The 114953-nt window shown below is 66.1% G+C and carries 103 protein-coding genes, 3 tRNA genes and 1 pseudogene (2 of these 107 running past the window's edge); 43 read left to right on the top strand and 64 right to left on the bottom strand.

Features of this window, described 5'->3' with window-relative positions; translation table 11 throughout:
• From rplI to rpsF, 4 genes are all read right to left on the bottom strand, one after another.
• A protein-coding gene (rplI, locus tag ACZYZ5_RS07330) for a 50S ribosomal protein L9 (protein WP_307457021.1) crosses the window boundary here: on the bottom strand, positions 1–264 show its 5' portion. 189 nt of this gene lie to the left of the window's left edge; 264 of the gene's 453 nt are visible here — the first part of the coding sequence; it begins with the start codon at positions 262–264; its stop codon lies off the left edge, out of view.
• Positions 265–281: 17 nt separating this feature from the next.
• Entirely contained in the window at positions 282–521 is a 240-nt protein-coding gene (rpsR, locus tag ACZYZ5_RS07335) for a 30S ribosomal protein S18 (protein ID WP_003800144.1), read from the bottom strand.
• Between the two features lie 127 nt (positions 522–648).
• Positions 649–1248 (bottom strand): single-stranded DNA-binding protein, encoded by a 600-nt coding sequence (locus tag ACZYZ5_RS07340; RefSeq protein ID WP_463900501.1) that lies wholly within the window; start codon positions 1246–1248, stop codon positions 649–651.
• A gap of 55 nt (positions 1249–1303) precedes the next feature.
• Positions 1304–1609, bottom strand: coding sequence for a 30S ribosomal protein S6 (rpsF, locus tag ACZYZ5_RS07345; protein ID WP_024366241.1), 306 nt, complete (start codon positions 1607–1609; stop codon positions 1304–1306).
• 241 nt (positions 1610–1850) lie between these two features.
• Between rpsF and ACZYZ5_RS07350 the strand changes: the two genes are divergently transcribed.
• Positions 1851–2534: a DUF1345 domain-containing protein gene (locus tag ACZYZ5_RS07350; protein WP_463900502.1), complete on the top strand. Its 684-nt coding sequence runs from the start codon at positions 1851–1853 to the stop codon at positions 2532–2534.
• Positions 2535–2538: 4 nt separating this feature from the next.
• Here the strand turns inward: ACZYZ5_RS07350 and ACZYZ5_RS07355 are convergent, their stop codons facing one another.
• The 11 genes and pseudogenes from ACZYZ5_RS07355 to ACZYZ5_RS07405 form a co-directional block, all read right to left on the bottom strand.
• Positions 2539–3849 (bottom strand): M18 family aminopeptidase, encoded by a 1311-nt coding sequence (locus ACZYZ5_RS07355; RefSeq protein ID WP_463900504.1) that lies wholly within the window; start codon positions 3847–3849, stop codon positions 2539–2541.
• Between the two features lie 39 nt (positions 3850–3888).
• A complete protein-coding gene (locus tag ACZYZ5_RS07360; RefSeq protein ID WP_463900506.1) occupies positions 3889–4797 on the bottom strand; it encodes an intradiol ring-cleavage dioxygenase in 909 nt (302 codons plus the stop codon).
• A gap of 250 nt (positions 4798–5047) precedes the next feature.
• Positions 5048–6490: an amino acid permease gene (locus ACZYZ5_RS07365; protein ID WP_463900507.1), complete on the bottom strand. Its 1443-nt coding sequence runs from the start codon at positions 6488–6490 to the stop codon at positions 5048–5050.
• 256 nt (positions 6491–6746) lie between these two features.
• Positions 6747–7487, bottom strand: a complete 741-nt coding sequence (locus tag ACZYZ5_RS07370; RefSeq protein WP_463900508.1) for a response regulator — start codon at positions 7485–7487, stop codon at positions 6747–6749.
• 14 nt (positions 7488–7501) lie between these two features.
• Positions 7502–8827, bottom strand: coding sequence for a sensor histidine kinase (locus ACZYZ5_RS07375; RefSeq protein WP_463900509.1), 1326 nt, complete (start codon positions 8825–8827; stop codon positions 7502–7504).
• Between the two features lie 27 nt (positions 8828–8854).
• Positions 8855–9751, bottom strand: a complete 897-nt coding sequence (locus ACZYZ5_RS07380) for an ABC transporter permease (protein ID WP_463900511.1) — start codon at positions 9749–9751, stop codon at positions 8855–8857.
• Between the two features lie 3 nt (positions 9752–9754).
• On the bottom strand, positions 9755–10699 hold the full coding sequence (locus tag ACZYZ5_RS07385; protein WP_463900512.1) for an ABC transporter ATP-binding protein: 945 nt from the start codon (positions 10697–10699) through the stop codon (positions 9755–9757).
• 132 nt (positions 10700–10831) lie between these two features.
• A complete protein-coding gene (locus tag ACZYZ5_RS07390) occupies positions 10832–12328 on the bottom strand; it encodes a bifunctional phosphatase PAP2/diacylglycerol kinase family protein (protein WP_463900513.1) in 1497 nt (498 codons plus the stop codon).
• Positions 12329–12415: 87 nt separating this feature from the next.
• Positions 12416–13603, bottom strand: coding sequence for an MFS transporter (locus ACZYZ5_RS07395; RefSeq protein WP_463900515.1), 1188 nt, complete (start codon positions 13601–13603; stop codon positions 12416–12418).
• Positions 13600–14373: a DeoR/GlpR family DNA-binding transcription regulator gene (locus ACZYZ5_RS07400; protein ID WP_463900517.1), complete on the bottom strand. Its 774-nt coding sequence runs from the start codon at positions 14371–14373 to the stop codon at positions 13600–13602. The genes ACZYZ5_RS07395 and ACZYZ5_RS07400 overlap by 4 nt, the downstream gene beginning before the upstream one ends.
• 157 nt (positions 14374–14530) lie before the next feature.
• A pseudogene (locus ACZYZ5_RS07405) lies at positions 14531–14680 on the bottom strand (IS110 family transposase); the annotation flags it as partial.
• 73 nt (positions 14681–14753) lie between these two features.
• On the opposite strand from ACZYZ5_RS07405, the gene ACZYZ5_RS07410 reads away from it, so the two are divergent.
• Positions 14754–15095: an FCD domain-containing protein gene (locus tag ACZYZ5_RS07410; RefSeq protein ID WP_463900519.1), complete on the top strand. Its 342-nt coding sequence runs from the start codon at positions 14754–14756 to the stop codon at positions 15093–15095.
• An 86-nt stretch (positions 15096–15181) separates the two neighbouring features.
• On the opposite strand, the gene ACZYZ5_RS07415 is transcribed toward ACZYZ5_RS07410, so the two are convergent.
• The 6 genes from ACZYZ5_RS07415 to ACZYZ5_RS07440 form a co-directional block, all read right to left on the bottom strand.
• Positions 15182–16864 (bottom strand): ABC-F family ATP-binding cassette domain-containing protein, encoded by a 1683-nt coding sequence (locus tag ACZYZ5_RS07415; RefSeq protein WP_463900521.1) that lies wholly within the window; start codon positions 16862–16864, stop codon positions 15182–15184.
• 48 nt (positions 16865–16912) lie between these two features.
• A complete protein-coding gene (locus ACZYZ5_RS07420; RefSeq protein ID WP_463900523.1) occupies positions 16913–18349 on the bottom strand; it encodes an amidase in 1437 nt (478 codons plus the stop codon).
• Positions 18346–19611, bottom strand: coding sequence for a M20 family metallo-hydrolase (locus ACZYZ5_RS07425; protein ID WP_463900524.1), 1266 nt, complete (start codon positions 19609–19611; stop codon positions 18346–18348). Before ACZYZ5_RS07425 ends, ACZYZ5_RS07420 begins: the two co-directional genes overlap by 4 nt.
• 45 nt (positions 19612–19656) lie before the next feature.
• On the bottom strand, positions 19657–21021 hold the full coding sequence (locus ACZYZ5_RS07430; RefSeq protein WP_353917466.1) for an MFS transporter: 1365 nt from the start codon (positions 21019–21021) through the stop codon (positions 19657–19659).
• Positions 21022–21376: 355 nt separating this feature from the next.
• Positions 21377–22294 carry a LysR family transcriptional regulator gene (locus tag ACZYZ5_RS07435; RefSeq protein WP_463900525.1) on the bottom strand — a complete coding sequence of 306 codons (918 nt, stop codon included), beginning with the start codon at positions 22292–22294 and terminating at the stop codon, positions 21377–21379.
• A 35-nt stretch (positions 22295–22329) separates the two neighbouring features.
• Positions 22330–23997 carry a PucR family transcriptional regulator gene (locus tag ACZYZ5_RS07440; protein WP_463900528.1) on the bottom strand — a complete coding sequence of 556 codons (1668 nt, stop codon included), beginning with the start codon at positions 23995–23997 and terminating at the stop codon, positions 22330–22332.
• Positions 23998–24111: 114 nt separating this feature from the next.
• On the opposite strand from ACZYZ5_RS07440, the gene ACZYZ5_RS07445 reads away from it, so the two are divergent.
• Positions 24112–25599, top strand: a complete 1488-nt coding sequence (locus tag ACZYZ5_RS07445) for a CoA-acylating methylmalonate-semialdehyde dehydrogenase (RefSeq protein WP_463900530.1) — start codon at positions 24112–24114, stop codon at positions 25597–25599.
• 28 nt (positions 25600–25627) lie between these two features.
• Positions 25628–27001 carry an aspartate aminotransferase family protein gene (locus ACZYZ5_RS07450; protein ID WP_463900531.1) on the top strand — a complete coding sequence of 458 codons (1374 nt, stop codon included), beginning with the start codon at positions 25628–25630 and terminating at the stop codon, positions 26999–27001.
• Positions 27002–27100: 99 nt separating this feature from the next.
• On the opposite strand, the gene ACZYZ5_RS07455 is transcribed toward ACZYZ5_RS07450, so the two are convergent.
• From ACZYZ5_RS07455 to ACZYZ5_RS07465, 3 genes are all read right to left on the bottom strand, one after another.
• Positions 27101–29089: a penicillin-binding transpeptidase domain-containing protein gene (locus ACZYZ5_RS07455; RefSeq protein ID WP_463900533.1), complete on the bottom strand. Its 1989-nt coding sequence runs from the start codon at positions 29087–29089 to the stop codon at positions 27101–27103.
• 115 nt (positions 29090–29204) lie between these two features.
• Entirely contained in the window at positions 29205–29861 is a 657-nt protein-coding gene (locus ACZYZ5_RS07460) for a response regulator (RefSeq protein WP_463900534.1), read from the bottom strand.
• A complete protein-coding gene (locus tag ACZYZ5_RS07465; protein ID WP_463900536.1) occupies positions 29858–31210 on the bottom strand; it encodes a sensor histidine kinase in 1353 nt (450 codons plus the stop codon). The genes ACZYZ5_RS07460 and ACZYZ5_RS07465 overlap by 4 nt, the downstream gene beginning before the upstream one ends.
• A gap of 188 nt (positions 31211–31398) precedes the next feature.
• On the opposite strand from ACZYZ5_RS07465, the gene ACZYZ5_RS07470 reads away from it, so the two are divergent.
• Both ACZYZ5_RS07470 and ACZYZ5_RS07475 read left to right on the top strand, forming a co-directional pair.
• Positions 31399–32493, top strand: a complete 1095-nt coding sequence (locus ACZYZ5_RS07470) for an ABC transporter permease (RefSeq protein WP_463900538.1) — start codon at positions 31399–31401, stop codon at positions 32491–32493.
• A 45-nt stretch (positions 32494–32538) separates the two neighbouring features.
• Entirely contained in the window at positions 32539–33240 is a 702-nt protein-coding gene (locus ACZYZ5_RS07475; RefSeq protein WP_463900539.1) for an ABC transporter ATP-binding protein, read from the top strand.
• A gap of 27 nt (positions 33241–33267) precedes the next feature.
• Here ACZYZ5_RS07475 and ACZYZ5_RS07480 read toward each other — a convergent pair whose 3' ends face one another.
• The 5 genes from ACZYZ5_RS07480 to ACZYZ5_RS07500 all read right to left on the bottom strand — a co-directional run bounded on the left by ACZYZ5_RS07480 (position 33268) and on the right by ACZYZ5_RS07500 (position 39169).
• Entirely contained in the window at positions 33268–34707 is a 1440-nt protein-coding gene (locus ACZYZ5_RS07480) for a phytoene desaturase family protein (protein ID WP_463900540.1), read from the bottom strand.
• Complete coding sequence (locus ACZYZ5_RS07485; protein ID WP_463900542.1) at positions 34700–36169, bottom strand: glycosyltransferase family 87 protein; 1470 nt, start codon at positions 36167–36169, stop codon at positions 34700–34702. The genes ACZYZ5_RS07480 and ACZYZ5_RS07485 overlap by 8 nt, the downstream gene beginning before the upstream one ends.
• Positions 36170–36328: 159 nt before the next feature.
• On the bottom strand, positions 36329–36469 hold the full coding sequence (locus ACZYZ5_RS07490) for a hypothetical protein (RefSeq protein ID WP_463900545.1): 141 nt from the start codon (positions 36467–36469) through the stop codon (positions 36329–36331).
• 648 nt (positions 36470–37117) lie between these two features.
• The gene (locus ACZYZ5_RS07495) at positions 37118–37702 is read right to left on the bottom strand and encodes a histidine phosphatase family protein (protein WP_463900547.1); all 585 of its coding nucleotides are present in this window, start codon (positions 37700–37702) and stop codon (positions 37118–37120) included.
• Positions 37703–39169: a CCA tRNA nucleotidyltransferase gene (locus tag ACZYZ5_RS07500; protein WP_463900549.1), complete on the bottom strand. Its 1467-nt coding sequence runs from the start codon at positions 39167–39169 to the stop codon at positions 37703–37705.
• Positions 39170–39386: 217 nt separating this feature from the next.
• On the opposite strand from ACZYZ5_RS07500, the gene ACZYZ5_RS07505 reads away from it, so the two are divergent.
• The 5 genes from ACZYZ5_RS07505 to trxA all read left to right on the top strand — a co-directional run bounded on the left by ACZYZ5_RS07505 (position 39387) and on the right by trxA (position 45282).
• Positions 39387–39887 carry an NUDIX hydrolase gene (locus tag ACZYZ5_RS07505; RefSeq protein WP_463900551.1) on the top strand — a complete coding sequence of 167 codons (501 nt, stop codon included), beginning with the start codon at positions 39387–39389 and terminating at the stop codon, positions 39885–39887.
• A 60-nt stretch (positions 39888–39947) separates the two neighbouring features.
• Complete coding sequence (murJ, locus tag ACZYZ5_RS07510) at positions 39948–42002, top strand: murein biosynthesis integral membrane protein MurJ (RefSeq protein WP_463900553.1); 2055 nt, start codon at positions 39948–39950, stop codon at positions 42000–42002.
• 173 nt (positions 42003–42175) lie between these two features.
• Complete coding sequence (locus ACZYZ5_RS07515; protein ID WP_463900555.1) at positions 42176–43786, top strand: ABC transporter substrate-binding protein; 1611 nt, start codon at positions 42176–42178, stop codon at positions 43784–43786.
• 176 nt (positions 43787–43962) lie between these two features.
• A complete protein-coding gene (gene trxB / locus ACZYZ5_RS07520; protein WP_463900557.1) occupies positions 43963–44919 on the top strand; it encodes a thioredoxin-disulfide reductase in 957 nt (318 codons plus the stop codon).
• Between the two features lie 36 nt (positions 44920–44955).
• On the top strand, positions 44956–45282 hold the full coding sequence (gene trxA / locus ACZYZ5_RS07525; RefSeq protein WP_282378867.1) for a thioredoxin: 327 nt from the start codon (positions 44956–44958) through the stop codon (positions 45280–45282).
• 5142 nt (positions 45283–50424) lie between these two features.
• Here the strand turns inward: trxA and ACZYZ5_RS07530 are convergent.
• The 8 genes from ACZYZ5_RS07530 to rpmH all read right to left on the bottom strand — a co-directional run bounded on the left by ACZYZ5_RS07530 (position 50425) and on the right by rpmH (position 56135).
• Positions 50425–51654 carry a ParB/RepB/Spo0J family partition protein gene (locus ACZYZ5_RS07530; RefSeq protein ID WP_463900559.1) on the bottom strand — a complete coding sequence of 410 codons (1230 nt, stop codon included), beginning with the start codon at positions 51652–51654 and terminating at the stop codon, positions 50425–50427.
• Positions 51655–51722: 68 nt separating this feature from the next.
• Positions 51723–52790, bottom strand: a complete 1068-nt coding sequence (locus tag ACZYZ5_RS07535) for a ParA family protein (RefSeq protein ID WP_463900561.1) — start codon at positions 52788–52790, stop codon at positions 51723–51725.
• A gap of 85 nt (positions 52791–52875) precedes the next feature.
• Positions 52876–53526 (bottom strand): 16S rRNA (guanine(527)-N(7))-methyltransferase RsmG, encoded by a 651-nt coding sequence (gene rsmG / locus ACZYZ5_RS07540; RefSeq protein ID WP_463900562.1) that lies wholly within the window; start codon positions 53524–53526, stop codon positions 52876–52878.
• A gap of 17 nt (positions 53527–53543) precedes the next feature.
• Positions 53544–54161 carry a Jag family protein gene (locus tag ACZYZ5_RS07545; protein ID WP_463900564.1) on the bottom strand — a complete coding sequence of 206 codons (618 nt, stop codon included), beginning with the start codon at positions 54159–54161 and terminating at the stop codon, positions 53544–53546.
• Positions 54161–55141 carry a membrane protein insertase YidC gene (yidC, locus tag ACZYZ5_RS07550; RefSeq protein ID WP_463900567.1) on the bottom strand — a complete coding sequence of 327 codons (981 nt, stop codon included), beginning with the start codon at positions 55139–55141 and terminating at the stop codon, positions 54161–54163. Before yidC ends, ACZYZ5_RS07545 begins: the two co-directional genes overlap by 1 nt.
• 16 nt (positions 55142–55157) lie before the next feature.
• Complete coding sequence (yidD, locus tag ACZYZ5_RS07555) at positions 55158–55553, bottom strand: membrane protein insertion efficiency factor YidD (protein WP_463900569.1); 396 nt, start codon at positions 55551–55553, stop codon at positions 55158–55160.
• Positions 55546–55956 carry a ribonuclease P protein component gene (gene rnpA / locus ACZYZ5_RS07560; protein ID WP_463900572.1) on the bottom strand — a complete coding sequence of 137 codons (411 nt, stop codon included), beginning with the start codon at positions 55954–55956 and terminating at the stop codon, positions 55546–55548. Before rnpA ends, yidD begins: the two co-directional genes overlap by 8 nt.
• Positions 55957–55997: 41 nt before the next feature.
• Positions 55998–56135, bottom strand: a complete 138-nt coding sequence (rpmH, locus tag ACZYZ5_RS07565; RefSeq protein ID WP_003800212.1) for a 50S ribosomal protein L34 — start codon at positions 56133–56135, stop codon at positions 55998–56000.
• A 463-nt stretch (positions 56136–56598) separates the two neighbouring features.
• On the opposite strand from rpmH, the gene dnaA reads away from it, so the two are divergent.
• The 12 genes from dnaA to ACZYZ5_RS07625 all read left to right on the top strand — a co-directional run bounded on the left by dnaA (position 56599) and on the right by ACZYZ5_RS07625 (position 69934).
• Positions 56599–58020 (top strand): chromosomal replication initiator protein DnaA, encoded by a 1422-nt coding sequence (gene dnaA, locus ACZYZ5_RS07570; RefSeq protein ID WP_307457158.1) that lies wholly within the window; start codon positions 56599–56601, stop codon positions 58018–58020.
• Positions 58021–58552: 532 nt separating this feature from the next.
• Complete coding sequence (gene dnaN, locus ACZYZ5_RS07575; RefSeq protein WP_463900575.1) at positions 58553–59677, top strand: DNA polymerase III subunit beta; 1125 nt, start codon at positions 58553–58555, stop codon at positions 59675–59677.
• Between the two features lie 96 nt (positions 59678–59773).
• The gene (gene gnd / locus ACZYZ5_RS07580; protein ID WP_463900577.1) at positions 59774–60658 is read left to right on the top strand and encodes a phosphogluconate dehydrogenase (NAD(+)-dependent, decarboxylating); all 885 of its coding nucleotides are present in this window, start codon (positions 59774–59776) and stop codon (positions 60656–60658) included.
• 26 nt (positions 60659–60684) lie between these two features.
• Positions 60685–61872 carry a DNA replication/repair protein RecF gene (gene recF / locus ACZYZ5_RS07585; protein ID WP_463900579.1) on the top strand — a complete coding sequence of 396 codons (1188 nt, stop codon included), beginning with the start codon at positions 60685–60687 and terminating at the stop codon, positions 61870–61872.
• Positions 61869–62432, top strand: coding sequence for a DciA family protein (locus tag ACZYZ5_RS07590; protein ID WP_463900581.1), 564 nt, complete (start codon positions 61869–61871; stop codon positions 62430–62432). Before recF ends, ACZYZ5_RS07590 begins: the two co-directional genes overlap by 4 nt.
• A 432-nt stretch (positions 62433–62864) precedes the next feature.
• Positions 62865–64949 (top strand): DNA topoisomerase (ATP-hydrolyzing) subunit B, encoded by a 2085-nt coding sequence (gene gyrB / locus ACZYZ5_RS07595; protein WP_463900583.1) that lies wholly within the window; start codon positions 62865–62867, stop codon positions 64947–64949.
• 59 nt (positions 64950–65008) lie between these two features.
• Positions 65009–67732 (top strand): DNA gyrase subunit A, encoded by a 2724-nt coding sequence (gene gyrA, locus ACZYZ5_RS07600; protein ID WP_463900585.1) that lies wholly within the window; start codon positions 65009–65011, stop codon positions 67730–67732.
• Positions 67729–68379 carry a DUF3566 domain-containing protein gene (locus tag ACZYZ5_RS07605; protein ID WP_463900587.1) on the top strand — a complete coding sequence of 217 codons (651 nt, stop codon included), beginning with the start codon at positions 67729–67731 and terminating at the stop codon, positions 68377–68379. The genes gyrA and ACZYZ5_RS07605 overlap by 4 nt, the downstream gene beginning before the upstream one ends.
• 97 nt (positions 68380–68476) lie before the next feature.
• Positions 68477–68550 (top strand) — tRNA-Ile (locus tag ACZYZ5_RS07610).
• A gap of 70 nt (positions 68551–68620) precedes the next feature.
• Positions 68621–68737 carry a DLW-39 family protein gene (locus tag ACZYZ5_RS07615; protein WP_224048067.1) on the top strand — a complete coding sequence of 39 codons (117 nt, stop codon included), beginning with the start codon at positions 68621–68623 and terminating at the stop codon, positions 68735–68737.
• A 71-nt stretch (positions 68738–68808) separates the two neighbouring features.
• Positions 68809–68884 (top strand) — tRNA-Ala (locus ACZYZ5_RS07620).
• A gap of 135 nt (positions 68885–69019) precedes the next feature.
• On the top strand, positions 69020–69934 hold the full coding sequence (locus ACZYZ5_RS07625) for a DMT family transporter (protein ID WP_463900588.1): 915 nt from the start codon (positions 69020–69022) through the stop codon (positions 69932–69934).
• Positions 69935–69964: 30 nt separating this feature from the next.
• Here the strand turns inward: ACZYZ5_RS07625 and ACZYZ5_RS07630 are convergent, their stop codons facing one another.
• The gene (locus ACZYZ5_RS07630; protein WP_463900590.1) at positions 69965–70840 is read right to left on the bottom strand and encodes a glycosyltransferase family 2 protein; all 876 of its coding nucleotides are present in this window, start codon (positions 70838–70840) and stop codon (positions 69965–69967) included.
• Between the two features lie 158 nt (positions 70841–70998).
• On the bottom strand, positions 70999–72012 hold the full coding sequence (locus ACZYZ5_RS07635; protein WP_463900593.1) for a hypothetical protein: 1014 nt from the start codon (positions 72010–72012) through the stop codon (positions 70999–71001).
• 155 nt (positions 72013–72167) lie between these two features.
• On the opposite strand from ACZYZ5_RS07635, the gene ACZYZ5_RS07640 reads away from it, so the two are divergent.
• Together ACZYZ5_RS07640 and ACZYZ5_RS07645 are read left to right on the top strand one after the other, a co-directional pair.
• Positions 72168–72713: a peptidylprolyl isomerase gene (locus tag ACZYZ5_RS07640; RefSeq protein WP_463900595.1), complete on the top strand. Its 546-nt coding sequence runs from the start codon at positions 72168–72170 to the stop codon at positions 72711–72713.
• Between the two features lie 9 nt (positions 72714–72722).
• Positions 72723–73604, top strand: a complete 882-nt coding sequence (locus ACZYZ5_RS07645) for a rhomboid family intramembrane serine protease (RefSeq protein ID WP_463900596.1) — start codon at positions 72723–72725, stop codon at positions 73602–73604.
• A gap of 1037 nt (positions 73605–74641) precedes the next feature.
• On the opposite strand, the gene ACZYZ5_RS07650 is transcribed toward ACZYZ5_RS07645, so the two are convergent.
• Together ACZYZ5_RS07650 and ACZYZ5_RS07655 are read right to left on the bottom strand one after the other, a co-directional pair.
• A complete protein-coding gene (locus ACZYZ5_RS07650) occupies positions 74642–75247 on the bottom strand; it encodes a DNA-3-methyladenine glycosylase I (RefSeq protein ID WP_463900597.1) in 606 nt (201 codons plus the stop codon).
• A gap of 120 nt (positions 75248–75367) precedes the next feature.
• Entirely contained in the window at positions 75368–75622 is a 255-nt protein-coding gene (locus tag ACZYZ5_RS07655; protein WP_463900600.1) for a cell division protein CrgA, read from the bottom strand.
• Positions 75623–75836: 214 nt separating this feature from the next.
• On the opposite strand from ACZYZ5_RS07655, the gene ACZYZ5_RS07660 reads away from it, so the two are divergent.
• Positions 75837–76478 (top strand): anthranilate synthase component II, encoded by a 642-nt coding sequence (locus ACZYZ5_RS07660; protein WP_463900602.1) that lies wholly within the window; start codon positions 75837–75839, stop codon positions 76476–76478.
• Between the two features lie 16 nt (positions 76479–76494).
• Here ACZYZ5_RS07660 and pknB read toward each other — a convergent pair whose 3' ends face one another.
• The 7 genes from pknB to ACZYZ5_RS07695 are packed head-to-tail and all read right to left on the bottom strand — an operon-like array spanning position 76495 to position 86200.
• On the bottom strand, positions 76495–78459 hold the full coding sequence (gene pknB / locus ACZYZ5_RS07665) for a Stk1 family PASTA domain-containing Ser/Thr kinase (protein WP_463900604.1): 1965 nt from the start codon (positions 78457–78459) through the stop codon (positions 76495–76497).
• 6 nt (positions 78460–78465) lie between these two features.
• Positions 78466–80307, bottom strand: a complete 1842-nt coding sequence (locus tag ACZYZ5_RS07670; RefSeq protein WP_463900606.1) for a protein kinase domain-containing protein — start codon at positions 80305–80307, stop codon at positions 78466–78468.
• On the bottom strand, positions 80304–81761 hold the full coding sequence (locus ACZYZ5_RS07675; protein ID WP_463900608.1) for a peptidoglycan D,D-transpeptidase FtsI family protein: 1458 nt from the start codon (positions 81759–81761) through the stop codon (positions 80304–80306). The genes ACZYZ5_RS07670 and ACZYZ5_RS07675 overlap by 4 nt, the downstream gene beginning before the upstream one ends.
• The gene (locus ACZYZ5_RS07680) at positions 81758–83209 is read right to left on the bottom strand and encodes an FtsW/RodA/SpoVE family cell cycle protein (protein ID WP_463900610.1); all 1452 of its coding nucleotides are present in this window, start codon (positions 83207–83209) and stop codon (positions 81758–81760) included. The genes ACZYZ5_RS07675 and ACZYZ5_RS07680 overlap by 4 nt, the downstream gene beginning before the upstream one ends.
• Complete coding sequence (locus ACZYZ5_RS07685; RefSeq protein WP_463900611.1) at positions 83206–84972, bottom strand: PP2C family protein-serine/threonine phosphatase; 1767 nt, start codon at positions 84970–84972, stop codon at positions 83206–83208. Before ACZYZ5_RS07685 ends, ACZYZ5_RS07680 begins: the two co-directional genes overlap by 4 nt.
• A 2-nt stretch (positions 84973–84974) precedes the next feature.
• On the bottom strand, positions 84975–85454 hold the full coding sequence (locus ACZYZ5_RS07690; RefSeq protein WP_463900613.1) for an FHA domain-containing protein FhaB/FipA: 480 nt from the start codon (positions 85452–85454) through the stop codon (positions 84975–84977).
• A complete protein-coding gene (locus tag ACZYZ5_RS07695; protein ID WP_463900616.1) occupies positions 85451–86200 on the bottom strand; it encodes an FHA domain-containing protein in 750 nt (249 codons plus the stop codon). The genes ACZYZ5_RS07690 and ACZYZ5_RS07695 overlap by 4 nt, the downstream gene beginning before the upstream one ends.
• 409 nt (positions 86201–86609) lie before the next feature.
• On the opposite strand from ACZYZ5_RS07695, the gene ACZYZ5_RS07700 reads away from it, so the two are divergent.
• Positions 86610–86692, top strand: a tRNA-Leu gene (locus ACZYZ5_RS07700).
• Positions 86693–86848: 156 nt separating this feature from the next.
• On the opposite strand, the gene ACZYZ5_RS07705 is transcribed toward ACZYZ5_RS07700, so the two are convergent.
• Positions 86849–87538, bottom strand: a complete 690-nt coding sequence (locus tag ACZYZ5_RS07705) for a TetR/AcrR family transcriptional regulator (protein ID WP_463900618.1) — start codon at positions 87536–87538, stop codon at positions 86849–86851.
• Between the two features lie 186 nt (positions 87539–87724).
• Here ACZYZ5_RS07705 and ACZYZ5_RS07710 point away from each other — a divergent pair, with 186 nt between their 5' ends.
• The 4 genes from ACZYZ5_RS07710 to ACZYZ5_RS07725 all read left to right on the top strand — a co-directional run bounded on the left by ACZYZ5_RS07710 (position 87725) and on the right by ACZYZ5_RS07725 (position 92206).
• Positions 87725–89125, top strand: a complete 1401-nt coding sequence (locus tag ACZYZ5_RS07710; protein ID WP_463900619.1) for a flavin monoamine oxidase family protein — start codon at positions 87725–87727, stop codon at positions 89123–89125.
• Positions 89126–89170: 45 nt separating this feature from the next.
• Positions 89171–90082 carry a universal stress protein gene (locus tag ACZYZ5_RS07715; RefSeq protein ID WP_463900621.1) on the top strand — a complete coding sequence of 304 codons (912 nt, stop codon included), beginning with the start codon at positions 89171–89173 and terminating at the stop codon, positions 90080–90082.
• A complete protein-coding gene (locus ACZYZ5_RS07720) occupies positions 90079–91602 on the top strand; it encodes an APC family permease (RefSeq protein ID WP_463900623.1) in 1524 nt (507 codons plus the stop codon). Before ACZYZ5_RS07715 ends, ACZYZ5_RS07720 begins: the two co-directional genes overlap by 4 nt.
• Before the next feature lie 121 nt (positions 91603–91723).
• Positions 91724–92206, top strand: a complete 483-nt coding sequence (locus ACZYZ5_RS07725) for a pyridoxamine 5'-phosphate oxidase family protein (protein WP_463900625.1) — start codon at positions 91724–91726, stop codon at positions 92204–92206.
• 13 nt (positions 92207–92219) lie between these two features.
• Here the strand turns inward: ACZYZ5_RS07725 and ACZYZ5_RS07730 are convergent, their stop codons facing one another.
• Positions 92220–92858 (bottom strand): NADPH-dependent F420 reductase, encoded by a 639-nt coding sequence (locus ACZYZ5_RS07730; protein WP_463900627.1) that lies wholly within the window; start codon positions 92856–92858, stop codon positions 92220–92222.
• An 18-nt stretch (positions 92859–92876) separates the two neighbouring features.
• Positions 92877–93509, bottom strand: coding sequence for a hypothetical protein (locus tag ACZYZ5_RS07735; RefSeq protein WP_463900629.1), 633 nt, complete (start codon positions 93507–93509; stop codon positions 92877–92879).
• A 156-nt stretch (positions 93510–93665) separates the two neighbouring features.
• On the opposite strand from ACZYZ5_RS07735, the gene ACZYZ5_RS07740 reads away from it, so the two are divergent.
• A complete protein-coding gene (locus ACZYZ5_RS07740; protein WP_463900631.1) occupies positions 93666–94049 on the top strand; it encodes a VOC family protein in 384 nt (127 codons plus the stop codon).
• A 53-nt stretch (positions 94050–94102) separates the two neighbouring features.
• Here the strand turns inward: ACZYZ5_RS07740 and ACZYZ5_RS07745 are convergent, their stop codons facing one another.
• Positions 94103–94507 (bottom strand): DUF5997 family protein, encoded by a 405-nt coding sequence (locus ACZYZ5_RS07745; protein WP_463900633.1) that lies wholly within the window; start codon positions 94505–94507, stop codon positions 94103–94105.
• Between the two features lie 90 nt (positions 94508–94597).
• On the opposite strand from ACZYZ5_RS07745, the gene ACZYZ5_RS07750 reads away from it, so the two are divergent.
• A complete protein-coding gene (locus tag ACZYZ5_RS07750) occupies positions 94598–95350 on the top strand; it encodes a LysR family substrate-binding domain-containing protein (RefSeq protein WP_463900634.1) in 753 nt (250 codons plus the stop codon).
• Between the two features lie 22 nt (positions 95351–95372).
• Here ACZYZ5_RS07750 and ACZYZ5_RS07755 read toward each other — a convergent pair whose 3' ends face one another.
• The 7 genes from ACZYZ5_RS07755 to ACZYZ5_RS07785 form a co-directional block, all read right to left on the bottom strand.
• Positions 95373–95708: a hypothetical protein gene (locus ACZYZ5_RS07755; protein ID WP_463900636.1), complete on the bottom strand. Its 336-nt coding sequence runs from the start codon at positions 95706–95708 to the stop codon at positions 95373–95375.
• Between the two features lie 145 nt (positions 95709–95853).
• Entirely contained in the window at positions 95854–96714 is an 861-nt protein-coding gene (locus tag ACZYZ5_RS07760; protein ID WP_463900637.1) for a phosphogluconate dehydrogenase C-terminal domain-containing protein, read from the bottom strand.
• Between the two features lies 1 nt (position 96715).
• The gene (locus tag ACZYZ5_RS07765) at positions 96716–97531 is read right to left on the bottom strand and encodes a sugar phosphate isomerase/epimerase family protein (RefSeq protein WP_463900638.1); all 816 of its coding nucleotides are present in this window, start codon (positions 97529–97531) and stop codon (positions 96716–96718) included.
• On the bottom strand, positions 97528–98352 hold the full coding sequence (locus ACZYZ5_RS07770; RefSeq protein ID WP_463900639.1) for a triose-phosphate isomerase family protein: 825 nt from the start codon (positions 98350–98352) through the stop codon (positions 97528–97530). Before ACZYZ5_RS07770 ends, ACZYZ5_RS07765 begins: the two co-directional genes overlap by 4 nt.
• Positions 98339–98806: a ribose-5-phosphate isomerase gene (locus tag ACZYZ5_RS07775; RefSeq protein WP_463900640.1), complete on the bottom strand. Its 468-nt coding sequence runs from the start codon at positions 98804–98806 to the stop codon at positions 98339–98341. Before ACZYZ5_RS07775 ends, ACZYZ5_RS07770 begins: the two co-directional genes overlap by 14 nt.
• Positions 98803–100563 (bottom strand): dihydroxyacetone kinase family protein, encoded by a 1761-nt coding sequence (locus ACZYZ5_RS07780; protein WP_463900641.1) that lies wholly within the window; start codon positions 100561–100563, stop codon positions 98803–98805. Before ACZYZ5_RS07780 ends, ACZYZ5_RS07775 begins: the two co-directional genes overlap by 4 nt.
• A 90-nt stretch (positions 100564–100653) precedes the next feature.
• Complete coding sequence (locus tag ACZYZ5_RS07785; protein WP_463900644.1) at positions 100654–102018, bottom strand: MFS transporter; 1365 nt, start codon at positions 102016–102018, stop codon at positions 100654–100656.
• Positions 102019–102229: 211 nt separating this feature from the next.
• Here ACZYZ5_RS07785 and ACZYZ5_RS07790 point away from each other — a divergent pair, with 211 nt between their 5' ends.
• The 9 genes from ACZYZ5_RS07790 (at position 102230) to ACZYZ5_RS07830 (ending at position 109283) form a co-directional block, all read left to right on the top strand.
• Positions 102230–102988, top strand: a complete 759-nt coding sequence (locus tag ACZYZ5_RS07790) for a FadR/GntR family transcriptional regulator (RefSeq protein ID WP_463900645.1) — start codon at positions 102230–102232, stop codon at positions 102986–102988.
• Positions 102989–103135: 147 nt separating this feature from the next.
• On the top strand, positions 103136–103438 hold the full coding sequence (locus ACZYZ5_RS07795) for an urease subunit gamma (protein ID WP_463900647.1): 303 nt from the start codon (positions 103136–103138) through the stop codon (positions 103436–103438).
• A gap of 10 nt (positions 103439–103448) precedes the next feature.
• Positions 103449–103778, top strand: coding sequence for an urease subunit beta (locus tag ACZYZ5_RS07800; RefSeq protein WP_463900649.1), 330 nt, complete (start codon positions 103449–103451; stop codon positions 103776–103778).
• Positions 103775–105535 carry an urease subunit alpha gene (ureC, locus tag ACZYZ5_RS07805; RefSeq protein WP_463900651.1) on the top strand — a complete coding sequence of 587 codons (1761 nt, stop codon included), beginning with the start codon at positions 103775–103777 and terminating at the stop codon, positions 105533–105535. The genes ACZYZ5_RS07800 and ureC overlap by 4 nt, the downstream gene beginning before the upstream one ends.
• A 19-nt stretch (positions 105536–105554) precedes the next feature.
• Complete coding sequence (gene ureE, locus ACZYZ5_RS07810; RefSeq protein ID WP_463900653.1) at positions 105555–106037, top strand: urease accessory protein UreE; 483 nt, start codon at positions 105555–105557, stop codon at positions 106035–106037.
• A complete protein-coding gene (locus ACZYZ5_RS07815; RefSeq protein WP_463900655.1) occupies positions 106018–106707 on the top strand; it encodes an urease accessory protein UreF in 690 nt (229 codons plus the stop codon). The genes ureE and ACZYZ5_RS07815 overlap by 20 nt, the downstream gene beginning before the upstream one ends.
• Positions 106708–106741: 34 nt before the next feature.
• Positions 106742–107359, top strand: coding sequence for an urease accessory protein UreG (gene ureG / locus ACZYZ5_RS07820; RefSeq protein ID WP_463900656.1), 618 nt, complete (start codon positions 106742–106744; stop codon positions 107357–107359).
• A complete protein-coding gene (locus ACZYZ5_RS07825) occupies positions 107356–108231 on the top strand; it encodes an urease accessory protein UreD (RefSeq protein ID WP_463900658.1) in 876 nt (291 codons plus the stop codon). The genes ureG and ACZYZ5_RS07825 overlap by 4 nt, the downstream gene beginning before the upstream one ends.
• Positions 108231–109283, top strand: coding sequence for a HoxN/HupN/NixA family nickel/cobalt transporter (locus ACZYZ5_RS07830; protein ID WP_463900660.1), 1053 nt, complete (start codon positions 108231–108233; stop codon positions 109281–109283). The genes ACZYZ5_RS07825 and ACZYZ5_RS07830 overlap by 1 nt, the downstream gene beginning before the upstream one ends.
• A 77-nt stretch (positions 109284–109360) precedes the next feature.
• On the opposite strand, the gene ACZYZ5_RS07835 is transcribed toward ACZYZ5_RS07830, so the two are convergent.
• The 5 genes from ACZYZ5_RS07835 to ACZYZ5_RS07855 form a co-directional block, all read right to left on the bottom strand.
• On the bottom strand, positions 109361–110728 hold the full coding sequence (locus ACZYZ5_RS07835; RefSeq protein WP_463900662.1) for an MFS transporter: 1368 nt from the start codon (positions 110726–110728) through the stop codon (positions 109361–109363).
• 82 nt (positions 110729–110810) lie between these two features.
• On the bottom strand, positions 110811–111281 hold the full coding sequence (locus tag ACZYZ5_RS07840) for an RpiB/LacA/LacB family sugar-phosphate isomerase (protein WP_463900663.1): 471 nt from the start codon (positions 111279–111281) through the stop codon (positions 110811–110813).
• Positions 111278–112234, bottom strand: a complete 957-nt coding sequence (locus ACZYZ5_RS07845) for a ribokinase (protein WP_463900665.1) — start codon at positions 112232–112234, stop codon at positions 111278–111280. The genes ACZYZ5_RS07840 and ACZYZ5_RS07845 overlap by 4 nt, the downstream gene beginning before the upstream one ends.
• Before the next feature lie 80 nt (positions 112235–112314).
• Entirely contained in the window at positions 112315–113340 is a 1026-nt protein-coding gene (locus tag ACZYZ5_RS07850) for a LacI family DNA-binding transcriptional regulator (RefSeq protein WP_463900667.1), read from the bottom strand.
• A 187-nt stretch (positions 113341–113527) separates the two neighbouring features.
• Entirely contained in the window at positions 113528–114271 is a 744-nt protein-coding gene (locus ACZYZ5_RS07855) for a GntR family transcriptional regulator (protein ID WP_463900669.1), read from the bottom strand.
• A gap of 107 nt (positions 114272–114378) precedes the next feature.
• On the opposite strand from ACZYZ5_RS07855, the gene ACZYZ5_RS07860 reads away from it, so the two are divergent.
• Positions 114379–114953, top strand: the 5' portion of a protein-coding gene (locus ACZYZ5_RS07860) for a LamB/YcsF family protein (RefSeq protein WP_463900671.1). Its footprint extends 184 nt past the window's final position; only the first 575 of its 759 coding nucleotides appear in the window; the start codon lies at positions 114379–114381; its stop codon lies off the right edge, out of view.

The following is a 114953-nucleotide window of genomic DNA, read 5'->3' on the forward strand; positions in this document are numbered from 1 at the left end:
CCCGGTCTCGCCTGCCTTGACAACGAGCTTGACCGGCTTGGCGGAGAGTGCCGCGGCCTGCTTCTGAGCGTCTTCCAGGGAAGCGTGCTCGCGGGCGGCGCGGGCAGTCTTGATGGACTCAACCTGCTTCTCGCCACCCTTGGACCAGGTCAGAGCGAAGTTGCGGGGCAGCAGGTAGTTACGTGCGTAACCGTCCTTGACCTCGACAACATCGCCCGCAGCACCGAGACCGGTTACTTCGTGGGTCAGAATGAGCTTTGCCATGTTAGTTAATCCCTTCCTTAGCCGCGGCCAGCGCCGGAGTAAGGCAGCAGAGCAACTTCGCGGGCGTTCTTGATTGCCTGGGCGATCTTGCGCTGTTCCTGCACCGTGACGCCAGTGACGCGACGGGCGCGGATCTTTCCGCGGTCGGAGATGAACTTGCGCAGCAATGCTACGTCCTTGTAGTCGATGACAGTGATGTCAGCGGCCTTCAAGGGGTTGGACTTTGGTTTGGGCTTACGGAGTTCAGCCTTAGCCATCGTGGAGCTCCTATTCGATGGAGCCCGTGGATATTGATCCACGGGATGGTGGTGATCCGACGCCGGTCAGTGCCGGTCCGCCTTGCGGCGTTCCGGCGGGTTCCGTCGTCGAACCTTAGATGTTGTTTTAGAAGGGAGGTTCGGAATCCGGGCCGTTGCCCCAGCCGCCGCCTGCATTGCTGACACCGGGCGTGGCCCAGGGGTCATCCTGCTGTGCGGGCTGGTTGCCGCCCCAGGTTCCGCCCGAGTTGCCGCCCTGGTTTCCACCAGAGCCGCCACCGAAGCCGCCACCGCCGGTGTTGCCGCCGGCGCCGCCGCCGAAGCCGCCCTGGGCGCCGTTGCCGGCACCCCCACCGCCGGAGCGCTGGGTGCGGTTGACCTTGGCGTTGGCGTAGCGCAGGCTGGGGCCGATTTCATCGACCTCAAGCTCGATAACGGTGCGCTTCTCGCCTTCTTTGGTTTCGTAGGAACGGCTCTTCAGCCGGCCGTTAACGATCACGCGCATGCCCTTGGTCAGGGATTCGGCGACGTTTTCGGCCGCTTCGCGCCATACCGACGCGCGGAGGAACAGGGTTTCCCCGTCCTTCCACTCATTGGACTGGCGGTCGAAGGTGCGGGGAGTAGAAGCGATGGTGAAATTCGCTACTGCCGAACCTGACGGTGTGAACCTCAGCTCGGGGTCACTGGTGAGATTACCGATGACCGTAATAGTGGTTTCGCCTGCCATCTACTGCCTCCTTATTCGTTCCTGCGGGGTGAAGAGTGAAAACCGGGAGCTGAAATTACTCAGCAACGACCTTCTGTACTTCGGGGCGGGTGATCTTGGTGCGCATGATGGTCTCGTTGAGACTCAGCTGGCGATCAAGTTCCTTGGCGGTAGCCGGCTCAGCGGTGAAATTCACCACGGCGTAGATACCTTCAGACTTCTTCTGGATTTCGTAAGCCAGGCGACGACGGCCCCAGATGTCAACCTTTTCGATGGTTCCACCATCGGTCGTGATGACGTTCAGGAACTTCTGAAGCGTTGGCTCAACGGTACGCTCTTCGACCTCGGGGTCGATGATTACCATCAATTCGTAAGGACGCATATGTGAACCCACCTCCTTTGGGCTAAGCGGTTACGGCATTTCCGTAACAGGAGGTTCATTTGCGGTGCCATGTGCCGGCATCGCTCCCAGGAACGGGGGCAGGGCGCAGCACAGACTTCAATAGCTTAGTGCATCGGGGGCGGATTCCGCGATTCCATTCCCGGCCAGTGTAGGTGCGGCCGGCAGGGTCCGGGAAGCGGTGCGGGCCTCCTTGTGGACAACCCTGTGCCAAGATCGGGGAATGAATAACGGTTCCCCGATCGGCGGCCATGCCCGGCCGGTACGGCGCGGCCGGCTGCGCCTGGCGGCCATGCTCCTCGCCGGTGTGCTCGCGGCCGCGGCGGCCGGACTGGCGGGGCACTGGGTGGAGGCCCCGGCGGTGGGCTGGGGCAGCGCCGCGCTGACCTACGTCGTGTGGGTCTGGGTGGCGGTCGGCCGCTTCAACCCTGCCGAGACCCGGGCACATGCCACTGTGGAGGACCCGTCCCGCAGCATCACCGACCTTCTGATCCTGGCGGCCAACGTCGCCAGCTTGGGCGCGGTGGCCGCCGTCGTCGTCGATTCTCACACCAGCGGCGGCGGGTCCCGCCTTGGCGGCGGGCTCGTGGCGCTGGCGTCGGTGGCCCTGTCCTGGATGCTGGTGCAGACGCTGTTCACGCTGCGGTATGCCGAGCTGTACTACGGCACGGGCGGGAAGGCCGGGCCGGCGGTGGGCGGCATCGACTTCAACCAGGAACGGCCCCCGCAGTACACCGACTTCGCCTACCTCGCCACAAGCCTCGGTATGACGTACCAGGTTTCCGACACGGCCCTGCAGAACCACGCCATCCGGGCGGAAGCGCTCAAACACAGCCTGCTGTCCTACCTCTTCGGGACCGTCATCCTGGCCACGACGATCAGCCTCGTGATCAGCCTGGCCTTCTGAGCGTCTACGCCCCGGTTCGGAAGAACAGCTCCGTCACCTTCGCGAGCCGGTAGGGGTCCTCGACGCCGCAGAGTTCCCGGGCCGAGTGCATCGACAGCAGCGGCACACCGACGTCGACCGTCCGGATGCCGAGGCGGGTGGCGGTCAGCGGACCGATCGTGGAGCCGCAGGGCATCACGTTGTTCGAGACGAACTCCTGGTACGGGATGCCGGCGTCGGAGCACAGCCGCGCCCAGAGGGCGGCGCCGGTGGCGTCCGTGGCGTAGCGCTGGTTGGCGTTGATCTTCAGCAGCGGGCCGCCGTTCAGCGCCGGCCGGTTCGCCGGATCGTGCCGTTCGGCGTAGTTGGGGTGGACGGCGTGCCCGGCGTCGGCGGACACACAGAACGACGCCGCGAAGGCCTGCCGCCGCTGGCTCGCCGAGGCGCCCAGACCGTCGGAAATGCGCACCAGCACGTCCTCGAGGATGGGCCCGCTCGCGCCGGAACGCGAGGCCGAACCGATTTCCTCGTGGTCGAACGCGGCCAGCACGGCAACCGGCGCCCCGGCCGGCAACGGCGCGGCGGCGTGGTTGATCAGTGCGGTGAGACCGGCATGGGTCGCCGAGAGGTTGTCAAGCCGGCCGGAGGCGAAAAACTCGCCCTTCGCGCCGAACACAGCGGGGGCCTGGGTGTCGGCGATGACGACGTCGTAGCCGCCGATCAGGGCAGCGTCCACGTCCGAGCCGGCAACCCGGTCCGCCAGCAGGCCCAGCAGGTTTTCGCCCGCCGGGTCGCCAAGCCCGTAGACCGGGTTCATGTGCTGCTGCTTATCCAGGGCCAGCCCCTCGTTCACGGCACGGTCCAGGTGGATGGCCAGCTGCGGGAACCGCAGCAGCGGCCCGGTGGCGGTGAGGTGCTGGGTCCCGTCCCGCATCACCAGGCGCCCCGCGAGCTGCAGTTCGCGGTCCAGCCAGGAGTTGAGCAGCGGGCCGCCATAGACCTCGACGCCGGCCTGCAGCCAGCCGAACTTGCCCGTGGTGGGCCTGGGCTTGAGCTTGAACGACGGCGAATCGGTGTGGGCGCCCAGGATGTTGAAGCCGGTGGTGGGACCGGCCGTTACCGGCGTCACCCAGGCGATGATCGCCCCGTCGCGGACCATGTAGAACTTCCCAGTCCCGGCGGCCGCGTGCCAGGGCTGCAGTTCGTCGAGGGCGGTGAATCCTGCCCCGTCCAGCCGGCGGGCGGCTTCCTGGACGGCATGGAAGCTCGACGGCGACGCGGTGACGTACGCGCCGAGGTCCTGGATGTGGGCTGCGGCGTTGGACTCGGAAGGCATGGCTCCGAGTCTAGCGCCGTGGCGTCGGCCGGCGGGCTCCTACACGGTGACGTTGAGTCCGGCCGTGTACCCGCCGGACACCGACCCGGACATCGTGGCGAGCTGGTAGATGCCGCCGTCGTCACCGAAGACGTTGTCCGAGGTCAGCGTGGTCCGGGGGAAGTTCCGGGCGCTGGATTCGTAGCCGGCCGAGGCGTAGACCTCCTTGCACGCGGCGTCCGTGAGCGCGATCTGGGACACGGCGAGGACCTGCCCGGCGGCGGTCGCATTGTCCATGGACTCGAAGACTTCGAAGTGGATGTGCGGCCAGCGGCCGCTGTAGGCGCCGGGGAAGATGGTCTGGAAGGTGACCTGGCCGTTGGCGTCGGCCTGCTGGACGCCGCGGAGGTAGTTCTCGTTTTTGAGTCCGGCGTCGTACATGGAGTACTTGCCGTCCTTGTCGCAGTGCCAGGCGTAGACGGCTGCCCCCGCCAGCGGCACGCAGCCGTTGGCGTTGTCGAGCAGGGTCAGCGTCACGGTGAGCGGCACGCCGCGGGCCCTGGTGCTGGAGGTGCCGAAGCTGGCGGTGATGTCCTGCCGGACCACGCCCGAGGCCGCCAGGACGTTGGGCCCATTGGAGCCGTCGCCGGGATAGGGACCGGCGGTTTCCTCCGGGATTTCGACGCCGCATTCGGCGATCGCGCGGGTCAGGGTGGGCGAGGCGGAGGCTGAGGGCGAGCCGGTGGCCGCGGCGGTTCCGGAGGATGCCGGCGTCGACCCCGCCGAGGCCGTGGCGGACGCGGCACCCGTGGAGGAGCTGCCCGGGGTGCAGGCTGCCAGGGCGGCGGCCGTGCCGGCCCCGAGGAAGAAGCCCAGCGACCGGCGGCTCATCAGCGTGGAGAGGTCGAACTCCAGGCCGCGGTCGTGGTTGGGGTGCGGCTCATGCGGTGGCTGCGGGGAAAAGGTCATGCGTCCATGGAACCCCGGGGCACTATGCCCTGACTAGGCCCTTCCTGTGAACCCGCTGTGGCTTGCGCGGAGCGGACTGGGCGGTGACATGCCCTGTCGCGGGCGCCCGGGGCTGGGCATGCTCCACCCGCCCCGCTGGACATGCCCTCCCCTGGTCGCGCTGAGTGGACATAATGCCATTATGTCCACTGCACCGCGCCAGGACTGGGCATGTCCCGTGGTGCTGAAGGATTCGGGGCCGCGGCGGGAGTTACGGTGCCGAGCCGGCACCCACGGTGGCGTCTTCGGCGGGCGCAGTGGTCCCGGTGTCCGCCGCGCCGCTGTCGCCGATTGCCGCGGGCTTCCCGCCGTTCTTGCGGTAGCGCCAGAGGCCGATACCGACCACGACGGCGGCGAGGGCCAGGGAGAGCAGCAGTGACTCGCGGGTGGACTCCACGAGCAGCATGCCGATCAGCAGGGCGACGATGCTGATGATCGCGACCCAGGTCAGGTAGGGGAACAGCCACATCTTCAACTGGAGGTCCTTGGCTGCGGCGCCCATCCGGCGGCGCAGGATCAGCTGCGAGCCGGCGATCACGAGCCAGACGAACAGGGCGATGGCGCCTGAGGTGTTGACCAGGAACAGGAACACGGTGTCCGGGGCGATGTAGTTCAGGCCGACGGTGATGAAGCCGACGACGGTGGAGGCCAGGACCGCGGCGGCGGGAACGCCGCGGTTGGAGATCCGCATCCAGGACCGCGGCGCGTCGCCGCGGCGGGACAGCGAGAACAGCATCCGGCTGGCGGTGTACAGGCCGGAGTTGAGGCAGGACAGCACGGACGTGAGCACCACGATGTCCATGATGGTGCCGGCGCCGGGAATGCCGTACAGCTCGATCACGGCAACGTACGGGCTCTTGGCCACGGAGGCGGAGTTCCAGGGCAGGAGCGTCACCACGATCGCAATGGAGCCGATGTAGAACACAAGGATGCGCCAGACGGTGGATTTCACGGCCTTCTTGACCGCATCGACGGGGTTTTCGGACTCTCCGGCGGCGATGGTGGCGATCTCAGCGCCGAAGAAGGAGAAAACGACCACGAGGATGCCAGCCAGCACGGCGCCGGGCCCGTTGGGCATAAAGCCGCCGTTTTCCAGCAGGTTGCTCACTCCGGGGGCCGGGACGCCCGGGATCAGGCCCAGGATTGCCGCGGCGCCGAAGAGCAGGAACAGCACGATCGCCGCGACCTTGATGGAGGCGAACCAGAACTCGAACTCGCCAAAGGACTTCACCGAGCTCAGGTTGGTCAGGGTCAGGACCACCATCAACAGCAGTGCCCAGATCCACTGGTCGATCCCGGGCACCCAGCGGTGCATGATCGCCGCACCGGCCGTGGCCTCGATGCCGAGCACAATGATCCAGAACCAGGCGTACAGCCAGCCGATACTGAACCCTGCCCACCGGCCCAGGGCCTTGTCGGCATACGTCGAGAACGATCCGGTCTCCGGATTGGCCGCCGCCATTTCGCCGAGCATCCGCATGACCAGGATGACCACGAGTCCTGCTGCCGTGTACGCGACCAGGATGCCGGGACCGGCCTGCTGGATCGCCGCGCCCGAGCCGACAAACAGGCCGGCACCGATCACGCCCGCGATGGCGATCATGGACAGATGCCGGGGTTTCAGGGATTTGGAGAGCTGCTGGTCAGCCTGCATGAAGCGCCGTCCTTTGTTGATTGTTCGGTCCGCGGGTGGAGCGTGAAAAGTTGTGCGGCGGACCACATTGACGTTTCACCCTAGACCGGGCAGGGAAGCGCCCGTTCTGTGCAATCCCACATATGACGTGGGAAAGATCCGGGCACAACTCCAACAAGGAAGACAAGGAGGCAAAATAAGTTGCCTCACAGGCAATTCGACAATGTGCCTGAAACCACTGCTTCGGACTCCCCGGGCCGGCGAGCCCGGTCCGGGCTCAGTAGTCCGTGTTGCTGGGCACTACCAGGCCGGTCTCGTAGGCGTACACCACGGCCTGGACCCGGTCACGCAGATGGAGCTTGGTGAGGATCCGCCGCACGTGGGTCTTGACCGTGGCTTCGGACAGGAAGTACCGATGCGCAATCTCGGCATTGGACAGCCCCTCGGCCATCGCCCCGAGCATCTCGGTTTCGCGCGGGGTAAGGTCGCCCAGCAGCGGATCCCGGGCCGGCCGGGCCCCTGCGGGGGATCCGCCGGGCGCCTCCGGTCCGGGGGTGTCGCCGGCGGCCGGGCCATGCCCGTTGCCCCGGACATACGTTTCGAGCAGCCGCCGGGTGATCCGGGGCGCCACCACCGCGTCCCCGCTCGCCACCACCCGGACGGCACTGACCAGTTCGGTGGGCGCCACGTCCTTGAGCAGGAAAGCCGAGGCCCCGGCCTGGAGCCCGGCGAACGCGTATTCGTCCAGATCGAAGGTGGTGAGGATGATGACCTTCGCCTTGGCCCCGGAGTTGGTGATTGCCCGGGTGGCCTCGATCCCGTTCAGCACCGGCATCCGCACGTCCATCAGCACAACGTCGGGCGCGAGCTCGCGGACCTGGCGGATCGCTTCGGCGCCGTCGGAGGCCTCGCCCACGATCCCCAGATCGTCCTCGCCCTCCAGGATCAGGCGGAAGCCCATCCTCAGGAGCGGCTGGTCATCCACCAGCAGGATGCGGATCGGTCCGGTCTCGCTCATCGGTTCCCCTTGCCTCATGTGCCCTTGCTTCCGTTGTCGCCGTTCCAGTGCAGCACGGCGTGCACGCACCAGCCGCGATCGGCGCTCCGTCCCGCCTCCACGGTGCCGGCGTAGATCCGTGCCCGTTCCAGCATTCCGGCGAGACCGCGGCCCGTCCCCACGGATCCGGTGGACCTGCGCGCCGCCGCTGCCGAGCCGCCGGAGTCCACGGTGCCCTTGCCGTCGTCAGCGACGTCGATGGTGACCGTGGGGCCGTTCCGCACTATGGCCACGTCCACCCTGCCCAGCGAGCGGCCGTAGCGCAACACATTCGTCAATGACTCTTGCACGATCCGGTACACCGTCAGCTGGAACGCCGCATCGTCCGGCAGCGAGGGGCCGGTGTGCGTGTAGTGCAGCGGGAGCCCTGCGGTGCGGAAGCCTTCCAGGAGTTTGCCCAAGTTGTCCCTGCCCACCAGCGGTTCCCGCGGAGCCTGCCCTGGGGCCGAGTCGTCGCGCAACACGCCCAGGACGCGCCGCATGTCCGCCAGGGCGTTCCGGCCGGCGCGGGAGAGCTCCCCGAGGACGTCCGCCGCCCGCGCCGGGTTCTTCTTGACCACGACGGCGGCCCCGTCCGCCAGGGTGACCATTACCGTAAGCGAGTGCGCCACGACGTCGTGCATTTCGCGGGCGATGCGGTTGCGTTCGGTGACCGACCCGAGCTGCGCGGCCCTCGCCGCCCAGGCGGCGATCTCGTGCTCGTGCTCGCGCCGCTGCCGGACCGAGATGCCCATCCCGGTGGCGATCACGTTGGAGAGGGTGATGCTGACGGCTGCGGCGATGCTGGTGATGAGCTGGAAGTTCTCCGGAGTATTTACGCCCATGTCCGGCAGCCTGCCATCCAGCGGACCCACTGCCAGCAGGAAGTACAGCAACACCTGGGGCATAGTCACCGCCGCCAGGCACCACAGTGCGAACCGGCGGCTGCGCGTCGACGCCACGGAGTAGAGCCCAAACCACAGCCCGGCAGAGACGTTGGACCCCCACGGGTGAAGCAAGGACACGCCAAGCTCCAGCAGCGCCACGACTGCCACCACCGGGACCGGATGGGTCCGCCGGAACCACAGCGCCGCCGCGGCCAACACGAGCAACAGGGCGACCGGCCAGGCGCCGTCGCGCACCAATTCCGCGGCGGCGGGGGACACAAGCAGCAGGTAGCTGGCCACCACCACGGCATCCATGGCCCGCGGGTGCTGGAAAAGGTAGCGCCGGAGGCGCCCCCGGCGCCGGGCAGTGATTTCAGCGAAGGACGCGTCAGCCTGGCCGGCTGGCGCGTCCTTCACGGGAACTGCATCGATCATGCTCTGAGCCTAGACGGTGGGTCGGGCCTAGACGTCCCGCCTTTTCAGCAGCACGCCGGCCAGGACCACCGGGATGACGACCCAGGCGCCCAGCACCATCGCGGCCTGCCAGGCCTCCAGCGTCTCCGGGACGTGCTGCACGGCTGTCAACGGTTCGACCGTGTTGCCGGGCAGGTACTTGCGGGCCTCGACGAAGAAGTCGCCCGGGATCAGCTGGAAGGCGATCGGTGCCACGAAGAACAATCCGACGAGGCTCATGATGCCGCCGGCGGAATTGCGGATCAGCGAGCCCAGGGCCATGCCGATGGCGGCAACGGCGGCGACGTAGAGGCTGTTGACGAGCAGCATCTTCACCGACTGCGAACTGGCGAGGTCCAGTTTGAGGTTGTAGTTGTCCAGGATCGGCAGCGACACCAGGCCGGCCAGGTACACGGAGCCAGCGGTGAGGACGAACGCCGTCACCATGACCACGAGGAGCTTGGCGGCGTACGCCGGGATCCGCCTGGGGACGGCCGCGAAGGTGGAGCGGGCCATGCCTGTGGTGAACTCTGAGCTCATCAGGAGCACACCGAGTGAGCCCAGGATCAGCTGGGCGAACGCGATGCCGGACGTGGGGACGCCGACGGCGAGGTCCCCGCCCTGGGCGGCGAAGGCAGAGGCCGCTTCCGGATCACTGGCCGCGGCCTCGGCGAACTGTCCCGTTCCCCAGGCGGAGAGGGCGCCGAAGCCCACCACGACAAGGACGGTGCAGCCCAGCAGGATCAGGGTGGACAGGAGCGTGCGGAACTTGATGAATTCGGAGTTCAGCACCCGGAAGAAGCTGGGCCCGGGGCCGGTGCTGGTGCCGGACATCCCGCGGGCCGGGGCGCCACCGGTGCCGGCGTGTGCGCCGCGGCGGGAGGGGTCGAGAGTGGTTGAGCTCATGGCTTAGTTGCCTCCGGACTGGACGGGGGCGGCAGCGCCCGTGGTGATCAGTGAGTGGTACTCGACCTCATCCTTGGTCAGTTCCATGTAAGCCTCCTCGAGGCTGGCCTGAAGCGGAGTGAGTTCGTAGATCATGACGTGGCTGTCGAGGGCTGCGCGGGCGATCCGCCGCGGGTCGAGGCCGGTAACCTCGAGCAGTTCGTTCTCCTGCAGCTCCACGGAAACGCCGTCGCCGGCGAGCAGGCGCATCAGCTGGTCCGGCTGGTCGGTGCGGACGCGCGTGCGGATCTGGCCCTTTCCGGTGATGATGTCCGCGATCGGCGCATCAGCGATGATCCGGCCGCGGCCGATCACGATCAGGTGGTCGGCGGTGACGGCCATCTCGCTCATGAGGTGGCTGGAGAGGAACACCGTGCGTCCCTCGGAGGCCAAATATTTGACCAGGTTGCGGACCCAGACAACGCCCTCCGGGTCCAGCCCGTTGACCGGCTCATCCAGGATGACCGTCTGCGGGTCGCCGAGCAGCGCCGCGGCGATCCCGAGCCGTTGTCCCATGCCGAGGGAGAACCCGCCGACCTTCTTTTTGGCCACGTCGGCCAGCCCTGTCATCTCGATGACGTCGTGCACGCGTTTTTTCGGGATGCTGTGCGTGGCGGCCATCGCGAGCAGGTGGTTGTAGGCGGAGCGGCTGGTGTGGACAGCCTTGGCGTCGAGCAGCGCGCCGACGTCGCGCAGCGGTGCGGCGTGCCGAGCGAACGGGGAACCGTTCACGGTGACGGTGCCCGACGTCGGCCGGTCCAGCCCCATGATCATGCGCATGGTGGTGGATTTTCCGGCTCCGTTCGGACCCAGGAAGCCGGTGACCCGGCCGGCTTCGACGGTGAAGTTGACGCCGGCGACGGCGGTCTTGTCGCCGTAAACCTTGGTCAGGCCTCGTGCTTCGATCATGGAAGCGTTCCTTTACCTAGCAGTGGGGGTTGGTATACACACCACGCTACCGGGGCTGCGGGCCGGTTTCGCCGGTCTCAGGGATGATTCAGGGTCGAATCAGGGTAGTCCGGGAGGATGACAGTGCCGCCGTCATGATGCCGGCGAGTAGTACGTCAGGGCGCCGGGCGTCACCGAGAATGCGACACTGCGCACCCCGGGCATGACCTCCCCGTCCACGGCCAGGACCATGCTGGTGTCCCCCGGTTCCACCCGGATGCTGCTGGATTCGCTGAGGTGGGTGATCCGGGAGGTGGCGACGGTTCCGGTCAGCACGGACCACAGCAGCCGGAGCCGGGCAAAGGATTCGTCGGCGGTGATCATCCTGAGGTCGAAGACCCCGTCGTCGAGGACCGGGCGGACCAGCGGGGCGTGGTCGCGGGGGTAGTACCGTCCGCGACCGATGTAGAGGATCCACAGTTTGTGCCGCACCCCGTCGACGATCAGGGTGGTGGGCGTCCCGGCGGCGAAGGTCCGCAGCATCGCGGCGATGCCTGCCAGAGGTTTCCCGAGGGCCGGCTGGAGCAGTTCGCGCCGGCGGACCAGGTTCGGGTAGAGGCCGATGCTCGCGGTGTTGAGCATGGTCAGGTGCACCGGCGCGGGGCTGGCGGGATGGCCTCGCTCCACGGACACCAGCCCGACATCCGCCCGCGCCGCTTCGCCGCGGGTCGCGGCCTCCACGGCGGCCGTGAGGTTGGGGGTTCCGGCGTCCCGGGCGAAGTGGTTGAGGGTTCCGCCCGGCAGGACCAGGAGCGGAAGGGAACGCTCAACGGCGGCCGCGGCTGCTGTGCCGACCGTTCCGTCGCCGCCCCAGACGCCGAGGGCAACGATCCCGGGCCGTCCGGCGACCCGTGCGATCTCCTCCGCGAGGTCCTCGTTCTGGGCAATCTCTTTTATATACGCCTTGGGGAATACTTTTTGGAGCGCGGCTGCGGTCTCCGCCGCGTAAGAGCCGCCCAGCGTGTTCACCGCAATGCCGAGGCCCTCACCCTCCGGTAGCTCCGCGGCTGTCACGGGAGTGCGCCGGAGCTCGGGAATCGGCGGCCGGACGGGCCACCATTTCCGCGTGACCAGGGCTGCCCCCGCGCCGATCGCCGATCCGAAGAACACATCCGAGGGCCAGTGGGCGCCGGTGTGAACCCGGGAGTAGGCGACGCCTGCCGCGAGGGGGGCCAGCGCGGCGCCGAGGGCCGGCCTGACGAGTCCGGCGCCGAGGGCGAACGCCACGGCCGAGGCGGAGTGTCCCGAGGGCATGGAGGAGCTCTTGGGCTGGGGATGGACAAACCTGAAGACCGGAAGGTGCTCCGGCAGCGGCCGCGCCCGCGGCAGTAGGGTCTTGAACCCGATATTCGTGACCGCGGAGGCGACGGCCTGCGCCAGCACGCCGTGGAGCGCGGCACGCCGCGTCCTGCCGGGGAAGAGGGCCATCACGGCCGCGATGCCAAACCAGAGCTTGCCCTTGTTCGCCGACGCGGAAAGCCGCCGGAAAAAGTCGTCATGAGTGCCCGCGGGGAGATCGGACACGGCGCGCACGAGTTTCCGGTCGAGTTTCCCCAGGCGGCTCGGCGCCTTCCTCAGCATGCTGCGCATGCGACCACCTTACTGCCGGATCGGGACGGCACACGGTCCGACAGGGAGGGACTCCCAAAGTCCTGCGGGGAGACGCCCGCCGCTTGCCTAGCTGGCGCGCAGGGGCTTCGCGGCGCCGGCGAGCAGGAGCGCACCCAGGATCGGGATCATGATGGCCAGCAGCGCCAGCCGGATTCCGATCAGGTCACCGAGGTAGCCCAGCAGCGGCGGACCGGCCAGGAACGCCACGTACCCGATCGTGGAGACCACCGACACGCGGGCGGCTGCGTGCTTGGGATCGTCGGCCGCGGCCGACATCCCCATCGGGAACGCGAGGGCCGCCCCCGCCCCCCAGAGCACCGCGCCGGCCGTGGCGGTCCAGATGTCACCGGCCAGGACAAAGAGCCCCAGCCCTGCGGCGGCGGCAGCCATGCTGGCACGGAGCACAGGCACCCGGCCGTAGGCGTCGATCGCCCGGCCGCCGAAGAAGCGCACCGCGGTCATGGCCAGGACAAAGGCCGCGAACAGCAGCGCTCCGGTCGATTCCGTGGCGTCCAGGCCGTCCACGGCGGCTTTCGCGATCCAGTCGTTGCCGGCGCCTTCGGTGAGCGTCGCCCCCAGCACCACGACGCCGATCAGCAGCGTCCGTCCGTCCCGCCAGGCCGAGCGGCCCTTGGATTCTCTGGTTTCCCCGGCCACCGGCACCGGCGCCGGGAGGTGCGGCAGGAAGTAGCGCGGGGCAGCAAAGGTCACGAGGGCGACGATGGCGGCGATCACCAGCAGGTGCGCCGGGAGCCCGACGCCGAGGCCCGCCAGTCCGGCGCCGATCAGCGCGCCCAGGAACGCACCCCCGCTGAAGGCCGCGTGGAACTGCGGCATGATGGTGCGCCCGAGCTGGTGTTCGACGTCGGCGCCTTCGATGTTCTGGGACACGTCCCAGAGCCCGATGCCCATGCCGAAGAAGAACAGCGCGACGGCGGTCCCGGGGACGGACTCGGCCAGCAGCGCCAGGGCGATGCCGGCACCGGCCAGGGCGGCGACTAAGCCGGCGGCCCGCACCGCATTGGCCGTCCCGATCCTGCCCACCACATGCCCGGCGGTGGGCAGCGCGATCAGCGAGCCCGCCGCCACGCACAGCAGCAGGGTTCCCATCTGACCTGAGGAAATGTCCAGGATGTCCGTCACCGCAGGGATGCGGGCGGCCCAACTGGCGAATACGAGTCCGTTGATCCCGAAAATCAGGAAGGTTGCCGCGGCTGCGGCATTGAGCTGCGGGCGGGTTGCCGTCTTGGTCATACGATTACTACTTCCACCGAGTGTCGGGTGAGCTGGTTGAGTTCTTCGGTACTGAGCTGTTTGTCGGTGACGAGGACATCCACAGCATCCAGGGGCGCGACGAGCGCGACCGCGCTGGCGTTCCACTTGCTGCCGGAGCAGGCGACGATCACCCTGCCCGCGGATTCCAGTCCGGCGCGTTTGACGGCCGCGTCCTCGAGGTCGTGGGCCAGCAGCCCGTCCCCGAAATTCAGCGCGCAGGGCGTGAGCACTGCTGTATCAAACCGCAGCGAACGGATGTTGGATTCCGTCATGGGTCCGCGGAAGGACAACTCCCCGGGGATCAGGCTTCCGCCGGGCAGCAGCAGTTCGGGGTGCCGGCCGGCGGCCGGGCCGCCTTCGGTCAGGGCGTTGACAGCCCGCAGAGACATCGGCATCAGGGTCATGTCCCGCTGTCGCAGCTGCCGGGCCACCTCCGTGGCGGTGGTGCCGCTGTCCAGCCAGACGTGGCGGCGGTCCTGGAGCAGGGCGGCGACGCCGGCCGCAATCCGGATTTTGGCGGCGTGGTCCTCGATCTCGCGCTGCCCGTATTCCGGGTTCTCGCCGCGCAGCACCAGGCTCCGGGCCCCGCCGTGGACGCGGCGGAGAACGCCGTGGAGCGCCAGGACCTCCAGGTCACGACGGATCGTCGCGCCGGAGGCGCCGCATTCGGCCATGAGCTCATCGACCGACACCTGGTCCCGGTGGCGCAACAACTCGCCGATGCGCCGGTGGCGCTCCTCAGTGGTCATGAACAAATGCTAACGGATCGTGATCACTTAATCATTTCCTGCGCGAACGTACCCACGCTTCCTCACGTTTCGCACGGAAAACGCCAACCCTCTCTCATCATCTGAGAGAGGGTTGGCGTGAAACGTGCAGGACGTGAGGGTGTCCCTACGTTCTTCGTCAAGGGGTTAGCGGTGTTTTGGGATGATAGAGCGTGCCGTCGCGGAGCATGGCGTAGAGGGTGTCGCAGCGGCGGCGGGCGAGGGCGATGAGGGCTTGGTTGTGGCGTTTGCCTTCGGCGCGTTTGCGGTCGTAGTAGGCCCTGGAGAGCGTGCTCCGCCGGCTGGCACGCACCAGGAACGTGCCGGCAGCGGCGGTGCAGGCCAACCGCGACATCGCGGCGGTGCAGTCCGACGCTCCGCTCGACGTCGTCGAACCCGACATGCGGTTCCACACCAGCCTGATCGACGCCGTGGGCAATGAACGCATCAGCAGGATGTACCGCTCGCTCGTGGGCGAGGTGCGGCTGTGCATGGTCCGGGTCCAGTCCCTGCACCTGCTGGACACTGCGCTGATCCGGGCCGAACACCAGAAAATCCTCGAACTGATCGAGGCCGGCCAGGGTGAGGCCGCGGCCGATCTGCTCGACGAGCACCTGGGGCGCGCCCGGGAACGGCTGGTAGACGCCATGGGGGGAACCGCCGGGCCGGAGGCCGAGCAGTCGTCCGGGCTGCTGCCGGAGTAGTCCGTCCCACCCGTCAGGGAACGCGGGGTCACGTATCGCCCATTCCCGCGGGATTTATGGGTGACAGGTGACCGCGTTGCTGTTGGTCAGCGGGCGCGTTCGACGCGCTTTTCGTCCCAGACGGGCTCGGCCGACTCGTAGACCTTGCCGTCGGAGCCGAAGACCAGGAAGCGGTCGAAGGTCCGGGCGAACCAGCGGTCATGCGTGACGGCCAGGACCGTTCCCTCGAAGTGGTCGATGGCGCGCTCGAGCGCCTCGGCCGAGTGCAGGTCCAGGTTGTCCGTGGGCTCGTCGAGCAGCAGCAGCGTGGCTCCGGAGAGCTGCAGCAGCAGGATCTGGAACCGGGCCTGCTGCCCGCCGGAGAGCGACTCGTATTTCTGCTCCGACTGCGGCGCCAGACCGTAGCCGTCGAGCGCCCCGGCCGCGGCCTCGCGGCCCATCCCCGAACGGTGTTCGTCGCCGCGGTGCAGGATTTCCAGCAGGGTCTTGCCCAGAAGATCGGGCCGGATGTGGGTCTGGGCAAAGAAACCGGGGCGGATGCGCGCGCCGAGTTTCACGGTGCCGTCGTGGGGGACTTCGGCGATGTCGACGTCGGACACCGGCAGGTGCTCCCGCTCCGGGTCGGTGCCCCCGGTGGCGAGCAGGCGCAGGAAGTGGCTCTTGCCGGAGCCGTTAGAGCCGAGCACGCCGACGCGGTCACCGAACCAGACCTCGGTGGAGAAGGGCTTCATCAGCCCGGTGAGTCCCAGCTTTTCGGCCACGACGGCGCGCTTGGCGGTCCGTCCGCCCTTGAGCCGCATCTGCACGTTCTGTTCGATCGGCAGCGCCTCGGGCGGACCGGCTTCGAGGAACTTCGCCAGGCGGGTCTGCGCGGCGTGGTACCGGTTGGCCATGTCGGAGCGGAACGCGGCCTTGTTCTTGTACATGTTGACGAGTTCCTTGAGCTTCACGTGCTCCTCGTCCCAGCGCTTCCGGAGTTCCTCGAAGCGGGCGTTCCGGTCCGCGCGGGCTTCCACGTAGGAGCCGAAGCCGCCGCCGTGGATCCAGGCGCCGGCGCCGTTAATGCCCGGTTCGAGGGTCACGATGCGGCCCGCGGCATTGTTCAGCAGTTCCCGGTCGTGGCTGATGAAGAACACGGTCTTCTTCGACTCGTTGAGTTTGGCCTCGAGCCAGCGCTTGCCCGGGACGTCGAGGTAGTTGTCCGGTTCGTCGAGGAGCAGCAGCTCATCGGGGCCGGCGAAGAGCGCCTCGAGCACCAGCCGTTTCTGCTCGCCGCCGGAGAGGCTCGACGCCGGGCGGTGCTGCGCGCGGTCGAAGGGCAGGCCGAGCGCGGCCATGCAGACTTCATCCCAGACGGTCTCGACGTCGTACCCGCCGGCGTCGCCCCAGTCCACGATGGCCTGCGCGTAGGCCATCTGGGTGGGCTCGTCGTCGTGCTCCACCATGGCCAGCTCCGCCGCGTCCACGGTGCGGGCGGCGGCGGCCAGGGCGGGCGGGGCGGCGGAGACCAGCAGGTCGCGGACGGTGGATTCGTCCCGGACCTGTCCGACAAACTGGCGCATGATGCCCATGTTGCCGGAACGGCCGATCACGCCTTCATCCGCGATGAGGTCGCCGGAAATGATCCGGAACAGCGTCGTCTTGCCGGTTCCGTTGGGTCCGATCAGCGCCGTTTTGGTCCCGTCCGGGACCTTGAAGGTCACGCCGTTGAGCAGCTGGGTGCCGTCGGAGAGGAAGTAATCGATGTTGGAAACGTCAATATGAGCCACACTTCCATCCTCCCACGGCCGCCGTTCGGGCTCGGGAGCTGGCGGCGGCTAGCCCATCACCAGAAGATCCGGCCGGCGTGCTGCCCACGGCCGAACCGCTTCGACGGCGGCACCAACCGTGAAGACCATGGCGTCATCGAACGGATGGCCCACGATCTGGACGCCTGTGGGGATGCCGCAGTCGGCCATTCCGCTGGGTACCGCGAGCACGGGGCAGCGGTTGGCGATGTTGAACGGTGCCGTCATGTGGCCCTGCCAGTAGTGGTCGAGCCGTACGCCTCCCGCGGCGTCGATCCCGTCGAGGTACATGCCGTCGGCGTCGAGGGCCGCAACGGCGGAGGCGGGGCAGATCAGGGCATCGAAGCCAGCCATCGCGGCGGCAAGCTCGGCCTGAATACGGGTCTCCGCCCGGAGCCCGTCGATGAAGCGGTTCTCCCCGGCCGCTTTGCGCGCGTCGGCCATGAAGCGCCGGGTATAGGGGGCAAGCAGCTCCGGTGAATTCGCCGTCTCGTCTTCCATGGCCGGACCCAGCAGGTAGCCAAAATGGGTGAACATCGTCCGGCTGATGTCCTCCGTCGTCCAGGGCAGCTCGATCTCCTCCACCACGGCGCCCGCGGAGCGCAGGGCGGACGCCACGGCGCGGGTGTTCACTTCGACGTCCGCAGCGACCGGGTAATTCCCCAACCGGATGCACAGTGCGATGCGCAGGCCGGCCACCGACGTGGCTCCGGTCGGCAGCGGTGAAAGCGCCAGACCGCCGTCGAGCGAAGCGTGGTCCCCGGGATGCCGGCCGGCCATGACGTTGGCCAGCAGTGCCGTGTCAGCCACGGTCCGTGCCATCGGGCCGTCACCCCGGTAGTGGTCCGCGGCGAGCGGAGCGAGGCCCGGAATCCGTCCGTACGGCGCCTTGTAGCCGACAGTCCCCGTGAATGATGCCGGGAGCCGGGTTGAGCCGGCGATGTCGGAAGCCGTGGCGAGCGGAGCGAGACCGGCGGCCAACGCCGCCCCGGAGCCGCCCGAAGAGCCGCCCGGAGAGTACTGCAGGTTCCACGGGTTGCGGGTGACACCCCACAGGGGGCTGTGGGTGACTGTGGCGCAACTGTATTCCGGTGTTGTCGTGCGCGCATGAATGATCCCACCGGCACGCCGGACTCTTTCGATCACAGGATGGTCCGCTGTCGCACGCTCCTCCTTGTGGGCGAGGAGCCCCTGTGAGAGCGTGCGTCCCTTGAGCCCGTGCTTTTCCTTAGCCGCTACCGGCAATCCGAGCAGCGGCGTCAGGTTCCGGCCGCGAGCATAGCTGGCGGCCGCCTGCCGGGCGGCAGGAAGTGCTTCCTCGAACAGGGTTTCCGTCAGCGCATTGATGCCTCCGTTGACGTCTTCAGCCCTGGCCACCACCGCCTCCAGCAGTTCCACAGGGGACAGTTCCCTTGTTCGGAAGAGCCGGAGTGCCGCTGTGGCGTCGAGGTAGTGCAGTTCCGTCATGCCACGCCCGCCGACGGCACGGCGGAGGACTCGGCGAGGGCCCCGCCGATGAGCTGGCGGGCGACCCCCGTGAGCATGTCCACTCCGGTCACCATGTCGGCGTCGGTGGTGAACTCCCGCTCGCAGTGCGATACGCCGTCCACACTGGGGATGAAAAGCATCACTGACGGGGCAACGGTGTTCATGGCAACCGAATCGTGTCCGGCCATGGTCTGAATACGCCGCGAGGAGAGGCCCAGGTCGGCTGCCACCTTGTCCGCGAGTTCCAGGCCTGCTTCGGGGAAACGGCGGATGGGGCGGATGTCAAAGTCCTTGACGATGACCTTGATGTCGTGCGCACGGGCCAGCACGTCGATGTCCGCAATGAGCTTGGCGCGGGCCGCCTTGACGATGTCGGGATCCCCAGAGCGAAGGTCCGCTACGAGATGCACCCTGCGCGCCACAACGATAGGCGAGTTTGGTTCCAGCGTCAGCTGCCCCACGGATGAGACCAGCGCCTCTTCTGCGAAATCCTGAGTGACGTCGTGGACCATGAGGATGATCTTGGATGCGGCCACCAGGGCGTCGTGCCGGTCGGCCATGGCCGTCGCTCCCGTGTGCGACTGCTCGCCCAGCACTTCGATGTCCAGTTTCTGGGTGTACCAGCTGCTGTCGACCAGGCCGATCGTGATCCCCTCTCGCTCCAGGATCCGTCCCTGCTCGATGTGGATTTCCGCGTAGCTGGCGACCGCGGGCCCTTCGGACGTGCCGAGGTACCCGATGCCATCCAGCGCCTCGCGAACGGTGATGCCCTGCAGGTCTGCGACATCCAGCATCCGATCCTGTGGCAGTAATCCGGCGAAGACCGAGCTTCCCATGATGCTCGGGGCGAAGCGGCCGCCCTCCTCGTTAAACCAGTTGACGACCGCCAGGTTGAACCGGGGCACCGCGCCGCCTTCTGCGATCTCGGCGTCGAGGCGCCGGGCAGCGTGCAGCGCGGCGATGACACCGTACGCACCGTCGAAACGGCCACCGAGCGGCTGGCTGTCCAAGTGCGAGCCCATGAGCACGTACGGCGCCCCCGGTGTCCATTCCAGCAGCCCGAACATGTTGCCGATTCCGTCCACCCGGAGTTCCCATCCGGCGTCGCGCACCCAGCCGGCGAACCAGTCGCGTGTTTGCGCATCGTCCGCCGTGGCCGCCTGCCGGTCGACACCGTCGTTGGGTGTGGCGCCGATGGTCGCTACGTGGTGGAAGTCTTCGAGGAAAGTTGCTGAGTTCATGGGAAGTCCTTTGTGTGTTGCGGTGGCGTGGGAGAGGCGGCGGGCTTAGCCCATGCGCCCGCGCGTCTCGGGGACCTTGGTGAAGAGCACCAGAAGGAGCACAACGAGGGCAGCAGCCGCCATATAGAAGCCGGGTGCGTGGGGTACCCCGGTAGCGCCCACGAGGGCCGTACCGATGAATGGTGCGGTGCCGCCGAAGAGCGCGTAAGCGCCGTTGTAGCTGATCGCCGCCGACGTGAAGCGCGTTCGGGTCGTGAAGATCTCGACGAAGAAGGTGTAGCAACCGCCGCCGTAGATGCAGAGCGCGACGACGAAGAGTGCCTGACCCAGCAGTGCGAGGGGCAGACTGCCGCTCGTCACGAGCATGAAGCTTGGAACCGAGAACAAGGCCAGGGCGGCCGAACCTGCAATGAGCATCGGCTTACGCCCGAAGCGGTCGCTGAGCCGGCCGCCGATGGGAAGCAACACTGCGTAGAGGGCCAGGGCTGCGGCATTGGCCAGGAGCGATTGCTCGCGGCTCAGGTGTCCGGTGGTCTGGACGTAGGACACGAAATACGCCGAGAGGAAGTAGAAGCCCATCGCGGTGAGACCCATGACGAAAATGACCTGCACCATGCGGAGCCGGTTTTCGCGGAAGGCTTCCCGGACCGGGCTGAATTCCTTGGTCTGGGCCGCTTTGGCCTCGTTGAACGCGTCGCTTTCCACCGTGCGGCTGCGGATCCAGACGCCGAAAAGTGCCAGTGGCAACGCCAGCAGGAACGGCAGGCGCCAGCCCCACGCCATGAAGGATTCGTTCGACATGGACTGACTGAGGATGAGGATCATCGACCCCGCAAAGACCGAGGGCAGGGCGGTGGCAGCGATAGTGATGTTGAGCCAGAATCCGCGGCTCTTGACGGGGGCATGTTCGAAGACAAACGACGGAGCTCCCACGGATTCTCCGCCGGCGGAGAAGCCCTGGATGAGGCGGCAGAGGACCAGGAGGACTGGTGCCCAGGCACCTATCTGGCCGTAGGTCGGGAGCAACCCCATCAGTGCGGTTGCCCCGCCAATGGCAATGAGGGTGATGGTCAGGACCCGGCGTCGGCCGATCCGGTCACCCAGGGCTCCGAAGAACAACCCGCCGATGGGGCGGACCACGAACGCCACGCCAAAAGTGGCGAAGGTGGCCAGCATGGCCGTGACGGGATTGCTGCCCGGAAAGAAGAGCTGCGAGAAGATGACGGCGGTAAGTCCGTAAAGGGTGAAGTCGTAGAACTCGATGAACTGGCCGATACTGCCTCCGGCCAGAACCCTCTTCTGCATTTTGGTGATGGGTGCGACGGCGGGGGCGGACTTCTGGTCCAGCGTCGTGGTTGTCGTTGTGGTCCCGGAGACCGGTGGCTGGTCCTGGATGTCGTTGATCGTCATGACAGCCACGCTAGAGTCGCCGTGTTTCGGAAGTCCTGTGACGTGTTACGGCCGCGGGAAATGAAATCTGCCCGTGTTGCCGCGGTGTTGCCGGAATGCCCCGGCCCGGACATGTCTCGGACACGTGGGGCGTGAATCGGAACCATTGAATCTCCTTTGATCAACATGGCTTTCGCGCTGAGGAACTCGGCATCGGCCGAAGCGGCGGGGTTTATCTCGCTGGAGAATCTCCGCCATCACCGCACTGCAGCAACTGTGTGTGATTCCACTCACATCTGTCCAATTGATAGTTTTGGGCAGACCGATCGCTTTTATCGATGCGGGAACCCCGGACTTGCTGGCCTGTGGGCGCGGTTTAGTGCCGCGCGGCCCCGTAGAGGCGGATGCACGTCTGCTCGAACGCCAATGCCCTGCGGGTCGGCGTAACTCCCTCCGGCCGGACCAGCATCACTTCAATCGGAGGGAAATCGTCGGTCAGGGTGAGCGCCACAACCCTGCCCCCGGAGTACGTCAGGTCGCTGTGGAGTCGCTGGTTGAGCATGGCGTATCCGTGGCCCTTCGCGACAAACGACCGGACCGTTTCGTAGCCGGCGAATCGGTGCCGGACATTGGGCGTCACTCCGGCGATGGCATAGAGCTGCTCGTAATATTCCCGGCTGTGGGGCAGGTCCAGCACCACTGAGGGTTCGCCGTCGAGGTCCTTCAGCGCGATGCTCCGCTCGGGGCGGGACGCCGCGGGATGCTCGGCGTGGACCAGGACATGTGGCGGCACACGCTCCAGAACGGTGCGAATGAATCCGCGGCCCAGACCGTGGCCGTACATCAGCGCCACGTCGCACTGCCCCTCCACCAGGGCGGTCTGCAGGGTCGCCAGATCAGCTTCAAGGAATGAGACCTCGACCCCAGGGTGCTGGCCCTCGAAGGTCTGAAGAATTGCCGGAAGCCGGAACGGTGCCAACGGCGAAAAGACGCCGACTTTGAGCTCGCCGACCAGGCTCGTTGCCAGCCCACGGGCCGACTCGTACAGCGAATCGGCGTGCTCGAGCAACACCTTGATGTCCTGGACCAACTGCCGGCCGGCCGGCGTCAATCGCAGGCCGCGCGTCCGTAGGCGCACGAACAACTGCGTGGCCAGGCTGGCTTCAAGCTGCGCCATCGCGGTGGAGAGCGTGGACTGGGTCACCAGCAGCCGTTCGGCCGCGGCTGTCATGTTTTCGAGCTCTGCCACCACCGCGAAATACCGGAGCTGGGTCAGGGTAAAGGGCTTGGACAATTGTCAGTGCTCGCATTCAGCGTAGATCCGCACGGTCACAGGGTTCGCAGCCGGTGCAGGAGGAGGGCGACGTGCAACGAAGTTCGTGATTCGGCGTCGTCCAGGTCGACGCCGAGGAGCTCCTCAAGACGGCCCAGCCGAGCGTAAAGCGTCGGCCGGCTAAGGTAGCCGTTGCGGGCAAGGGCGGCCTTGTTGCCACCGGACTCAAGGTACCGTCCAAGCAGGTCGAGGTACCCCTCCGCCCCGCGGGCCTCTGCATGCAGGACGGACGCCAGCTCCGACTCGACGAACTGCTGAACGCGCGGGTCATGGCGCAGCAGGGCGAGGAGACCGCGAAGCCGGACATCTGTGGCGCGGTAGAACGGTTTCCCGCCGTCCCGCAGGGTTGCCGCCGTCTCGGCGACGTGCGCGGCCTCGTCGACGCCCGCGGCAGCCTCCAGCAGGGACCCGCTGGGGCGCCCGACACCCATGCTCCAGCTCAGCACCGGGCCGCCTCCGGCTCCAGCACCGCCGGACGGCCGGGCCTGCCCGGCAACGGCCCGGGCGAGCTGCTGCAGCACCGCATCCTCGAGCTGCCGGGCTGGGAGGCCCAGAAGCATGCCCACCGAACCGGAGCGGATGCTGGCCGTCAGGGCGGTGCTGGAACTGGCCTTGAGTGTCCGGGCCAGCAGCTCCAGTAGTTCCCGCTCGTCCTGCTGGCCGGCGAGCGGATCGCCCGGCGGAGGCACTGCGCCGTGCCCGGCCGACTGATGTGCCGCAGTGGTCCGGAACACCACCGGGACGTAAAACGGTGAGCGCTTCAGGCCCAGCGACGCGGCACGCGCCAGGGCTTCGGCGTCGCTCAGCCCGCGGGGCTGGCGCAGGGCGTTGAGCAGACCCGCCTGCGCCTGCTGGCTCAGTTCGAGCCGGTCCCGTTCCGCCAGGCGGTTGATGGCCAGGGTCTGTGCCGCCCGCTCCAGCACCATAGCGGCCGTCTCGTCGTCGTGGACCGGTACGGGAACTACCAGGCGGCCCCACAGTTGCGGCCGCACGCCCACTGGCGCCTGAAGCCAATCCTCAGGACCGGTCCGTGCCGTCGACGCCGGCGACGGCGTAGTCCGGGACCGCCGCTCCCAGTCATCGAGCAGTTCCGCCGTCGCCAGCTGCCGGGAAGAGTAAGCGAGCACCAGGTGGGAAAGGTCCTCCAGAACGACCGGGGCACCGATCATCATCGCCGCCTGCTCCACGACCTCCTGCGTCCCCGCGCTTTCCAGGCTCAGCACGGTAAAGGCTTCGTGGACGTCCCGCGCCCTTTCCACGCGCTCCAGCTGCTCGGCAACGATCATCCGATGCACCACCTCCGTAACCTCCACGAAGCGCACCCGCCGTTCCACCACGATCACAGGCAGTGCCGTGCCGAGTGCGGCAGTTCGCAGGGAATCCATGCTTCGCGTTCGGTTTCCGATGACTTCCACAATCAAGCCCGAGGCTCCAGCCTCCCCCAGCGACCGGATAAACGAGGCGGTGCTCCCAGGGGCCTTTTCCAGCTCAAGACCCGTGGTGAGCACGAGCTCTCCGCCGGACAGCAGCCCCGAAATGTCGAGGACTTCGCTCACATGGACCCAGCGGACAGGGTTATCCAGCGCTGCTTCGCCGCCGAGGATCCTCGGACCAGACTCGCGCAGCACGGCAAGATCAAGGATGGAGCGCACGGTGGGCAACATTTACAAAGTGTAAAGCACGCCATAGTTTCCTTTACACATCGGCACTTATGGCGTGACTCCGTGCCGGAGACACTGGACGCAAGACACCCGCCCTTTCCGCACGAGGAGAATTACTTGAACAACATCGAGCACTGGATCAACGGCAGCTACGTTCCGGCCGGCAGCCGGACAGCGCCGGTAACCAACCCGGCGACGGGAAAGGTGACCGGCCAGGTCTCCCTGGCCAGCCAGGAAGAGAGCCACGCCGCCGTCGCAGCGGCCAAAGCCGCGTTCCCCGCCTGGCGGGACACTTCCATCGCCCGCCGCACACAGATCCTCTTCGCCTTCCGCGAACTGCTCAATGCCCGAAAAGGCGAGATCGCCGCCATCATCACGTCCGAGCACGGCAAGGTCCTGGATGATGCCCTCGGCGAGGTGACCCGCGGGCAGGAAGTCGTGGAGTTCGCCTGTGGCATCCCGCACCTGCTCAAAGGCAGCTACACGGAGAACGCGTCCACCAATGTGGATGTCCACTCGATCCGGCAGGCACTGGGACCGGTCGCTATCATCAGCCCGTTCAACTTCCCTGCCATGGTGCCCATGTGGTTCTTCCCACTCGCCATCGCCGCCGGGAACACGGTCGTTATCAAGCCCAGCGAAAAGGACCCCACGGCCATCAACTGGATGGCCGAACTCTGGAAGGAAGCCGGACTTCCGGACGGCGTGTTCAATGTCCTGCATGGCGACAAGGTGGCCGTCGACGCCCTACTGAACCACGCCGACATCAAGGCGGTTTCCTTCGTCGGATCCACGCCGATCGCCAAGTACGTCTACCAGACAGCCACCGCCAATGGAAAGCGCGTGCAGGCTCTCGGCGGCGCCAAGAACCACATGATTGTCCTGCCCGACGCCGACCTCGACCTCGCTGCCGACGCCGCCGTGAATGCAGGATTCGGTTCGGCGGGCGAACGGTGCATGGCCATCTCGGCACTCCTCGCAGTTGGCGGCATAGCCGATGAGCTCGTGGCGAAAATTGCGGAGCGTACGCGGTCGCTCCGGACGGGCGACGGCCTGCGTGGCTGCGACATGGGCCCCCTTGTCACGGCGGTCCACCGCGACAAGGTTGCGGGCTACGTCGATGCCGGAGAGGCCTCCGGCGCCACCCTGGTGGTCGACGGACGCAACGTGGCCCCCGACTCGGAAGGTGATGGCTTCTTCGTCGGCCCCACGCTCTTCGACAACGTCACCCCGGACATGTCCATCTACCGAGACGAGATCTTCGGCCCCGTACTGTCCGTGGTCCGGGTTGACAGTTACGAGCAGGCGCTGGAGCTGATCAACACCAACCCCTATGGCAACGGCACCGCGATCTTCACAAACGACGGCGGCGCGGCCCGCCGTTTCGAGAACGAGGTGGAGGTCGGCATGGTGGGCATCAACGTCCCGGTTCCCGTTCCGATGGCCTACTACTCGTTCGGCGGCTGGAAGAACTCGCTCTTCGGCGACACGCATGCCCACGGCACCGAAGGCGTCGGATTCTTCACCCGCGGAAAGGCCGTGACCTCCCGCTGGCTCGACCCGAGCCACGGCGGCATCAACCTGGGCTTCCCGCAGAACGCCTGATCGGCACGTCACTAGAAAGGCAACCACCATGACCTCAACTATGGACAGCGGCATCCGGCCGGCCCGCGACACCGCCGACGCCGCGCGCCGCGCCTACGAATTGGACCGCAAGCATGTCTTCCATTCCTGGTCCGCCCAGGACCTCCTTGACCCCATGGTCATCACCGCGGCCCAGGGATCCCACGTATGGGACGGTGAGGGCAATAAGTATCTGGACTTCTCCTCGCAGCTGGTCAACACCAACATTGGCCACCAGCACCCCGCGGTCGTGTCCGCGATCGCAGCCCAGGCCGCAAAACTTTGCACCGTCGCGCCGAGTTACGTCAATGACGCCCGCTCCGAGGCTGCACGCCTGATCGCGGAGCGGACCCCGGGCGAACTGGACAAGATCTTCTTTACCAACGGCGGCGCGGACGCCAATGAGCACGCCGTCCGCATGGCCCGGCTCCACACCGGCCGTCACAAGGTCCTCTCGGCCTACCGCTCGTACCATGGCGGCACCCAGCTCGCCGTGAACCTCACCGGGGATCCGCGCCGCTGGGCCAGTGACACCGCCAGCACCGGCACCATCCACTTCTTCCCGCCCTACCTGTACCGCACCGCGTTCCATTCCACGACGCAGGAAGAGGAAAGCCAGCGCGCCCTGGAACACCTGGAGCAACTGGTTAGCTTCGAGGGTCCGTCCACGATCGCGGCGCTGATCCTCGAATCGATTCCGGGGACCGCCGGCATCTACCTGCCCCCGCCCGGCTACCTCCAGGGCGTCCGGGAACTGTGCAACCGCCATGGCATCGTCCTCATCGCCGATGAGGTCATGTCAGGCTTTGGCCGGGCCGGCAAGTGGTTCGCCATCGAACACTTCGATGTCGTGCCGGACCTGCTCACCTTCGCCAAGGGCGTGAATTCCGGCTATGTCCCCCTGGGTGGCGTGGCCATCAGTCCAGAAATCGCGGCCACTTTCGGCAAGCGGGTCTACCCCGGCGGCCTGACCTACTCCGGCCACCCGCTGGCGACGGCGGCCGCTGTGGCCACGATCAACGCCATGGAGGATGAGCAGACCGTGCAACATGCTGCCTTCCTCGGTGAGACGGTGATCGGACCGGCTCTGGCCGGTTTCGCGGACAAACACGTATCGGTCGGCGAGGTGCGCGGAACAGGGGTCTTCTGGGCCATCGAGCTGGTCAAGGACCGCAGGACCCGCGAACCGATGGCCGCCTACGGTGCCTCCAGCCCGGAAATGAACCAGCTTGTGGCTGCCTGCAAGTCCCGCGGGCTCCTGCCCTTCGCCAACTTCAACCGGATCCACGTGGTGCCCCCCTGCAACACCCTGGTGGAGGATGCCCGGGCCGGACTCTCCATCCTGGATGAAGTACTGGACCTCGCGGACGGTTTCGCCGCCTGAGACGCTCACTCACGTCTCGCAACACCTAAACGGACGCTCCCCCACGCCGAGTGAGGGAGCGTCCGCCGTTTCGTCCCCAAAGGTGAGGGACCGACGGCGTTAGCCTGCGGCGGTGAGGAACTCCTTCAGCAGCGGTCCGGAGACGGTGGCGCCCAAACCGCCTTCCTCGACGAACACGGCGACGGCGAGGTCCCCGTGCACGGCCACGATCCAGGCGTGGGTCTTGGGCGGGTCCTCGCCGCCGAACTCGGCGGTACCGGTCTTCGCCGCCACCGGAGCGCCCGGGACGGACGCGAGGAAGCCGGTGTGCCCGGACGTGACCACGGCACGCATCATCTCCGCCAGGGCGGCGGCCTCGGCTGCGGTGACCGGCGTGCCGGAGGCTGACGCCGGGGCCGGGGCCGGTGCGGAAGCTGACGGCGTGGAAGCGGCGGAGGGGGTGGCTGAGGCGCCGGTGGCTGCCGCCTCATCGGATCCGGGGTTCAGTACGAGCTGCGGTGACACGGGCGCACCTTTCGCGACCGAGCCCGCCATCATGGCGGCGGCCAGCGGGGACAGAAGCACCTTGCCCTGGCCGATCATCGAGGCGGCGTGCTCGGTCCCCGTCGCCTCGCCCGGAACCGAGCCCAGAAACGCGAAGGCCCCCAGCGCCGGGGCTTCCACAGCGACGCCGAGGGACGTGGCAGCCGCTTCCAGCTGGGCCTGGCTGACAGTGTCCCGGGCGTTGATGAACGCGGTGTTGCAGGAGTGCGCGAAGGCATCGCGCAGGGTCACGGACCCCAGCGAGGAGTCGGGGTAGCCTTCGGCGTTCTTGAAGGTCCGGCCGTCGACGGTCAGCGTGGCGGGGCACTCCACCGTAGACTCCGGGGTCATGCCGTTGCGGATCATGGCCAGGGAATCCACGATCTTGAAGATGGAACCAGGGGCGTACTGCCCCAGCAGCGCGGTGTCGTAGCCGTTGCTGCCCGGTCCGGAGGCGGCGGCCAGGACGGCGCCGCTGGAGGGCCGGAGCGCGACAATGGCCGACGCCGGGCCCACCTTTCCCAGGATGTCCTCAGCGAGTTGCTGGAGGGTGGGATCCAACGTCGTTTTCAGCGGCGTGCCCACCTTCATCTCGAGCTGGAAGACGGCCCGGCGGCCGCCGTTGGGCAAGGTCTGCCGTTCCTCGGCGGTGAGGCCGGCCTTTTCGGCATAGACCTGGATTCCGTTAGTGCCGCGCAGTTGCGCGTCGTATTGCTGCTGCAGGCCGCCGGTGCCCGTGGTGTCCCCGGCGTTAAGCGCACCGCCGGATTTCTCGATCTGTTCGGCGTTCGCCTCGGCTGCGGTGCCCAGCAGCGCGCGGGCGAAGGTGCGGGTGGGTGCCAGCGGCAGGGAGTCCAGGATGGCGCGGGCGCCGGGAATCTCACCGATCTGGTCGTCGGTGATGGTCCGGCCGTCCTCGCGCAGGGTAATCGCGGTGACGAAGGCCTCGGGGCCGGCCGCCTGGACCTGCTGGGTGTAGGCCGCAGGGTCCACTCCCACCAGCTGGGCGAGCTGGGCCGCGGACACCGCGGGATCGGCGGAGGCCAGCAGGGGCTTGTCGATGCCGACGTTCACGACCGGCCGGTAGGTGACCAGTTTGGCGTCACCGGCGCCCAGGATCTCCGCCCGCGCCGGCGACTGGGACATGGTGCCGAGGATTTCACCTGCGGCCAGCCCGGGCACCAGGGTGGCCGGGCTCCAGACGGTCAGCCACTTATCGCCGGACTTCTTCAGCTCGGCGGAGGTGGTGTATTTCCACTCCCCGGAGCCGATCTTCCAGCTGTAGTTCAGCGGGACCGTGGCTGTGCCGGATTCCAGCGTCAGCTCTCCGCTTTCCACCACGGGCTTGGCCGGGCCCAGTGCCTTGAATACCTCGTTGAGCTGCTCATTGGCCGCGCCGGAGTCCTTGCCTTCAAAAGCTACGGAGCCGACGTCGAGCGCCGAGACAGCGGACGCAAGCTGCCTGGCCGCGTCACGCGCACCCGCGCTTCCGTCGTCGCAGGACACCAACGAGGCGCCCAGAATGAGACCAACAAGGACAGCTGACAGTTTCGATATTTTCCCCACCGCGCCATTATGCCCCGTGCCGCAGACAAAGCCCTTGTCACAATGCGCTGTCACAATCTCCCCGGCGGCCGGGAAGGAGCACGGCGGCGCAGGAAGGCGCCGGCGGCGGCCGGACTCAGAAGCGCCGGATGATCCTGCGCTGCGCGGCCACGGAGATCGCCGCCGTGCGGTTGTCCACGCCGAGCTTGCCGTAGATGTGCACAAGGTGGGTCTTGACCGTTGCCTCGGAGATAAACAACTGCTTCGCGATGGCCCGGTTACCCAGGCCGGTGGCCAGCAGCTCCAACAGCTGGATTTCGCGCGCGGACAGGGCGGGTTCGGGATTGCGGATCCGCCCCATCAGCCGGGCGGCCACCTCGGGGGCCAGCGCGGTCTGGCCGGCCGCCGCGGAGAGCACCGCCTGGCGGATCTGCTCCGGCGGGGCGTCCTTGAGCATGTAGCCGCTCGCTCCGGCTTCCACGGCCGCGAGGATGTCGGCGTCGGAATCGTAGGTGGTGAGGATGAGCACGGGCGGGGCCGGCTGGCCGGCCTCGCCCGCCTTGATCCTTCCGGTCGCCGTGACGCCGTCCATGCCGGCGCCCATCTGCAGATCCATCAGGACGACGTCGACCGGCTCGCCGAGCGTATGGAGCCGGGAGAGCTCGGCGAGGGCTGCGCCGCCGTCGGCCGCCTCGGCGACAACGGTGAGGCCCTCGAAATCGCCCAGCATGGCCCTCAGCCCGGCCCGGACCACCGGGTGATCGTCCACCAGCAGGACGCGGATGTCGTTCATGCTGGGTTCCCTGCCGAGGAGTCTCCGAGCGGGAGCCGGATGGCCACCACCGTGCCTTCGCCGGGCCCGGACTCGATGTCGAGGCTGCCGGAAAGCGCGGTCACCCGTTCCTGGAGCGATCTGAGCCCGTAGCCCGAGCCGTCGGGGCGCTCCGCGGGGCCTGTGACCGCCGAAGGGTCGAAGCCTGCGCCGTCGTCGTAGATATCCATCGCCACTTCGCTACCCAGGAAGGACAGGGTCACGACGGCGGAGCCGGCCCGGGCGTGCACCCACACGTTCGCGAGGCTTGACTGCGCGGCCCGCAGCAAGGTGGTGCGGTACGGGTTGGGCAGATCCACCGGGGTTCCCTCCAGGTCGAAGCGGCAGCGCAGCCGGGTGCCGCGGGCGGCCGCCTCGGTCTCGGTCTTTTCGCAGAGCCGGCGCAGGCTGTTGACCAGGGGATCCTCTGCCGGACTTCCCGCCGGATTCTCCGCCGGGATCTCCGCTGGATTCCCCGCCAGGGCGGGGGGCTGCAGGCCGCGGACGAAGTTCCGGGCCTCGGCCAGGTTGGCCGAGGCGGTCTCCTGAACCGTCCGGAGCCGGTCACGGGCCGTGGCGGTGTCCCCGTCATCGAGGGACTTTTCCGCCGAGCGGCCCATCAGCACGATGCTGGAGAAACCCTGGGCCAGGGTGTCATGGATTTCGCGGGCCAGCCGTGCCCGCTCGGCCAGCGTGCCGGCGTCGTGCTGGCTGCGGGCAAGTTCGGCGCGGGTGCGGCGCAGCTCCTCGGCGGCGAGCCGCTGCTTTTCGGCTTCAAGGTACAGCGCCCGGTACGCCAGCCCGGTAACCACGGCAAAGGCAGCCCCGAACGCCGGTCCCAGCACCATCGGCAGCTGCAGGGCGCCGCCGTCCGCGCCGGAATTGTGGAACCACAGCGCCACGATGACCAGCACGGTGCTCAGCGCGATCGCCGGCAGCGCCAGCCGCAGCGGCAGCACGTGCAGCTGCAGGAAAAAGAGCGGGAAGGCCAGCCAGACGAAGTCGGCGCTGGCCCAAATCAACAGCAGCCAGAGCAGGCAGACGGCCCCCAGCCACACGTGCGCATACGGCCGGGGATCGAACCGGGACGGATCCGTGGAGTGGCGTTTCTCCAGGACTGTGCCCAGCAGGTAGACCGCCGCGAGAATCAGCGCGAGGCCCAGGGCGAGCCAGCCCGTGCCCTGCAGGCCGGTGCCGAACAGCCGCACCAGGGCAACCAGGAGCAGGACCGCGAAGCCGCTGTGAAGGCACACCCGAAGGACGCGCAGGATCACCGCGGCATCCGGTGTGCCGGCGGTCCCTGCCGGCGTGCTGCGGGCCTTGTCGTCCATACTTTCAGCGTAGTGCCGGGGCGAGCCGATTCCGGTCGAACAGCCTGCCGCGGGGCCACTATCAACCTTTTGGTGGACCCACGGGTCAACCACTCCGGCACCCAAGTCCCCACCGGGCGGGCGATGCCGACGACGCGGCACAGCGGGAGGCTTGGAACGAGGTCACAACCCCCTCGAAAAGGACTGTCATGTATCTCGCTCTCCGCGACCTCCGCTTTGCCAAAGGACGCTTTATTCTGATGGGCGGGGTCGTCGCGCTCATCACCCTGCTGCTCGTGCTGCTCTCCGGACTCACCGCCGGTCTGGGCAACCAGTCGACGTCGGCCCTCGCCGCACTCCCCGCGGACCAGATTGTCTTCGGGGCCCCCGCCGGAGACAGCGCCAAGGCGTCGTTTACCGAGTCCGAGGTCACCCGCGGGCAGTGGTCGGCGTGGGACTCCCGGGAAGGCGTGGCGCACGCCCAGCTGCTGGGCATCAGCCAGAGCCGGTTCCAGGCGATTGGCCCCGCGGGCGCCCCTTCCGGGACGGCCAGCGTGGCAGTCTTCGGCACGGAGGGCAGCGGCCTGGCTCCGGCCCCCGTAGCCGAGGGCACGGTCGTGATCGGAAACAGCCTCGCCGAGGAACTCCGGCTGCGGGCCGGCAGCGTAGCCACGGTGGGCGGAACCGAACTGACCGTCTCCGCCGTCGTCCCGGACCAGTGGTACTCCCACACCGGAGTTGTCTGGACCACCCTCGGCGACTGGCGGACGCTGGCCCACATCGCAGGCGCTGAGGCTGCCGCGACCGTCATCGCGGTCACCGCCGACGACGGACAGGCGCTCGACGTCGATGCCGCCAACGCAGCAGCCGGGACCGTCAGCACCACCCGGGATGGATCCTTCCAGGCCCTGGGATCCTACAAAAGCGAAAACGGCTCCCTGCTGCTCATGCAGGCGTTTCTGTACGGGATCTCGGCCCTGGTCATCGTGGCATTCCTGACGGTGTGGACCGTGCAGCGCACCCGGGATATCGCGGTCCTCAAGGCCCTCGGGGGATCCTCCGGCTACGTCCTCAAGGACGCGATGGTCCAGGCGGCGTTTGTGCTCCTCGCCGGGGCCACGGCCGGTGGTGCCGCCGGCGTGGCTGGCGGCGTCCTCGCCGCCGGGGCAGCCCCGTTCCTGCTGACGCCGCAGACCACCCTGCTGCCGGCGGCGGGCATCGTGGTGCTCGGACTCGCGGGCGCGGCCGTGGCGGTCCGGAGCATCACCCGGGTCGACCCTCTCCTGGCCCTGGGCGGTAACTAGCGCCGTCCACGTCCCACCCAAAACATTCCATGAAAGGCATACACAGTGAACACCGCCCTGAATCTCGTCGACGTCACCCTGGAGTACCCCGATGGCGACGGCACCCTCAAAGCGCTCGACCACGTCAACCTGAAGCTCGCCCGGGGGGAATTCCTGTCCCTTGTCGGACCTTCCGGGTCGGGGAAATCCTCCCTGCTGGCCATTGCCGCCACTCTCGTCCGGCCCACGGCAGGTCTCGTGGTGATCGGCGGCATCGATGCCGGCAGACTGTCCGAGGCGGAACGCACGTGCCTGCGCCGGGACCAGATCGGCATCATCTTTCAACAGCCGAACCTGCTGCCGTCCCTGACCGCGCTGGAGCAGTTGGTGATCAGGGACCATCTGCGCGGCAAACCGGTGAGAGCGGCCACCGTCCGTGCCGGTGCGCTCCTGGACCTCGTTGGACTGACCCCGGCCGCCGGGAAACGGCCCCACCAACTCTCCGGTGGCCAGCGGCAGCGGGTCAATATCGCCCGTGCCCTGATGGGGGATCCAGCCGTGCTGCTGGTCGATGAACCAACAGCCGCCCTTGACCATGACCGCAGCGAGGCGATTGTGCGGCTGCTGCGCCAGGTCACGGACGAGTTCGGTGTGGCGACGGTGATGGTCACCCACGACACCGGCTTCGTCCCGCTGACGGATACGGTCGCCAGCATGCGTGATGGGAGGCTCTCTGCGCTGCAGCCGGTCAGTCCTGCCCTGGCCTGAGGTGTTTGCCCAAATGCGGCAGCCGCCCTAGATCCGGAGAGACGGCACCCCGAGACCGAATATGTCTTTGAGGGCATATTTGGCGGCGTGGAATCCTGGCATGCCTGTCACGCCGGGCCCGGGAGGGGTGGAGGAGGAACAGAGGTAGACGCCGCGCAGCGGGGTCCGCCAGGGGACCGGGCCCAGTACGGGCCGCCGGAGGATCCCGCGGAGGTCCATCAGGCCGGCAGTGAAGTCCCCGCCGACGTAGTTCTCGTTGTACTTCCCGAGTTCAGCCGCTGTCGTGACGTGATGACCGAGGACAAGGTCTCGGAATCCGGGGGCGAAGCGCTCCAGTTGGGCCGTCACGGCCTCCGCCATGTCCACGGCGGACCCGGCCGGCACGTGGCAGTAGCTCCACAGGATGTGCCGGCCCTCGGGTGCCCGTCCGGCGTCGAAGCCCGATGGCTGGGAGACCAGGACATAGGGCCGCTCCGGATGCCGTCCTGCGGCGACGGCGTTTTCCGCCTCGGCCATCTCCGCGCGGGTGCCACCCACGTGGACCGTGCCGGCGTCGGCCAGTCCGGGTGCCGCCCACGGCACCGGGCCGGAAAGGATGAAGTCGACCTTGCAGGCCGCGTTTCCGAACCGGAACGACTCGAGGGCGCGGCGGTACCGGTCGGGGAGCCTGCCCTCCGCCATTCTCAGCAGCCCGGGTGGCGCCACGTCCAGCAGCGTGGCGCGGACCGGGGGCAGCTCCGCCAGGGATCCGATCCGGGCCCCGGTTTCCACCGCCCCGCCATGCGCTTCAATGTCCGCCACCATGGCCTGCGCGATCGCCGCGGAGCCGCCTACCGGGACGGGCCAGCCGACCGTGTGGGCCAGGGTACCGAGCATGAGGCCGGCTCCGGCCGGAGCGGGGGCCGGGAGTTGCCCCACCGCGTGCGCGGCGACCCCGGTCAGCAGCGCGGGCGCCAGGTCCTCCCGGAACCGCAGCCCCCAGAGCGGTGAGCCCTGCTCCAGAACCCGGGCTCCGAACACGGCTGCCGCCACCGGGTCGTGCGGTATCCGCAGGAGCTGGTTCAGCGTCAGGTCCGCGATGCCGTCCGCCCGCTGCACGAGCGGGGCCATCAGCCGCCCGAAGGCGCGGCCGTCGCGACCCAGGCCGTCAACCGTGCGCTCGAGGGAGCGGTACGCCAGCGCCGCCCGGCCGCCGTCCAACGGTGTCCCGTAGGAAACCTCGGGAATCTCGAGCCGGATGCGCCGGGACAGCTCGAACTCCCGGAAGAACGGCGAGGCCAGGGCCATCGGGTGCACCGCCGAGCAGACATCGTGAAAGTGGCCGGGCTCCATGAGTTCCGTGGTGCGCAGCCCCCCGCCCGGGGTGGGCGCCGTCTCGTAGACGTGCACCTTCAGTCCGGCGCGGGCGAGGGTCACCGCTGCGGCGAGCCCGTTCGGCCCTGATCCGACGACAGCGACGTCAAGCATCCGCGGACTCCCGCCGCCAGGGCAGCACGGATGCCGCGGGCCGCAGCAGATCCACTCGCAGCCTGTCCGGAACCCCTTCGAACGGCCCGCCTTGCGGATCATCCATCCCGTACCGGCGGACCACATCATGGCTGGGGTCCCAGACCTCCCAGGCCACCCGCGCCATGAGGTAGCCGGTGGCGATCATGTGGAAGACCACGGCCAGGACGTAGTAGGGCATATCAATATTGTGCTGGGAGACGCCGCCGCTCGTCACCTGTCCGAGGTACATCCAGACGGCCCCCCAGTGCAGCACCTCGAAGGTCTGCCAAATCAGGAAGTCGCGCCAGCGCGGCCGGGCCAGGGCTAGCAGCGGGATGAGCCAGATGACGAACTGGGGTGAGTAGACCTTGTTCGTCAGGATGAACGCGGCAACGATCAGGAAGACGAGCTGCGCGAGCCTGGGCCGCCGGGGCGCGGCCAGGGCCAGCACGCCGATCAGCACGCAGGCCAGCACGAAGATGTTCAAGGCCAGGGTGTTGATCGTTTCGGGCTGCAGGGGCAGCCAGGCCAGTCGGCCGGCGACGAGGTTGTACGCGTACCAGGGCGAGCTGTAGCCCGCGGGCCGGTCCTCGCTGAACTGGTAGAAATATTTCCAGCCTTCCGGGTTGACGGCGGCAACCGGGACATTGACGGCCAGCCACGCGGCGGCGGCGGCAGCAGCCGTGACCAGGACCGCCCGGATCCTCCCGGTGCGTAGGGCCAGGAGCAGGACCGCGCCAAGAATCAGCACCGGGTAGAGCTTGGTTGCGGTGCCCAGCCCGATGAAGATCCCGGCCAGCACGAGTTTGTTCCGGGAGAAGCAATACATGCCCAGGGCAAGCAGCCCAACAGCCCACATGTCCCAGTTGATGGTGCCGGCCAGGATGAGGCCGGGGGCCACCGCCACCATGGCCGCGTCCCAGGGCCGACGGCGGGCCATCCGTGCCGTGGCGAGGACCGTGACGATCCAGACAGCCAGGATCAGGGCGGCGTTGATGTCGAAGTAAGCCAGGATGCGGCTGGCCGAGACGCCCTCGCCGGGCACCAGCAGAGCCGTGGCGCCGGCGATGAAGCCCATGAGGACGGGGTACTCGAAGAACGTCCCCTGCGTGATGAAGGGAAACGCGCCGTCGCCGAGTCCGCGGTTCTTGAACAGTTCCGGGAAGTCCGAATAGCAGGTCGCGTAGAACTGGCCCGGGGTTTCCCAGCCATTGCCGCGGCAGAAGGACTTGAGCAGGATGCCGATCACGGCTGCCAGAACGGTGAGCAGGATCAGGACGCGTTCGACGGTGAAAAATCCGGGGGAGACGATGCCGGGGGCAGAACGGCGGCCCATGGGTCCACCGATCAGCTCCGTGAAGTTCCTCAGCAGGGGGTCGCTGCGGCTTGGAATGACCAGTCGGACACGTCTGCGGTGCTCCGGCGGCTTTGTCTCCTGCATGTCCCCGAGCTTACCGGGGCAGCTGCGGGTGCCGGTGCTGCGCCGGGCAGGCGGCTGACCGGGTGTTTAAACGGGGGAGCCCACGCGTCGCCGCGTGGGCTCCTTGCGGACCAGTTCCGATGTCGGTCATCAGTTACTCCTTCGATGCCTGGACCTGCCTCAGCGGATGAGGCCCATCTGGTGCATGACGACGTACACGTCTTCGCGCTTCTGGTCGAGGAGTTGTCCGTTGAACAGCGTCGTGTGCCGTGAGGCCGGTTTGAGGGCCCGGCGCAGTATTCTCTGGAGTTTCTGCTTCATGGTGGTCACCTCCCGCCGCCGGCTCGTGCTGCGTGGTCGGTCTGTGGTGCTGGCAATTGTCACGATGAACCTTTCATTGGTACTGCGGGAACGGGAGTAATTGGGCATGCCAATTAAGGCCTCTGTGAATTGAGGAAGAAAAGGCCGTAATTGGGCAAGGAAATGCCCGGCGCGAATTAAACGGTTTTCGCAAAAGCGAAAGGAGGCCCTTGGACGCATGGCGCCGCAACCCCAACAAGAAGCTGGGTTCCGAACTTTGGGGATGCTGCGCAACCGCGTGGTTCCGCCTGGTCAGTCCACTGTCACGGAACTCCCGGGAAGGGGAGTTACGGTATCGCCCGGGCTCCGCTTCCTAGGTCAAAGACCTGGTCGCGGCGGGAAGGGTCAGGAGGCAGTCGGGCCGAAATTTGGGCGCGGTTCAGCGTCAGAGGCCGGGGTGGCGGCGGCGAAGTACATCCGTCCACTAGTCAAAGTAATCATTTATCCCAACCTCCTTTTCTGTTATGCCGTGGCTCCGGCCGACTCGCCGGGCGACGCGCGCCTCGACCCCGGCAGGACGCTCTGGGGTCAGAAATAAAAATACACCAGGAATGCAGCACTTGACTACCGCATTCATAAACTTTCTTGAAGTTATTTTCTAAATCGTGGTTATAGTCCCCAGCGGACCACTGCCGGGGTCTTCTTGTCCCAGCCGAGCGTGCAGACTTTCGCGGTTCCCAGGATGAAGTGCCGGCCCTCGTGGGGATCGAGCCCCAGCCACCGGGCGGTGAGGATCCGGGAGAAGTGTCCATGGGCCACGATGAGCACGTTGTCCAGGCCGGACTCCAGCACCCGCGCCACAATCTTGTCCGCGCGCGCGGCGACGTCATCGAGGGCTTCGCCGTTCGGAACACCGTGGGTCCAGATCAGGTACTCCGGGTTGTCCTTGCGGATGAGGTCCGAGCTGATGCCCTCGTAGTCTCCGTAGTCCCACTCGACCGCGAGCGGCTCCAGCTGGGCGTCGGGGAAGCCGGCGAGTTCCGCGGTCCGGCGGGCACGCCGCAACGGAGACGTCAGCACCAGGTCGAAGTCGACCGTGTCGAGCACCTTGCGTGCCTCCACGGACTGCTGCTCCCCCTCCACAGTGAGCGGGAGGTCGGTGAGGCCGGTGTACTGGCCGCTCTTGGACCACTCCGTTTCGCCGTGCCGCAGGATCCACAGCTGCGGGCGGGGGGCGTTGGCAGATGCAATCACTTAGGACTCCTCAGTTGAGAGTGCGACGGCGGACTCGGGCTGTGCAGCCCACCATTCGTGCAGTTTGGCCTCGGCGACGGCGGGTTCCAGCGGGCCGTGTTCCATCCGTTCCTCCAGCAGGAATTTGTAGGCGCGGCCGACGACAGGGCCGGGCTTGAGTCCCAGGAGTTCCATGATCCTCCCGCCGTCAAGGTCCGGGCGGACGGCCTCCAGCGATTCCTGCTCCCGCAGGGCCGCGATCCGGGCCTCGAGATCGTCGTAGGCGAAAGCGAGCCGCTCGGCCTTGCGCTGGTTGCGGGTGGTCACGTCCGAGCGGGTCAGCCGGTGCAGCCGTTCCAGCAGCGGACCGGCGTCGGTGACATAGCGGCGGACGGCCGAATCGCTCCAGCCGGCTTCGCCGTAGCCGTAGAAGCGCATGTGCAGTTCCACCAGCTTGGCCACGGCTTTGATGGTGTCGTTGTCGAAGCGCAGCGCCTTCATCCGTTTTGTCGTCAGTTTTGACCCGACCATGTCGTGGTGCCGGAAGCTCACCGCGCCGCCCGGTTCGAAGCGGCGCGTGGCTGGCTTCCCGACGTCGTGCATCAGGGCTGCGAACCGCAGCACAAAGTCCGGCCCGGGCACCGCGCCGTCGGGATCCGTTTCGAGCGCGGCGGCCTGCTCCAGGACCTGGAGCGAGTGCTGGTACACGTCCTTGTGCCGGTGGTGCTCATCCGATTCGAGGCGCAGCGCGGAGACCTCCGGCAGCACGAAGTCGGCCAGCCCGGTGTCCACGAGGAGATCCACCCCGGCCCGGGGGTGCGCCGCGCAAATGAGCTTGACCAGCTCCTCACGGACCCGTTCCGCGGAAATCATGGTGATCCGTTCCGCCATCCGGGACATCGCGGAGCGGACGTCCTCGTGCACCGTGATCCCCAGCTGCGCGGCGAAGCGGGCGGCGCGCATCATCCGCAGCGGATCGTCGGAGAAGGAGGATTCCGGCGCCCCAGGGGTGGCGAGGATGGAGGCGTGGAGGTCGCGGACGCCGCCGAAGGGATCCACGAGCTCCAGCGCGGGCAGGCGCAGGGCCATGGCGTTGATCGTGAAGTCCCGGCGCAGCAGGTCATCGGTCAGCGACGTTCCGAACGCCACCGCGGGTTTGCGGGAGTCGGGATCGTACGCCTCGGCGCGGTACGTCGTGATTTCGATCTGGAAGCCGGCCTTGCGCATCCCGATGGTGCCAAAGGCGCGCCCGATTTCCCAGTAGGTGTCGGCCCACTTCCTGATCAGGGCAACCGTCTGGTCCGGGGTGGCGTCGGTGGTGAAGTCCAGGTCCGGGGACACCCGGCCCAGGAACAGGTCGCGCACGGGCCCGCCCACCAGGGAGAGTTCGTGGCCGGCGTCGACAAACCGCTGCCCAAGCTCCAGGACCACAGGGTCTACCTGGAAATCAACAGTGTGCGAGTCAGTCTTGTGATGTGCGTGCGCCATAGTTTCTTAAGCTTGTCAGAAATCCCGGCCAGCACCACACCGAATGCTCCCCAAGTCCGGCCGCTGGCACCGAACCCGGGACGGAACGGGCGATCCACTTTCGCGGCCGTCCACTTTCCTGCCATGTTTAGGTCATCAAGTGCGGACAAGAGTCGTTAGAGTGGACTTCATGGCCCATCCCGTACCGAGCGCTCCCGGCAGGAGGACAAACGCACCGTTGCCGTCCGCAATCGGTGCCAATGTCGCGCCGGTGCAGCACTCCGGACAGGCCTCCCTCCCCACGGTGGAGGAAATCTCCGCCGGCGGCGTTGTGGTGGACACTTCCGACGGCGAACTCCGGGTTGCGATCATTGCCCGCCTTAACCGCGGCGGGCGGCTGGAATGGTGCCTGCCCAAGGGCCATCCGGAAGGCAAGGAAAGCAACGAGGAAGCCGCCGTGCGGGAAATCGCGGAGGAAACCGGCATCGAGGGCAAGATCCTCGCGCCGCTGGGCAGCATCGACTACTGGTTTACGGTCAGCGGGCACCGCGTCCACAAGACCGTCCACCACTACCTGCTGCAGGCCACGGGCGGGGAACTGACGATCGAGAATGATCCGGACAAGGAAGCCGTGGACGTCGCCTGGGTTCCCATCCATGAGCTGGCCCGGAAGCTCTCCTTCCCGAACGAACGCCGCATCGCCGACCTCGCCAAAGAAGTTCTGCCGGACCACCACTAGGCCCACACAAACCCCTTTAATGGACGCGGATAGCGCCTAAAGCCGTGCCCGGGTGAGACGATGAAGACGATGTCAACAGCCAAACCCACCCCCGCGCACTCCGGCCCCGCCGATTCCAAAGCCGTCCAATCCGGAGAAGTCCGTTCCAGCGCCATCATGGCCGCGGGAACGCTCGTCTCGCGTTTCCTGGGCTTCGCCAAGACCTGGATGCTGGCGGCAGCCCTTGGGCTGGGCTCCACAGTCAACGACACCTTCATCAACGCGAACAACCTGCCGAACCTGATCTTCCTGCTGGTGGCAGGCGGCGTCTTCAATGCCGTCCTGGTGCCCCAGATCATCAAGGCCAGCAAGGCTCCGGACAAGGGGGCGGACTACATCAGCCGGCTGCTGACGCTCGCTGTGCTGGTGCTGCTGACGCTCACGCTGGCAGTGACGCTGCTCGCGCCGTGGGTCATTGAGCTGACCACGCAGGGATACTCGCCGGAGCAGAAGGCCCTCGCGGTGTCCTTCGCGTTCCTGTGCCTTCCGCAGATCTTCTTCTACGGGCTGTACGCCCTGCTGACCCAGGTGCTCAATGCCCACGGCGCGTTCGGGCCCGCGATGTGGGCGCCGATCCTGAACAATATTGTCGCGATCGCCGGCCTCGGCATGTTCATCTGGACCTTCGGCGCCAACGCGACCAACCCCCACACCCTTGACACCTGGGGCTCCACCCAGACTTTCCTGGTGGCCGGATTCTCCACCATCGGTGTCATCGCCCAGACCGCCATCCTGCTGGTTCCCGTGTTCCGGCTCCGTCTGGGGCTACGGCCGCGCTTCGGCTGGCGCGGGGTCGGACTGGGCCAGGCCGCCAGGCTCAGCGTCTGGACCCTCGCGACGGCCGCCGTCGGGCAGCTGGCCTTCCTCTACGTCATGCGGATCGCCACGATCCCGGGCGCGGAACGGCTCCGGCTGGAGCAGGCAGGGGACCCGGCCGCCGACACGCTGCCGGGCAATGCCGTGCTGGAGGTGGCGAGCCAGCTGTATCTGCTCCCGCACTCGATCATTGCGCTGTCGCTGGCCACCGTGCTGTTCAACCGGATGACCCGGGCCTCGCAGGACGGGGACCACACCGCGCTGCGCAGTGCGCTCTCCCATGGGCTCAGGACCATGGCCGTGGCCACGGTGTTTGGTGCCCTGGCCCTGTTCGCGCTGGCCGGGCCGCTGGGCATGTTCTTCTCGGGCGGGGTGCCCCAGGACGGCGTCATGCTGGCCCAGACGCTGACCATCCTGGCCCTCAGCACACCGTTCATGAGCGCCAACTTCATGATGTCCCGCGTGTTCTACGCCAATGAGGACGCCCGGACACCGTTCTTCATCCAGCTGGTGCTGGCCCTCGTGAACGTGGTTGCCGCATTCACCATCCAGTTCCTGCCGTTCGATCAGATCATCTTCGCCATCGCCGTCCTCTACACCGGGGGCAATATCCTGTCCGTGATCGTCAGCGCGATCTTCCTGCGCCGGCTCCTGGGTCACCTGGACGGCCCGCGGATCGCCAACGCCTACATCCGGATGGGCTACGCCGCGCTGGGTTCCGCGCTGGCCGGTGCGGTCGCGTTGTGGCTGATGGGCAGCTACAGCCGGGACGGCTTCGCCTGGAGCACCCCCGCCGCCGCGCTGGTGACGATTGTCGTCGTCGGGCCCGTGATGCTGGCGGCCTACCTGCTCCTGCTGAAGCTCTTCCGGGTTACCGAGCTGAGTGACCTGCTGCAGCCGCTGCTGGGGCGCCTGCGCCGCCGGACGGCTGCGGAGCCCGCTGCCGGGACTCATCCTGACGGCGCCGCTGCAGCCCATCCGAGGCCTGAACGCGCCACTGTCTCGGTGGACACCGGACTCATTCCCAGGATTTCCGGGGAATTCGACGCCGCCTCCTTCCGTGCTGGTCCCGCCCTGTCCGAACGGGACGACTGGGCCAGCCGCACCGGACCGGAGGGCGGCTACCTCCCCGCGGAGGATCTGCCCAGCACCGCGGAGGGCGGCCTGGACGGCGACGTCCCCCTGCCCGGGCGCAGGACCTACCAGGGCCCCGCAGGGCACAACCCCTATTTCCCGTTTGGCGGCAAGAAGAAGAAATAGTAACCGGCCTGGTCCGCGGCGCCGTGCTTCCGTGGCCGGGACGGGCGCATCGGCTAGGATCGAAGACTAACAAGGGGAGTTGCAGACGAGGGGTCCACCGGCTTTACCGGACGGCCCGCGGTCACTGATGAAGTGATCAGCTCGGCAGCTCCCGGACAGTCTAGGAGGAGCCCGTGTCCCACCCGATCGATGTCGGATCAGTACTAGGTGGCCGTTACAAGGTCACTTCCACTGTACTGACCTCACATGACCATGATCTGGTGCTGGACGGTGTGGACCAGGTACTCAACCGTGCCGTGAGCATCCTTGTGGCCGGCCCCGATAACGCCGAGCAGGTGGCCCAGAGCGCCCGCGAAGTCGCCACAGGGGAACGTCCCGGCCACGTACAGATCCTCGATCTGGGGGTTAGCGAGGACACGACCTACCTCATCACCAACCACACCTCGGCCGCTGACCTGCTCGACCTGGTCGTATCGTCCCACCCGCCCTACGTCGAGCCGTTCTTCACGGACACGCTGGGCAGCGAAATCTTCGGTCAGCCGCGCTCCCACGAGCCCGAAACCTACGACGGCCTCTACGACGAGGAAGAGGTGGACGCGGGGTACATCAACTACGGGCAGAACCAAAAGCCGGCCGCGTCGGCGCAGATGGCTAAGCCGGCGGTGCCGCCGGTTTCCCCGGCCCGCCCGCCATTGCGTCCGGCCACGTCGCCCCCCGCCGCTGGCACTGGAGCTGGCGCAGCCGGCGCTGCCGGACTGGCTGGCGGTGCCGCCGCGGGTGGAGCCGCAGCGGCGGCGTCATCCAGCGCGAAATCCCCGGCAACCGCGCCCCAGGAGGCCGCCCCCCACGTAACGGCTCCCCAGCCGGTCCAGGGAGGCTCACCGAAACCAGCTGCACGTGACTCCACGCCGCCAACTCCTCCGGAAACACCCAAGGTGTCGCTGTGGTCAGACGACGACTACGATCACGCCGCCCCTGACAAAGGGCGGACTTCCCAGCCCGGTCAGGCACCGGCGTTTGCCGCTGCAGCCGGGAGTGCCTCGGTGGACCGCGCCCCCGGGTTTTTCCCAGGCTCGGCCCGGGACAGCGAATCGGCGGCCGATGATGAGTACTACGGCAAAGACGAGGAACCTCGGCGCGAACCCCGTTCCATGCGCTGGCTGGTTGGCGGACTGCTGGCCGCGGTCCTCGTGGTCGGTCTGGTTTTGGCCGTGACCAACCTCGGCAGTCTCTTCACGACCACTCCTGGGCCCATCGCAGGCGGAACTACCTCCGCCAGCGCGCCCGGTCCGACGTCGGCAAAGCCGTCAGGTACCGCCAGCGCTGCGCCGGCCTCCGGTCCGCCGGTGATCGAGGACGTCACGCGGCTGGGCAACTTCGATTTTGCCGGCACCTATGACGGTGACCTGGTCAAGACCTTCGACGGCAATGCCGCGAGCTACTGGTCAAACATGGAGTTCGCCACGGACAACTGGGGCGGCCTGACCCCCGAAGTTCCGCTCGCCGTCAAGCTCGAGAACCCTGCCGAGGTTTCTTCGGTGACGCTGAGCCAGCTGGGGGCGTCCGGCGGCAGCATCAGCGTCTTCACGAACGACCGTCCGTCCCTGGACGGCGCCAAGCAGGTTGGGAGCAACAGCTTCACTTCCCCCGATCTGACGATGCCGCTGCAGGAGCCCACCACCGCGGAGTATGTCATCGTCTCAATCAAGACGCTGCCCAAGCTGACGGCCCCAAAGACCCGTTACGGATATGGCCTACGTCTGGCCGAGATCAAGGTCCAGTAGCCGGTCCGTCACCGCGGCAGTCTCCCGGCGTGCCTCAGTGCCAAGACGGTATCCTGAGTGGTGGTGTCCTCTCGTGATGCCCAGTGCGACCGGAATATTCAGCGCCAAGTGGTAGTTGTGCCATGTGGCCGGCCATCCAGGCGGGCGCATCGACAAAGGAAGAGGTTCACCGTTCAGTGAGCAACGCAGAAAACACCGCGTCCGAAGTACGTGATGTCATCATCGTAGGCTCCGGCCCCGCGGGCTACACCGCCGCGGTGTACACGGCGCGCGCCAACCTGAAGCCGCTGCTCCTGGCCGGATCGGTCACCGCCGGCGGCGAGCTGATGAACACGACGGACGTTGAGAACTACCCGGGTTTCCCGGATGGAATCATGGGTCCGGACCTGATGGAGAACTTCGAGAAGCAGGCTGCCAGGTTCGGCACCGAGATCCAGTTTGAGGACGTTACCGAATTGGATCTCGACGGCGACATCAAGACCGTGACCATCGGCTCAGGGGAGACCTTCCGGGCCCGCTCCATCATTCTGTCGACCGGTTCCGCCTACCGTGAGCTTGGACTGCCGAACGAGAAGCGCCTTTCCGGGCACGGTGTCAGCTGGTGTGCAACCTGCGACGGTTTCTTCTTCAAGGGCCAGGACATTGCCGTGATCGGCGGTGGCGACTCCGCCATGGAAGAGGCACTGTTCCTCACCAAATTTGCGAAGTCCGTCACCGTGGTGCACCGCCGCGACGCACTGCGTGCCTCCAAGATCATGGCCGACCGCGCCCTGGCACACGAAAAAATCAGCTTTGTCTGGAACACCGGGGTTGAAGATGTCCTCGGTCAGGACAAGGTCACCGGTCTCCGGTTGAAGAACCTCGTGGACGGCACCGAAACAGAGCTCGCCGTCACGGGGGTCTTTGTGGCGATCGGCAACGATCCGCGCACTGATCTCGTCAAGGGCAAGCTGGATCTGACCCCCGAGGGCACTATTGCCGTCGACGGCCGCACCTCGCAGACCAGCATCAAGGGGGTCTTCGCCGCGGGCGACGTCATCGACCCGACCTACCGCCAGGCCATTACGGCTTCGGGGTCCGGCTGTGTAGCCGCCCTCGACGTCGAGCACTACCTCGCAGACTTCCACGCCTAATCGGCGCGTAGCAACCAACCGAAGAGAGACAGGGCCATGAGCAACGCAAAAGACGTAACAGACGCTAGTTTCGGCACCGACGTACTGGCTTCTTCCAAGCCGGTCATCGTGGACTTCTGGGCCGAGTGGTGCGGCCCGTGCCGCAAGCTCGGACCGATCCTCGACGAGATCTCGGTGGAATACAGCGAGAAGGTGGACGTCGTCAAGGTAAACGTGGACGACAACCCGGCGATCGCAGCCCAGTACGGCATCACCTCCATTCCCGCCGTCTACCTGTTCCAGGACGGGGAAGTGAAGGGCACCGTGATCGGGGCCCGCCCCAAGCAGTTCTTCGAGAAGGAATTCGCTGACGTTTTGTCCTAACACCGGTGCGGTCTGGCCTCAGTGCAGACCAGACGCTAAAGTGGCCCCACTCCCGTTCCAGGAGGTGGGGCCATTTTTTTGAAGTGCTGAGGTTCTGGGGCCCTATGCGGAGGACTCTAGTCTGGGCTAGTCCGGGGCGGGGGAGCTAACCGTTGCTAACAACCAGAAAATGTTGCCGTGTTGGGCTGAATTGCCCGAATCCCGTTGGTCCCAACTGAGCAACTCCCGTCTAGACCATGGCTGGACGCTCCAGAAGTAGCGAACGAGATGTGCTGTCAGCGGACATTGCTTCACGTGAAACAGCATCCGGCGCGGACTGACCTGCGGCATACGTTGAATCCACTCCGCAATGGGGGAGCGAATTGCGCTACCTGTGTTTCACGTGAAACATGCGCATGGAAACGGACGCCTTGAGTTCACGACACCGCTGCGGCCTGCATAGCCTCCTCTGATTGATTGCCACGCAACCAAGACAATGCCGCGGCCGGTGTCTCCCGAACCGTGAAGGCGGGCTGGGACTTTGACCTCCTGGAATACGCGACGGTCCACGTCACCACACCGCCGCTGGCATGTCGCTGCGACTCCAAGTCGCGTTCCAGCCGATTTCCTGTTCTGGAGTGAGAACCCCGCCTGCGTCCGGTTCCTAGCTACACCGGGCATGGCCGCCGTCTATGCCGTGCCAGCACTGAGCGGCGTTTCCGCGATGTGCCCTCGAGGTGAGACGCAGGTGAATTGGCTGCCGCCATTGTTCTTGTGCCCCCCTTCGGGACCAGCACCCCGCCGCGAATCCAGGATTCGACCTGTGTTGGGCGCGAAGAATACCGGCCCGGTGGCGGGCCAGATCAGTTTCACGTGAAACATCCCGTTCTTGGTGGGGACAAACATTCCACTCGAAACGAACGCATCGCGGTCACCATCGGCTCCTTCTGAAGCATCGAGGAGGGGTGTCCTTGATGTCTGGTCACCAGACGGCGGCGGGCCCGACGATTCACGTGAAACATCCCACGCTCAGTCGAGGCAGCATTCCACTCAAAACGAACGCATCCCGGTCACCATTGGCTCCTTCTGAAGCATTGAGAAGGGCCATCCGATAGTTTTGGTCATCAGACGGGGCAGATCTGTTCCACGTGAAACATCCCCGCAGTAACACGAGCCCCCGATGATCTTCTTTGGATCCTCGGAAACAAACCGGGACGGCAACCGCCCGAGCAAAACAACGAGGTCTGCGTGTTTCACGTGAAACAAACTCGGCGTGGGACTCCGTCGAAGCCTGATGCAAGTGAAGCGCTTCGACGCAAATTTGAATGGATAGAGCGGTATGACGGAAGAGATATGCACTCGCGGATTCGAGATTCCACTCTCACCTGCGGCGCATAGCGGGCCCTGCGGCGCAACAACGGAGGCTCCCGCAGGCTGTGTTTTCCTCTTCGCGCGCGTTCTTGGGACACCCATGGGGCCGCATTCCGTCCATTCGGACGCTCATTGGGCTACGGGAGCTGGGGGCAGCTGCCGTCCACACCCGAAAGGACTCGCGACACCGTACCTGCATGGGCATCAGGGGCGGCGAATTGGGCATGTCGGCACCGTGTTTCACGTGAAACATCATCGTTCGCGCAACCCAGTGCAAGGGCGATGAGAGAGTTCCTGCAGCAGCCGGAGCGCCATCGATGCCGGAACCAGCCCAGAAGGCCTCCATGCCGCACAAACGCGCCTGGGAGGCACCCGCGGGCCTCCACCGCCGGCGGCGCGGCATAGAAGGCCGGGGCACAGGGACCCGGGGCACCCGGGGCACCCGGCCGATCACAGGTGTAGAGCCTGCGGGACTCGGATTCCCACTTCCCTGCGATGTCTTGAACAAGGAAACCGCCGGTCTCGCGGTCGTAGACCGACGCTTCCGGGACCGGGCCGGGCCGCACCCATGGGTGTTGTGGCCGCGGTTTGCCGTGGACGAAGGACGCAAGTGAACCTGGCCGAGCAGTCCGCACGGGGGAGCGGATCCCTTGAATCCCCGGATAATCACCGGGGCCTGTGCCCATGCCCCGGCGCAGGCAATATCCATCGGACGCATTCGCTCACCGGACGGCCGTCCGTACCCTCTCCTCAGGCGAGGCGAGGGGACCCACGGGCCCGGAAGCTTGGTTAGTGGTCCAGGCGGGGACGGTCCGGCAAGGGGCGATTTGCCGCATACCGACAGTTGTGCGCCACAGGAAGGGAGCGAGATTCGATCCGCGTGGGAATACCCCCGGGTCCAAACATCCTCGCCGCAAAAGGGGGAACCCTGGGGTGTCGCCGGCCCCACAGTGGGCGGCTCGAGTGCTTTAGCCGTTTCCCGTATCGGATTGGAATGCTGTGGCACGAGCTCCTCAAACGGGGGGCCTGGATTCGAACAGGTCGCTTCTGTGCCGTGGTCGCTGTCCGGCCAGGGGTCCCTTCGCGTGGCGAGCAGTGTCTCGCATCCGCGTACCGTGGGCACTCGTAAAGGCCTAGGCGGGCCATGGGCTGACCGTCCTATTGGGCCTGAGGGCTCAGTCAACAGGCCCATGGGCGTCGTCCGCAATTTCCCAGGGAGGGGCACAACAGTGTCAGGCGGGGGTTGCTCACCTGCGATTCCGTTGCTGAGGCTACAGTGTGACGGTCGCGATCCGACCGCTACCTATATCGCGAACGGAATGCCGGCTTTCCCTGCACCGCTCCGACGGGATCTCCGAGCGCCTTTACCCACAGGCTTCTCCACAGACGTTATGCACATTGTTATCCACAAGCTGTGAGGGATTTGTCACAGCCCCGAACTGTGGTCCTGTACCGCCCTGGGAGGACAAGCGCATCGCCGACATCAGGACGCTGGTTTGCACCGCTCCGCCGCAGCCTGAGATCAGTCAGAGGCGACCCCTTTAGATCGTGGAATACTCCGGCCCAATCTGCAGAATCGGACGGAAAATTAACCTGCAGCGGGGGATTTTGTAAACGCGGATGCGTGCATCCCATCGCGGATGGGAGCCTGCAATTGCTTCACGTGAAACGCGACAAGTCCCAATCCCGAAACAGGCAACTTCGGGTGTTCGCTGTAGAGCCCTGTGGCCCGGGAGCCGGAGGCTTCGTTCGAACAAGACGGTGGAATAATCCACAAAGTTATCCACAGCAGTATCCACCGATCTATCCACCTATCCCAGCCCGCTCAACACACCGCTCTAGGGGCGGCGCACCGCCCGAGCCACCGCCATCTTGCCGTGTTGTCCATCGAACGAAGCGTCGGCTCAGCCGGGGAGTGCATACTCAGACAATGCTCTCTCGGTTGCTGGCACAACGAGGACCGGCCAGCTGCCGCGTACTCGAGGCCACACACGTACGCTCCGTAGCTGGACGCCCCAAACAGCCGATCGAGCCCCGCTGCCAACTCTTCACCCAGTGCAGTCTGCCCCATGGGGGAGCCCAACGTCCGGCAGCCAGATTGGAGTTGAAGAACTCCGATGACCAACAGCCACCTTCGCTCCAATCCGACTATCCGGAACCCATCCCGCTAAGCTCGATGCTGTGTGATCTTCACACTGCTGGCTTACGGATGGGACCACCGCGTCGGAACCAGACAGTATCCGGTCAGAATTTCGTTTGGTTTTCAACCGAGGTCTCAACTCGAGCCAGCTCTTCTCAAAGCCACAGCCGTGGCTGTGCTTCTGCGGCCTACGTTTCGGATAGGTTCAACCCTGCGGCTGGCCGGAGGACCGGAAAATTTGTCTCATGCCCGCGCCGGCGGCTGCTGACCCTGTAGGGTCACTGTGGCGTTCAACTGCCCCAACCGGGCCCGTGTTCATGCCGCTCACGCCGGGGCGCCAGGAGGCGCCTTCGCGTCCCCCTGATACCTGTGATGCCCTTGCCGACGCTCGTTGCGCCCACCACGGAAGGGAGTCCATCGCCACGGCAGCCAGGTATCGCTCGTGCGATCACTCAACCTTTGGTGTGCAGCGCTGTCTGCGGGGACCTTGCAATCAATGAGACGACCCGCAGTGCTGATGAAGGTGCCGGCCGGCGTTGAGCACCAACAGAACGTTCCTCCGGACAGCGCATCCTGGGAATGAGTTCCTGGACCAGAGAACCCGAGACGCCCTCACTCCCACCGCCCGCAATAGGGGCCCACGGGCTCCCTAGCGCCTTTGGGGGAGTCAGTAGCCCTATCCGTACGGTTCTCGCCTATAAGGCCGTCCCAGCGATGCTGTGAGCCCTGGGCGGGGAAGCCGCGGTGGCATGGTCCTACGCGACTAGCGTGCCTTCCAGAAGCGACCAACGAACGCGGCACCCGGCTATTGCCGAGACCCAACCACGACTCCGGATGTTTCACGTGAAACCCGATACACACAATTCGGCAGGCTTCCCGTACAGAACATTGCTCGCCCGTGCCGCTCTATGTGCGGAGGAGCCAGAGTTCAGCGCGACTGACCGGCCATGCCGTGGCGATTCCGCGTCCGGTGCCGAAGGACGACTAGTCTCCTGAACCATCGCCAGCTGCGCAGAAGTCCCCGCCAGCCGTACTCGGGAAGTGCAGGCTGCCCACGACGAGCTTCTCCGTGGGGTCTCCACGCGTCTGGCCAAAGACAAGTCGCCGGTGAGTAGCTCTCATGTTTCACGTGAAACGTGCGCATCCCTGCTCAGCCCAAAAAGGACCAGATCAGGGGCGCGAAAAGTAGGACTCCGCACCTTTGAGTCCACGGAAACGCGGAACTAGCGGATTGGTGCCGCTCTTGGGGTGCCCTATGGCGTCGGTCGGTGCGAATATCCGGACGGCCCGTCCGGGTTTGCCGCCTGCGGTGCTGGGGGCACTTCGCTCACCAACAGCGGTGCAATCCTGCGTGTCGCCCGCAGGAAGAAGGGAACAACTCCCTATCGATGATCAATCCAGGTGCCAGAGATCGTAACGAAAGTGGCATCGGCGGGGCTGCTGCGACAGCGAATGCTAGCCCCTTCCGAAGAGACGCCGCGTTCCAGTCCCCGCAGGCACGGAAAGCTACTGGATTGAAGGGCCGGCTCTTCCGCCAATGGTGCGGTATCCAGCGTGAAAGAAGATGTAATTCAGGCAGACGGATACAACACAACCAACAACAAAGGGACCTGTTTCACGTGAAACAGGTCCCTTCGACGATGCGGGGCGGGCTAGCTCGAGGACCCCGGCGTCAACACATCCATGATTCGGTTGAGGTCCTCCACGCTCGCGAACTCGATACTGACTCGTCCCTTGCGGGCACCGAGGGAGATCTTGACGTTGGTATCGAGCCGGTCGGAGAGTGAAGAGGCCAGATAATCCAGGCGCTCGTGCCGCGCCCCGGGGCGCGGAATGTTGTTCTTCGGTGTCCCCGACGGATTCTGGTAGAGCGTCACGGCCTCCTCGGTCGCGCGGACAGACATCCCTTCAGCGACGATCTTCTGCGCCAGACGTTCCATGGCGGCAGCGTCCGGGAGTGCCAGGAGTGCGCGGGCGTGTCCGGCAGAGATGACGCTGGCGGCTACACGGCGCTGGACCAGCGGCGGAAGTTTGAGCAGCCTGAGCGTATTGGACACCTGGGGGCGCGAACGTCCGATACGGTCGGCCAGCTGTTCGTGGGTGGTGCCGAAGTCCTCCAGCAGCTGCTGGTAAGCGGCGGCCTCTTCCAGTGGGTTCAGCTGGCTCCGGTGCAGGTTTTCCAGCAGGGCATCGCGGAGGAGGTCGTCATCAGTCGTATCCCGGACGATGGCGGGGATGGTTTGAAGGCCGGCCGCCTGTACTGCCCGCCAGCGACGCTCGCCCATCACGAGCTCGTAGGGTTCTCCACCTTCTTCAGTTGAAGTGCGGACAACAATTGGCTGGAGAACACCGATTTCACGAACCGAGTGAACCAGCTCCGCCATGTCGTCCTCATCGAAGACTGAGCGCGGCTGCTTGCGGTTGGGGTGGATGTCGGTGACCGGGATTTCCGCAAAGCGGACGCCGGGTACCTCCACGAGTTCCACACCCTGATCTTCAGTCGAGGGAACCGGCTCGTCGGCTACCGACTCCTGGGCGGCAGCCTCAGCCGCTGCTGCGGCCGGCATCTCGTCCTTGGCCGCAGACGTCTTCCGGACCGGCGCCTTCCTGGCCCCGGGTACAGTCTTCGCGGCCGGCGCGTTGGAGGGCCTCACCGGTGCCGGCGTGGAGGTGGGCGACTGCGGCTTTGCAGTTTCTACCGTCTCGGGACGTGTGCCGTTTTCTTCCGGGGCCGCTACTTCCGCTGCCGGTGTCCGCTTTCGGGCTTCCGGAAAGAACAGATCCACGGGACGGGACGGCGCTGAACCGTTGCCGGAAGCCGCAGCGGAACTTGGAATGAGTGCCCCAAGTCCACGGCCGAGGCCGCGTCGCTTATCGCTCATGGATAAATCCCTCCATTGGTAGAGCCTGGTACCACCGGGCTCTAGCTAGTGCAATTCTCGAAAAGATTCTAACGTTGCGCGATTTCGGCTGCGGCTTCCAGATAGGACAGGGCACCGCTGGATGAGGGATCATAAGTCATCACGGTCTGCTGGTAGCTGGGAGCTTCGGAAATGCGCACCGAACGGGGGACAACAGCGCCGAGGACCTGCTCGGGGAAGTGTTCCCGTACCTCTGCCGCCACCTGGGCAGCAAGGTTTGTGCGGCCATCGTACATGGTCAATAGGATCGTGGAGACGACCAGGTCCGCGTTCAAGTGCTTCTGGATCATTTCGATGTTCTTCAGCAGCTGGCTCAGACCCTCAAGGGCGTAGTACTCGCACTGGATCGGGATGAGCACCTCGTTGGCTGCGCAGAAGGCGTTGACGGTCAGCAGCCCCAGGCTCGGCGGGCAGTCGATGAAGATGTAGTCCAACCGCTCCTCACCGTTCTTCGCACGTTCCTTGGCATACACGTCGATCGCACGGCGCAGACGCTGCTCGCGGGCAACGAGGCTGACCAGTTCAATCTCGGCGCCGGCGAGGTGGATGGTGGCCGGTGCGCAGATCAGCTTGGCGATGTCCGGGCAGGGTGCCACAACGTCCTGCAACGGGATGTCGTTGATGAGCACGTCGTAGATGCTGTCGACGTCGGCGTGGTGTTCAATTCCGAGGGCAGTCGACGCATTGCCCTGCGGATCGATGTCGATGACCAGAACATTCAATCCCGCTGCGGCCAGGGCTGCGGCGATGTTGACCGTGGTGGTGGTTTTGCCCACTCCACCCTTCTGGTTCGAGACGGTGAAGATGCGGGTCTTCTCCGGCTTCGGAAGCGACCGGCCCAGGAGGCGTTCCCGGCGTTTGTTCTCATGGGCGAGTTCACGGGCGATGGGGCTGGAGTCGTCGATGGAATCCAGGACAGTCCCGGGGGCGGCAACGGATGTTTCACGTGAAACGCCTGCCATGCCCGTGGTCTTCGCAACCGATGTCGTGCGATTTCCGGAGTAGGCGGGAGCGACTGCGGGCGCGGCGAAGGCCCGTGCGGACCCCAGGGACACAAACGGGGGAATCCGTTGTGTGGAGGCTTCGCTACTGGTCACTGTGACACACTCACTCTCGTTCGGCTCTTCTGCCGGTTACTAGCCTAACCTCTTACCCTCGGCGTCCGAGGGCAACGGGCTGATGCTAGGAAATCTTTTGAGGCTTATTCACAACGATCCGGACAACGGTTGTGGGTTCTTCGAGGAGGTCCTCGCCCACCAGGACAACGGAAGTCTGCGTACCGCCAAGCTTCCGGATCGTCTTGGCGGCTTTTTCTATCTCCTCGCCGGCGCTGCGTCCTTTGATCGCAACAACTTCACCTTCGCCCGCTAGCAGCGGAATGGTCAGTCCTGCGAGGTTGGAGAGGGCGGAAACGGCGCGTGCCGTGACGACATCGGCATTCACCATGCCAACCGCAAGCTCGGCGCGGGTGCGCATGATCGTGACGTTGTCGAGGCCAAGGTCGTCCACGATTTCCTGGAGCCAGGTGACACGGCGTTCGAGGGGTTCGATCAGGGTCAGTTCCAGGTCCGGCCGGGCAATGGCCAGGCACAGTCCGGGAAGGCCGGCGCCGCTCCCGACGTCGGCCACATGGCTTCCCTCGGCAATCTGGCTCTCGATGACGGCACAGTTCAGCACGTGCCGGCTCCACAGCCGGGGCACTTCGCGGGGCCCGATCAGGCCCCGTTCCGTTCCGGATGTGGCCAAATGTTCCACATAGCGCTTGGCCAGATCCAGCCGGTCCCCAAAGATCTTTTCGGCTGCCTGCAGTTCGGCGGGGGTAATTTCAACCATCAAGCTATCCGGCGGCTTCAGTCTTTGGAAACGACGATGTGGCGGTCCGCGCCTTCGCCTTCGGATTCGCTGACGAGTCCCAGGTCGGCGACGGCATCGTGCACGATCTTCCGTTCGTAGGCGCTCATCGGCGCCAGAGCCACGGTCTCGCCGGACTCCTTCACGGAAGCCACGGCGTCTTCGGCAATCTTCTGCAGCTCGCCGGCACGCTCCGAGCGGTAGCCGTTGATATCCAGCACCAGCCGGGAGCGGTTTTCCGTCGCGGACAACACGGCAAGCCGGGTCAGTTCCTGCAGTGCTTCGAGGACTTCGCCGTCCTTGCCGACGAGGCTGTCGAGGCCGGCTGACTCTTCCTCAGCGACGATTGAGATGTAGGTGCGGCCGTTGCGCACTTCGATGTCGATGTCGCCGTCGATGTCGGCAATGTCCAGCAGTTCCTCGAGGTAGTCCGCTGCGACGTCGCCTTCTTCTTCCAGGCGGCTGGCGGAAGTTCCCTTGTCCTCGGAACCCTCAGAGTCTTCGGCGCCGGCGCCGGCATCAACGTCCTGCTCGGTTTCCTGGACTGCACTCAGGGCGTCGTCCTGCTCTTCGATGGCTTCGACGGAAATAGCGTGTTCGGTGCTTTCGGCGGACATTACTTCCTCTTCCTGTTCTTGCGTTGTGGCTGGACGCGCTGGCTCCTGGCCACCAGGGCTGCGGCGGCGGCAGCTTCAGCGGCCTCGGCCTCGGCTTTCTTGGCGCCTGTCAGCGGCAGCGCCGGCAGGCCCTTGGCGGCACGGCGCTCGGCCAGGGCCTTGGCGGCGGGCGATCCCGGCGTCGGCATGCGGCGGATCACGAAGAACTGCTGTGCCATGGTCCAGAGGTTGGTGGTGGTCCAGTAGATCAGGACACCGATGGGGAAGTTGATGCCGCCCACGCCGAAGACGATCGGCAGAATGTAGAGCATCATCTTCTGCTGTTTCATGAACGGGCTGGCCATGGCCTCTTCGGACATGTTCTTGGCCATGATCTGCTTTTGCGTGATGAACTGCGAGGCCGTCATGGCCAGGATCATAAGTATCGAGAGGATCCACACCGCGACCTCGTTGCCGCCGGGAGGGGTGCCGTGCAGCAGCGTGGCGGAAAGCGGGGCGCCGAAGATGCTCGACTCGTCGAACTGGACCACTTGCTCGTGGCTCATGGCGCCGATGCCCTTGCCGCTGTCGGCCGCCGTCGTAATGCCGGACAGCACGGTGAAGAGGGCGAAGAAGAACGGCATCTGGATCAGCATGGGCAGACACGCCGAGAACGGGTTGGTGCCGTGCTTCTTGTACATGGCCATCTGTTCCTGGGCCATGGCCTGGCGGGACAGCTGGTCGGTTTTGCCCTTGTACTTGTCCTGCAGCTTCTTCAGATCCGGCTGCAGCAGCTGCATGCCGCGCTGGGCCTTGATCTGCTTGACGAACACGGGAATCAGGGCGGCGCGGATCACCAGCACCAGGCCGATGATGGACAGTGTCCACGTCCAGCCGTTGGCGGCGGGCATGCCGATGGCGCTCAGGCCATCGTGGAAGACCACCATGATGGCGGACACAAGCCACTTGAACGGAAACATGATTGTTTCAAAGAAATCCATACGATATCCCTATTCGTTAGGCCGCAGAGCGGCCTGCTCCATCAGTCTGAGCAGCCAGGTACTTGTCCGGATTGTTCAGCACAACAATTGTGGGGGTTCGGTCTGCGGACCACTCGCAGTTACCGGCGGGGACATGGTCCACACCGCCGGCATTCCAGGGATGGCAGCGCACCAGACGCTTGGCTGCCAGCCAGCTTCCCCTGACCGCGCCGTGGACCGTGATCGCTTCGAGGGCGTAGGCCGAGCAGCTGGGGAAGAAGCGGCAAACCTGGCCGTACAGCGGTGAGATCACCTTGCGGTACGCCAGGAGCAGCAGGATGAGGATATTGCGGGGCAAGTTCCAGACTGCCCGGCCCAGCCATAATGCTGCGGATTTTGCAGGAGGGACGACGGCGGCAGTTAAGTTACGCACGCGGGGTCCCTTCCTGTGTTGTCTCGTAAGAAACTGAAGAAGCGGCCTTCGGAAGGCGGCTGCCCAGTCGTTTCATGTTGCTTTCCAAGGCGGCGTCATAGTCTGACCGCAGCTGCTCGAAGCTGGCACCCGCCGCGGCGGGCAGGGCCCGGACCACGATCGCGAACCCGCTGCCGTACTGCTGCAACGACAAGGCGCCGACTTCTCTCAGTCTCCTCTTAACGAGGTTCCTGACAACAGCGTTCCCGACACTCTTGGAAACGATGAATCCGATCCGGCTTGGTTCATCGGCAGCGAGGGCTGCCGTATATAACACTACGTTCCGGCGTCCATTGCGGACACCGGAACGTACGGTTGTTGAAAAATCGGTTGGTGTCCTCAGACGGTTGCGGGTGGCCAGCACCTTTAAACTCGCACAGGGATGTGGACCGACGAGTCAGTTATTTAGGCCGACAGCTCGGTGCGACCCTTGCCACGACGGGCTGCCAGGATGGCACGGCCGGCACGGGTACGCATACGAAGGCGGAAGCCGTGCTTCTTGGCTCGACGGCGGTTATTCGGCTGAAAAGTCCGCTTGCTCACGTTAGTTACTCCAGTGGGATCAAAGGTGCGCCCACCCGATCAAGGGGAAGAACTGGTCGACGCTAAGTTTTGTATGTGCCGCTTCCCTCGACTCGCAAGACGCTGGGCGTCGGGTGAGATTCAAATGAGGCGAAAAGCGTACACATGGGACTTCACAACGTTAGGGCTTGCCGCCCTCCCGAGTCAAACCGGGGGTCGCGCCGCGGACTGTCCACAGTTGTGGTTAAGTGCCTCCCCAGCCTGTGGATGAAGTGCGTCACGCACCCCGTTTTCGAACTACAACGGTGTGATTATCCACAGGACAGATCCCAGCTATCTTCTGGTCTTTTGATCCCCTACAGTGGCTCAGTAGCCCATTATCCACGGACTGTGCATAACCCTGTGGATTATCCGGGGTCCAGTGCGCTGGATCGACCCGCGCGGCTGCAGGTAATGAAGGCAAGCAAGTTTGAGGAACTGATCGATGACAGTAGACGAAGCCAACCAAGCCAACACTGTCGGAAGTTCCTGGCGGCGGGTCGTGAGCCTGCTGGAGAACGATCACCGTGTGTCACCGCGGCAGCGTGGCTTCGTCATCCTCGCCCAGGCCCAGGGCCTGATCGGCTCCACGCTGCTGGTGGCCGTGCCGAATGAGCTCACCCGCGAAGTACTGCAGACGCAGGTGAAGGAAGCCCTCGACGACGCCCTCCGGAGCGTGTTCTCCGATGAAATCCGGTGCGCGATCGACGTCGACACCGATCTGGTGCCGCTCCACACCGAGCCGGAACCCGCCGTCGAGCTGTCCCTGGCGGCCGATCCCTCAGTGGAACTGAAGCCGCAGCCGATGCTGCCCAGCACCTCCCACGAATTTGGCCGGCTCAATCCAAAGTATGTCTTCGACACCTTCGTGATCGGTTCCTCCAATCGCTTCGCACACGCCGCGGCCGTCGCTGTGGCTGAAGCCCCGGCCAAGGCCTACAACCCGCTTTTCATCTACGGTGACTCCGGACTCGGCAAGACCCACCTGCTCCACGCGATCGGCCACTATGCCCGCCGGCTCTACAGCGGGATCCGGGTCCGGTACGTGAACTCCGAAGAATTCACCAACGACTTCATCAACTCCATCCGTGACGATGAAGGCACCAGCTTCAAGACGACGTACCGCAACGTGGATGTCCTGCTGATTGATGACATCCAGTTCCTGGCCGGCAAGGACCGGACGCTGGAGGAGTTCTTCCACACCTTTAATGCGTTGCACAACAACAACAAGCAGGTGGTCATCACCTCCGACCAGCCGCCCAAGCTGCTCGCCGGCTTCGAGGACCGGATGAAGTCGCGGTTCGAATGGGGCCTGCTGACGGACATCCAGCCGCCGGAACTCGAAACCCGGATCGCGATCCTTCGCAAGAAGGCCCTCAGCGAGGGTCTGTCCGCCCCGGACGATGCCCTGGAATACATCGCCTCGAAGATCTCCAGCAACATCCGCGAACTCGAGGGCGCGCTGATCCGCGTTACGGCCTTCGCCAGCCTGAACCGCCAGCCGGTCGACGTCGCCCTGGCCGAGATGGTGCTCAAGGACCTCATCACCGATGACGGGGCCCAGGAGATCACTTCCGCGCAGATCCTCACCCAGACCGCCGACTACTTCAAGCTCAGCATGGAAGAACTCTGCAGCAAGTCCCGGACCAGGACCCTGGTGACCGCCCGGCAGATCGCGATGTATTTGTGCCGCGAACTCACTGACATGTCTCTTCCCAAGATCGGGCAGGAGCTCGGCGGCCGCGACCACACCACGGTCATCCACGCGGACCGCAAGATCCGTGAGCTGATGGCCGAGCGCCGAGTGATCTACAACCAGGTGACCGAGCTGACCAACCGGATCAAGCAGCAGCAGCGTAATTCCTGAGCTGATTCCTGACCTGACCGGCCGCGCACTCTTACCTTATTAACAGGCACCTGTGGACAAGCCTGTGGATAGTTAAGGGGACAACTACGGTTAATGGGCTTAAAACCCTTAAGGTGCCTGTGGATCAAGGGAACGGCCAAAAATGTTATCCCCATCCACACCCTGTTTAAAACCTGCTCCGCCCACAGTCCATGAACAGGGCTTAACCGCGGAATCGCACCGCCAAACAGGGTTATCCACAGTATCCACAGCAGTTATTAACACTACTAATCCCTAGAAAATGAAATTCCCTCAAATAACAACTTCGGTCCGCACCCTGCACACAGCCCGGGACCGTCCCGGACCCCGCCGGAAACCGGCACCGGGCCGGCCTGGCCGAACCACACGGATGTAACCCGGGGATGGGAGAATCACACTTCTTGCGGCTAAGCTGTCTGCAGTGTGTCCGTCCTGGACATCTTTTGTGATTCCCCGCCGGGCCCATGGCCCGGCAACCAGCGATGACAGCAGCAATGAAAGGCGGCACCCTTCCGTGAAGTTCAGAGTCGAGCGGGACGTCCTGGCAGAAGCCGTGACCTGGGCCGCCCGGTCGTTGTCTCCGCGGCCGCCAGTACCCGTACTTTCCGGCCTGCTGCTCAAGGCTGAAGGCGGTACCGTCAGCCTCTCGAGCTTCGACTACGAAACTTCGGCCAGGCTCGAAATCGCTGCTGACATCACCACCGAGGGCACGATCCTCGTCTCGGGACGCCTGCTGGCCGACATCTGCCGCAGCCTCCCGTCGGCACCGGTCGACATCGAAACTGAGGGCAACAAAGTCACCCTGAGCTGCCGTCGAAGCAGCTTCCACCTGGCCACCATGCCGGAAGCCGAATACCCGCCGCTGCCGGCATTGCCCCCGATCAGCGGCACCGTTCCGGGCGACTCGTTCGCCCAGGCCGTGTCGCAGGTGATCATCGCAGCGAGCAAGGACGACACCCTGCCGATCCTCACCGGCGTGCGGATGGAGATCGAGGACGACCTCATCACGCTGCTGGCCACTGACCGCTACCGGCTCGCCATGCGCGAGGTCCCGTGGAAACCCGTCACCCCGGGCATCTCCACCAGCGCACTGGTCAAGGCCAAGACACTCAACGAAGTCGCGAAGACCCTTGGCGGCAGCGGCGACATCAACCTTGCCCTCGCCGAAGACGACAGCCGGCTCATCGGGTTCGAAAGCGGCGGCCGCACCACAACGTCGCTCCTGGTTGACGGGGACTACCCCAAAATCCGCTCACTCTTCCCTGAATCCACCCCGATTCACGCGACCGTACCAACTTCAGAACTGGTCGAGGCCGTGCGCCGCGTCTCGCTGGTGGCCGAACGCAACACCCCGGTCCGGCTCGCCTTCACCCAGGGCCAGCTGCACCTCGACGCCGGAACCGGCGAAGATGCGCAGGCCTCGGAAGAACTCGAAGCCCAGCTCACCGGAGACGACATCACCGTGGCCTTCAACCCGCACTACCTGATCGAGGGCCTCAGTGTCATCGAAACCAAGTTTGTGCGTTTCTCCTTCACCAGTGCGCCCAAGCCGGCCATGATCACGGCCCAGCAAGACGCCGACGGCGAGGACCAGGGCGATTACCGCTACCTCGTCATGCCGGTCCGGCTGCCCAACTAGCTGGCAGCTGGTTCCGTTTGATCCTTTGGAACCGATAGGCCCCTCTGGCTGACGCCACCACCCGAAACACCCCAGCGCAGAAAAGAGATCATCTAAGTGCACATCGGACTGATCGGCCTTGGAAAAATGGGTTTCAACATGCGCGAACGGCTGCGCAACGGTGGAATCGTTGTCACCGGGTTTGACCGCAACCCCGAGATCACCGACGTCGCGAGCGTGGATGAACTGCTCGCCGCCGTGCCGGCGCCGCGCCTGATCTGGGTGATGGTGCCCTCCGGCGAGATCACCGACGCCGTGATTACCGAACTCCGCAGCAAGCTCGACGCCGGCGACCTGGTGATCGACGGCGGCAACTCCCGCTTCACGGAAGACCAGAAGCACGGGGCCGCGCTGGCGGAAAAGGACATCCGTTTCGCCGACTGCGGTGTTTCCGGCGGGGTCTGGGGCCTGCAGAACGGCTACGGGCTGATGGCCGGCGGTGACGCCGCGGACATCGAACGGGCGATGCCTGTCTTTGACGCACTCCGTCCCGAGGGTGACCGCGCCGACAGCTTCGTCCATGTCGGCGGGACCGGAGCCGGCCATTACGCCAAAATGGTCCATAACGGCATCGAATACGGGCTCATGCAGGCCTATGCCGAAGGGTACGAAATCCTGGCCGCCAAGGACATCGTCACCGACCTCCCCGGCACGTTCCGGGCTTGGCAGAAGGGAACCGTCGTCCGGTCCTGGCTGCTGGACCTCATGGTCAAGGCCCTCGACGAGGATCCCGGCCTGGAATCGATCGACGACTACGTCGAAGACTCCGGCGAAGGCCGCTGGACGGTGGAAGAGGCTATCGCCAACGCCGTACCGGCCCCGGCCATCACGGCCGCACTCTATGCCCGCTTCTCCTCCCGCGAGGACAACTCCCCGGCGATGAAAATGGTTTCGGCGCTGCGCCACCAGTTCGGCGGGCATGCGACCCGTCCGGCCAAGTAGTCCTGCCCTGAAATCCTGAACCCGGCGTGTACCTAGAACAACTTTCGCTCACAGATTTCCGCAGTTATGCACAGGTGGAGCTGAGCCTGGAGCCCGGGGTTACGGTGCTGGTCGGCTCCAACGGCATCGGCAAAACCAACCTGATGGAAGCCGTCGGCTACCTGGCCACCCTCAGTTCACACCGGGTCAGTTCCGATGCCCCGCTGCTGCGGTTCGGCACCGAACGGGCCATGATCAGGGCGAAACTGGTCCGCGGCGAGCAGTCAACGGTGCTCGAACTGGAAATCAACAGCTCCCGCGCCAACCGCGCCCGGATCAACCGCAGCAATCCGGTCCGCGCCCGGGACATCCTGGGCATCTGCCAGACCGTCCTTTTCGCTCCGGAGGACCTGGCTCTGGTCAAGGGCGATCCGTCCAGCCGGCGCCGGTTCCTCGATGAACTCCTGGTCAGCCTCATCCCGCGGCACGCTGCCACCCGCAGCGATTACGACAGGGTGTTGAAGCAGCGCAACGCGCTGCTGAAGTCCGCCCGCGCCGGAAAATTCAGCATGGGGCATGAGGCCACCCTGGATGTCTGGGACCAGCACATGGCCCGGGCTGGCGCCGAGCTGTTGCATGCACGGCTCGAACTGGTGGAACGGCTCCGGCCCCACCTCAGGAACTCCTACGCCCAACTCACCGACGGATCCAAGGAAGCGGGGGCCATCTACCGCTCCACGCTGCAGGGCACCGTGGAGGATGACGGCGCCGTGCCGGACTCTGCCGGGGAAGCCGAAGACCTCCGGCTGCTCTCCGTCGACGAACTCACCGAACGCTACGTCCAGGCCTTCGCCTCCTCACGGCGCAAGGAACTGGAACGCGGGATCTCCCTGGTGGGACCGCATCGCGACGAGCTCGAACTGGTCCTGGGTGAGGCTCCCGCGAAGGGGTACGCCTCCCATGGTGAAACCTGGTCCATGTGCCTGTCCCTGCGGTTGGCCTCTTACTACGTGATGCTCGACGATGCCCGGACCGGCGGATCCGCCCCGATCCTGATCCTGGACGACGTTTTTGCCGAGCTTGACGTCCAGCGGCGGCGTAAACTGGCCGCAATGGTTTCCGGCGCCGAGCAGGTGCTCGTGACTGCCGCCGTCGAGGACGATATCCCGGTCGAACTGGCGGGACGGCGGGTGATGGTAATCCCGGGAGGAATCGATGAGCGGGAAGATCGATGAATAAGGATACCGACGGCGGCCTGCAGCCGGGACGCGATCCCGACGACATAGACGCCGCCCAGTCGGCCCTCAACAGGATGCGCGAGGCGGCTGCGTCACGCGGCGAAATCCGGCGCAAGGCCCCGCCGCGGCCAGGCAGCACCCCGCAGAAGACCGGACGGAGTTCCGGCAGCACCCGCGGCTTTGGACAATTCCACGGCACCGGCCGGGACCCGATGGGGCTCGGCAAGGTGGTTGGCCGTCTCGTCGCAGAGCGCGGCTGGAGCTCCCCGGTCGCCGTCGGCTCGGTGATGGCCGAATGGGCAACGCTCGTGGGACCGGAGATCTCCGCCCACTGCACCCCGGAGAGTTTTACGGACACGACCCTCCATGTCCGCTGTGATTCCACCGCGTGGGCAACCCAGCTGCGCCTGCTCAGCCTGAGCCTGCTGGAGAAATTCCGCACCGAACTCGGCGACGGCGTGGTGACCAAGATCCAGGTCCTCGGACCTGCCGCGCCGAGCTGGCGCAAGGGCGGCCGGACCGTCAACGGACGCGGCCCGCGGGATACTTACGGATAATTTTGGAGGGCTCTGCCTGCCTTCCGCCGTCCCGGCAGCACCAGATCTGAAGCACTCCTTGCAAAACTATTGAAAAAACCGCAAACGGCGTGTAGGGCGCTCAGACGCACAGGAGTCGTATAGGAACCCGCATCCGGTAGTCCTGGAGCCTTGCAGGTGGAGTCTGTGGCCTCTCAGCGGTAGTTTCCTCCCCGTTTGGCCCTCTGGAATGCGGGTTTCACCCCTATAACACGGTAGAATCGTGGAAGATAACTGGGCGCCGGTGAAACGTTGACTGAGTCCGTTTCCGACGCAATATCCGCGTGCGGTAGACGGATCCTCGAGCCAGCGTCACAACCGGCGGCATCAGTGACGTGCCCGTTGGCCGTAGCTGTTTCCTCCGGGAAGGGGCAACGGCTGGCCTATAACGAAAAAGAGGAGTCGAAAGCGCCTGTGGCTAACGACAATGCAGAGATCCCGGCAGTGGAACCAGTAGTGGCGGGAACGGCCGATACCCCGCCGGACGCCGCAACTCCCCACGGCTACGGTGCCAGCGACATCACGGTGCTCGAAGGCCTGGAAGCTGTCCGGAAACGTCCCGGCATGTACATCGGTTCCACGGGGCCGCGCGGTTTGCATCACCTGGTCTATGAAGTCGTGGACAACTCGGTCGATGAGGCCCTGGCCGGGTACTGCACCCACATCGAAATCGTGCTGCAGGCGGACGGCGGGGTCAAGGTCGTCGACAACGGCCGAGGCATCCCCGTCGACTTGCACCCGACGGAGCACAAGCCCACCGTGGAGGTCGTGATGACGATCCTGCACGCTGGCGGCAAGTTCGGCGGCGGCGGCTACGCCGTATCCGGCGGCCTGCACGGCGTGGGCATCTCCGTCGTCAACGCCCTTTCGAGCCGCGTCGACACCGAGGTCCGCCGGCAGGGCCACGTGTGGCGGATGTCTTTCGCCGACGGCGGCAAACCCCAGGGCGGCCTGATCCAGGGTCAAGAGACTACGGACACCGGAACCACCCAGACGTTCTACCCGGATGCCCGCATCTTCGAGTCCACGGATTTCGATTTCGAAACGCTCCGCGCACGCTTCCAGCAGATGGCCTTCCTGAACAAGGGACTGCGGATCACGCTCACCGATGAGAGGCGCGCCACAGACGAACCGTCCGAGGACGGGGATTTGGACCTTGACACCGTTCCGACCGAAGGTGAAGTCCCGGCCGAGTTCCACACGGTCGTGTACCAGTACGACGACGGCCTGCTGGACTACGTGAAGCACCTCAACTCCGGCAAGAAGGTCGATGTGGTCCACGAGGACGTCATCGCGTTCGAAACGGAGGACAAGGAACGGCACATCGCCCTGGAAATGGCGATGCAGTGGACCAACGCATACTCCGAGAGCGTCCACACCTACGCCAACACCATCAACACCCACGAGGGCGGCACCCACGAAGAGGGGTTCCGTGCGGCGATGACCTCGCTGATCAACCGCTACGCGCGGGAGAAGAGCATCATCAAGGAAAAGGATGACAACCTCACCGGTGATGACATCCGCGAAGGACTCACGGCCGTCATCTCGGTCAAGCTGGCGGAGCCGCAGTTCGAGGGCCAGACCAAGACCAAACTCGGCAACTCCGAGGTCAAGGGCTTCGTCCAGCGCGTCGTCACGGACGGACTCGGCGACTGGCTCGAACGCAACCCCGGCCCGGCCCGCGACGTCATCCGCAAGGCCATCTCGGCAGCCCAGGCCCGGATGGCAGCGCGCAAGGCCCGTGACAACGCGCGCCGCAAGAGCCCGCTGGAGTCCTTCGGGATGCCCGGAAAGCTCTCCGACTGCTCCTCGAAGAACCCGGAGAAATGCGAGGTCTACATCGTGGAGGGCGACTCCGCCGGCGGCTCCGCTAAGCGTGGACGCAACCCGGAAACCCAGGCCATCCTGCCGCTGCGCGGCAAAATCCTGAATGTGGAACGGGCCCGGCTGGACAAGGCCCTCGGCAACGCCGAGGTCCAGTCCATGATTACCGCATTCGGTACGGGGATCGGCGAGGACTTCGACCTGAGCAAGCTGCGCTACCACAAGATCGTCCTCATGGCCGATGCCGACGTCGACGGCCAGCACATCACCACCCTGCTGATGACCCTGCTGTTCCGCTACATGCGCCCGCTGATTGAGAACGGCTATGTCTACCTCGCGCAGCCCCCGCTGTACCGGATTAAGTGGTCCAATGCCCCGCACGACTATGTCTACAGCGACCGGGAACGCGATGCGCGGCTGCTGTCCGGCCAGGCGGCCGGCCGCCGCATCCCCAAGGACAACGGCATCCAGCGCTACAAGGGCCTCGGCGAGATGGACTACACGGAACTGTGGGACACCACCATGGATCCGGACCACCGCACCTTGCTGCAGGTCACCATGGACGACGCCCTGGCCGCGGACCAGACCTTCTCCACCCTGATGGGCGAAGATGTCGAATCGCGCCGAAACTTCATTCAGCAGAACGCCAAGGACGTTCGGTTCCTCGATATCTAGCGGCCAAAAACGCTAAATATTCCCGAACCGATATATACCTGAAACGGAAAATATAGACTATGAGTGACGAAACACCAGAAGTTCCGGCTGGCCCGGCCGGTGCCGAGCCCGTTCTCGAGGGCACTGTCCTTGACACCGATGTGCTGACCGACCGCGTCGAACAGGTGGACCTGCAGACGGAAATGCAGCGGTCCTACCTCGACTACGCGATGGCCGTGATCGTGGGCCGTGCCCTCCCGGACGTCCGCGACGGGCTTAAGCCGGTCCACCGGCGAGTGCTCTATGCGATGTTCGACGGCGGATACCGGCCGGAACGGTCCTTCAACAAATGTGCCCGTGTGGTCGGCGAAGTCATGGGCCAGTACCACCCCCACGGCGACACCGCCATCTACGATGCGCTGGTCCGCCTGATCCAGGACTGGACCATGCGCTACCCGCTGGCGCTGGGCCAGGGCAACTTCGGTTCCCCCGGCAACGACGGCGCCGCTGCGCCGCGGTACACGGAAACGAAGATGGCCCCGCTGGCCATGGAAATGGTCCGCGACATCGACGAGGAAACCGTCGACTTCCAGGACAATTACGACGGCAAAAACCAGGAACCCACCATCCTGCCGGCGCGTTTCCCGAACCTGCTGGTCAACGGCTCCTCGGGCATCGCCGTCGGTATGGCCACCAACATCCCGCCGCACAACCTCCGCGAGGTTGCCGACGGCGTGCAGTGGTACCTGTCCAACCCGACCGCAAGCCGCGAGGAACTGCTCGAAGAGCTGATCGTGCGCATCAAGGGACCGGACTTCCCGACCGGCGCCACCATCCTGGGCCACAAGGGGATCGAGGACGCCTACCGCACGGGCCGCGGCTCAATCACCATGCGTGCCGTGGTCAGCGTGGAGGAACTCCAGGGCCGCACCTGCCTGGTGGTCACGGAACTGCCGTACCAGGCCAACCCCGACAACCTGGCCATCAAGATTGCGGAGCTCGTCAAGGACGGCAAGATCTCGGGCATCGCTGACCTGCGTGATGAAACCTCGGGTCGCACCGGACAGCGCCTGGTGGTCGTGCTCAAGCGCGACGCCGTCGCCAAGGTGGTGCTGAACAACCTCTACAAGCACACCCAGCTGCAGGACAACTTCGCAGCCAACATGCTGGCGATCGTTGACGGCGTGCCCCGCACGCTGAGCCTGGATGCGTTCATCCGCCACTGGGTCACCCACCAGATGGATGTCATCGCACGCCGCACGCGCTACCGCCTCCGCAAGGCCGAGGAAGAAGCGCACATCCTGCGCGCACTTCTCAAGGCGCTGGACGCGCTCGACGAAGTTATCGCGCTGATCCGAGCCTCGAACACTACCGAAGCGGCCCGCGACGGCCTGATGCAGCTCCTGGACATCGATGAACTCCAGGCCCGCGCCATCCTGGACATGCAGCTGCGGCGGCTCGCGGCATTGGAACGCCAGAAGATCCAGGACCGCCACTCCGAACTCGAAGCCCTGATCGCAGAGTACAACTCGATCCTGGCCTCCGAGGAACGCCAGCGCGGGATCATCAGCACCGAGCTGGGCGAGATCGTGGCCAAGCACGGCGATGACCGCCGTACCAAGGTCCTGCTGGGCTTCGACGGCGACATGTCGATGGAGGACCTGATCCCCGAAGAGGAAATGGTCGTTACGATCACCCGCGGCGGCTACGTCAAGCGCACCCGCAGCGATAACTACCGCTCGCAGCAGCGCGGCGGCAAGGGCATCAAGGGCGCGCAGTTGCGCGGCGACGACGTCGTGGAGCACTTCTTCGTGACCACAACGCACCACTGGCTGCTGTTCTTCACGAACCTGGGCCGGGTGTACCGGGCGAAGGCGTATGAACTCGTGGAGGCCGGACGCGACGCCAAGGGCCAGCACGTGGCGAACCTGCTCGCCTTCCAGCCGGATGAGCACATCGCCCAGGTGCTGGACCTGCGGGATTACCAGCAGTCGCCGTACCTGGTTCTGGCCACCAAGCGCGGCCTGGTGAAGAAGACTCGCCTCGAGGACTACGACACCAACCGCTCCGCGGGTGTCATCGCAATCAATCTCCGTGACGGCGACGAATTGGTCTCCGCCCAGCTGGTCTCGGAGACCGATGACCTGATGCTCGTCTCCCGTATGGGGCAGTCGATCCGCTTCACCGCCACCGATGAGGCCCTGCGCCCGATGGGCCGGGCAACCTCCGGCGTCACCGGAATGAAGTTCCGCGAGGACGACGAACTACTGGCGGCCGACGTGGTCACGGACGGTTCCTTCGTGTTCGTCGTGACCGAGGGCGGCTACGCCAAACGCACCGCGGTGGAGGAATACCGCCTTCAGGGCCGCGGCGGCCTCGGCATCAAGGTCGGCAAGTACCAGGAGGAGCGCGGCCACCTCGTGGGCGCCCTCATCGTCCAGGAAGAAGACGAGGTCCTGGTGGTGATGGAAGGCGGCAAGGTGGTCCGTTCCTCCGTGGCCGGAGTACCGGCCAAGGGGCGCGACACCATGGGTGTCATCTTCGCCAAGCCGGACAAGAACGACCGCATCATCGAGGTGGCGCGCAACAGCGAACGAGGCCTCGAAACCGAGGAGGGGGCCGAAGGCGAAGATGCAGACGATGCTGCCGAAAGTCAGGCATCGGCAGCGGATGACGTAACGTTGGCTGAAAATACCGGATCACATGAGGGGTCCGCAGAGGAAGAATCAGCACCGGCCCCGGATACAGATGAGTCATCAGGCAATGCCGAGCTGGACGAAGACAACATCGGAGGTAACGAGTGAGTAATTCCGACTCATATCCCAAGCCGAACAGCGGCGTTCCCGGCGGAGTGCGGCAGCCCGCCGCCGCGCCCCGGGTAGGCGCGCCGTCCCGTCCCGAGCAGCGCCCCGGGGTGGCAAGCGGCGCCATGGGAACAACGCAGCGGCCGCAGGTGCCTGGCCAGCGTCCCGCCCAGGGACGCCCGGTGGCTCCCGGGCAGCGCCCGACCACACCCGGACAACGTCCGGACCAGAGCAGTCCGGGGCAGAACACCACCGGGCTGATCAAGCCGGCTCCCAAGGCCAAGGTCCGCCGCGCCCGGCTGCTGGTAAGCAAGGTTGACCCTTGGTCCGTGCTGAAGATGGCTTTCCTGCTCTCCGTGGCCCTGGGCATCGTGACCGTCGTGGCCGCGATTGTGCTGTGGACAGTCCTGGACCTGACCGGAATTTTCGACCAGGTCGACGGTCTCCTCGGCACCCTGGCCGGCTCCGAAGGCGGCGGCTTCGAATTGAAGAAGGTTGCCTCGCTGGGACAGGTGGCGTCCTTTGCCACGATCATCGCGGTCATCAACGTTGTCCTGCTGACGGCGCTCTCGATGCTCTCGGCCGTGCTGTACAACATCTCGGCCACCCTGGTGGGCGGCATCGGTGTCACCCTTACGGACGACTAAACCCACAGTTTTCCCGGATTTTTTCCGGGGAAATGCCTCGATTTGAGATCGGGCCGGGATGTGCTGTAAAGTCGTATCTCGGCCCGATGAGGCATCGGGGCGTATAGCTCAGGCGGTTAGAGCGCTTCGCTGATAACGAAGAGGTCCCAGGTTCAAGTCCTGGTACGCCCACGGAATCTGTACGGATTCAAGTGGAGGTCCGGTTGATATTTGTTTATCGCCGTACCGGAACGGGGTGCATGTGAAGAAGTTGCTCGTTGTTGCAGCTACGATCGCAGGCGTCCTGCTCTACAAGAAAGTGCAGGAATCCGAGGCCCGGAAAACGGTCTGGAGCGAATCAACCGACACGGTTGACTAGCCCGGATTCCCGGATCGTGAGCCGGAAAACGGCTCATCGAACTAGGGTATGATTGTCGGGTTGCTTCTTATGGGGGCATGGCGCAATTGGTAGCGCACCTGCTTTGCAAGCAGGGGGTTCGGGGTTCGAGTCCCCGTGCCTCCACCATAGAAAGGCCCCGGACCGCGGAAACGCGGTCCGGGGCCTTTTGCATGCCCTGCCTGGCACGGCCACCCGCGACCCGCCATGGTCAAGGATGCACGGGCCTCAGCTGGCGGCTCCGGGCCCCACTAGTCTTGGACCGTGAACTTCTTCCTTGCCGCCTTGGGGGTCCTCGGTGTGGCCTCATCCGGGCCGCTCATTGCCGCCACCCTGGGGGCCACCTCCGTCAGCGCCCTGGCGATCGCCTTCTGGCGCAACGCCATTGGGTCGGTCGTTATGGCGGGCCCCGTGCTGGTCCGTAACCCCGGCAGTTTCGGCCGGGTCACCGGCAGGGAATTTCGCTGGTCCCTGGCGGCTGCTGTCGCCCTGGCGCTGCACTTCGCCTGCTTCATCACCTCGCTGCAGTTGACCTCGGTCGCGGCGGCCACCGCTCTCGTTTGCCTGCAGTCCGGCTGGATAGCCGTCTTCCAGCTCTTCCGCGGCGTTAAACACCGCTGGCCGGTCCTGGTGGGCCTGGGGATCGCGTTTGTCGGAGTCGTCGCCATTACCGGGTTCGACATGGGCACCTCTCCGGAGGCGCTGCTGGGTGATCTGCTGGCGGTGGCCGGCGGAGCCCTGGCCGGTGTCTACACGCTGGCCGGCGGCCAAGCGCGCCAAACCATGGGGACCGGTGTCTATACGACGCTGTGCTACGGGATGTGCGCAGCCGTCGTGGCGGTGCTGGCACTGTTCACGCAACAGCCACTGGCAGGGTTCGAAGCCGCCGGCTGGATTGGTATCCTGGCGATCACGGTCTGCGCCCAGCTGATCGGTCACACCGCCTTCAACCACCTGCTCGCCACCATGAGTCCGCTGCTGGTGTCCATGATCATCCTGCTGGAAATTCCGGGGGCCGCGCTGCTTGCTGCCGCTTTCCTGTCCGAGACCCTGCCGGCCGGGACCTACGCCGGCCTGGCAATGATCCTCGTGGGGCTCGCCGTTGTGGTCCTGGGGCAGCGCAGCTCACGCGCCGTGCGGCGCACTGCCACCGGGCTGGCGGAGCTGGGGACGGACTGACGACGCACACGGCGCCGTCAGGGCCGTGTGCTACTGGCCGCCGCGGCGGGCAGGCTGGGCCGTGTTGACCGTATGGATCGCGCGCATCAGCTTCGCCGGGAAGTACACCGAGAAGAAGACCACCATGGGGGCCTTGAGCGCCATCTTCTTGACGTTGTGGGCCTTGTACGTGCGGTCGAAACGCGTCACGTAGTAGCGGTAGTCGCGGGGTGAGTCTTCCAGCCGGCGTGCGGACATGCCGGAGACCATCTGCGGCCAGTACTGGATCCGGAGGTCGTGGTCGGCCAGGTGCAGGGACAAATCAATGTCCTCGTGCATCTCGTCTTTCTCATCCCGGCACGCCTCGGCCCGGATGATCTCCCACGCGGAGCGGCGGAGGGCCATATTGGAGCCGAAAAGAAAGTGATACTGGTGCTTGGCGAGCCTGAGCATCAGTTGGCGCATCTTGTCATCGGCCTTGAGTCCGAAGCGACGCATCGGCATGTCGTAATAGACCACCGGGCCGGTCGCGGCGTGGACGGAATTGTCCCGAAAGGCTTTCTGTACCTGTTCAACCCAGTCGGGCTCCAGAACGGAATCGGCATCGATCCGGCCCAGAATGTCGCCCGTGGCATGGTTGAGGCCGAAATTGCGCGTGGGGATCAGGCCTTGGTCGCGGTCCTGGCTGAGCAGGATGATGGGGCTCTCCGGATATTCCAGCTGCATCTGCCGGACGATGTCGGCCGTGCGGTCCTTGGACATGTTGTCGACGACGATGATCTCGTGCGCCGGGACCGACTGGTACACGGCGGCAATGAGGCACTGCCGGATGACGCCTTCCTCGTTGAACGCCGGGATGACGATAGACACAGCCGGCGTGTGCACAGCATCGTGTAAGGCATCCTCAGAAGATTTTTCGGGTGACATCCCCCCAAATTTAGCATCTACGCGGTTTTTCCAGCCCGGCGCCGGGCAGTGCCCCGGCTACGAACTGGTAAACATCGCGCGCAAATAAAGGGAGGGACCCCGCCTCTATGGCGGAATCCCTCCCTTAGCGGCGGCCCGCAGGCGGGCCTTCGTCTGTCTTAGCTGCCGGTGGTCTTGTCGGTGCCGTTGTTGCGGCTCGCGGCAATGTTCCGGACGGCGGTCTTCGCATCGGTGGCAACCTTGGCGGAAGCGTCCTTGATGTCCTCGGCCGCGTTCTGGGCCGCGTCCTTGATGTCCTCAACAGCATCCTCGGCCGCGTGCTTGGCTTTGTCAGCGGCGTTGTCGGCGGACTCGGCAACGTCGGCGGATGCATCAGCGGTTTTGTCAGCGGCGGCAACCGTGGCTGCGCCGGCCTGGCCGGCAGCCTCCTTGACGGAATCCCTGACGTCGTTGACGGTGGTGGCCGGCACGGGCGCCGGTGTCACCGGAGCGGGCGTCTTCCAGGGATCCTCGACCGGCTTGGAAGCCCGCCAGGCGGCAACACCGGCGGCAACAGCCGCGGCGATGATACCGAAGATCAACAGCCCGCGGTGCTTGGGCTTCTGCTTCTTGACCAGCTCACCGCTGACGGCCTTGCTCGCCTTGTTCGCCGCGACCTTGACGTGGCCCTTAGCGGTCTTCGCCTGCTCCTGGACGGAGTGGATGATTCCCGCTTCGCCGAGCCGCTGGGCAACTGCATCCACATGGCCCGGAGCGCTCTGGAGCGTGCGGTGTACGGCGTCGGAGGCGTAGCCGATCTGGTCCGAAAGCTTCGGCAGGTACTCCACGACCACCCGGTCGCGCGCGTTCGCGATGACCGGTGTCGCCTTGTCCAGCGCCTCATGCAGGCGCGGGGTGGCGCCCTCAACGGCGTCGTTGATCCTGGGTGCGAGGTGTGCGAGTCCGTCCTGGAGACGCGGCGTTACAGTCGCAACGCCGTCGGCGAGATTGTAAGCCGCCGACTTGAGCCCCTCCTGGATCTTGGGGGAAGCGGTATCCAGTCCCTGCTGCAGGCGCGGAACGGCCCAGTTGACTGCTGCTTCAACCCGCGGGGCTGCCCAGTCCTTGGCGGTCTCTACTCCGGTGCTGACTGAATACTCCAACTCACGGGCAATACGATCCGTTTTCTTCACAACTACCTCCCGATTAATGTGACGATTCTGCAGTTAGCCTACGTGGCCCAGACCTCACCGGCTATTCTTCAGGCCGATTTTGGGCGGATTTCACCCAGCGCGGAACTGGCGGACGGGCCCTGTGTGCTGGGGCCCGCCATGGAAGAATAGGGCCTATGACTGCCATCGCAACTGCAAAAGCAACCATCCACACGAGCATGGGCGACATTGTCGTCAATCTCTTCGGCAACCACGCCCCCAAGACCGTCGACAATTTTGTCGGACTGGCCACGGGCGAGAAGGCCTGGACCCACCCGGAGTCCGGCGAGGACAAGACCGGGACGCCGCTCTATGACGGCACCATCTTCCACCGCATCATCAAGGATTTCATGATCCAGGCCGGGGATCCCCTGGGCCGTGGCGTGGGCGGCCCGGGCTACAAGTTCGACGATGAAATTCACCCGGAGCTGACCTTTAACGAACCCTACAAGCTGGCCATGGCGAATGCCGGCATCCAGATGGGCCGCGGCACCAACGGCTCGCAGTTCTTCATCACGACCATCCCCACCGGCTGGCTGCAGGGCAAGCACAGCATCTTCGGCGAGGTGGCAGACGACGATTCCAAGAAGGTTGTCGACGCCATCGAAGGTGTCCGCACCGGAACGGGCGACCGACCGGTTGAGGACGTCACCATCAACAGCATTGACGTAGAAAAGCTCTAAGCCCAGCGCATGAGTTACGGAATTCCGGCGGCAGAGCCGTCCGCGCAGATCCCGGTGTGCCCCCGGCACCCGGACCGGCCCGCCTATGTGCGCTGCCAGCGTTGCGGGCGCCCTGCGTGCCCCGACTGCCAGCGGGCGGCTGCCGTCGGATTCCAATGCGTCGACTGTGTCAACGAAACAAAACGTACGACGCCGGCGGTCAAGACCGTCTACGGCGGCGCTGTGGCCACCGGAAAGCCCGTGGTTACGTTGTCCCTCATTGGTCTGTGTGCCCTGGTCTTTGTGTTCCAGTGGCTGGTCCCCAACGATGGGGTCTACCGGAACCTGGCGTTCGCCACCGTGTATGCCAGCCCGGAGTATGGGGTCTTCGAACCCTGGCGGATGGTGACCTCCGCTTTCCTGCATTCCCAGGGCTTCATCCTCCATATCGTGCTCAATATGTACATGCTGTGGGTGTTTGGCCAGGCGCTCGAGCCCCTTTTGGGACGGATCCGCTTCCTGGCGGTGTATCTGCTGTCCGCTTTTGGCGGATCGGTCGGCTACCTCCTGCTGACGCCGGAGTACGTCCCGGGCCAGCCGCTGAGCGGCGTCGTCGGCGCTTCCGGCGCCATCTTCGGGCTTTTCGGCGCCATGCTGGTGGTTCAACGCCGCCGCGGTGGCGACACCAGACAACTCTGGGTGCTGATCCTTATTAACGGCGCCATCGGCTTTATGGTCCCCTCGATCGCCTGGCAGGCCCACCTCGGCGGGGCAGTCACAGGTGCCCTGTGCGCCGCTGTCCTGGCCTATACGCCCCGCGGCCCGCGTCAGGGCCTGCTGCAGGCTGGCGGTCTGCTCCTGGTGCTTGCCCTGCTGATCGCCGTCTCCGCCCTCCGGGTCGCCGTAGCCTGACCCCGCGGGACATCCCCGGCTGCACTCTCCGTAGCCGTAGCCTGCGCACTCTCTGTAGCCCTAGCCCGCGCCCTCTCTCCAGCCGTAGCCTGCGCACTCTCTCCAGCCGTAGCCTGCCGCACCCTGCCGCCGCCCCTCGTGCCCTGCAGCCGCTCACACAGCCCCCCTCGCACAGCCAGTGGACCCGTGGGCGCCTCGCCGTATGGGCAGTCCTCTGGCGGTTGCCACGGCGGGACCCTATTTTCACCAACGCGCCCGTGTCCGGCGTGCCATCTGTTTGCGGGCGTCCCCCGCGCCCCGGAGGCCGTAAGGATGCGGCGCCTTGGTCCCCACGGAGAGTTGTCCACAGGGGTTATCCACACTGTTGGTAACTTACACGCCTGTAGTTCACATCGGTTTCCCCGATCTGAGGGCCACACCGGGCGATTCCGGAATAGTGCGCCTCCGGATCTCCACAATTGTGGATAACTCCTGTGGGCAGGCCTGTGGTTAAGTGGACAACTCCGCGGCGGAGGGCAGTTCCATGCCTCGGATGTCGGAGTCTGTGCGGATCAAACAGCGAGGCTCTACACAGGACCACCGGGCCTGCTCCAGAATGAAATCTGATTTCAACAGGTTATTCACAGTGTTAATAACCTGGAGCATGACGCATTTCGTGCAGAATTCCCGCCAGCTAGGGCCGGAACCGGCCGAAATCCCCTTGCTGGGCCTGGTTATCCCCAGCTGTGGATAAGTTGTGGGTACTGCGGCAGGGTCGAGTGGATAACTTTTGGGCGCCGGGCCGCGCAGCCAAAAACGCGCGTGTGCCGTCCCAAGTGTTTTGCCATTCCACCAACCGGGGCACCCGGTGGACTTATCCACAGGGAATCCACACTGTTAATAACTCACAGCCTTGTCATTCCTAGGGGAACGTCCTTCGGAAGTGCTCACTGGGCGCCACAGTGCGAGGGCAAGGCCATGCGCAGGGGCGGAAGCCGGCCAAGAGTTATCAACATTGTGGATAACTTAGGCCGGAGTTGTACACACCGGCGCGGAGCTTAGCGTGGCCAGATACCGGAGGTCCCGCGGCGGTGGCTGTCCAGCAGATGGGTGTCGATCATGCCGATGGCTTCCATCAGGGCGTACATCGTGGTGGGCCCGACGAACGCGAAGCCCCGTTTTCGCAGTGCCTTGGACAGCGCGAGCGATTCAGCCGAGGTCGTGGGAATTTCCTGGTGGGACTTCGGCTCGGGAGTGGAATCCGGCTGGAAGGACCAGACGAAATCGACCAGCCCGCCGTCGCCCCGCAGTGCAATGGTGGCCTGGGCGTTGGTGATGGCGGCCCGGATCTTCAACCTGTTGCGGACGATCCCGGCATCGAGGAGGAGACGCTCAACATCAGCTTCCGTGAACGCGGCCACCGTCTCGGGATGGAAGTCGTGGAACGCAGCCCGGAACGCCGGCCGTTTCCGGAGAATTGTGGCCCAAGACAGTCCGGCCTGGAAGGCCTCAAGGCTGATGCGCTCGTACAGGCCCTGCTCGTCGCGCACCGGAAGTCCCCACTCGGTGTCGTAGTACTCGCGCAGCATCGGATCCACGGCAGCCCAGGGGGGCCGGGCCAGGCCGTCGTCGCCGATTACCGGGCCGGTTGTTGCCGGGGCCATCTGGACTCCTTCGCTCGCAGTTTTCTCCCGCTTCAGCATTATCGGCCCCTGCGGGGGCGCGACGTTAACGCGAAAGACCGGCACACAGGGTGTACCGGTCTTCCGTCCCATGCTGCGGGGTTAGGAACGCCAGCGCGTGGTCATCAGGAAGCCGATGATGGCGATGCCGAAGCCGGCGATGATATTCCCGGATCCCCAGGCAGCAACCGGAAGTGTTCCTTCGCTGATGTAGAAGGTGATGATCCACAGCAGGCCAATAATCATCAGGCCGAACATCACCGGCTTGAACCAGACCGCATTGGGCTTGTTGGCCTGCGCGGCGGAAGTCTGCGGCGTTTCGTGGGCAGTCCGTTTGCGGCGCTTTGACTCGGGCACGGGTCCTCCTTGGCGGCTGGAACAGGAGCGGGACCCTGGCTTGATATCCTGCAAGGAGGAATACACCGGCGGTCAGCGCTCTTGGTCATGTTGAAGTTCTTATTCGGAGCCAATTCTAGCTGTAGTTCAGGCCACGGGGATGCCCGCCGCGAACGTCCGGGATGGCACGATTCACCCAGTTCTCTGATTCAACGATTGGTTCAGCAAGGCACCCATGAGCACAACCAAGATTCTCGTCGTCGACAACTATGACAGCTTCGTGTACACCCTGGTGGGATACCTCCAGGAACTCGGCGCGGAGACCACCGTGGTCCGCAACGACGACGTCACCCTGGCCGAGGCGATCGACCTGGCCGAGGCACGCGACGGCGTCCTGATCTCCCCGGGCCCCGGGAACCCCGCCGGCGCGGGCGTCTGCATCGAGCTGATCAAGTGGTGCGGCAGTCGCAACAAACCCATGCTGGGCGTCTGCCTCGGACATCAGGCACTGGCCGAGGCCTACGGGGGAATCGTCACGCACGCGCCGGAGCTGATGCACGGCAAGACGTCCCTCGTGGAGCACCACGGCACCAGTGTGTTCGCCGGGCTGCCGTCGCCCCTCACGGCGACCCGCTACCACTCCCTGGCCGCCGTGCGAGAAAGCATCCCGGAGGTCCTGGAGGTCACCGCGGAGACGGGAACCGGAGTTGTCATGGGGCTCCAGCACCGCACCGCCCCCCTCTCCGGAGTGCAATTCCACCCGGAATCGGTGCTCACCGAAGGCGGCTACCAGATGCTCGGGAACTGGCTGGAATCCCTCGGCATGGCCGGTGCGGCCCAGCGTGCCGCATCACTGAGCCCGCTCATCAAGCACTAGGCCCACCAAGGAAACCTCAGTCGTCCTTGGAGCCCTTCGTGGACGTTGGGGTCGGCGTGGGTGTGGGTGTGGGTGTGGGGCTCGGCGGCGGGGGCGGCGGGGCCTTGGCCACGGTGACGGAGACCGTCTTGCCCTGTTCGACGAGAGCCGCCGCGGCGTCGGACTGTCCGGTGACCTTACCCGGCTCGACCTGGGAGTTTTCGACTTCCGTGGCAATCATGACCAGGCCCAGCGCCTTCAGGGCCGCTTCAGCCTCGACCCGGGGAAGCCCGACCAGCTGCGGCACCACCACTTTGCCGGTGGAAACGATGATTTCCACGATGCTGCCAGCGGCCACGTTCTGGCCCGGCGCCGGGTTGGTGGTGATCACGATGCCGGCCGGGACCGTGGGGCTGTTGGCCATGGTGGTGCCCGGCGCCCCGGCGAGACCCTTCTGGCGCAGCACATCGCGCGCCGCGGCCTCCGTGCGCCCGGGCAAATCGGCGGGGATGGTGATGACGCTGGGACCTTCGGAGATGTTGAGCGTGATGTCGGAATTTGGGTCCAACGAGCTCCCGGTTGCCGGGACGGTGCCGACCGCGATCCCCTTGGCAATTGTCTCGTGCTGCATCCGGCTGAGCTGGGGTTTCAGTCCTGCGTTGTAGAGCTTCTGGAGGGCCTCGGTCTCAGTTAACGACGTCACCGACGGCACCAGGACCTTGGCTACCGGTGGCGGCGCCTGGTTCATCATGTTGTAGAGCCACAGGCCGCCTCCTGCCAGCACCAGGACGGTGACGACCACCAGGGCGGTGATCCACGTCCGACGCCGGGACTGCTGACGCGGCGTGTGCTCCCGCTCCGGCGGCAGGACCAGCGGCAGGCTGCCGCTATCCGCGGCGCCATAGACGACACCCTGGGCCATCGTGGCGTTCTCATCATCGGTCGGGGTATCCAGCACAGGCCGGAGCCGCCCGGTGGGGGTCTCGTCGAGGAACTTCGCGCCGGTCACGGAGAAGGCAGCCGTCGGCGTGCCGTCCGGGGTCGGGACCGTGTCACTGGGGTCAGTGGGGGCTTCACTCGCGGCCGGTGCGGCGACGCCGACTCCGCTCCGCGCGGCCCGGAGGGCACGGCGGAACGCCGCGGCATCCTGGAAGCGGTCCGCGCGGTTCTTCTGCAGCGCCTTCATCAGCACGCTGTCCAGAGCCTCGGAGACATCAGGATTCAGACTGCTGGCCAGTTCGGGGATCTCCCGCACATGCTGGTAGGCCACCGACACGGGGCTGTCGCCAATGAAGGGCGGGCGGCCGGCGAGCATCTCGTACAGCAGGCAGCCGGCCGAGTAGAGATCGCTGCGGGCATCCACGGTCTCACCGCGGGCCTGTTCCGGTGAAAGGTATTGGGCGGTGCCCACCACGGCCTGGGTCTGGGTCATGGTTGCCGACGAGTCCGCCATGGCACGGGCAATCCCGAAGTCCATCACCTTGACGCTGTTGGATTCCGGGCAGAACATCACATTGGCGGGTTTGATGTCGCGGTGCACAATCCCGGCCTTGTGGCTGTAATCCAGGGCCGCGAGCACCCCCAGGGAAAAGTCAATCGCCTGGTCTATGCTGACTTCCTTGGCCCGGATCAGGTCCCGGATCGTCTTGCCGGAGACAAACTCCATCACGATGTACGGCACCCGGACGGTGTCCTCGTGATCGCCCGGGACGGCGTGGTCCCCGGTGTCGTAGATGGCCACGATCGAGGGATGGTTCAGCGCGGCCACCGCCTGCGCCTCGCGCTTGAATCTGGCCTGAAACTGAGGGTCCCGGGCCAGGTCCGGACGGAGCAGTTTGACCGCAACGGTGCGTCCCAGACGCGTGTCGACGCCGCGGAAGACGTCGGCCATGCCGCCGCGGCCGATCAGCTCACCCAGCTCATAGCGCCCGCTGAGGACGCGCTGGGTGTTCACTGGGCCGCGGTCCTCCCGGTGCGATGGGGTGCGGGGTGAAGTTGACATATTGGACTACGTTCCCGTGGGGCTGGGGGTTGATTCCTTGGCCGCGGCCTTGGCCAGATGGTAGGTCACGACCGAACCTGCGGGCACCTTGCTGCCGGAAGCGGGCTCGGCGCTGACGAAGGTCCCGGGCTCCTCTTTTTTGTTCGTCGGATTCACGTCGGCCCCCTTGGCCCAGCGCAGGCCGGCATTCTGGATCATTTGCTGGACGGCGGCCTCGCTGGCACCGGACTGCAGGGTCGGGACCGCAACGGTTTCCGGATCCTTGGTGGGCTCCGGGCCCTTGGAGAAGGACACCGTGATGGTTGTGCCAGGCTGGACCGGCCCGGCGGGGTCGATTTCGACGACCGTTCCGGGGGCGGACTCGTCGAAGACCTCTGACCCGGTGACGCCCAGACCCAGTCCGATCAGTTCACTGCGGACGTCGTTGTACGGCCGGCCGAGGTACCTCTCCGGAATCAGGTTGATGGCGGCCGGTGTGGACTGCGTCGGTGCCGCGGAGCTGGTAGTGGGGCTGGCAGACGTGGTCGTGGTCGTGGGCGAGGCGCTGGTGGTGGCCGGTGACGCACTGGTGGCGGCGGCGCTGCTGCTGGTCGTCGGAGTCTGCGGGAACAGGATCCCGGCCTGGGTCAGCATGACGCCCACCAGCGCGAACAGCACGAGCAGGATCAGGGCAATCAGCGGCCAGGTCCAGGGGCTGCGGCCGCGGCGTTCCGGCTCAGTGGTCGGTTCGTCGTAGTCGTCGTCGTCGTCCTCCTGAATCCAATTGCGTTCCGCGGCGAGGGCGTCGGCACGCGACAGCGTGTTGCGGGCTCCGTACGCGCTGGTGGCGGCGGCTCCGGCAGCGACCCCTGCGGCGGCGCCCGCTCCGGCGGCGCCGACCACGGGCAGCGCCGAGGTGGACGACGTCGTACGGTCCGCAGCTCCGATGACACTGGTTGCTTCCGTCGGGATGCCCACCGGTGCCGTGATCGGCCCGGTTGCTGCCTCGAAGAGCAGCATGCCCGGGACGGCGGCGTGTGCTGCCGCGATGTCGCCGTTACGGATGGCCTCGGCCGCTTCCGACAGTTTGAGGGCGTCGGCCGGGCGGTTCTTGGGGTCCTTGGCCAGCATGGACATCAGCAGGGCACGGACCGGCTTCGGCAGGGTTTCCGGCAGCGGCGGCGGCGCGTCATTGACCTGGGCCAGCGCGATCGCGATCTGGGATTCCCCGGAGAACGGGCGGTGCCCGGTAAGGCACTCGTAGCCGATCACGCCGAGAGCGTAGATGTCCGAGGCGCCCGTAGCGAGCTGGCCCGTTGCCTGCTCCGGAGCCAGGTACTGGGCGGTGCCCATGACCTGTCCGGTCTGGGTGAGCGGGACCTGGTCGGCCAGTCGGGCGATGCCGAAGTCCGTGACCTTGACGCGGCCGTCCGGGGTGATCAGCAGGTTGCCCGGCTTGATGTCGCGGTGGACCAGGCCCTGGGCGTGGGCCACCGAGAGGGCGCGGGCCGTCTGCGCGATCATGGACAGGGTGCGGTCCGGGGAGAGCACCTGTTCATGTTCGATGATGCTGCTCAGCGGCTGACCGGGGACCAGTTCCATGACGAGGTAGGCGGAGCCTTCTTCCTCGCCGTAGTCAAAGACGTTGGCGATGCCCACGTGGTTCAGAAGCGCCGTGTGACGGGCTTCGGCGCGGAAGCGCTGGAGGAAACCGGGGTCGCCCGTGTACTCCTCCTTGAGCACCTTGATGGCGACGATGCGGCCAAGGATCAGGTCTTTGGCTTTCCAGACTTCGCCCATGCCGCCGATAGCAATACGCGTGGTCAGCTGGAACCTGCCGCCGAGGGTGATTCCTGATGAAGGCCTCACTTATTCAACACCGCCTCAAAAATCTTTTTCGCGTTCGGACTGGTTAGCTTTGCGCCGGTGGTGATGTCTACGCCTTCCATGACGATAGTGACAGCCACCTGCGGGTCATTCGCCGGGGCAAACCCGGTAAACCATGAGTTGTTCAGGCCGTCGCCGAGTTCCGCGGTACCGGTCTTGCCGGCCACCTTCACGCCGGGCACTGCCGCGTTGCGGCCGATGCCCTCGCTGACGACGCTGACCATCCACTCGTTGATCTGCCGGGCAATCTCCGGCGTGGTGGAGGTCTGCAGTGCCTGGGGTTTCGGCTCGCTGATTGGCCGCAGGTCCGGGGAACGGACGGCCTTGATCAGGTTCGGCTGCATCTGCACCCCGCCGTTGGCGATCGCGGCAGTCATCTGGTTAATCTGCAGCGGCGTGGCCCGGACATCCCGCTGGCCGATCGACGACTGCGCCAGGCTGGCGTCGTCCAGCTCTTCGGTCGGGAAGAAACTCGGCGCGGAGTCCAGCTTCAGCTGGTCGCCGAAGCCCTGGCCGAAGCCGAATTTCTCCGCCTGGTCCGAGATCGCCTTCTGCCCCAGGTCCAGGGCAATGCTGGCGAACGGGGTATTGCAGGACTGCTGCAGGGCGAAGGCGAACGTCGCCGTGTCGCGGGTGTAACAGTTGCCGCCGGCATAGTTGGGCAGCGTGTACTGGATGCCGGGGAACGACATCTCCGCCGGGTTGGGCAGGATGCTGTCCTTGTTGTACTTGCCCGAGCTGAGGGCCGCGGCCGTGTCGATGAGCTTGAAGACGGATCCCGGTGCCAGCAGGGCCCCCGTGGGGCCGCTGACGTTCTGGTTCAGGTTGATCCCGGGGACCTGGTTCAGTTCGGCGAAGTTGGCGGCCTCGGCCTCGGGATCCTGGGTGGCGATCAGGTTGGGGTCGTAGGACGGCTTGGACACCATGGCCAGGATCGCGCCGGTCTTCGGATTGGTCACCACGATCGATCCGCGCTGGCCATCCGGGATGAGGTCGTAGGCGAGCTTCTGGATCTCGGGGTCGAGCGTCAGCTCCACCGAGGCGCCCTTGGGCTGGTTGCCCAGGAAGAGCTGGCCGACCCGGTCCAGGAACTGCTGGTCCGAGCTGCCCGCAAGCTCTTCTCCCATCGTCTTCTCGAGCCCGGTCACGCCGAAACTCCTGGAGAAATAGCCGGTGATCCCGGCGTACGGTTCCGGTTGGTTATAGGTGCGCTGGAAGGCGCAGCTCTCCTCGGCAGCGACGGACTCCGCCACCGGGGCGCCGCCCACGATGATGGCGCCGCGGTCGTTGCAGTAGTTCTGCAGGAGGGTGCGCTTGTTCCAGGCGTTGGCCTCCAGTTCGTCCGCTCCGACCACCTGGACGTAGCTGAGGGCACCGAAGATCAGGACGAACATCGCGATCGCGGCGATCCAGGCATTGCGAATTGCTTGGTTCACAGCTTCACCGCCTCGGTCGGAGCGTCCGAACTGTTCCGTCCGGTGCCGGGCATCGTGGCCGGCTTCGAAGGCATGGCAGGCAACACTTTCTGTGGGTCGGGTTCCTCGCCGGGAGCCAGCGGTGTTGTGTCCACCGGCCCGCGGGCCGTATGCGAGATCATCAGCAACAGTCCGACGATGATCCAGTTGGCCAGCAGCGAGGAACCACCGGCGGCCAGGAAGGGCGTGGTGAGGCCGGTGAGGGGAATGAGCCGGGTGACGCCGCCGATCACGACAAAGCACTGCAGCGCAATGGCGAAGGACAGCCCGGTGGCGAGCAGTTTCCCGAACGCGTCACGGGTGCCGAGCGCGGCACGGAAGCCCCGGGTGAAGAGCAGCAGGTACATCAGGACGATCGCGAAGAGTCCGATCAACCCGAGTTCCTCGCCGAAGGAGGCAATGATCATGTCGCTATTGGCGAACGGAACCAGATTGGGGCGTCCCTGGCCGAGGCCGGTGCCGACCAGTCCGCCGTTGGCCATGCCGAACAGCCCCTCGACAATCTGCAGGCTTCCGCCGAACGCCCGGCCGTAGACCTCGTCGGTGAAGGCGTTGATCCAGCCGTCAATCCGCAGGGCGACGTGGGAGAAGACGCGGGAGGCAACGAAACCGCCGGCCGCGATGAGCCCGACGCCGATGATCACCCAGCTGATGCGGCTCGTGGCAACGTAGATCATCACCAGAAAGAGGCCGAAGAACAGGATCGACGAGCCGAGGTCCCGCTGGAAGATCAGCACGCCGATGCTCACGAGCCAGGCGGCGATCATGGGACCCATGTCCTTGAACCGCGGGAACTGGAGGGGACCGACTTTCCGGCCGGCCAGCAGGATGAGGTCGCGATTGGAGGAAAGATACCCGGCAAAGAATATAGCGAGGGTGATCTTGGCGATCTCACCGGGCTGGAAGGTCATCGAGCCGAACTTGATCCAGACCCGCGCGCCCAGGATTTCACCGGCGGAGATGCCGGGAACCAGCGGAAGGATCAGCAGGAACGCACTGGCGGCCAGGGAAATGTAGGTGAACCGGCGGAGGACCCGGTGGTCCTTGAGGAACCAGATAACGGCGATCGAAACGGCCATGGCCACTAGGGTCCAGCGCAGCTGGTTGTTGCCCGTGTCCTCCCCGACCCGGTCCAGCCGGTGGATCATGGCAAGGCCGAGGCCATTAAGCGCCACCACCAGCGGAAGTATTACCGGATCAGCATATTTCGCCCGGAGACGCAGGACGATGTGGAACGCGAGGGCGGCGGCGGCGAGCAGGCTCGACTGGAACCAGAAATCGGTGTCGAACGCTTTCTGCTGGTCCACCCCGACCAGGGCGTTGGCCCCAATGCCGACGGCAAGGGCCAGTACCAGCAGGACCAGTTCTACGTTCCGCCGCGGCCGGGGCGTGGAATCGATGGCTGTCATTTCCCCACCTCGCAGACAGGAGCCGTCGCCGCCGGCGAAGGTGCCGCGGTCGCGGCCTCGCCGGGACTCGCCGTGGCACCCGGATCGGCCGTGGCACTGGGATCCGCTGTCGCGCCGGGGGTGGCAGGGGTCGGAGACGGGGTGATGCATTCGTCCGCGGGGGCGGTGGTGCCGGTGCGCTCGAGGTTCTTAACGATCCGCTGGGCGTCGTAGAGATCCCGGGCTGGCACGGTCTGGCGGACCCGCTGCTGGGAAAATTCGGGGAGATCGGACATCCGGATTTCGGTCACCGCTTCGAGGGTGGAGAGCTGGATGGGCCCCAGGCGCTGGGAGACCCCGTTGAAGATGGCTACATGTTGGTCGTGCTCGCCGATGTAGTACCGCGTCTGGGTCCAGGCGTAGCCCAGCCACAGACCCACCGTGAGAAAGGTCGCGATGGCAGCGGCAATGGAAACCGTCACCCAGCGCCGGGGACGGATGGCCTGCCGGTACTCTTCGGCTTCCTCCCTCGATTGCTCCGACTTGTGGGTCAGGACCGTAGCCGCCCGGCGGGCCATGGTGCGCCCCACAACGGTGGGAATGGAGCCGGATTCCGCGGCGGACGCGGCAGCGCCCACGAGTTCGTGGGGGCGGCCGGCCAGTTCCTCGCGGAGCACCTCGGCGGACAGATGTTCACCCAGGTGCGGGTCGGTGGAGGTTGGCGGTTCGCCCGTTTCAGCGGAACCGCCGTCCGGCTGGTCGGCAGCCGTGCCGGCGTCGGACCTGGAATCCGCGGCCCCGGACGGAGCGGGGGTCGCCGCGACCCCTCCGGCCACCGGGGCGGTGGCGGAAGCGCCCGTCTTGCCCGGGCCCTGGGTCTCCGGCAGTGCCTCGGCAGTTTTCGCTTCATCAAAGGTGTTTCCGGTCTGGCGGGCGGCTTCGGCCACGGTGGCCGGCGGCGCCGACGGGACAATTTCGACGGCGGCGGTCCGGACGTCGTCGGTGGTCGGTTCGACGATTTCCAGCATCACCACGGTGACGTTGTCCGGGGCGCCGGCCTCCAGGGTGAGATCGACGAGCACCTCAACGCATTCCCGCAGGCTCCTGGTCTCCCGGACGGTGCGCTCCACGACATGGCCGGCGACGTAGTTCAGACCGTCGGAACAGAGCAGCCAGCGCTCACCCGGTTCGACCTCGAGCGTTTCCAGGTCCAGTTCAGGGCTGGCATCGACATCGCCGAGGACGCGCATCAGGACGTTCTTGTGCGGGTGGGTCTCGGCTTCCTCGGGGCGGAGCCGGCCTTCGTCGATGAGGCGCTGGACGAAGGTGTGGTCCACGCTGACCTGCTCGAATTCGCCGTTCCGGAGCCGGTACGCGCGGGAGTCACCAATATGGGCGAAGTGCAGCTTGCCCTCGGCCAACAGGAGGGCGGTGACGGTGGTCCCCATGCCGGCTAGCTTGGGGTTGATGTGGACGAGTTCGGACAGCAGTGAGTTGGCGGTCTGGATCTCGTCGGCCAGGACGGTGCCGGCGTCGCCGTCGTAATCGTCGCTGTCGAGGTGGATCATGTCCAGCACCGTGGCGGCAGAGGCGACATCGCCGCCGGCGTGTCCACCCATGCCGTCGGCAACGACGGCGAGGTGGCGGCCCACGTAAGCGGAGTCGTCGTTCTTCGCACGCACCCTGCCGACGTCGGAACGCGCGGCATAGCGCATGATGAGCGGCCGCTTGGGGGCAGTTGTTTTGCCTTCGGCCCAGTCTGCGGGGCGATCCGGGGCAGCCACGGCTACGGCCTCAATTCGATGACCGTCTTGCCGATTCTCACGGGGACACCCAGCTCTACGGGCAATGCCCTGGTGAGCTGCTGGTCGGCCAGATAAGTGCCGTTGGTCGAGCCAAGATCCTCGATGAACCAGCGGCTGCCCTGCGGAAACAGGCGGGCGTGGCGGCCCGAGGCATAGTCATCCTCCAGCACAAGCGTGGATTCCTGGGCGCGGCCCAGCAGGATGGGACTCGCGGCCAGCGGGATCGTGGTGCCCTTGAGCGGGCCTTCGGTCACGACTAATTGGCGGGGCTGTTGCTTGACGGGGGCCGAGGATTCGGCCAGGGCCGGGTTCTTTCGGACCTGCCGCGCTGTGGGGGCGCCCGCTGCTGCCTTGCGACCGATCATGAGGTCGCGCCGCATGGCGGCAACAATGCTGAAGATCAGCACCCACAGGAGCAGGAGGAATCCGAAGCGCAAGGCGGTGATGGTCAGTTCGCTCATTGGCGGCCGCCTGGGCTGGCGGGCAAAAGTCGGAAGATGATCTTGGTCCGTCCCATTGTGATCGTGGAGCCGTCGCTGAGTTCCGAGGTTCCCACGATCTTGTGGCCGTTGACGTAGCTGCCGTTCGTGGAGCCCAGATCCACGGCCTGGGCACTGCCCGGTCCCGTGCGGATTTCCAGATGGCGGCGAGAAACGCCGGTGTCGTCAATAAGGATGTCTGCTTCGGAGGATCGTCCGAGCACGATCGCCGGCGCGTTCAAGGAGTAGCGCTGCCCGTCAATGTCCAGTACGGGCTGCATCCGGGAGGGCTGGCGCGTCGGGGCGGCAGGCATTCCGGCGTGCGCGGCCGGCTGGGCGGGTGCAGACGTGGACGGGGTCTTTTCGGTCCGGGACTTGATCTCGAAGTCGCCGGCGCGGCGGTCCCCGTCACGGCGGAAACTGATCCGGACGGGACCCTGGAGGGTGTAGCCCTGGCTGCGCACGTGGTTGATGACCACGTCGCAGAGTTCTTCAGCCAGCGGGGTGCCCCATTCCTGGGCCCGCAGGAAATCGTCGTCACTGAGGAGGACGTCGAAGACGTTGGGGGCGAGGGTCCGTCCCGCGGCGATGGTGAGGGCCTTGTTGTCGACCTCGCGGCGGAGGTGGCTGGCGATCTCGACCGGCTCAACCTGGGCGCGAGAACCGGTGGAGAAGACTCCGCGGACGGCCTTTTCGATGCCGCGCTCGACTTTGTCCAGCAATCCCATGGTCCTTCTCCTTTCGTGACGGCTGCAGGGCAGCATTCGTTCCGGAACTCGGTTTCCCACATCCGCGGGAGCCCGCAGTCAGCGGGCACTCCTACATCAGATACTACTGGGCGAGTCTGGGAATGGCCTTAATGCGCGTCGCCGCCCCGCGCCGGGAAATTACGCCGGACCGGCCCTGACGTGCACGGACATCGGTCCGCTGCGCCCGCCCGAGACGGCGTCCAAGTGGTGCGGTGAGGTCCCGGACCGGGTGGCTCCGGCCTCCGGATGTGGGGCGCGGAATGTCTGACCCTTCCCGGCCCCGGAGGCCGATTGGTGTTTTCCCGCTGTTGTCCGTTATGCTTGATCTCGCTGCTTTTACGAGGTTCACGGCCCGATTCTGGACCGACAACTTCGTGGGAGAAGTTGCGCGCGAGTGGCGGAACGGCAGACGCGCTGGCTTCAGGTGCCAGTGTCCGAAAGGGCGTGGGGGTTCAAATCCCCCCTCGCGCACGCAAATATAAAGAACCCCGGTCTTCGGACCGGGGTTCTTTCCTTTAAACCTCGCGATACTGCCCGTCACGCCGGAGCAACAGCGACGAGAGGGCAGGGCGCGGATTCCTGAAACAACCGTTCCCTAGGGTCAGGTGACAGACGGCCCCGCCGGGGTCAGCCGCGGAGCGTCCCGAAGCGCCCGATCATCGCCTCCAGGCCCAAGTTGAAGGCGACGTCGGCGGGTTTGTCGTAGCCTTCCAGGTCCTGCTGCATGACGGCCGCGGTGAAGTTCGGCGTCGAGTCTGCCATGCTGCCGGAGTCAAAAATATCCGCCGGTGCCGTGACGTCGTAGGCCGAGCCGAAGATGAAGGACTCCAGTGCCACGATCGCGGACACGATCAGCCCCTGCGCGAAACCCGCGCGGACGAACCCGGCGCTGACGGCCTCGTACATGGCCAGCGTTTTGGGGGCGTCGGTCACCGGGAGCACAGCGATCACCGGAATCAGCGGCGTGTGCTTGGAGAACACATCGCGGTAGCTCCAGGCCCAACTGCGCACGGCCTGGTCCCACGGCTCGGCCTCGAAGGCGGACACATCAACGAACGACGTCAGGTGGTCCTGCACCAGCACCAGGACGTCGCGTTTAGACGAGACATGGTTGTACAGGGCCGACGGCGCCACGTTCAGCGTCCGGGCCAGGGCAGCCATCGTAAAACCGTCATAGCCGCTCTTCCCGATGAGCTGCAGGGCCGCCGCCGTGATGCCGTCCTGGTCGAGGACGGCGGCCGCGGGCCTGCCCACCCGGCGGCGCGGTTTCGCATCGTGGCGGTGCGGATCGGCAGCGGCGCTGGTTGATGCCGGCATGGCTGGCCTTTCTGCGGTCGATGTCCTGGATGCTCCCATTGTGCCCCTACTTTACGGGCACTTTCCCGGAGAAGTTTCTTGGTCTGGAGGTCTTCCCCGATGCTTCCGAGGGGTCTATAGTCTATCGTAAATGAACGACATTCATTTAGTGGTCCGCATCACTACAGCGGCCACAGGGAGGACATCATGCTTGAACTTGACCGCGACGTCGTCATCGTCGGAGCTGGCCCCGCAGGGCTGACCGCAGCCCGGGAGCTGAAGAAGGCCGGCCTGAGCGTGGCCGTCCTGGAGGCGCGCGACCGTGTCGGCGGCCGCACCTGGACCGACACGATCGGCGGCGCCATGCTGGAGATCGGCGGCCAGTGGGTCTCCCCGGACCAGACCGAGCTGCTGGCGCTCCTGGACGAGCTTGGCCTGCAGACGTACTCCCGTTACCGCGACGGCAAATCCGTCTACATCGGTTCCGACGGCAAGCGCACCCTCTACACGGGCGATACCTTCCCGGTCAGCGAAACCACCGCCGCCGAAATGGACAAGCTCACCGCCCTGCTGGATTCCCTCGCCGACGAGATCGGCCCCACCGAGCCGTGGGCGCACCCCAAGGCCCGCGAGCTGGACACCATCTCCTTCCACCACTGGCTGCGGGAGAACTCCTCGGATGAGGAGGCCTGCAACAACATCGGGCTCTTCATTGCCGGCGGAATGCTGACCAAGCCCGCGCACGCCTTCTCCGCGCTGCAGGCAGTGCTGATGGCCGCCTCCGCCGGATCCTTCACCCACCTCACCGACGAGGACTTCATCCTGGACAAGCGCGTCATCGGCGGAATGCAGCAGCTCTCCCTGCTGCTCGCCGCCGAACTGGGTGACGACGTCGTGCTGGACAGCCCGGTGCGCACCATCGACTGGGCGCCGGTCTCGGCAGGAGGAGAGACAGCCCAGCGGGTGACGGCTGTTTCGGAGCGCGCCACCGTGAAGGCGCGCTTCGTCATCATGGCCGTGCCGCCGAACCTGTACTCCCGGGTCTCCTTCAACCCGCCGCTGCCGCGCCGCCAGCACCAGATGCACCAGCACCAGTCACTCGGACTGGTCATCAAGGTGCACGCCGTCTACGGCACCCCGTTCTGGCGCGAGGACGGTCTCTCCGGAACCTGCTTCGGCGCCGGCGCCTTGGTCCAGGAGGTCTACGACAACACCAACCACGAGGACATCCGCGGCACGCTGGTGGGCTTCGTCTCGGATGAGAAGGCCGATGCCGTGTTCGAGCTCAGCGCCGGGGAACGCCGCCGTGCCATCCTCGAATCGATGGCCGGATTCCTGGGGGACAAGGCCCTCGAGCCGGAGGTCTACTACGAATCGGACTGGGGCTCCGAGGAATGGACCCGCGGTGCCTATGCCTCCAGCTACGACCTCGGCGGACTGCACCGCTATGGCAAGGACCAGCACGCCCCGGTCGGCCCGATTTACTGGTCCTCCTCGGACCTCGCTGCCGAGGGCTACCAGCACGTCGACGGCGCGGTCCGGATGGGACGCCAGACGGCGGCCCGGATCGTGACAGCCGCAGACCGCAGCTCCGTGGCCTCGCATTAGCCCGGACCTCCCACCCAACCCGACAGTTCAGGAAGGATCGGCCAGATGCGTTACGTAGTGGGGTATTCAGCCAATGCCAGAGGCCACGATGCCGTTAACCTGGCCGTAGCGCTGGCACGCGGCCGCGGTGCCAGCCTGGATCTCGTCCTGGTGGTGCCAGAAGTCCAGCAGTTCGGCGCCGCCCATGCGCCCAAGGCGGGCTTCGAGAACCTTCTGAACGAGCAGGCGCGCCAGTGGCTCGACGAGGCCCTGGCCCTCGTCCCGGCCGACGTTCCGGCGCAGGCGCACATCCGCAGCGGCGACTCCGACGCCCAGGCCCTCATCGAGGCGGCCGAGGAACTCGGCGCGGACGTCCTGGTCATTGGGGCCACCAGCGCCGGCCTGTTTAAGCGGTTCACCATCGGTTCGGTGGCCAGCGCACTCCTTCACGCATCCACCGTTCCGGTGGCCCTGGCACCCCACGGCTACTACCGCCAGGAGGCCCTGACCCGCGTCAGCTGCGGACTCGGCACCCGGACGGGAGCCGAAAAGCTGCTCGACTTCGCCATCGGCATGGCGGCGAACCGGGCGGTCCCGTTGCGCGTAGTGTCACTGCTCGCGCTCGACGGCGGCGACTCAACCGCGGCTGCGGCCGCCCGCGAGTACGCGGAGAAGACCGTCGCGGCAGCGGTGCCGGTCAGCCCGACTGGCGTCCAGCTGGCGGCGAGGACGGACGTCGTTGTCGCGCAGGGCCGGAGCATCGAAGAGGCCGTGGACGGCCTCGACTGGGAAGGCGGCGAGGTCCTGGTCATCGGGTCGAGCCGCCTGGCCCAGGCCCGCGCCATTTTCCTGGGCAGCACGGCCAACCGGATCCTCCGCGCGCTGCCCGTGCCGATGCTCGTGGTGCCTAGCGGCTACGAACTCAAGCACCAGAACCACCCACTGTCGAATGACACGTCCGGAGAGGCACCCCAATGAGTACCGAACACGCGGCGGCCAAGGCCCCGCACGACACCCACGCAGGACTGAGCGCCAAGGGCCTCAAAGCCGGATCGATAGGCCTGATCGGCGCCGTCGTCATCGGTGTGTCCTGTATCGCCCCGGCGTACACGCTGACCGCGGCCCTGGGCCCGACGGTCGCCGAAGTCGGCGTCCAGCTGCCGGCCATTTTCCTGGTGGGCTTCATCCCGATGCTGCTCGTCGCGTTCGGCTACCGGGAACTGAACAACGCCATGCCCGACGCCGGAACCTCCTTCACCTGGGCCTCGCGCGCCTTCGGTCCCTGGATCGGCTGGATGGGCGGCTGGGGACTGATCGCCGCGACGATCATTGTGCTCTCCAACCTGGCCGCCGTGGCCGTGGACTTCTTCTACCTCATGCTGGCCCAGCTGTTCGGCAACCCCGAACTGGCTGACCTGACCCTGAACCTGCCGCTGAACATCGCCACCACCCTCGTGTTCATTGCGCTGGCCTGCTGGATCTCCTACCGCGGCATGGAAACCACCAAGGGTGTGCAGTACGTGCTGGTCGCGTTCCAACTCCTTGTGCTCGGCTGGTTTTCCGTCGCCGCTTTCAGCCACGTCGCCAACGGCACGGCCTTCGATGCCACGGCGATCACCCCCGAGTGGTTCAACCCATTCGCCGTCGAATCCTTCTCGGCCTTCGCCGCGGGCGTCTCCCTCTCGATCTTCATCTACTGGGGCTGGGACGTCACCCTGACCATGAATGAGGAAACCCGCGACCCGGAGAAGACCCCGGGGCGGGCGGCCACCGTCACCGTGCTCGTCATCGTGATCATCTACATGACGGTCGCCCTGGCCACGCTGTCGTACGCCGGCGTCGGTCAGGAAGGCCTGGGCGCCGGAAACCCGGAAAACCAGGGCAGCATCTTCGCCGTCCTCGCCGGACCGGTCATGGGTCCGTTCGCCATTCTGATGTCCCTGTCCATCCTGAGCAGCTCGGCCGCATCCCTGCAGTCGACGTTCGTCTCACCGGCCCGGACGCTGCTGGCGATGGGCCACTACAAGGCGCTGCCGGCCAAGTTCGGCCGGATCAGCCCTACCTTCAAGTCCCCGAGCTACGCCACCATCGCGGCCGCCATCGCCGCGGCGGGGTTCTACGTGATCACCCGGACCACGTCCGAGAACGCGTTGTGGGACACCATCACCGCACTCGGCATGATGATCTGCTTCTACTACGGCATCACCGCCCTGGCCTGCGTCTGGTTCTTCCGGAGCGAGGCGTTCAGCGGGGCACAGGCATTCTTCTTCAAGTTCCTCGCCCCGCTCCTGGGCGGCGTCATCCTGCTGGTGATGTTCGTCAAGACCGCCTATGACTCCATGGACCCGGCGTATGGTTCTGGATCATCCGTCGGCGGCATTGGCCTCGTGTTCATCCTGGGCATGGGCGTGATCGTGCTGGGCGTGGTGCTCATGCTGGTCATGGCCAAGATCCGCCCGGAGTTCTTCAAGGGCAAGATCCTGCCCACGGGTTACTAGGCCGCGCCGCACAACACCGGGAAGGTCCTTCTTCCGGCAGCCACTGGAAAGTAAGCAAACTTACCAATAGGCTGGCGGGAGGGGGACCTTCCCCCGTTCGCAACCAGAACGAGGTGACAGCATGTCGGACGCAGAAAACATCAGCAAAGTTACGGACATCATCAACGATTCGCGGATCGGGATGTTCACCACCGTCAATGAATCAGGCGCACTCGTTAGCCGACCGCTGGCCGTCCAGGACGTGAAGGACGACGGCGACATGTGGTTCTTCACATCCGCCACCACCTCCCAGGTGGCCCATGTCCGGGCGGACCCGCGCGTCAACGTCTCCTTCGGCAAACGCACGGAATGGGTGTCGGTGGCCGGAACGGCGGAAGTCGTCACCGACCGCCAGAAGATCCACGAGCTCTGGAACCAGATGGTCGAGGCCTGGTTCCCGGACGGCCCGGACACCCCGGAGGTGGTCCTGCTGCACGTCGATTCCGATTCCGCCGAATACTGGACCAGCCCGGGCGGAACCGCCGCGACGGTGCTGCAGTGGGTCAAGTCCAAGGTCACCCACAGCCGGATGAGCGTGGGCGAAAGCGGCACGGTCGAACTCTAGGCCCTGCGCCGGCCTAGTCGATGATCTTGAGTCCCGTGGACCACGTGAATTCCTGGTAGGCGGGGTTTGCCTGCAGGGCCATCACGAGGAGCTGGAATCCCTCCAGCTCCCGGGCATGCCTCAGCCCGCCCACCCGCAGGGGCCGCAGCCCGGCGGCGGCCGCGAAGGACGCGACCTTGTTGGCGGCCTCCTCGGAGTCCGTGGCGATGAAAACGTCCAGTGGCATCCCGCCCTTCGCCCCGGCCGTCAGCGGTCCCGCGAACGTGGTGTTGAAGGCCTTGACGACTTCTGCCCCCGGCAGCAGGGCGGCGATCTCCTCGGCGGCCGAGGACCCCGGTTCCACGGTGAGGGAATCGAAGGTGTCCGCATCGACCGGGTTGCTGATCTCCACCACGGTCTTGCCGCTCAGGGTGTCACCGTAGTGCGTGGCGACCTCCCGGGCCGGTCCGAAGTAGAGAGCCAGCACCACGATGTCACCCTCCGGAATATCGCCCAGTCCTCCGGACGTGGCGTCTCCCCCCAGTTCGGCCGCGAGTTTTGCCGCGTGTTCCTGGGACCTGCTGAGGATCTGGAGCGATCGGCCCGCCGCCACGGCGCGGGTTCCGATCGCCCGGGCCATGTTGCCGCTGCCGATGATGGTGAAGTCTGCCATGGTGCTTCCTTCCGGGTATCAGCCGTGGGCCGGATCCACCCTGGTAAATCCGGCGGGCCGGGCCGGCATGTCCTGCCCGACACCGGCGGCCCGTTCGGCGTCCGCGAGGGCCTGTTCCAGCCGGTCAACCGCCGGTGCATATCCGGCGTCCGTCCCGCCGCGGAGCTGCTCCGCGGCCTTCATCGCACGGATCAGGGCGGCCGTCTCGGGCTGCCGCGCGTCGCTCATCGCGGGGTAATCGATGCTGTGCGCGGGGTCCAGTTCGTAGCGCTGCCACCGGGCCAGGACGCGGCGGTGCCGGGCCGCGGCCGCCTCGTTGCTGGCCGCCATGTCCCGGGAGGCCTGGCGGGCGGCGCGCCGGCTGAAGACCCTGGGGGTCCAGAAGTAGGAGGCGGCGGCAGCGGCTACGGCGAGAACACCAAGCAGTAGTCCGGCCCACGGTGCCGCCAGTGCGGGGAGGATCACCGCCGGCGCCACGATGGCGAGTCCGGCGAAGACGTCCCAGAACGCGGCATCGGGCAGGCCGTCGCTGGCGGCGGCCACATGCTTGCGGATGAGATAGACCGAAGCTCCGGATGCGCACACGACGATGACGGCCAGGACCAGCAATTGCCAGAGCGCGATGGGGGCGGACTCGAACAGGAACGGCATTCCAACACCTCCAGGGACCGGCCCGGACGGGCGCGGTTCCGCTGATTCCATTGGAATCCATTGGAGGCGGGCCGTCAATGGTCCCGGAACTGTGCGATAGCCCGCCCCGGCGGGCCCGGTTCACAGCGGGCTCCGTCCCGGCGTAGCCTAGGGCCCATGCGACTGAAAATGTGCAGTATCCACGTCAAGGACCCCGCCGCCGCTTTCGAGTTTTACACCGGAACCCTGGGCTTTGAGAGCCTCCTGGACATACCGGAGCACAATCTGTACATCGTGAAGGACCCGGCCGGGTCCGGCGGGGGATCAGTCGGGCTTCTGCTGGAGCCCAGCGACAACCCGATCGGGGCCGCCTACATGAACGGATGCCACGACGCCGGGCTGCCCGCGATCGTCTTCGGGGTGACCGATGTCCGGGCGGAGTCCAAGCGGCTCGCGGCCAAGGGCGTGATCTTCCAGGAGGAGCCTTCCGACGGCCCTGGCGGCACTACAGCGGTGTTCGACGACGGGTGTGGCAACTTCGTCCAACTCCACCAGGACTGAGGCAGCACCGACCCCCGGCCGGCATCCAGCCCGGGCCCTGAAGGCAGCCGCGGCTACTCGGCCGCGGTGCGTGCCTGCTTGGCGTCCTTCTTCGCTGCCTCGTCCTTGACCCGCTGGGCCTCGGCGCGGACGGCAGCATGGGTGGAGCGTTCGGCGACCAGCCACGCCGGCGGGGCCTGCAGCAGCGCGGTGATTTCCGCCGTCGTCAGCGCTTCCTCAACGCCGCCGCGGGCCAGGCCGCTGATGGAGACGTTGAGCTTCTGGGCGACCACCGGGCGGGGGTGCGGGCCGTTGCGGCGCAGTTCGGCGAGCCACTCCGGCGGGTTGGCCTGGAGCTCGGCGAAATCGGCGCGGGTGATGACCGAATCCTGGAACTCCTGGGGTGTTGCGGGCAGGTAGATGCCAAGCTTCTTGGCAACGGTGGCCGGCTTCATGGACTGGGAGTTTGCAGAGGTCATGCTTCAAGGGTATCTGGCCACAGGGCGGCTGGGCACCGGCGCTGAGCGCTGACACCCGCCGTGCGACAGTCCGGGCGGTACTGTGAACATGTGTCCGCAGCAGAAGAAACACCCCAGACCCCCGACGAAACCGCCGCCGTCCCGGCCGAAGATGCAGTGCGGGAGCTGCGGTTCGCCTACGTCGCCGGCGTGACGCCCGGCAAGTGGACCCGGCGCTGGGAAGAGCGGATGCCCGATGTTCCGCTGCGCTCCTTTATGTCCGACGAGGGCGCCCAGCTCACCGTGCTGCGCGACGGATCCGCGGACCTGAGCTTCGTCCGGCTGCCGGTGGACCGCGAAGGCCTCAGCGTCATCCCCCTCTACGAGGAACAACCCGTGGTGGTGGCGCCCAAGGGGCACGAGATCTCCGTGTTCGAGGAAGTGCCCTTCGCCGACCTGTCCAACGAGACGTTCCTGGACGTCGCCGCACTCGGCGGACCGGAGCTGGCCCTGCAGGTGGTGGCCTCCGGGGCCGGCCTGGTGATCCTGCCGATGTCCGTGGCCCGCCACTTCAATGTCAAAGGCACCGTGGCGCGCCAGCTCACCGGGGCCCCGACGACGGAGATCGCCGTGGCATGGCCCAGCGACAGCACGGACGAGGTGATTGAGGAGTTCATCGGGATTGTCCGGGGCCGGACCGCCGCGAGCTCCCGCCAGCCGTCCGCCCAGCTGGAAAAGCCGAAAAAGGAACCGAAGCCGGACCGGCGCGGTCCCGCGGTCAAGAAGCCCAAGGTGGCGCAGCGCTACGCGCCCAACCCGGACAAGGGCCGCGGCAAGGGGTCACGGAAGAAGGGCAAGCGCTAGAACGCGGCCGGGCCCGGAAGGGCTACTTGGCGCAGGCGTCCTGCAGGGCCTTGACGGAATCGGCCGGAACCTGGTCGCCGGAGTCGGCGATCTCGCGCAGCGGGGTGGTGATCTCGGCGGGAACGCCCGCGGTCTCGGCACCGGCGACCAGGCCGCCCAGAAGTTCTTTGTCCTGGACACTGACCAGGCCGTCCTCGACGAGTGTGCAGGCCTGCTTCTTCACTTCACTCCCGGCCGCCGTGGCAACCTGGGAGGCGCCGTCGCTGACGGCCTTGTTTGCGGCGTCCTGCACCTGGCCGCAGCCCGTCAGGGCGATCATCAGGGTGGCGGCAGACAGGGCGGCAAGGCGAAGTTTCATGCCTCCACCCTAACAAGCGCTCCTGAGCGGACGCTGGCCGCGGGCCGGTGCTGGGAGGCGTGACCCACACCCGGCCCGGCGGTCCGCACCTTTGACGGCCCGGCCCTCGCGGGGAGCCGGAGGCCGGGCCGTCACATTTTCGGACTTAGCGCTTGACGGCGTCCAGCTTCAGCATCTTCGCGATGACGCCATCGAGTTCCGAGTCGTTGAAGATCTTCTTCCAGTCGTCCTTGATGATGGTGTCCTTGCCGTACTGGATGGCGATTTCGCAGGCCTCGGAGAACGGGTTGGATCCGCGGAGGGCGTTGGTCAGGGCGATCTGCACGTGACCGAACAGCATAGCCTTGGCGGCTTCCTCCGGGACACCGGCGGTGTGCACGGTCTCGTGCAGCGCCTCGTTGAGCAGCGTGCCGATCATGCAGGCCACGGTCTCCACCAGGGTGGGCTCCAGGATGGCGAGCTGCTTCACAGTCACCCAGTGCACGTCGATGACGGGGGCGTAGATGGTACGGATGACGGCTTCGGCGGACTCGCGGGTCGCTGCCGGCGCGTTCTCGTCGATCGCGGCAACCACGTTCTGCGGTGCGCCTTCGCCGCCGAAGGTGTCGGCCCATTCTTCTTTGGTGGTGCGCTCCAGGAACACGGACGGGTGGCACGGGTGGGCGACTGCCTGGACGACGTCGTCGCGCTTTGCCAGCAGCCCGGCGTAGGCGGCGGCGGGGTCCAGGGTGAGCAGGATTGCGCCGGCCTTCATCTGGGGAACGACGCCCTGGGAGACAACGCCCAGGACGGTGTCCGGGACGGCGAGAATGACCACGTCGGCGCCCTTGACGGCGTCCTCAGTGGAGGTGATTTCGCGGCCCTCGGCGCGGACGCGTTCCTGGCCCGCTGGGGAGTTCTCGCTGTAGAAGACGGTGTGGGCGCTCTTCTGCAGGTTTCGGGAAACGCGCATCCCCATCTTGCCACCGGCTCCGACGACGGCGACGGTCAATTTTTCTGCTGACATTTCACTTGCTCCTTAGGAATTCGATGCTGTGCTGGGTCCACTGGTTTTCGAGGCGTATGGTTTCCGCCTCGGAGTCCTGCCACGGCAGCCAGTGTTCGACGATCTGGTTGATATTTCTTTGGTGGGGCTGGAACTTGCTGACCATGTACTCGTAGTCGAGCAGGCCTTCGCCAAGCGGCGCGCCGGCATAGGTGAATCCGACCCACCCGTCCTTGCGGCTGAACGCAAAGTCTTTGATGTGCATGTTGAGGACGTACGGCGCGACGGCGTCAATGACCTCGCGGGGCATCTCCAGCGCCGCGACCGTGTTGGCCGGGTCGCTGCAGATGCCCAGGTACGGGCTGTCCACGCGGCGGATGACGTCCAGGATCCGTGACGTGGGCACCTGTTCGTAGGTTTCCACCGCGATCTTCACGCCGGCGGCCTCGAACTCCGCCAGCACGTCCTCGAAAATCGCCGCCGCTTCCTCCGCCGTCGGGGTGTGGCCCGGGACGTTGAACATGGTGCGCAGCAGGGGCGAGCCCAGGATCCGGGCAATGTGCAGGAATTTCCGCAGGTGTTCCGGCCGGATGCCCTTGGTGCCGAGTTCGAGGGAAATGCCCAGCCGGTCCGCGGTGGCCCGGACGGCTTCCAGTTCGGAGTCCGTCATGACTTCCAGCGGGGCGTAGTCGCAGACCTGGAACAGGTCCACGCCCAGGTCCGCGGTCCGCTCCAGGGCCTCGTGGATGCTGAGCGGTTCGGACACCTTGTCCGAGAGCTGCCAAAAAAAGGCGTAGCTGCTCAGGCCTATTCGTGAGCCCGGTGCGATGCGGCTCATGCCGCCGCCCGCGCCGCGGTAAGCCGCGCGGCTGCCTCGTCCAGGATGGTCTTCAGCGCTTTCGGGTCGTGCGCGAAGCGTCCCAGGAAGAGGCCGGCGACGGCGGAGTCCAGCCGGGTGATCAGGCCGGGCCCGGCGCTGCCGCCGTAGATCACGCGGCTGTCCGCCTGGCCGGTCAGGGAGCGCAGGTGCGCGTCCAGGCCGGTGATGACGGCGCTGATGTGCTCCGGCGTCGCGGGTTCCGGGGCGCCGATGGCCCACTGGGGCTCGTAGGCCACGATGGTCCGGCCGGCGGGCCCCAGCGATTGCGCGCGGTTAAGGGCGGCGTCGATCTCCGCGGAGCAGCGGGCGACCGCTTCCTCCACGGATCCCCGCTGCCGTTCGCCGACGCACAGGACCGGCGTGAGGCCGTTGCGGTAGGCGGCGGCCGTCTTCAGCCCGATGATCCGGTCGTCCTCGCCGAAGATCCGGCGGCGTTCGGCGTGGCCCACTTCCGCGTACCGGCCGCCGAGTTCAGCAACGGTTTTGCCGCCGACCTCGCCGGTGAACGCGCCTTCGTCCTCCCAGAAAATGTCCTGGGCACCGGCGGCTGCCCCGGCGGTCCCGAGGATGCGGGCCGCTTCGGGCAGTACCGGCAGAGTGGGCAGCACGAAGAGTTCGATGTCGCCGTTCTGGACTGCCGGGTGCGCGAAGGCGATGGCGGCCACGTCGCGGCAGTAGTCCACTGAGCGCTGGTAGCCGAAGTACATTTTCAGGCTGACTCCGATGATGGCCTTGGGCGGGGCTGTCCCGCCAGCGGCGGGGTTATTAGGAAGTGACACCTTCATAGTCCTTAATCAGGGTGACTTTTCCGGCCGAGGCGGAGGTCTCGTCGAAGGTGTAGGTCAGCCATTCGCGGGCGAGCCGGCGGGCCAGTTCCAGTCCTACGACGCGCTGGCCGAACGTGAGGACCTGGGCGTTGTTGCTCAGGACGGAGCGTTCCACCGAGAAGCTGTCGTGCGCGGTGACGGCACGGACACCGGGGACTTTGTTCGCGGCGATGGCCACGCCGAGCCCGGTGCCGCAGACCAGCAGGGCGCGGTCCGCCTGGCCGGCGGCGATCAGTTCGGCGGCGGCGATGGCCACGGACGGGTAGGGGGTGTGGCTGGTGGCGTCCACCCCGACGTCGGTGACGGATTCGACCAGGTCGGAGGCCTCCAGGTCAGCCTTCAGGGCTTCCTTGTATTCGAAACCGGCGTCGTCGGCTCCAACAATCAGGCGCAGTTTGGCACTCATGCTTTCTCCTTTATGGTTGTCCGCTCGATGAGCGTGTTGTGGATGGCTCGGATGATCAGTGCCATGGACACGGCACCGGCGTCGGGGGTGCCGAGGCTCTTCTCGGCGTGCGGACGGGCGCGGCCCATGAGGGGCAGCAGCTGGGCGGTGTCCTCGGCGGCCTGCTCCGCAGTCACAGCGGCGGCGCCCCAGGCCTCGGTGAGGGACTTCCCGGCCCTTACCCCGGATGCCAGGGCGTCGCGGAACGGGACGAGGACGTCGACGAGGGTCTTGTCGCCGGGCTTGGCCTTGCCGAAGTCCATGATCGCGGCGGCGGCGCCGGCGACTCCGGCGGCGACAGCGCCGGCGTCGGGAGCCTTGGTATCGCCCACTGCGTCACCGACCGCCCGCAGGGCCATGCCCCAGAGGGCCCCGGATGTGCCGCCGGCCTTGTCGGCCCAGGCGTCCGCGGCGAAGTGCAGGGTCGTTGCAGCGCCGGCGCCCCGGGCGACGGCGTCCGTGGCGGCCTCGACGGCGGCGCGGACGCCGCGTTCCATCCCGATGCCGTGGTCACCGTCGCCGGCGATCGCGTCGATCCGGCCCAGTTCGTCGGCGTTGGCGTCCACCACGGCCTTCGCCGCACCGAGAGCGGCGAGGACACGGGCGGCACCGGCGCGGGACTCCTCCGTCGCGTCCGGTATGGACAGCTCGACGTCGGCAACCTCGGCCGAATCGGTGCTGTCCAGGGCGGCGGCCGTGACGGCGCCGCGGCGGAAGGCCGGGGCGTCGGCGGGGGCTGTCCAGAGGGTCTCGAGTTCGTCGTCGAGCCAGAACAGGGTGAGGGAGGTGCCGGCCATGTCGAAGCTCGTGACGAGCTCGCCCACCTGCGGGTCCACCGCGTCCAGGCCGGCTGCGGCGAGGAGTTGGGCGACGCGGCGGTAGACGACGAAGAGTTCTTCGTACTTGACACTGCCCAAACCGTTCAGGATCGGGACCACCCGCGGTCGGGCAGAAGCGCCGGCCGAGGCTTCGATTCCCTCGGGGATTTCGGTGAGGAGTTTGGCGACGAGGAGTTCGGCGAGCTCGTCCGCCGTCGGGATGTCCGTTTCTCCGATGCCGGGTTCGCCGTGAATGCCCATGCCCACGGCCATCCGGCCCGCGGGGACGGAGAACAGCGGGTGGTCGGCGCCCGGCAGCGTGCAGCCGGTAAAGGCGACCCCGAAGGAACGGGTGCGGTCGTTGGCGCGCTCGGCGATGTCCACCGTGGCGTCCATGGAATAGCCCGCTTCCGCGGCGGCAGCGGCCACCTTGAAGACGGTCAGATCGCCGGCGATGCCGCGGCGCTTGGTGCGGTCGGCCAGCGGGGCGGAGGAGACGTCGTCGGTGACGGCGATGCTGCGGCAGTCGATGCCTTCCTTGCGGAGGCGGTCCTGGGCCTGGTTGAAGTGCAGCACGTCGCCGGCGTAGTTGCCGTAGCCCAGAAGCACGCCGGCACCGTTGTTGGCGGCTTTCGCCACGTTGTAGACCTGCTGGGCGGAGGGGGACGCGAACAGGTTGCCCATTGCAGCGCCGTGCGCCAGGCCCTGCCCCACCAGTCCGGCGAATGCCGGGTAGTGGCCGGAGCCGCCGCCGATAACGAGCGCCACTGTATCCGGCGTGCTCCTGGTGTTGCGGACGACGCCGCCGGAAACGCGCTTCACCCAGCGGCCGTGGGAGGCGACGAAGCCTTCGATCATCTCGTCAGCGAAGGCTGCTGGTTCATTGAACAGGCGGGTCATGGGAAGCTCCTGGGCCCAACTAAGGGAAAAGTCGTGATTCGAATGTTGGTGCGGGAGCGTCCCCGGGTAAGGGGGACGCCCCCGGGTCTGTTACGGTTCGGCGTGGTGTCCGGCGCCCTTGGGATCAAGGGCCTCAGCGGGTATGCCTTCGCTCACCTTGCCGGTGCGGCCCAGGATCACCATGAGGACGGCGGAGAGGAGCATAAAGCCGCCGACGACGAACATCGGTACGGTGTAGGAGCCGGTCCAGTCCTTGAGCCAGCCGGTAACGAACCCGGCGCTGAAGCCGGCCAGGTTGCCCACGGTGTTGATCAGGGCGATGCCTGCTGCCGCGGCGGCTCCGGTGAGGAACTGGGTGGGAACGGTCCAGAAGTTCGGCAGCGCCGCGAAGATGGACATGGCCGTGATGGTGATGACGGCGATGGTCGCGGCCGGCGAACCGGCGAACAGGGCCAGCGGGATGCTCAGGCCGCCGATCAGGGCGGGGAGGGCAATGTGCCAGGTCTTGACGCCGCGCTTCGTGGCGTCCTTGGACCAGAAGTACAGTGCAAGGGCCGCGGGCACGTACGGGATGGCGGTGATCAGGCCCTTCTGGAAGACGTCGAACTTCGTGCCGTAGAGGCCTTCGAAGCCGGCGATGATGGTGGGCAGGAAGAACGCCAGAGCGTACAGGCCGTAGATGAAGCCGAAGTAGATGACGGACAGGACCCAGACCCTGCCGTTGGAGAAGACCGTGCGGACGCTGACGTGCTTGTTGCTCGCCGAGGTTTCCTTCTTTTCGGTCTCGAGGGCGTTGGTCAGCCACGTCTTCTCGTCCTGGTTCAGCCACTTTGCCTTGGCTGGGGAGTCGACGAGGTAGAACCAGGCGATGATGCCGACGATGATGGCCGGAATGGAGACGCCGAGGTACATGACGCGCCAGCCTTCGAGGCCGAAGAGGCCCTCCTGCTGAATGAGGAAGCCGGCAAGGGGTGCACCGATGACGGTGGTCAGCGGCTGGGCCAAGTAGAACAGGGCCAGGATCTTGCTGCGGTGCCGGGCCGGAACCCAAAGGCTCAGGAAGAGGATGGCGCCGGGGAAGAACCCGGCCTCGGCCACACCCAGGATGAAGCGCAGGACGTAGAGCTGCTCCACGCTGCTGACCCAGGTGAACAGCAGGGACACGAGGCCCCAGCTGACCATGATGCGGGCCAGCCAGCGGCGGGCGCCGAACTTGTGCAGGGCCAGGTTGCTAGGGACTTCGAGCAGGATGTAGCCGATGAAGAAGACGCCGGAAGCGAAGCCGAACTGGGCCGCCGAGAGGCCGAGATCCTCATTCATGCCGTTCGGGCCGGCGAACGAAATGGCCGTCCGGTCCAGGAAGTTGATGAAGAACATGAGGGCGACAAACGGCACCAGCCGGTGTGCCACCTTCTTAATTGCAGATCTTTCGACCACGGATTGTGTGGTGTCCACATTGACTCCTAGAGATTGGTTGCTGCGGCTCCCTGCGCTGGAGGCCTTCCGGTTTCGCCCGGTTGCTGGTGCCCGTGGGGGCTGCGATAGCTAAAGCGTGTGATTAAAACCATAAGCTTCGGCTCCGAATTGGTCAACCGGTTGAGGAATTATTTTTGGTCCTCTTTTTGACCTTGACTTCAACTGGTCATCCGGTTGTTACCCTTGGACTGTGTCTGCCACCTCTGCCGCTTCGGCCGCAAAAATCAGCGCCGCCCTCGGCTCCATGGAGCAGGGGTCGGTTGTTTCCGAGGTGGCCGAGCGACTCCTGGCCTACTTCACGAGCGGGGAGATCGCCGCGGGAACGCGGCTGCCCGGCGAACGTCAGCTCGCCGCCTCACTGGGCGTGGGGCGCTCAGCCGTCCGCGAAGCCCTGGCGGCCCTGGAGATCCTCGGCATCGTTGTGGTCCGGCCCGGCTCCGGCACCTATCTCCGGGACGGGATCTCGGAGCTGCTGCCGCGCACCCTGAGCTGGGGCCTCATGCTCGGGGAACCGCGGACCCGGGAGCTCGTGGAGCTCCGCGGTGGCCTCGAAGTCCAGGCCGTCCAGCTCGCGGCGGTCCGCATCACGGACGGAGCGCTGGCTCGCCTGCGCGGATACCTGGCCGCGATGGAAGCCAACCTGGACGACCTCGCGGCCTTCGTGGAAGCCGATGCTTCCTTCCACCGCGAAATCGCCGAAAGTTCCGGGAACCAGGTTCTGGCGGAACTCCTGCAGAGTATCCGCTCACTGCTGCGGATCTGGGTGGACCGGGCCCTGAATGACGAAGGGCATGCAGCGGCTGCCCTCAACGAACACCGGGAGATTTTCAACGCGCTGGAGCGCCGCGACGGGGCGGCCGTGACGGCCGCCATGCATTCGCATATGGGCACAGCGGCCCGCCGGCTCCTGGCCGGTTACGACGCGGAACGGAACGACGCGCAGGGCTGAAGCCCGGGATGCCGCAGCCGGCGCCGTCGGCGTCTGCAGCACCGGAGTTTGTGACGTCAGGAAACCTGCAGGAAACGTTCTCCGTCTACGCTGGCAACACCGCGGAGCCGCCAGGCCCGCGACCGCCGGCGTTGGAGGGATTCCGTCATGCATCTTCTGCCCCGTGAGCAGGAAAAGCTCATGATCGTGGTCGCGGCCGACCTCGCCCGCCGACGCCAGGCGCGGGGGTTGAAGCTGAACTTCCCGGAGGCGGTGGCCGTCATCAGCTACGAGCTGATCGAGGGCGCCCGGGACGGCAGGACCGTGGCGGAGCTGATGAGCTACGGCACCACCGTGCTCCGCCGCGAGGACGTCATGGAGGGCGTTCCGGAGATGATCCACGACGTCCAGATCGAAGCCACATTCCCGGACGGCACCAAGCTGGTCACCGTCCACGACCCGATCCGTTAGGGGTACGGCGATGATTCCCGGAGAATACGCCCTCAGCGCCGAGCCTGTCCTGATTAACGCCGGCAGGGAGGCGGTTGACGTCGTGGTGACCAACACCGGCGACCGTCCCGTGCAGGTGGGCTCGCACTTCCACTTTGCCGAAGCCAATGCCGCCCTGACGTTCAATAGGCGGGCCGCTTACGGCCGGCGCCTGGACATCCCGGCGGGCACGGCGGCCCGTTTCGAGCCGGGGGACAGCAAGACCGTCCGGCTGATCGAACTCGCCGGCCGTCGCGAGGTCTATGGCCTCAGCAACGCGGTCAACGGTTCGCTTACCCCGCGTGAAGGAGTGCGCACATGAGTTTCGAGCTTTCCCGCCGGCAGTACGCGGACCTGTACGGGCCCACGACCGGCGACTCCATCCGCCTCGCCGACACCGAGCTTTTCCTCGAAATCGAGAAGGACCTCACCGTGTACGGCGAGGAAGTGGTCTTCGGCGGGGGCAAGGTGATCCGCGACGGCATGGGCCAGAACGGCCAGGTGACCCGGGAGGAAGAGGTCCCGGACACCGTAATCACCAACGTCGTCATCCTGGACTACACCGGGATCTACAAGGCCGACGTCGCGCTCCGGGACGGCCATATCTTCCGGATCGGCAAGGCCGGCAACCCGCAGATCACCGATGGGGTGGACATCGTGATCGGTGCCAGCACCGAGATCATCGCCGGCGAGCGGAAGATCCTGACCGCCGGCGGGGTGGACTCGCACATCCATTTCATTTCCCCGGACCAGGTCCCCGCCGCCCTGTGCAGCGGCGTGACCACGATGATCGGCGGCGGCACCGGCCCCGCCGAGGGCACCAAGGCCACCACCGTCACCCCCGGTGAATGGCACATCCAGCGGATGCTGCAGGCGGCCGAGGGGCTCCCGATCAACATCGGCCTGTTCGGCAAGGGGCACGCGTCCGCCGTCGAGCCCCTGGCCGAGCAGATCCGCGCCGGCGCGATCGGGCTGAAAGTCCATGAGGACTGGGGCTCCACGACGTCCTCGATCGACACCTCGCTGAAGGTCGCGGACCTGTACGACGTCCAGGTGGCCATCCATACCGACACGCTGAACGAGTGCGGCTTCGTGGAGGACACGATCCGGGCCATCGACGGGCGCGTGATCCACACCTTCCACACCGAGGGCGCCGGCGGGGGGCACGCCCCGGACATCATCAAGATCGCCGGGCTGCCCAACGTCCTGCCGGCCTCCACGAACCCCACCCTGCCGTACACACGCAACACCATCGAAGAGCACCTGGACATGCTCATGGTCTGCCACCACCTCAACCCGGATATCCCGGAGGACGTGGCGTTCGCGGACTCCCGCATCCGCGCCGAGACCATCGCCGCGGAGGACGTGCTGCAGGATCTGGGGATCTTCGCGATCACCTCCTCGGATTCCCAGGCGATGGGCCGGGTGGGCGAGGTGGTGATCCGCACCTGGCAGGTCGCGGACAAGATGAAAAAGCAGCGCGGGGTGCTCAAGGACCCCCAGAGGGACAGCACAGGCGGCGGTATCCACGGCGCCGCGTCCGGACTGGGCGCGGAGAGCGACAACTTCCGCCTGAAACGCTACGTGGCGAAATACACCATCAACCCGGCCATCGCGCAGGGCATGGCGGACTCGATCGGCTCGGTGGAGGTCGGGAAGTTCGCGGACCTGGTGCTCTGGGACCCGGCGTTCTTCGGGGTCAAGCCGGAGCTGGTGCTCAAGGGCGGGCAGATCGCCTATGCGCTGATGGGGGACGCCAACGCCTCGATCCCCACCCCGCAGCCGCGCACCATGCGGCCGATGTTCGCCGCCTACGGCAAGGCCCTGCAGCGGTCTTCCATCACCTTCCTCTCCCAGGCCGCCATCGACGCCGGGGTCCCGGCGAAGCTGGGCCTGGAGAAGGTCATCCGGCCCGTGTCCGGCATCCGCAGCCTGACGAAAGCGGACCTGAAGTACAACGGCGCCACCCCGGAGATCGAGGTGGACCCGGAAACGTACAAGGTGACGGTCGACGGCGAGGACGTCACCTGCGCACCGTCCGAGGTGCTGCCCATGGCGCAGCGCTACTTCCTTTTCTAGGCGTCCAGAGGAGACAGGAATGATCATCGACAAGGTCCTCGGCAACACGCACGACGTTCCCCCGGGGCCGGACCCGTATGCCGGGCTTCACCGGGAAAAGGTCGTGCTTCCCAGCGCCCAGCTGGTCAAACGCGTCCAGCGCGTCACCACCGACCACGGCAAGGAACTGGGCATCCGCCTCCCCTCCGGTTCCGGGGACCTGCGCGACGGCGACATCCTGCACGTCGCGGAGGCCAACATGATCGTGGTGTCGGTGCTGCCCACCGACGTCCTTGTCATCGCGCCGCGCTCCATCCACGAGATGGGGGTGGTGGCGCATTCGCTCGGCAACCGGCACCTGCAGGCCCAGTTCTTCGAGGCCTCCTCCGAGTACGGCGCCGCCGTGATGGTCTGCCAGTACGACCACACGGTGGAGGACTACCTCAAACACGTCGGAGCGCCCTACGACCGCCAGGAGCGCGTGATGCCCGTCCCCTTCCGCCATGCCGAACACTCCCACTAACCCGGCGGTCTACCAGCTGGCCCTGCAGCAGCTGTGTGATTCGGCGCTGCCCACCGGGGCGTTTGCCCACTCGCTGGGGTTTGAGAGCTATATCGACCGCGGGCTGGTGCACGACGAGGAGTCCTTCGGGGTGTGGCTGGCGGCATTCGTGGGGCAGCAGCTGAGCTACTCGGACGCCCTGGCCATCAGGTTCCTCTACGAGGGCGTTCCCATTGCTGAACTGGATGCCTTGCTGACGGCCCAGCTGCTGCCCCGGCAGCTGCGCGAGGCCAGCATCAAGATGGGCACCCGGCTCCTCGAGATCGGCGCCGAGATCTTTCCGTCCCCGGAGCTGGCGGAGTACCGTGAGCTGGCAGGTTCCGGCCGCGCCGCCGGCCACCAGCCGCTGGCGTTCGCCGTCGTCGCGCGTTCCCTGGGGGTCCCGCTGCCCGGGGCCCTCGCCGCCTACCTGTTCGCCGCGGTCACGTCGCTGACGCAGAACGCCGTCCGGGCCATCCCGCTCGGGCAGAACGCCGGCCAGCGGCTGCTGCGGAAGGCGGCCGACGACGTCGCTACCGCGGTCAGGCGCGCCGGCACGCTGGACCGGTCCGACTTCGGCGCGGTCAGTCCCGGCCTCGAAATTTCGCAGATGCGGCACGAGCGTCAGCGTGCCCGAATGTTCATGAGTTAAGTCAGCCCCAAAAGAAATATGTCTGGAGAAGAATATGTCTGAGCCCATCAAAATCGGCATCGGCGGCCCGGTGGGCGCCGGCAAGACCCAACTCGTGGAGCGCCTCACCCGCCACATGAGCCGGGAAATTTCCATGGCGGCGATCACCAACGACATCTACACGATCGAGGACGCCAAGATCCTGGCGGCGAACGGGATCCTCCCGATCGACCGGATCATCGGCGTGGAAACCGGCGGCTGCCCGCACACCGCCATCCGCGAGGATACCTCGATGAACACCGCGGCCATCGAGGAGCTCAAGCGGCGGCACCCGGACCTGCAGGTGATCTTCGTGGAATCCGGCGGGGACAACCTCTCCGCCACCTTCAGCCCCGAACTCGTGGACTTCTCCATCTACATCATCGACGTGGCCCAGGGCGAAAAGATCCCGCGCAAAGCCGGCCAGGGCATGATCAAGTCCGACCTCTTCATCATCAACAAAACCGACCTCGCGCCGCACGTCGGCGCTGACCTCGCCGTGATGGAGCGGGACTCACGTGAGTTCCGGGGTGGGAAGCCGTTCTGCTTCACCAATCTCAAGACCGACGAAGGACTGGACCGCGTCATCGAATGGATGCGGCGCGATGTCCTGATGCTTGACCTGACGTCATGAGCACGACGGCGGCCGCTGAGCGTCCCGCGGTTGCCTCACCGATGGGGGAGCTTGAATTGCGGATCGCCGTGCGTGGTGGGCGGTCGGTGGCCGAGCATCAGTTTCACCAGGGCGCCCTGCGGGTTTTGCGGCCGCACTATTTGGATGACTCCGGGCAGGTTTGTTACGTCGTAGTGAATCCTGGCGGGGCGTATCTGGGGGCCGATCTCTACATCATCGACGTGGAGGTGGCAGACGGGGCGAAGCTGCTGCTCACGACGCAGTCGGCCACCAAGATCTACCGGACGCCGGGCTCCTTTGCGGAGCAGCGGATGCGGCTGCGGCTGGGGGAAGAATCGCAGCTGGAGCTGGCCCCGGATCAGCTGATCGCCTACCGGGAGGCCAGCTACCGGCAGAACACGCACATCACCCTGCACCCGACGTCGAGCCTGGTCATGTCCGAGGTCGTCACCCCCGGCTGGTCGCCGGACGGTGCCTCGTTCCAATACGAGGAACTGCGGCTCCGAACCGAAATCCGGGTCGAATCCGGGGGGAAGAGAGGACTGCTGGCCCTCGACAACCTGCTGATCCGGCCGCCGACCCACGACGTCACGGGGATGGGATTCATGGAGGGCTTCAGCCACGTGGGCTCCCTGATCGTGGTCGACCGGCGCGTCGACCAGGCCCTCGCGGACGAACTGCATGTGCTGACCGCCGGGCATGAGGCCTACACGGGAGTCTCATTGACTGCCACAGTTGAGGGCATCAGCGGTCTGGTGCTCCGGTCCCTCTCGAACAGCACCGAAGAACTCAACCGGCTCCTGGGCGCCTGCAGCGCCCTGCTCCGGCAGCGGTGGCACGGCACGGCGCCCCTGGACCTAAGGAAATACTGATGACCACGTTGACCGGAGTTACCGCCCTGTACCGTCAGCGCGAGCAGCTCCCGATGCGGACCCGGCTGTTGGTCACCTTCGGCGCGGTGCTGGCCCTGCACGCAGCCGCCGTCGTGCTCCTTCTGGCGGGTTTGGTGTCGGCCGGCGAGCCGCTCGCGCTGGGCCTGGTGCTGACTGCCTACCTGGCGGGTATCAAACACAGCTACGACTGGGACCACCTCGCCGCCATCGACAATTCGACCCGCAAGTTCGTGGCCCAGCGCCGGGACCCGGTGAGCGTCGGGTTCGCCTTCAGCCTGGGCCACAGCTCGGTGGTGATTCTGGCCGGGATCCTGGTGGTCGGCGGCGCCGCGATGGTGGGCCAGTTCATGGAGGACGGCAGCACCGGAAACCTCGTGCTGGGGCTGATCGGCAGCGGCGTCTCGGGGATCTTCCTGCTCGCCATGGGGCTGTTCAACGGATCCGCGTTCATCCGGGCCGCGCAGGCTTACCGGACGGTGCGGGGCGGCGGAGCAGTGCGGGAGGAGGATCTTGAGGCCAAGGGATTCGTGGCCCGGCTGCTGGCGAAACCCCTGTCCCGCGTCCGGCGGCCGCGGAACATCTACGTCATCGGCTTCCTTTTCGGGCTGGGATTCGACACGGCCACTACGATCGGCCTGCTGGTGATGGCGACGGCCGCATCGCTCGCCGGGGTATCCCCGCTGGCCCTGCTGGCGCTTCCGCTGGCATTCACCGCCGCCATGACCCTGTGCGACACCGCGAACGGCGTCGCCATGATGCGCATGTACAGCTCCGCCATCCACAGTCCGCAGCGGAAGCTGGGCTTCAATGCGCTGATCACCGGCATCTCCGCCGTGTCGGCCCTGGCCATTTCAGTCGTCACCCTGGGCGGGTTCTTCAACGCGGCCTTCGGACTTGAGGATCCCGTGACCAGCTGGCTGGGGGACGTCGAGCTGGGCGAGGCCGGCCTGCTGCTGGTGGCGTGCCTGCTGACGGTCTGGGGAGCTGCCTCTGTGCGTGGGCGGCTGGCCACGTCATGCCGGGGGACCTAGCCATCCTTCATAGCCACATGAGAAATGCGGCCCGGGTCCGCCCAAAAGGGCGGGCCCGGGCCGCATTCTCTCCGTTTCTAGCGGACGGAGGACGGTGCGGTCTGGTCCTGCACCGTGCCGGCCGGCTCGCCGGCGATGATGGCGTCCACTTCGGCCTTTTCCTTGGCGCCCCACGTTTCGCGGGTGTTCAGCACGCCGATCAGGCCAATCACGCCCACCAGGACGTACAGCGAGGCACCGCCGGCCCAGCCGAAGACGGAAGCCAGCAGCACGGCCACGAACGGTGCGAATCCGGAGATGGAGGCGGCAACCTGGTACCCGATGGAGGCACCGGACGTCCTGGTGTTGGTCCGGAACAGCTCCGCGAACCAGGCACCCTGCGTGCCGGTAAACGTGGCGTGGATGATGCCGATGCCAATCACGAAGGCCAGGGCAATCAGGAACGGATTGCCGGTGTTGCTGAGCAGGAACATCGGGAAGCCGAAGGCGATGACGGCGATGGTTCCGCCGAGGTAGAGCTTGCGGCGGCCGATGCGGTCGGTGAGAGCGCCGGCGATCAGCGTCACCGGGATGGCAAGGAGGCTGGCGATCACAATGCCGGTGAGGCCGACGGCCCGGTCATCGGGGTTGTTCTTGGTGATGTAGGACAGCAGGTACGTGGCCGTGACGTAGTACGCGCAGCTCTCCACAATGCGAAGTGAGATCACCCGCAGGATGTTTCGCCAGTCGTTCTTGATCACGGTGGTCAGGGGGTTCTTGACGATCGCGCCGGTGGCCTTGGTGTGTTCGAACTCGGGCGATTCCTCCAGCTTCATCCGGACAACCAGGCCGACGACGATCAGGATGGCGCTGGCGAGGAACGGCAGCCGCCAGGCCCAGTCGGTCTGCAGCGAGGCGGAGAGCAGGAAGGCGGCGTTGGCCAGGGTGATGCCCAGCGGGTTGCCCGCCTGCGGGATGGCGGCGAAGCGGCCGCGCTGTTTCCACGGTGCGTGCTCGAACGTCATCATGACGGCGCCGCCCCACTCGGCACCGAAGGCCAGGCCCTGGATCATCCGGATGATGACCAGCAGGATGGGGGCGAGGATGCCGACCTGCGCGTACGTGGGGAGGCAGCCGATCAGGACGGTGGCGATGCCCATGGTCAGCAGTGCGCCGACCAGCACGGGCTTCCGGCCGTACTTATCGCCGAGGTAGCCGCCGACGGCCCCGCCGATGGGCCTCATCAGGAAGCCCACCGCCAGCGTGGCGAAGGCCAGGAGCGTGCCGACAACGGGGTCCGTGTTGGGGAAGAAGACCTTGCCGAAGTACAGTGCCGCGGCCGTGCCGTAGGCCACGAAGTCGTAATTTTCCACGCAGGTGCCGGCGGCCGAAGCCATGGCGGTCTTAATCTTTCCGGGGGAACCGTGGGCGGCCTGGCGCGGCCGGTCAGTCATTGCTGCCGTCATGTTCGATATCTCCTTTGATATTGCTGGACAGCCCTGGGCGGCGTGCCGAAGGCCTGTTGAACTGCTGGTGGTGCCGGCCTCGTCAGATTTCGGCGGCCAGTTCCCGTGCTCCCTCGAGCTCCATCTCGCGCAGCTTCTCGACTCGCCGGATCGTGTCATCGTCGTTGTCAAACTTTGCGCCGAGGAAGGACTCCAGGACCTCCTTGGCGGTGGCCCTGCCGATCAGCCAGGCGCCCATGGCGATGGCGTTCGCGTCGTCGTGTTCCACGCTCTGATGGGCGGAGTAGACATCGTGACCCAGGGCGCAACGGATGCCCGGGATCTTGTTGGCGGCCATGACGGCGCCCACCCCGGTCCCGCAGACCAATACGGCCCGCTCGGCCCCGCCGGACCGGACCAGATCGCAGGTGGCTCGGGTGATGTCCGGGAAATCGACCGGGGCCTCGCTGGCTGCGCCGCAGTCGATAACCTCATGGCCGAGGTCTTCCAGGACGGACCGGACAAACGCCTTCAGGGGGAAGCCGGCGTGATCGTTGCCGAGTGCGATTTTCATGAGACTCCTTGGTACGGAATGACGGGGTTGGTGGTTGTGGGTGACGGCTGGGATGCCGGTATTTCATGTCGCCATGGAATGGATTCCATGGCACCGCTGCGCGTGACGGCGAGGGCCGATGCGCGGGTGGCGTGGATCAGTGCGGCGGGCAGCCGGCGGGGGCCGCCTGCGAGGGATGCGGCGAGGTAGCCCACGAAGGTGTCGCCGGCCCCCGTAGTGTCCGTGGCGGCTACTTTCGTCGCCGGGACGTGCACAGGGTTGCCGTCAAGGACCGTATGGGACCCTTCCGCTCCGGCGGTGCAGACGATGGCCGGACCGAGGAGTGGCGGGAGCGTCTGGACCAGGTCCCTGTGGCTCCCGCCTATCCCGGCGAGGCCTGCCAGGACTTGGATTTCCTGTTCGTTCACCACCAGGAGGTCGACGTCGTCGAGCAGCCCCTCGATCCGCCGGGGGGCCGGTGCGGCGTTGAGGATGACGAACGCCCCGCGGCTTTTCGCGGTCCGTGCGGCCTGCCGGACCAGCGGCGTCGGGATCTCCAGCTGCAGGATCAGGACGTCGCCGGCCTGTATGCCCGCGAGCCCCGCCTCGACGTCGTCGGCGGCGAGCCCCGCGTTCGCGCCCGGACTGACGATGATCTGGTTTTCGCCCTGGTCGTCGACCGCGATGACGGCCGTTCCCGTGGAGTCTGTACCGCTGACCCGTACATGACCGGCGTCGATGCGGGCCCCGGACAGGACCTCGAGGATCCGCCGTCCATGGGCGTCATCGCCGACAGCGCCGGTGAATTTCACCGAGGCGCCGGCGCGGGCCGCCGCGACGGCCTGGTTGCCGCCCTTGCCGCCGGGGCTGAACGTTGCGTCCGATCCCGGGACAGTTTCGCCCGCCCGGGGCAGGGAGCGGACGCGGATGTTCTGGTCGATATTGAGGCTTCCGACCACAAAAACCGTGCTCATTGGACCTGCTCCTTCGGTGGTGTCGGATGGTGCCCCAAGCCGCAAACCAGAGGGGTCGGACGGGACTGAAGCCGCTGCTGTCACGGCTGCCCCAGGCTGGGGCCAGTAGTGCCCGAGGAGGCGCGGACGATCAGTTCGCTGGGCAGGACGACCGATTCCGGCTTCTCACCGTCGATAACCTCGAGCAGGAGCCTGACCGCGGTCCGGCCCATCGCCTCCACGTCATGGGAAATGACAGTGAGCGGCGGATCCAGCAGGGAAAACCATTCGATGTCATCGAAGGCAATCAGGGCCATGTCCCGGCCGATGCGCAGCCCTTTCCGGTTCAAGGTGGCCAGCGCGCCGACGGCCATGGGGCTGTCGGCGGCCAGCAGCGCGGTCGGCGGCTGCGCGAGGCCCAGCAGGTGGTGCGCGCCGGCCGAACCGCTGGCGGACTGAAAGTCCCCGAAATACGTCAGGGCGGGGTCGGTGCTGAGCCCGAACTCGCGGGCGGCGCGGGAGAAGGACTTGAGTCGGTCCCGTCCTGTGGAGGTGGTCTGGGGCCCTGCGATGTACCCGACCCGCTCGTGGCCCTGGCGGGCTAGGTGTTCCACCGCCTGGCGGATGCCGGTATCACTTTCTGTCGTCACACTCGGGACGTCGATACCGTCGACGGTCCGGTCGACGAACACGGTGGGGATGCCCCGTTCCAGCAGGGCATGGAGGCTGGAGCTCCCTTCACCCTGGGGCGCGGCGATCACGCCGTCCACGCGCTGCGAAATGAAGGTGTCCAAATACCGGTCCTGCTGCGGAATGCTCTCGTTGGCGTTCCCCAACAGGGTGACAAGCCCCTCGGCGAGTGCCGCCTGCTCCGCGGCGTGTGCCAGATCGGCGAAAAACGGGTTGCGGACGTCTGAAAGGAGCAGCCCGATGACGTTGGTCCTGGTGGATCGGAGGGCACGGGCCTGGGCATTGGGATGAAAATCCAGTTGAGCGACTGCTGCGGCTACTCGCTGCCGGGATTGCGGCGATGTTGCCGGATTGCCGGACAGCACCCTGGACGCCGTGGCCGGCGAGACGCCGGCAAGTGCGGCCACGTCCTTGATGGTGATGGAAGGTCCTGTCACTGCTGCACACCTCATTGTGGGACTGCTCGTGGAATCGATTCCATGGAATCGGTTCCACAAGTATGTGATGCAAGTTACGAGGAGTCAATGGTTGTGGCATCCCGGCAGGATCTCGACGACAATTTCCATGCCGGTCATGTTTGTGGAGGCCCGTGCCGTCGGCATGCCGATGTGCCGCGGACGCCGCTCAGTCCCCGTGGACGGCGCTCTGCTTCTCCTCCGAGCGGTCCAGGTAGGCCAGCAGCAGGTCCCCGGCGCGGTCCAGATCGCCGGCTTCGAGCACCCTGCAGATCTCCTCGTTGTCGTCGAGATAGTTGCGGTAGAAATGCGCATCCACGGTGGCCTTGTGGAAGAACAGCCGCATCTCGGCCAGCACCTGGGCCATCATCGTATTGAGGCGCCGGCTCTCGGCCAGCGCCACGATTGCCCCGTGGAAGTGCTGGTTGGCGCTGCCGAGGGCTTCCTCGTCGTCCGCTGCCGCCGCGGCCCGGCCTTCCTCCACGGCCGCGCGGACCGCAGCCACGCGCTCGGGGCTTCCGCCACCGCGGATGGCACTCACTTCGATGAACCGGCGCACGGTGTAGACGTCATGGACGTCGCCGGGCCCCAGGCTTGCGACGAACACTCCCCGGTTGGGCTGCCGGACCACCAGCCGCTCGGCCGCGAGTTCGGCAAAGGCTTCGCGGACGGTGTTGCGGGAGACGCCCAGCTCCTCGGAGATGGTTGATTCGGTCAGCCGTGCGCCCGGCAGCAGGAGACCTTCGGCCAGCTGCAGCCGCAGCTCCGCCGCCACCCGGTCCGCCACCGAGGGGATGGCCACCCGCAAGCGGGCCGCCGTCCCCAGGGCGGCGCCGGCCGTGCCGGAGGCCCGCTTCCCGCCGGTGGAGGTCGAGCCGGGAATGCCGCGGAATCCTGCTTCGGAGCTCGTCATACATGAGAATTTACACGATCGCCACATCGTGGAATCGAAGAATTGTTGAACAATTTTTAGATTTGAGGCATCCTAGATAAGGGATACCAATGAGACGAGGATCACAAATGGCAACCATCGACCTGAACAGCGACGTCGGCGAGTCCTTTGGACGCTGGACCCTGGGAGACGACACGGCGATGTTCCGCTCGGTTTCGAGCGCGAACGTGGCCTGTGGATTCCATGCCGGCGATCCCAGCGTGATCCGAAAGACCTGCCGCGAGGCAGGTGCCGCCGGCGTAGTGATCGGCGCCCATGTCGGCTACCGCGACCTCGCCGGTTTCGGCCGCCGCTTCCTGGACATCAACCCGATCGAACTCGCGGACGACGTCGTCTACCAGATCGGCGCGCTGCAGGCCCTGGCCGCCGTCGAGGGCGGCACGGTTCGGTACGTGAAGCCGCACGGCGGGCTCTACAACACGATCGTGGAGCACACCGCGCAGGCGAAAGCCGTCGTCGACGCCGTGAAGTCCGTGGACCCGAACCTGCCGATCATGGGCCTGCCGGGCTCGGAAGTGCTCCGACTGGCCGAGGCCGCCGGCCTCCGCGCGGTCACCGAAGCCTTCGCCGACCGGGCCTACAACCCGGACGGCACCCTCGTGTCCCGCACGCTGCCCGGAGCCGTCCTGCACGACCACGCGGA

Source organism: Pseudarthrobacter ribosi (assembly GCF_055412865.1).

Bases quoted from the DNA above. Each gene is read 5' to 3' on its own strand.
- rpsR (WP_003800144.1), bottom strand. From the start codon at position 521: ATGGCTAAGGCTGAACTCCGTAAGCCCAAACCAAAGTCCAACCCCTTG.
- ACZYZ5_RS07340 (WP_463900501.1), bottom strand. From the start codon at position 1,248: ATGGCAGGCGAAACCACTATTACGGTCATCGGTAATCTCACCAGTGAC.
- rpsF (WP_024366241.1), bottom strand. From the start codon at position 1,609: ATGCGTCCTTACGAATTGATGGTAATCATCGACCCCGAGGTCGAAGAG.
- ACZYZ5_RS07350 (WP_463900502.1), top strand. From the start codon at position 1,851: ATGAATAACGGTTCCCCGATCGGCGGCCATGCCCGGCCGGTACGGCGC.
- ACZYZ5_RS07355 (WP_463900504.1), bottom strand. From the start codon at position 3,849: ATGCCTTCCGAGTCCAACGCCGCAGCCCACATCCAGGACCTCGGCGCG.
- ACZYZ5_RS07360 (WP_463900506.1), bottom strand. From the start codon at position 4,797: ATGACCTTTTCCCCGCAGCCACCGCATGAGCCGCACCCCAACCACGAC.
- ACZYZ5_RS07365 (WP_463900507.1), bottom strand. From the start codon at position 6,490: ATGCAGGCTGACCAGCAGCTCTCCAAATCCCTGAAACCCCGGCATCTG.
- ACZYZ5_RS07370 (WP_463900508.1), bottom strand. From the start codon at position 7,487: ATGAGCGAGACCGGACCGATCCGCATCCTGCTGGTGGATGACCAGCCG.
- ACZYZ5_RS07375 (WP_463900509.1), bottom strand. From the start codon at position 8,827: ATGATCGATGCAGTTCCCGTGAAGGACGCGCCAGCCGGCCAGGCTGAC.
- ACZYZ5_RS07380 (WP_463900511.1), bottom strand. From the start codon at position 9,751: ATGAGCTCAACCACTCTCGACCCCTCCCGCCGCGGCGCACACGCCGGC.
- ACZYZ5_RS07385 (WP_463900512.1), bottom strand. From the start codon at position 10,699: ATGATCGAAGCACGAGGCCTGACCAAGGTTTACGGCGACAAGACCGCC.
- ACZYZ5_RS07390 (WP_463900513.1), bottom strand. From the start codon at position 12,328: ATGCGCAGCATGCTGAGGAAGGCGCCGAGCCGCCTGGGGAAACTCGAC.
- ACZYZ5_RS07395 (WP_463900515.1), bottom strand. From the start codon at position 13,603: ATGACCAAGACGGCAACCCGCCCGCAGCTCAATGCCGCAGCCGCGGCA.
- ACZYZ5_RS07400 (WP_463900517.1), bottom strand. From the start codon at position 14,373: ATGACCACTGAGGAGCGCCACCGGCGCATCGGCGAGTTGTTGCGCCAC.
- ACZYZ5_RS07420 (WP_463900523.1), bottom strand. From the start codon at position 18,349: ATGACGGAACTGCACTACCTCGACGCCACAGCGGCACTCCGGCTCTTC.
- ACZYZ5_RS07425 (WP_463900524.1), bottom strand. From the start codon at position 19,611: ATGAACTCAGCAACTTTCCTCGAAGACTTCCACCACGTAGCGACCATC.
- ACZYZ5_RS07430 (WP_353917466.1), bottom strand. From the start codon at position 21,021: ATGACGATCAACGACATCCAGGACCAGCCACCGGTCTCCGGGACCACA.
- ACZYZ5_RS07440 (WP_463900528.1), bottom strand. From the start codon at position 23,997: ATGTTGCCCACCGTGCGCTCCATCCTTGATCTTGCCGTGCTGCGCGAG.
- ACZYZ5_RS07450 (WP_463900531.1), top strand. From the start codon at position 25,628: ATGACCTCAACTATGGACAGCGGCATCCGGCCGGCCCGCGACACCGCC.
- ACZYZ5_RS07460 (WP_463900534.1), bottom strand. From the start codon at position 29,861: ATGAACGACATCCGCGTCCTGCTGGTGGACGATCACCCGGTGGTCCGG.
- ACZYZ5_RS07465 (WP_463900536.1), bottom strand. From the start codon at position 31,210: ATGGACGACAAGGCCCGCAGCACGCCGGCAGGGACCGCCGGCACACCG.
- ACZYZ5_RS07470 (WP_463900538.1), top strand. From the start codon at position 31,399: ATGTATCTCGCTCTCCGCGACCTCCGCTTTGCCAAAGGACGCTTTATT.
- ACZYZ5_RS07480 (WP_463900540.1), bottom strand. From the start codon at position 34,707: ATGCTTGACGTCGCTGTCGTCGGATCAGGGCCGAACGGGCTCGCCGCA.
- ACZYZ5_RS07485 (WP_463900542.1), bottom strand. From the start codon at position 36,169: ATGCAGGAGACAAAGCCGCCGGAGCACCGCAGACGTGTCCGACTGGTC.
- ACZYZ5_RS07490 (WP_463900545.1), bottom strand. From the start codon at position 36,469: ATGAAGCAGAAACTCCAGAGAATACTGCGCCGGGCCCTCAAACCGGCC.
- ACZYZ5_RS07500 (WP_463900549.1), bottom strand. From the start codon at position 39,169: ATGGCGCACGCACATCACAAGACTGACTCGCACACTGTTGATTTCCAG.
- murJ (WP_463900553.1), top strand. From the start codon at position 39,948: ATGAAGACGATGTCAACAGCCAAACCCACCCCCGCGCACTCCGGCCCC.
- trxA (WP_282378867.1), top strand. From the start codon at position 44,956: ATGAGCAACGCAAAAGACGTAACAGACGCTAGTTTCGGCACCGACGTA.
- ACZYZ5_RS07530 (WP_463900559.1), bottom strand. From the start codon at position 51,654: ATGAGCGATAAGCGACGCGGCCTCGGCCGTGGACTTGGGGCACTCATT.
- rsmG (WP_463900562.1), bottom strand. From the start codon at position 53,526: ATGGTTGAAATTACCCCCGCCGAACTGCAGGCAGCCGAAAAGATCTTT.
- ACZYZ5_RS07545 (WP_463900564.1), bottom strand. From the start codon at position 54,161: ATGTCCGCCGAAAGCACCGAACACGCTATTTCCGTCGAAGCCATCGAA.
- yidC (WP_463900567.1), bottom strand. From the start codon at position 55,141: ATGGATTTCTTTGAAACAATCATGTTTCCGTTCAAGTGGCTTGTGTCC.
- dnaA (WP_307457158.1), top strand. From the start codon at position 56,599: ATGACAGTAGACGAAGCCAACCAAGCCAACACTGTCGGAAGTTCCTGG.
- ACZYZ5_RS07590 (WP_463900581.1), top strand. From the start codon at position 61,869: ATGAATAAGGATACCGACGGCGGCCTGCAGCCGGGACGCGATCCCGAC.
- gyrA (WP_463900585.1), top strand. From the start codon at position 65,009: ATGAGTGACGAAACACCAGAAGTTCCGGCTGGCCCGGCCGGTGCCGAG.
- ACZYZ5_RS07630 (WP_463900590.1), bottom strand. From the start codon at position 70,840: ATGTCACCCGAAAAATCTTCTGAGGATGCCTTACACGATGCTGTGCAC.
- ACZYZ5_RS07640 (WP_463900595.1), top strand. From the start codon at position 72,168: ATGACTGCCATCGCAACTGCAAAAGCAACCATCCACACGAGCATGGGC.
- ACZYZ5_RS07645 (WP_463900596.1), top strand. From the start codon at position 72,723: ATGAGTTACGGAATTCCGGCGGCAGAGCCGTCCGCGCAGATCCCGGTG.
- ACZYZ5_RS07650 (WP_463900597.1), bottom strand. From the start codon at position 75,247: ATGGCCCCGGCAACAACCGGCCCGGTAATCGGCGACGACGGCCTGGCC.
- ACZYZ5_RS07660 (WP_463900602.1), top strand. From the start codon at position 75,837: ATGAGCACAACCAAGATTCTCGTCGTCGACAACTATGACAGCTTCGTG.
- pknB (WP_463900604.1), bottom strand. From the start codon at position 78,459: ATGTCAACTTCACCCCGCACCCCATCGCACCGGGAGGACCGCGGCCCA.
- ACZYZ5_RS07680 (WP_463900610.1), bottom strand. From the start codon at position 83,209: ATGACAGCCATCGATTCCACGCCCCGGCCGCGGCGGAACGTAGAACTG.
- ACZYZ5_RS07690 (WP_463900613.1), bottom strand. From the start codon at position 85,454: ATGAGCGAACTGACCATCACCGCCTTGCGCTTCGGATTCCTCCTGCTC.
- ACZYZ5_RS07695 (WP_463900616.1), bottom strand. From the start codon at position 86,200: ATGGGATTGCTGGACAAAGTCGAGCGCGGCATCGAAAAGGCCGTCCGC.
- ACZYZ5_RS07705 (WP_463900618.1), bottom strand. From the start codon at position 87,538: ATGCCGGCATCAACCAGCGCCGCTGCCGATCCGCACCGCCACGATGCG.
- ACZYZ5_RS07710 (WP_463900619.1), top strand. From the start codon at position 87,725: ATGCTTGAACTTGACCGCGACGTCGTCATCGTCGGAGCTGGCCCCGCA.
- ACZYZ5_RS07715 (WP_463900621.1), top strand. From the start codon at position 89,171: ATGCGTTACGTAGTGGGGTATTCAGCCAATGCCAGAGGCCACGATGCC.
- ACZYZ5_RS07720 (WP_463900623.1), top strand. From the start codon at position 90,079: ATGAGTACCGAACACGCGGCGGCCAAGGCCCCGCACGACACCCACGCA.
- ACZYZ5_RS07725 (WP_463900625.1), top strand. From the start codon at position 91,724: ATGTCGGACGCAGAAAACATCAGCAAAGTTACGGACATCATCAACGAT.
- ACZYZ5_RS07730 (WP_463900627.1), bottom strand. From the start codon at position 92,858: ATGGCAGACTTCACCATCATCGGCAGCGGCAACATGGCCCGGGCGATC.
- ACZYZ5_RS07735 (WP_463900629.1), bottom strand. From the start codon at position 93,509: ATGCCGTTCCTGTTCGAGTCCGCCCCCATCGCGCTCTGGCAATTGCTG.
- ACZYZ5_RS07740 (WP_463900631.1), top strand. From the start codon at position 93,666: ATGCGACTGAAAATGTGCAGTATCCACGTCAAGGACCCCGCCGCCGCT.
- ACZYZ5_RS07745 (WP_463900633.1), bottom strand. From the start codon at position 94,507: ATGACCTCTGCAAACTCCCAGTCCATGAAGCCGGCCACCGTTGCCAAG.
- ACZYZ5_RS07755 (WP_463900636.1), bottom strand. From the start codon at position 95,708: ATGAAACTTCGCCTTGCCGCCCTGTCTGCCGCCACCCTGATGATCGCC.
- ACZYZ5_RS07760 (WP_463900637.1), bottom strand. From the start codon at position 96,714: ATGTCAGCAGAAAAATTGACCGTCGCCGTCGTCGGAGCCGGTGGCAAG.
- ACZYZ5_RS07765 (WP_463900638.1), bottom strand. From the start codon at position 97,531: ATGAGCCGCATCGCACCGGGCTCACGAATAGGCCTGAGCAGCTACGCC.
- ACZYZ5_RS07775 (WP_463900640.1), bottom strand. From the start codon at position 98,806: ATGAGTGCCAAACTGCGCCTGATTGTTGGAGCCGACGACGCCGGTTTC.
- ACZYZ5_RS07780 (WP_463900641.1), bottom strand. From the start codon at position 100,563: ATGACCCGCCTGTTCAATGAACCAGCAGCCTTCGCTGACGAGATGATC.
- ACZYZ5_RS07795 (WP_463900647.1), top strand. From the start codon at position 103,136: ATGCATCTTCTGCCCCGTGAGCAGGAAAAGCTCATGATCGTGGTCGCG.
- ACZYZ5_RS07800 (WP_463900649.1), top strand. From the start codon at position 103,449: ATGATTCCCGGAGAATACGCCCTCAGCGCCGAGCCTGTCCTGATTAAC.
- ureC (WP_463900651.1), top strand. From the start codon at position 103,775: ATGAGTTTCGAGCTTTCCCGCCGGCAGTACGCGGACCTGTACGGGCCC.
- ureE (WP_463900653.1), top strand. From the start codon at position 105,555: ATGATCATCGACAAGGTCCTCGGCAACACGCACGACGTTCCCCCGGGG.
- ACZYZ5_RS07815 (WP_463900655.1), top strand. From the start codon at position 106,018: ATGCCGAACACTCCCACTAACCCGGCGGTCTACCAGCTGGCCCTGCAG.
- ureG (WP_463900656.1), top strand. From the start codon at position 106,742: ATGTCTGAGCCCATCAAAATCGGCATCGGCGGCCCGGTGGGCGCCGGC.
- ACZYZ5_RS07825 (WP_463900658.1), top strand. From the start codon at position 107,356: ATGAGCACGACGGCGGCCGCTGAGCGTCCCGCGGTTGCCTCACCGATG.
- ACZYZ5_RS07830 (WP_463900660.1), top strand. From the start codon at position 108,231: ATGACCACGTTGACCGGAGTTACCGCCCTGTACCGTCAGCGCGAGCAG.
- ACZYZ5_RS07835 (WP_463900662.1), bottom strand. From the start codon at position 110,728: ATGACGGCAGCAATGACTGACCGGCCGCGCCAGGCCGCCCACGGTTCC.
- ACZYZ5_RS07840 (WP_463900663.1), bottom strand. From the start codon at position 111,281: ATGAAAATCGCACTCGGCAACGATCACGCCGGCTTCCCCCTGAAGGCG.
- ACZYZ5_RS07845 (WP_463900665.1), bottom strand. From the start codon at position 112,234: ATGAGCACGGTTTTTGTGGTCGGAAGCCTCAATATCGACCAGAACATC.
- ACZYZ5_RS07855 (WP_463900669.1), bottom strand. From the start codon at position 114,271: ATGACGAGCTCCGAAGCAGGATTCCGCGGCATTCCCGGCTCGACCTCC.